This is a genomic window from Curtobacterium caseinilyticum (assembly GCF_030363035.1).
In the GTDB taxonomy this organism is placed as follows: domain Bacteria; phylum Actinomycetota; class Actinomycetes; order Actinomycetales; family Microbacteriaceae; genus Curtobacterium; species Curtobacterium caseinilyticum.
Window position 1 is genome coordinate 113,235 of the sequence record NZ_JAUCMN010000005.1, and the last position, 115,343, is coordinate 228,577.

Here is a 115,343-nt window from a genome sequence, read left to right on the forward strand (position 1 = left end):
TCACCCGATCGTGCTCCGTCCGGTCTCGTCGGAGGACGCCATGACGGCCGACTGGACGCGCCTGCCGTACGACACCCTGGCGAAGATCTCGAACCGCATCACGAACGAGGTCCCCGACGTGAACCGCGTCGTGCTCGACGTCACGAGCAAGCCGCCGGGGACGATCGAGTGGGAGTGACCACTCCCTGACGCCCGAGGGCCCGGTACGCACGGCGTGCCGGGCCCTCGGCGTGCGGGGGCGCTCCGGGCCCCCTCCCTCGAGGTTCCACGACCGCGGCATCTCGGCGCTCCGCCCGCCCACACCTGGAACCACGACGACGCACGCGCGGCGAGTCCTGGAACCCCGGGGAGCGGTCCCGAGCGTGCCGGCGGGTGCGCTGGACCTCCCGGGCACCGAGCGGTCCGCACGGCAGCGAGCGGCCAGGGCACGCCGCGCGGTGGTCGCCACGAGGGCGAAGTCCGTCGCTCGGCGGCGTCGAGCGTGACGGAACGGGCGCGCTCGGCGGCGCGGAGCGGACCGGCGGCGGGGAGCGGGGCGGTATCCTCCCGGGAACGACGAAGGGCCCCGGCGTGTGCCGGGGCCCTTCGGGAAAGCGGGTGTGGACTAGTCGCGGTTGCTCGCCAGGAGGGCGAGGATGCGCAGGATCTCGATGTACAGCCAGACCAGGGTGACGATCAGGCCGAACGCCGCGGTCCAGGCGTAGATGCGGGGAGCGCCGCGCTGGACACCCGTCTTGATCTGGTCGAAGTCGAGGATCAGCGAGTACGCCGCCATCAGGACCACGAACACCCCGATCAGGACACCCCACGGGATGCCGAACAGGAAGCTCGGCTCGCTGCGGAGACCCTGCGCCCCGGTGGTCACGCCCGTGAGCATCAGGACGAGGTTGACGAGGGAGAACGCCAGGTACCCGACCATCGCGATCAGGAAGAAGCGGGTGGCCTTCGGCGTGGCCCGGACCTTGCCGGAGGAGAACAGCAGCAGGGTCACGGCGAAGACGCCGAGCGTGCCGAACACCGCCTGCGCGACGATCCCGTCCGACTGCGCGTTGAACGCGGCGGAGATGCCACCGACGAACAGGCCCTCGAAGAACGCGTACGCCAGGACGAGGCCGGGCGACGGCTTCTTCTTGAAGGTGTTGACGAGCGCGAGCACGAAGCCGACGATCGCACCGACGATCCAGACGATCGGCGGGAGGTTCCAGCCGGCGACTGCGCCGACGAGGAGCACGCCGAACGCCAGGAGCGTCTTGACGATGGTGTCCTCGTACGACATGCGGTCGGTGTCGACCGGGTTCGCCGTCGGGCGGTCGTACATGTACTGCAGCTGCTCGGGCGTCATACCGCCCTGCTGCGGGGTGTGTCCCCAGCCCGCCTGCTGCTGACCAGCGCCGGCGCCCCAGGCGCCGCGGCCCTGGTCGTTGAAGGCGGGGGACTGGTCGAAACCGGGCTTGAAGGCCATGGTGTCCTCTTCCTTGGAGATTCGAGTCCTCTCAGCCTAGGGGCGCTCCGTCGCGGAAGGCTGAGGATTCGCGGCGAGCGGAAGCGGGTCCTGACGGTCCCGACGCACGAACACTATGGGGGTGGTCTGCGTGCTCGCCCCGAGCACGTCGTGAGCCAGCCGACCATCGTCGGCCAGCCGACCGTCGTCGGCCAGCCGACCGTCGTCGGCCAGCCGACCGTCGTGGGCCAGCCGACCGTCGGGGTCGGGCGAGGGGGCGGGGCTGGTGCGTGCCTCCCGGCCGGGCTGCGGCGCGACGACCGCCGGAGCCCGCCGGTCGGACCGGACCTGCGGGTAGAGCCACGACACCAGCGCGACCGAGATCACCATGAGGAGCAGCCACGCGACGATCTTCGTCGGCGCGACCGGCTGCCAGGCCGCCGCCTGCGCGGGGTAGGACCATGCACCCGCCCAGGTCGCGGCGTTCTCCGCCAGCCAGATGAACAGGGCGACCAGGCCCATCGCCAGCAGCACGGGCATGCGCAGGGTCGCACGGTGCACCCGCACGTGCATGGTCGTCCGGGAGAAGAGCGCGACCACGAGCGCGAGCAGCACCCACCGGGCGTCCCACACGAAGTGGTGGCCGTAGAAGTTCGCGTAGATGCCGGACGCGACGACGACGAGCAGCCACTGCGGCGGGTACCGCTCGAAGCGCAGGTCGAACAGCCGCACGACCCGGACCATGTACGAGCCGACCGCGCCGTACATGAAGCCGGAGAAGAGCGGCACGCCGGCGACCACGAGCCAGCCTCCGGTGCCGTACTCCCAGGAGCCGACGTGGGTCTTGAACACCTCCATCACGGTGCCGACCACGTGGAAGACCAGGACGACCCGGAGCTCCCGCACGGTCTCGAGGCCGAACACGAGCATCCCGACCTGGATCGCGACCGCGGCGGTCGTCAGCACGTCGTTGCGGGCGAGCGCCGCACCCTCCGGCCACGTCAGGTGCACGACGGCCATGGTCGCGAGCAGCAGCGCGCCGAACGCGCAGGCCCACGCCTGCTTCGCGCCGAACACCAGGAACTCGGTGACCGCGAGCCGGACGGGGCGGTGCGGCTGGTGCCCGGCGTCGAGCAGGCGGCGGGCCGCGCGGTCGATGCGGGCCTCGACGGCGGTGGAGAGGTGTCGGACGGTCACGCGGCTCACGATCCGGGGCGCAGCTGGGAACGACGGCCCCTGGCTGAGCGGATGTGTCCACAGGTACACCCGAGGGTCACCCGGCGGGCGCCCCGAGCGGCTACGGTTCGGCGCATGACCCGTGTGATCGCCCACCGAGGAGCCTCCGGCCACCGACCCGAGCACTCGCGCAGCGCCTACGAACTCGCCGTCGAGCTGGACGCGGACGCGATCGAGCCGGACCTGGTGCCGACGCGGGACGGGGTCCTGGTGCTCCGGCACGAGAACGAGGTGTCCGGCACGACGGACGTCGCGGACCGCCCGGAGTTCGCGCACCTGCGGACGACGAAGACCGTCGACGGGCAGACCGTGACGGGGTGGTTCACCGAGGACTTCACGTGGGACGAGCTCCGGACGCTCCGCGTGCGGGAGCGCCTGCCCGCCCTGCGTCCGGCATCGGCTGCGCACGACGGCGAGGAGTCCGTGCTGCGGCTCGAGGACCTGCTCGGCATCCTCGATGCGGCACCCCGCCCGGTCGGACTCGTCGCCGAGGTCAAGCACGCGCACTTCTTCGAACAGGCCGGCTTCCCGATGGCGCAGCTGCTCGACGACGTCCTCGGTTCGGCCGGGTGGCGCGGCGACGAGCGGTTGACGATCGAGTCGTTCGAGAAGACGGTGCTCCGGCAGCTCGGCTCGCTGGCGACGGGTGGTCGGCTCGTGTACCTCCAGGAGGCCCGTGGCAGCGCCGCGGACGAGGTCGCCGCCCACGGATCGGCCGCTCCGTCGTGGGCGTCGGAACGCACGGACGCCGCCCTGGCTGGCTTCGCGGCGGAGTTCCACGGCATCAGCGTCGATCTGCGGACCCTGATGGCGGGTGTCGACACCGTCGCCGTCGACGACCCGCGGCCGGTGCGGAGCGCGATCGTCGACCGGGCGCACGCCGCCGGGCTCGCGGTCTACACCTGGACGCTCCGGCCGGAGAACCGGTTCCTGCCGGCACCGCTCCGGCGCGGGGGCGACGTCGCTGCGCACGGCGACTGGGAGCGGTGGTTCACGTCGATCGTGCGGACCGGGGTCGACGGGGTGTTCGCGGACCACCCGGACCTGGCGGTCCGGGCGCGGTCGGCTGTCGGAGGGCGCGCCTAGACTGACCCGGTCATGACGATCGTGCTCGACCCCTTCGACCAGTCCCCCGAGCCGGGCGCGGGCAACCGCTCCGGCGGGTACGACGACCCCTTCACCGCGGGTCTCAACCCCCAGCAGAAGGAAGCCGTCGAGTACCGCGGCGAGTCACTGCTCATCGTGGCGGGCGCGGGCTCGGGCAAGACGAGCGTCCTCACCCGGCGCATCGCGCTGCTGCTCGCCAACCGCGAGGCCTGGCCGTCGCAGATCCTCGCGATCACCTTCACGAACAAGGCTGCCGCCGAGATGCGCGAGCGCGTGCAGGCCCTGGTCGGGCAGGCAGCCGAGGGCATGTGGATCTCCACGTTCCACTCGGCGTGCGTGCGGATCCTCCGGCGCGAGGCCGAGCGCTTCGGGTTCCCGCAGTCGTTCACGATCTACGACTCCGCCGACTCGCGCGCGCTGCTCAAGCGGATCATCAAGGAGCTCGAGGCGGACTCGCTCGGGTTGACCGTCGGTGCTGCCGCGTCGAAGATCTCGAAGCTCAAGAACGAGCTGCAGGACATCGACACCTACGCGCGCAACATCAACGTGAACGACCCGCAGGAGGTCATGTTCACCGAGGTGTTCCGGCGGTACACGAACGAGCTCCGCCGCGCGAACGCGTTCGACTTCGACGACCTGATCGGGCAGACCGTCTTCCTGTTCCGCGCGTTCCCCGAGGTCGCCGCGCTCTACCAGCGCCGCTTCCGGTTCGTCCTGGTCGACGAGTACCAGGACACCAACCACGCGCAGTACGCCCTGATCCGTGAGCTCACCCGACCGGTCCCCGTGGAGCAGGTCGACAAGCTCGAGGACGCCGGGCAGCACGTGGAGCGCATGCGCGAGGCGGACGGGTCGATCGCGCCGGCGTCGCTCACGGTCGTCGGTGACTCGGACCAGTCGATCTACGCCTTCCGAGGCGCCGACATCCGCAACATCGTCGAGTTCGAGCGCGACTTCCCGAACTCCAAGGTGATCCTGCTCGAGCAGAACTACCGCTCGACGCAGACCATCCTCGACGCCGCGAACGCCGTCATCGCGAACAACTTCGACCGGCAGGCCAAGAACCTGTTCACCGACGTCGGTGCCGGCGACAAGATCGTCGGCTTCACCGGGTACACCGGCCACGACGAGGCGCAGTTCGTCGCGGACGAGATCCAGCGCCTGCACGACGAGGGCACGTCCTACCGCGACATGGCGGTGTTCTACCGGACCAACTCGCAGACGCGTGCGCTCGAGGAGATCTTCATCCGCTCGGCGATCCCGTACCGGGTGCTCGGCGGCACGAAGTTCTACGAGCGTGCGGAGATCAAGGACGCCATGGCGTACCTGATCACCGTCGCCAACCCGGCCGACCCGCTGTCGCTCCGGCGCATCCTCAACGTGCCGAAGCGCGGCATCGGCGCCGTGACGGAGACGGCACTGCAGCGCTACGCCGACGAGCACGAGACCTCGATGCGCGACGCCCTGCGGCACGCCGACGAGCTCGGCTTCGGGCCGAAGGTGCGGACCGCGATCACGTCGTTCGCCGCGCTGCTCGACGACGTGGCGTCGCGGGCGGCGACACAGCCGGTCGTGGACACGCTCACGCAGCTGCTCGACGGCTCCGGTCTGCTCGAGAACCTGCGGAAGTCGCCCGACGCGCAGGACGCCGCACGCGCCGACAACATCGACGAGCTCGTCGCGGTGACCCGGGAGTTCCAGAAGAACAACCCCGAGGGAACCCTGTCCGACTTCCTGACCGAGGTGTCCCTCGTCGCGGCGGCGGACGAGCTCGACGACTCCTCGGGCACGGTGTCGCTCATGACGCTGCACACGGCGAAGGGCCTGGAGTACGACGCGGTGTTCCTGACCGGCGTCGAGGAGGACCTGCTGCCGCACCGGATGTCCGCGAACGAGCCCGGTGGCCCGTCGGAGGAACGCCGGCTGTTCTACGTCGGCATCACCCGGGCGAAGAAGTCGCTGTTCCTGTCGCTGGCGATGACCCGGGCGCAGTTCGGTGACGTCAACGTCGCGATGCCCTCCCGCTTCCTGCAGGAGATCCCCGAGGGCCTGATCGAGTGGAAGCAGTCGCCGGGCATGGCGAACAGCCGCGGTGGCACCGAGCCCCGCGCGCTGAACGCTCGACGCGGTGGTGGTCCCGGCGGCTTCGGCGGCGCGGGCGGCGGCGGAGACGGCGGCGGGTACCGCGGAGGCGGTGGCTTCGGTGGTGGGTCGTACGACCGCGCCGCCGCGGCCGCGAAGACCCGCCCGAAGACCGAGTGGGCGAACCGGGTGTCCGGGCAGGTGCGCGACAACGGCGACATGGAACTCGTGGCCGGCGACCGGATCAAGCACGTCGACTTCGGCGAGGGCACGGTGTCCGCGGTGACCGGTCAGGGCGCCAAGCGCATCGCCGAGATCGCGTTCGACGCCGCGGGCCGCAAGAAGCTCCTCATCAAGATCGCGCCGATCGAGAAGCTCTAGCGGACCCGCCGCGCGCCTACGGCTGCAGCCGCGCCACGTCCCACCCGTCGCCCGCGCGGACGTACTGCAGCCGCCGGTGCATCCGATCGCGGCTGCCCTGCCAGAACTCCACCAGGTCCGGCTCGAGCCGCCACGCCACCCAGCCATCGGGCCGGGGCACGTCGTCGTCGGACTCGTCGAGCAGCACGTTGGCGTCGTCGATCAGGTCCTGCAGCGTCCGCGGTTCGAGCACGTCGGACTGGTCGACGATCGCGGTCGCGGCGCGGGACTTCGGTGACCGGTCGGCGAACAGCGCGTCGGACTCCTCGTCGGACAGCTGGACCGCACGACCCTCGAACCGGAGCTGCTGCATGCTCTCACGCCAGTAGACCTGCAGCGCAGCGTGCGGGTTCTCGGCGAGCTGCCGACCCTTCGGGCTGAGCGTCGAGGTGCCGAAGACGAGCCCACGGTCGTCGAGGCGCTTGACGTCCACGGTCCGCGCGGACACCCGGCCGTCGGCGCCGGCGGTCGCGAGGGTCATCGACATCGGCTCGGAGACGTCACGGTCGGACGCGCCGTCGAGCCACGTGCGGGCGACGTCGAACGGCGAGGCGGGCGGAGCGTCGAACTCGGGCAGGTGCAGGGAGTCGTCCCCGGACAGCGAAGCGGACATGCCCCCACCCAACCGTGCCCTGGTCGCTGCCGCTCAGGTTCGTGGTCGGTGCGCGTACCGCGCTGCGGTCCGGTGCATCGCACGCAGGAGCAGTGGTCCGGGCAGGCGGAGCACCCACCCCGGCACGAGGGCGCGCACGCCGCGAACGAGCCGCACGGTGCGTCGGAAGCGCTGCTGTTCGCGCGGCCCCCACGCCGCGCCGTACTGCGTGCGCAGCGCCTCCGGGAGCATCCCGACGGTGACGATCCGGACGAGGGGCATCGCCGCTCGCACCCAGCGCGGCGCGAACCGCGGGTGCAGCAGGTCCCGCACGATCCCGCGGGCGTCCTCGGTCACGCGCAGGGTCGGCAGGGTCCGCTCCCACCAGGCGTCGAAGGCCGCCACCGAGTCGAACCAGCCGTCCGCAGGGACCCGCAGTGCGGTCGCGATCGGGGCGTAGGCCGCCAGGACCCGCTCGGCGTCGTCGGTCGACAGCGGGTCGCCGAACAGGGCGTGCGCGCTCCGTGCGGAGTCGAACAGCGTGGCGGCGACCCAGCGCTGCCGGTCGACCTCGTCGGCCCCCGCGACCGCTCGGTGGGCACGGTTGACGAACGCTGTCGCGACGGCAGCGTCGGCCTCGGTCCCGGTGACGACGGCGTAGACGAACATCAGGGTGTGGGCCAGCCGCTGCTGTGGTCGGCGGGCGAAGTCAGAGTGCCGCCGGACACCCGCCCCCACCACCGGATCGGCGATCTGCAGCAGGATCGCGCGGCCGCCCGCCGCGACGGGCGTGCTGTCGGCCAGCCACCGACGCAGGTCGCGATCACCACGCTGCGGACGGGAGGCCCGCTGCCGGGCCGCCACGGCCGTCCGGCCGGCCGTCCCCGCGGCTCGGCCGGCGGGGCGGGGGTGGGACGGGCCTCCCGGCCGTCGCGTCACGGACGTGGCCCGGTTCGTCGTGCCCGCCGGAGCGGAGCGGTGTCGAGGAGCAGGGCGGCGGCCAGGGCGGCCGCACCGCCGATCAGCGCACCGACCAGCCACGCGGTGTTGACGAACGTGCCGCTCGCAGCCGCCAGCAGCGTCACGACCAGCCAGATCGCCGGGAGTGGCCAGCGGTGCGCCGTCGCGCCGGTGACCAGGGCGAGCGCGACGCCGGCGACGAGCAGCGGGAGCCAGGCGACCCCGGCGGCCCGAGCGCCCGAGTGGGCCGCCGCGGCGACGAGCAGCAGGGACGCCAACGAGAGGAGCCGGGCCAGCGCGGGCGTGGCACGGACACGGTCGCGGACGCCACGGAGCACGGCCCGATCGTACTGGGCCGTGCTCCGGAGGACATCGGGTGACCGGTGCTCAGTGTCCGGTGCTCGGTGTCCGGTGCTCAGTGTCCGGTGCTCAGAGCGGCTTGGTGCCGAGGTCGCCGCCGAGGTCAGGACGGTCCTCGTCGCCGTCGTGCTCCCACAGGTCGGGCGAGCCCTCGCGGGGTGCGCCACCGGTGGGGCCGTCGTCGGAGCCGTCGCCCGGCTGCGGCTCGACGGTCTCGCCGGCGACGGCGTCGTTCGTGACGGTCTCGAGGGACTCCTCGGACTCGTCGACCTCGTACGGGCCCACGTGCTCGCGGTCCACGTCGTCGTTGCGGCGCTCCTGGGCGTCGAAGTCGTCGACGGGGCTGATGCCGGGGTCGCTCATGGTGCAGTCCTTCCGTGGGAGGGTCGGGCTCCGGCGTCGTGGGTGCCGGTGCCGTCGGGGCCTTCCTGTGTACGCCGTCCGCCTGACGGGTCGTCCGGTCAGCGCAGTCGGTGCCCGGCTTCGCGTCGCGTTCACCTCGGCGTCACCTGCGGGTCATGCGCGCCGGTCACACTCGCCGTGCTCGGGGGAGTGGAGCGCGGTCGCCGACGGGTGGTCGAGCGACCGCGCCTTCCCCCGTCCGAGCGGTGCGTCAGACCCGTTCGAGCAGGTGCCGCTCCTCGACGTCGGCGAGTCCGAGGGTCTTGTAGCCGGCGGACTCGAAGAAGACCGTCAGCCGGTCGTCCTCCGTGCTCATGACCGTGCCGCGACCCCACTGTGCGTGCTCGACCGGCGCCTCCGGCGGCCAGGCGTCGTCGTTCGCGCCGTCGGCACCGTGGGCTGCGTCGTCGTAGGCCGTCCCCGAGGTGCACGTGTCGCAGTTGCCGCACGGCTCGGCGAGCTCGTCGCCGAAGTACCCGAGCAGGAACTGCCGACGGCACCCCGAGGTCTCGGCGAACCGGCGCATCATCGCGATGCGCGACTCCTCGATCTCCTCGCGTTCCTTCGCCTGCGCCTTGGCGAGACCGGCTGCGGCCTCGGCGTCCCGCGGACCGTCCGCGCGGCGCGTCAGCCCGTCCTCGCCGTCGTCGAGCGCCCCGGCGTCGACGAGCGCGTTCGCCGCGCGGCCGGCGGTCCGGGCAGCCAGTCCCGAGCGCTCGGCGAGGTCGGACCTGGCGATCGCCCCGTCGGCGGGGACGGCGTCGAACACGGCGCGCAGCGTGGCCGGCCGCGGCGATCCGGAGGCGAAGAAGCGTCGGAGCCCGAGGTCCTCCGCGCGGTAGTGCATGGTCGCGAGCCCGACGTCGCCGTCGCGCCCGGCCCGGCCGACCTCCTGGTAGTAGGCGTCGACCGACTCCGGGACGTCGGCGTGGACCACGAAGCGGACGTCGGGCTTGTCGATGCCCATGCCGAAGGCGCTGGTCGCGACGACGACGTCGAGGTCGCCGTCGAGGAACTCGTGGTGGACCTGCTCGCGGTCGCGGACCCGGAGACCGGCGTGGTAGGCCTTCGCCCGGCGGCCGCTCTCGACGAGCTCGTCCGCGTACACCAGGGTCTCGGCGCGGGTCGCGACGTAGACGATGCCGACGCCCTCGAGCCCGACCACCTGCTCCACCACGGCCTCGCGCTTCGACTCGTCGTCGCTGTGCCGGACGACCTCGAAGCGCAGGTTCGGTCGGTCGAAGCCCGTGGCGACGACGAGGGGGTCGCGCATGCCGAGTCGCTCGACGATCTCGGTCCGGACGGGCGTCGACCCGGTCGCGGTCATGGCGAGCACCGGGGGACGCCCGAGGCGCTCGATCACCTCGCCGAGCACCAGGTAGTCCGGGCGGAAGTCGTGGCCCCAGCTCGACACGCAGTGCGCCTCGTCGACCGTGACGAGGGCGACACCGGCGTCGCGGAGGCGGTCGACGACCTGGTCCTTGGCGAGCTGTTCGGGGGCGAGGAAGACGTAGCGCGCCTCGCCGGAAGCGACCGCGTCCCACGCATCGTCGAGCTCGCGTGCGCCTCGGGTCGCGTTGATCGTGACGGCGCGGGGAGCGTCCGGGTGGTCCTCGATGCCGACGACCTGGTCCTCCTGCAGGGCGACGAGCGGCGAGACGACGACGACCGGGCCGTCCAGGGCGAGGGCGGCGACCTGGTAGATCGCGGACTTGCCCGAGCCGGTCGGCATGAGGGCGAGGGCGTCACGACCGTCGAGGACGGCATCGACGACCTGCTCCTGCTCGGGGTGGAGGTCCCAGCCGAAGACGTCGGCGGCACGGGTACGGAGTTCCTTCTGCACCCGTCGACCGTGCCCCGCGCTCCCTGTCCGACCGCCCGGCGACTGCGTCCCCCGGCCACCCGCAGACGCGACTCGCGTGACCGGGGTGGGGCGTGCCTCCCGGCCGCCGTCTGACGGTGCGGGGACCGCGTGTCCCACGTCCACCTGGCGGCGCTAGGGTGGTCGCGGCCGTTGTCTCGACATCGAGCGACCCTCGACGTTGAGTGCGCGACCCGATGACCGATGCCGATCGCACGAACCGTGCGGGAAGAAGAACAGCGTGGATCTTTTCGAGTACCAGGCCAGGGACCTCTTCGAGTCCTACGGCGTCCCTGTGCTGCAGGGCATCACCGCCGACACCCCGGAAGAGGCGAGGGCCGCGGCCGAGCGGATCGGCGGCGTGGTCGTCGTCAAGGCGCAGGTGAAGGTCGGCGGTCGCGGCAAGGCCGGCGGCGTCAAGGTCGCGAAGACCCCGGACGAGGCGTACGAGCACGCGGAGGCGATCCTCGGTCTCGACATCAAGGGCCACACGGTCCAACGGGTGATGGTCGCCCAGGGGGCCGACATCGCCGAGGAGTTCTACTTCTCGGTGCTGCTCGACCGGGCGAACCGCTCCTACCTGTCGCTCGTCAGCGTCGAGGGCGGCATGGAGATCGAGCAGCTCGCGGTCGAGAAGCCCGAGGCGCTCGCCCGCGTCGAGGTGAACCCGCTCACCGGCATCAACGACGCGGCGGCGCAGGACATCGCCCGCCAGGCCGGCTTCCCGGACGAGCTCGTCGACCAGGTCGCCGCCGTGTTCGTGAAGCTCTACGACGTGTTCGCGGGCGAGGACGCCACCCTGGTCGAGGTGAACCCGCTCGTCCGCACGGGCGACGGGCAGATCCTGGCCCTCGACGGCAAGGTCTCGCTCGACGACAACGCCGACTTCCGCCACGAGCAGCACAAGGACCTCGAGGACACCGCGAGCGAGGACCCGCTCGAGGCCAAGGCGAAGCAGCACGGCCTCAACTACGTGAAGCTCGACGGCGAGGTCGGCGTCATCGGCAACGGCGCCGGGCTCGTCATGTCGACGCTCGACGTCGTCGCCTACGCCGGTGAGCGCCACGGCGGCGTGAAGCCCGCCAACTTCCTCGACATCGGCGGTGGCGCCTCGGCCGAGGTCATGGCCAACGGCCTCGACGTCATCCTCGGCGACCCGCAGGTGAAGAGCGTCTTCGTGAACGTCTTCGGCGGCATCACCGCCTGCGACGCGGTCGCGAACGGCATCGTCGCCGCGCTCGGCATCCTCGGCGACGCGGCGACCAAGCCCCTCGTCGTCCGCCTCGACGGCAACAACGTGGACGAGGGTCGTCGGATCCTGGCGGAGGCGGCGCACCCGCTCGTCACCGTCGCCGAGACCATGGACGATGCGGCCGAGCAGGCCGCCGAGCTCGCCGCGGCCGCGGCGTAAGGAGCACCAGAGCAATGTCGATCTTCCTCAACAAGGACTCCAAGGTCATCGTCCAGGGCATCACCGGCGGCGAGGGCACCAAGCACACCGCGCTCATGCTCAAGGCGGGCACGAACGTCGTCGGCGGCGTGAACGCCCGCAAGGCCGGCACCACCGTCACGCACGGCGACGTCGAGCTCCCCGTGTTCGGCTCGGTGCGCGAGGCCATCGACACCACCGGTGCCGACGTCTCGATCGTCTTCGTCCCGCCGGCGTTCGCGAAGGACGCCGTGATGGAGGCCATCGACGCCGAGATCCCCCTCGTCGTCGTCATCACCGAGGGCATCCCGGTGCAGGACTCCGCGGCGTTCTGGGCGCACGCGAAGGCCCTCGGCGGCAAGACGCGCATCATCGGCCCGAACTGCCCCGGCATCATCACCCCCGGGGAGTCGCTCGTCGGCATCACCCCGGCGACGATCACCGGCAAGGGCCCGATCGGCCTCGTGTCGAAGTCCGGCACGCTGACCTACCAGATGATGTACGAGCTCCGCGACCTGGGCTTCTCGACCGCCATCGGCATCGGCGGCGACCCGGTCATCGGCACGACGCACATCGACGCGCTCGCCGCGTTCGAGGCCGACCCCGAGACGACGGCGATCGTCATGATCGGCGAGATCGGCGGCGACGCCGAGGAGCGCGCGGCCGACTACATCAAGGCGCACGTCACGAAGCCCGTCGTCGGCTACGTCGCCGGCTTCACCGCACCCGAGGGCAAGACGATGGGTCACGCGGGCGCGATCGTGTCCGGCTCGGCCGGCACCGCCGAGGCCAAGAAGCAGGCGCTCGAGGCCGCGGGCGTCAAGGTCGGCAAGACGCCGTCCGAGACGGCCGCGCTGCTGCGCGAGGTGGTCGCCGCCGCGACGGCGTAGCGGTCCGCACCGCTCGACGGACGGGAGGCACGGTGCCGGTGAGCACCGTGCCTCCCGTCCTGCTGTGGACGGTCGGTCAGTCTCCACAGGTGCCGCGCGGCTCGCCCGACGACCGCCGGGCGGCACGTACCCTGGCTGCGATGAACCGCCTGGGAACCGCACTGCTGGCCGCCGTCGAGGCGATCGTGACGGTCGGCGTGGGCCTCGGCATCGCGCTCGTGCCGCTCACGCTGCTGTGGGGCTTCGAGTACGGGTTGCAGATCGACTGGGACGTCTTCTGGAAGGCCGCGGGCAGCGTCTGGCTCGTCGGTCACGGTGTCGACGTGACCTTCCGGCTCGGATCGGACGTCGCCGGTGCGTCCGGTGTCGCCGGCGCAGCGGACCCCATCCACGTGACGCTCGCGGCCCTCGGCTTCGCGGTCGTGACGGCCTGGCTCGGTGGACGTGCGGGGCGACGGTTCGCCGAGACGGAGCACCGGACGACGGGCCTGCTCGTCGGGACCGCTGCCGTCGCGCTGCTCGGGCTCGCGGTCGCGCTCTCGTCGACCTCCGCCGCGACCGACCCCGTGGTGTGGCAGGCCGTGGTGCTGCCCGCGCTCTGGTTCGCGGTCCCCGCCCTCGTGACGAGCGAGGTGTGCCGGGTGCGCCGGGGACTCCCGGCGGACCGACTCACGCAACTGGTCCTCGACCAGGCCGACCGGGTCCCCGTGCTCTGGCGGGTGGTCGTCGGCTTCGCGTTCCGCGCCGGGACCGCCGTGACGGCCGTCGTCGTCGCCGCTGCCGGGGTCGTCGTCGCCCTCCTGCTCCTGACCTCGTTCGCCGAGGTCATCGCCCTGTACGAACGGTCGCACGCCGGCGTCATCGGCGGCATCGCGCTCACGGTCGGCCAGCTCGCGTTCCTGCCGGACCTGGTCGGGTGGGCCGTCGCGTGGCTCGTCGGACCCGGGTTCGCGATCGGCGCCGGCTCGAGCGTCTCGCCGATCGGGACGACCCTCGGCCCGATCCCCGGCATCCCGGTCTTCGGCGCGCTGCCCGCGTCCGGGCACACCTTCGGGCTGCTCGGGGTCCTCGTGCCCGTCGTCGCCGGGTTCGTCGTCGCCGGACTCATGCGGCCCGCGCTCGTCCGTGCACTCGGGACGGACGACTCGCCGCTCCGTCGGGCTGCTGCGGGTGTCGCGACCGGTGTCGTCGCCGGTGTCCTGACCGGCGTCGCGACCGCGCTGACCTCGGGGTCGCTCGGCCCCGGGCGCCTGGCCGAGGCCGGCCCCGACGGGTTCGCCGTCGGGCTCCTGGCGGCGCTCGAGGTCGGACTGCCGGCCGCCGTCGCACTGGCCGTCGGCAGCGACCTCGTGCGGTTGCCGGAGCGGAGCTGGGGTCGCGAGCGCTGGATCGAGGCGGATGCGGATGCGGACGCCGCCGCCGAGGACGCCCGAGCGGGTTCGCTCGTCGCTGCGCTGGACGACGCCGGTGCCGGCCGCCCGACCGCGACGCACCGGTTCACCGTGGCCGAGGCGCACGACTCGTCGACCCGCGCGACCGCCCCGACCTCGGCCGACGGCCCACCCGCCGGTGACGACCACCCGACCGAACCGATCGTCGACGCCGAGCGGCCACTCCAGCACGAGAGCGGCGCGCGCGCGGCGGACGACACTCGTACGGCGAGCGACACCCGCGCGGCGATCCCCACCCCTGACCGCGACCACGACGGCGAGCGCGACGGCGGCCCCGACGACGCGCACGGCGGCGCGTCCGAGGGGAAGGACGACGACCGCTCCCGCGGGCCCGTCGCGGACCGCGGCGCGCCGGTCGCGGAGCCGGACGACGTCCCGCTGCCCGACTGGGCCCGCACCGACGCGGTCGCCGCCGAACGGGTCGCTCCGGTGTCCTCGCCGCCGGTCCGCGGCGGCATCAGCGGGCTGCGCGAGCGGCTCCGTGACGCTGCCGGGGACGTCCGGGCGCGCGCGGGCGACCTGCGCGACCGGGTCGGCGGTGCCGGCTCGGGTGGCACCGCGCAGGACGCGCGACGTCCGGCGGACGAGACCCTCCCGCATGCTCCGGGCACCGAGCAGCAGCCGGCGTTCCCGTGGAGCACCGAGGAGTTCGTCGCGGGGCGGGACGACGTCGACGATCCCGCCGGGAACCCGGACGAGCCGCGCACCGAGCGGACCGCGGACCGGGGACCCGGCGCCCGGTGGGACCAGACCGACCAGATCGCGGAGGACGAACTGCCGTGGTGGCGTCGTCCGAAGCACGACGCGTAGTGCTCGCCGCACCGCCGGTAGGGTTGTCACCGTGCTCGAACTGGTCGTCCTGATCTCCGGTACCGGCTCGAACCTCCGAGCCCTGCTCGAGGCGACGACCGACGCCGAGTACCCCGCCCGCGTGGTCGCGATCGGGGCCGACCGTGACGCCGAGGGCCTCGGTCTGGGCGAGGAGTTCTCGATCCCGACCTTCACGGTCCCGTTCTCCCGCTTCGCCTCGCGCGAGGAGTGGGGTGCCGAGCTCGCCGCGCAGATCCGGCCGTGGACGCCGGACCTCCTCGTGCTGTCCGGCCTGATGCGCCTGCTCCCGCACGCCGTCGTGTCCGAGTTCGCTCCCGCGATCATCAACACCCACCCGGCGTACCTGCCCGAGTTCCCGGGAGCCCACGGCGTCCGTGACGCCCTCGCCGCCGGGGTCGAGCAGACCGGCGCCAGTGTGATCCAGGTCGACGACGGTGTGGACACCGGCCCGATCCTGGCCCAGGAGCGTGTCCCCGTGCTGCCGGGCGACACCGAGTCGACGCTGCACGACCGCATCAAGCCGGTCGAACGTCGGCTGCTCATCCAGACCATCCTCGACATCGCCAACGGCACCACCGACCTGAAGGGCACCCCGAGCGCATGAGCGTGCACGCCGCCGACCCCAGCCTCTACCGCCACCGCGACGTCGTCCCCGTGCGGCGTGCCCTCATCTCGGTGAGCGACAAGTCGGGCCTGCTCGAGCTCGCCGGTGCCCTCGCCGACGCCGGCGTCGAGCTGGTGTCGACCGGCAGCACCGCGCAGACGATCCGCGACGCCGGGTACGGCGTCACCGACGTGTCGAGCGTGACCGGGTTCCCGGAGTCGCTCGACGGCCGTGTGAAGACCCTGCACCCCGCCGTGCACGCGGGGCTCCTGGCCGACCTGCGGCTGGAGTCGCACGAGCAGCAGCTCGCCGACCTCGGCATCGCGCCGTTCGAGCTCGTCGTCGTCAACCTGTACCCGTTCGTCGAGACGGTCGCCTCGGGTGCCGACAGCGCCACCGTGGTCGAGAACGTCGACATCGGTGGGCCCGCGATGGTCCGCGCCTCGGCGAAGAACCACCCGAACGTCGCGATCGTCGTCTCGCCGTCGTCCTACGCCGAGGTCGTCGAGGCGGTCCGTGCGGGCGGCACCACGCTCGAGCTCCGGAAGCGCCTCGCCGCGCAGGCCTTCGCCCACACGGCGTCGTACGACGCAGCCGTCGCCTCGTACTTCGCGACCGACGTCGTCGCTCAGGACGCGGCGCACGTCGCCGGGCAGGCCGCCGCACCGACCGTCGCCGGGGACCTCGAGACGCCCGGGACGTTCGACGAGACGCTCCGGATCGAGGCCGGTCTGACCGCGACCCTCCGCTACGGCGAGAACGCGCACCAGGCCGCGGCGCTCTACACGAGCACCGGAGGAGCGGGCATCGCGCAGGCGACGCAGCTGCACGGCAAGGAGATGTCGTACAACAACTACGTCGACGCCGACGCCGCCGTCCGTGCCGCCTACGACTTCGACACCCCGGCCGTCGCGATCATCAAGCACGCCAACCCGTGCGGCATCGCCACCGCCCCGGCAGACGCGGTCGACCCGATCGCCTCGGCCCACGCCGCCGCGCACGCCTGCGACCCGCTGTCGGCCTTCGGCGGCGTGATCGCCGCGAACCGTCCGGTCACGAAGCAGATGGCGGAGACCGTCCGCGACATCTTCACCGAGGTCGTCGTCGCCCCGGCCTTCGACCCCGAGGCACTCGAGATCCTGTCGCAGAAGAAGAACATCCGCCTGCTCACGCTGCCGGCGGACTTCGCGCTCGCGACGCGTGAGCTCAAGCAGGTCTCCGGCGGCTTCCTCGTGCAGGACGCCGACCGCTTCACCGCCTTCGACCAGTCCACCTGGACCCTGGTGTCGGGCGAGCCGGCCGACGAGGCGACCCTCGCCGACCTGGCGTTCGCGTGGAAGGCCAGCCGTGCGGTCAAGTCGAACGCCATCCTGCTCGCCGACCAGGGCGCGAGCGTCGGCGTCGGCATGGGCCAGGTCAACCGGGTCGACTCGTGCCACCTCGCGGTGGACCGCGCCGGTGATCGTGCCCGTGGCAGCGTCGCGGCGTCGGACGCCTTCTTCCCGTTCGCCGACGGCCTGCAGGTCCTGCTCGACGCCGGCGTCCGTGCCGTCGCCCAGCCGGGCGGCAGCGTCCGTGACGACGAGGTCATCGCGGCAGCGCAGGCCGCCGGGGTGACGATGTACTTCACGGGCGAGCGCCACTTCTTCCACTGAGCCACCAGATCGACGGCGTCCAACAACGCCGGGACCATTGCGCTGCACGAGCGACTGTGAATAGTCTGTAAGGCTCCGCACCGCATCGACGATCGCGACCGGATCGGCTGTGCCGCGGACACAACGGTGACGAAGACGACGACTGGAGTGACGATGGACGCGACGACCGGAACAGTGGCGACGGCTGCCCGGACGGGTCTCGTGTCCCTCGTGGGGACCACTCCCGCTCCGCGACCCCGGACCCGAGCGGCCCTGCCGCTCCGGTACCCGGGCGCGGCCGCCGTCTAGCCAGGCCCTCCCACGGCCTCGCGCCCGACGACCCCGTCGGCGAGCGCGGACCACCCGCTGAGAACCCGGGGACCAGTGTCCCCGGTGCCCTCCGGCCCGGTCGACGTCACACCAGTGACGGCGACGGCGCGCGACCACGCGCCCGGCCGACGACCACCGCACTGCCACACCGCGCCTCCCGGCCGGACCGCCACCCGCCGACGCGACCCGTCGACGGCCACGGCGACCCGACCGGGCGGACACGGCACGACGCACGAGGACGCAACCGCATGTCCAGAACGCCCGACCAGGCGACCCCCTCCACCGACCGCCCCTCGACCCTGCGCGCCATCGGCCGCATCTGGCCCTACGTCGAGCCGTACCGCTGGCGGCTGCTCGGCGGCATGGCCGCGGCGATGGGCGCCTCGCTCGTCGCCCTGGCGATCCCGTACGTGCTGCAGTGGCTCGTCGACGGCCCGCTGTCGTCGCGCGACGCCGCGCTCATCTGGCCCGCCGGGCTCGGCGTGCTCGCACTGGGCGCCCTCGAGGCGTTCTTCATCGCCTCGCGCCGCCGCCTGGTGATGCGCCCCTCGACGCGCATCGAGACGAGCATGCGGAACGCGCTCTACGCGAAGCTCCAGGACCTGCCCGTCGCGTTCCACGACCGCTGGGAGTCCGGCCAGCTGCTCTCCCGCTCGGTGTCCGACCTGTCGCTGATCCGCCGTTGGCTGGCGTTCGGCGTGGTCCTCCTCGTGGTGAACATCGTCACGATCGCGGTCGGTTTCGTGGTGCTGTTCACCTTCGGCTGGCTGCTCGGCCTGATCTTCCTGGTGGCGTCGATCCCGCTGTGGATCAACGGCCTGCTGTTCGAGCGGAAGTACTCCGTCGTCGCGCGGCGCAGCCAGGACCAGGTCGGCGACCTCGCCACGAGCGTCGAGCAGTCGGTGCACGGCATCCGTGTGCTCAAGGCGTTCGGCCGCGGGCGCTCGAAGCTCGAGGAGTTCAGCGAGCAGGCCGAGGCCCTCCGCGGCACCGAGATCGAGAAGGCGAAGGCCATCGCGAGCATCTGGCTGTGGCTGCTGCTCGTGCCGGACGTCGCGTTCGCGCTGTGCCTGCTCGCCGGCATCTGGCTGGCGTCGCAGGGCGAGCTGACGGTCGGGCAGCTGTTCGCGTTCTTCGCGACGGCGACGGTGCTGCGGTTCCCGATCGAGTCGATCGGGTTCTTCCTGTCGATGACCTTCGACACCCGGACCGCGGTCGACCGGTTCTTCGAGGTCATGGACTCCGAGAACACGATCCAGGACCCCGAGCACCCGCGGACCATCGCCGAGCCGCACGGCGCGCTGTCGTTCAACGACGTCCACTTCCGCTACCAGGACGCGACGGACGAGTACCCCGACCTGGTCGACGGCGTCGAGCTCCAGCTGCACCCGGGCGAGACCATGGCGCTCGTCGGCCTGACCGGCAGCGGCAAGACCACGCTGCTGTCGCTCGTGCCGCGGCTCTACGACGTCACCGGCGGCTCGATCACGATCGACGGCGTCGACGTCCGCGACCTCACGCGCGCGGAACTCCGCCGGCACGTCGGCGTCGCGTTCGAGGACGCCACGCTGTTCTCGACGAGCGTCCGGGACAACGTGCTGCTCGGCCGGCCCGACCTCGAGGGCGCCGAGGCCGAGCGGATCATGCGCGAGGCACTGGAGATCGCACAGGCGTCCTTCGTGGACGACCTGCCGGACGGGGTCCACACCCGCGTCGGCGAAGAGGGCATGTCGCTCTCCGGCGGCCAGCGGCAGCGTCTGGCGCTCGCGCGTGCGATCGCCGCCCGCCCGTCGGTCCTCGTGCTCGACGACCCGCTGTCAGCGCTCGACGTCGACACCGAGGCGCGCGTCGAGGCGGGGCTCCGCCGTGTGCTGGCTGAGACGACCTCGCTGATCGTCGCCCACCGCCCGTCCACCGTGACGCTCGCCGACCGCGTGGCGCTCATGGAGGGCGGCCGCATCACCGCCGTCGGCACCCACTCGGAGCTGATGGCCACCAACGAGCACTACCGCTACGTCATCTCCTCGCTCGACGAGGACGACGCACCCGCCCGAGAGGAGGCGATGGCATGAGCCAGCAGGAACAGGTCCCGCCCGTGGACACGGCAGCCGGGCCGGGAGGCACGGATCCCGTCCTCGACGAGGCCGCGGCGGCGCGGGCGGCCGGCCCGGTCACCGCGGCGGTCACCACGCTCGGCGTGCGCGGCGAGGAGCGCGAGGACTTCAGCAAGGCGGAGAGCAAGCGCCTGCGGCGCCGCTCCCTCGCCCTGCTCGGGTCGCTCGCCGCACCGCTCAAGGCCCGGTTGGTGCTGCTCGGGGTCGTCGTGGTCGTGTCCACGGCGGGCACGGTCGCCGGCCCGGCGCTCATCGCGTGGGGCATCGACAACGCCCTGCCCGCGGTGATGGACGAGGACGACTGGGTGCCGGCGTTCGGCGTGGTGGCGACGTACATCGTCGTCGCGGTGCTCGGCGCGGTCCTCACCGCCTGGTACACCGTGCTCGCGGCACGGATCAGCCAGGCGATCCTGTTCGACCTGCGCAAACGGGTGTTCCTGCACACGCAGCGACTCTCGCTCGAGTTCCACGAGACGTACACGTCGGGCCGGATCATCTCGCGCCAGACGAGCGACCTCGACTCGATCCGCGAGCTGCTCGACTCCGGGCTGAACCAGCTCATCCAGGGCGTGCTCTACATGGTGTTCACGGGCATCGCGCTCGTGCTCCTCGACCCGACGTCCGGGCTCGTGCTCGCGGTGTCGCTCGTGCCGCTCTGGTTCCTGATCCGCTGGTTCCAGACGAACTCGCAGACGCTGTTCCGGGCCACCCGCGTGACCTCGGCCAGGGTCATCGTGCACTTCGTCGAGACGATGACCGGCATCCGGGCGGTGCAGGCGTTCCGGAAGGAGTCCCGCAACCGCGACGAGTACGGCCGCTACGTCGAGGACTACCGGGTGGCGAACACGAAGGTGTTCAACCTGTTCGGGACCTTCGACCCGGTGCTCGTGCTCATCGGCAACGCCACGCTCGCGGCGGTCGTGATCGTCGGTGGCTTCCGGATCGTCGGCGGGTCGCTCGAGGTCGGCGCGCTGCTGGCGGTCGCGCTCTACGCCAAGCGGTTCTTCGACCCGGCGCAGGAACTCGCGATGTTCTACAACGGGTACCAGTCGGCCTCGGCGGCGATGGAGAAGATCTCCGGCGTCCTCGAGGAGCGTCCGTCGGTGCCGGACCCCGCGAAGCCGGTGCGGCTGCCAGAGGCCACCGGGGCGGTGGACTTCGACGACGTCGAGTTCGCGTACAACGCCGACAAGGTCGTGCTCCCCGAGTTCGACCTGCACGTCCCGGCGGGGCAGACCATCGCGCTCGTCGGGTCGACCGGTGCCGGCAAGTCGACGCTCGCGAAGCTCATGGCGCGGTTCTACGACCCGACCAAGGGCTCCGTGCGGCTCGACGGCATCGACCTGCGGGAGATCGACCCGAAGGACATGCGCCGCGCGATCGTCATGGTCACGCAGGAGGCGTACCTGTTCTCCGGCTCGGTCGCGGACAACATCGCGCTCGGCAAGCCGGGGGCGACGCGCGACGAGATCGTCCGGGCGGCGGAGGCCGTCGGCGCGCACGCGTTCATCGAGGCCCTGCCCGACGGGTACGACACCGACGTGAACAAGCGCGGCGGCCGGGTGTCGGCCGGGCAGCGGCAGCTGCTGTCGTTCGCCCGGGCGTTCATCGCCGACCCGAAGGTGCTCATCCTCGACGAGGCGACGGCGTCGCTCGACATCCCGTCCGAGCGGCTCGTGCAGGAGGGCCTCGAGACCCTGCTCGCGGACCGCACGGCCGTGATCATCGCGCACCGCCTGTCGACGGTCGCGATCGCCCACCGGGTGCTCGTGATGGAGTACGGCCGGATCGTCGAGGACGGCACGCCGGACGACCTGATCGCCGGGACCGGTCGCTTCGCCCAGCTGCACGCGGCCTGGCGCGACTCGCTCGTCTAGCCGTCCCTCGGCCGCGGACCGGACGTCCGTCGGCTCGCACCCTGCTCCGCACATCGCGCCCCGTCTCCACGGGGCGCGATGTCCGTCCGGGGGTGCGCCACCGGGCGCGGAGGACGTGGTTGGCTTGCTCCCATGAGCAACGACAGCGTGCAGCCCGGCGGCGTCGCCCTGCGCGACCCCTGGTACGGGGCACCCTTCACCGCGGCGGTCCGCCGGTTCTGGCGGAAGTACACGGTGTTCACCGGCCGGGCGTCACGCTCCGAGTTCTGGTGGTGGTGGATCACGTCGTTCGTGATCGGGCTCGTGCTGCAGCTCGTCCCGCAGGTCTTCACGCCGGACACCCCCGTGCTCGAGAACCCCGTCGGGTCCTACCTGTTCGTGCTGTGGGGGCTCGTGACGCTCGTCGGGTCGCTCGCCCTCGGTGCCCGACGGCTGCACGACGCGAACCTGTCCGGCTTCTGGCAGTTCCTGCACGTGCTCCCCGCGATCGGTTCGCTCGTGCTCCTCGTGCTGTTCCTGCTGCCGTCGAACCCGAGGGGCGCACGCTTCGACGCCTGAGCCGTGACGGCGCCGACCGACGCGTGACGCCGCCGACCGACGCCGACGTCGGGAGCGGGTCAGAACGGGTCGTCGGCGTCCGTGGACGGTGACCAGCGGGCACGACGCATGTCGATCCTCCAGGCCGTGGCGCCCTGCACGATCGGCGTCCCCTCGGCGCGGTAGTGCTCGAGCGCCCGGGCCTCGTGCCGGACGGGCGGCAGCCCGCCGGACCGGACCACGCGCCACCAGGGCAGGTCGGCGCCCTCGTGGGCCATCACCTTGCCCACCGCTCGTGACGCGCGCGACCCGAGCACCGCGGCGACGTCGCCGTACGTCATCACGTGCCCCGGCGGGATGAGCCGGACCACCTCGGCGACGGCGGCACCGAAGTCCGGCTCGGGCCGGGTCGCGCCGGTGTCCGGATCGGTCACCCGGCGGGGCTAGAGGGCGAGGACGGCGTAGTGGTCGCCGTACTGGGTCTCGCGCACGACCTCGAAGCCGAGGGCGCGGAAGAACGCCTCGGGGCTGCCGTCGCCGCCGGGCTCGTACACGACGGTCAGGCGCTCGAAGCCGCGGCTCCGTGCCTCGTCCGCCAGACCGTGCACGGCGAAGCGCCCCACGCCGCGGCCCTGGGCGTCGGCGGCTACGTTCACGCGCCAGATCGCGCTGCGCAGTTCCTCTTCGCGGTTGTCCTCGTCGAAGGTGCCGATGATCATGCCGACCACCCGGTCGCCGTCGAGCACCACGCGGGTCCATGCCGAGCTCGGCTTCACGTCGGACTCGGCGACCCCGTAGGTCGTCGGCTGCACGAACTGCTCCTGCCCGGGCTTGAGCGTCAGGGAGTTGGCCGCGGCGGCGGTCGACGCGGAGAGGGCTTCGAGGCGGAGGTCCGTCATGCCGCTCAGGCTAGCGGTGGACCCCGTCCGGGTGCCAGGACGGCGTGCAGAGCGTTGCAGCACCGTTGCGTGCGCGGGAGCGGCGGTAGGGTCGCGACATGGCGGAGCATCGACGTGGGGCGAACCTGCCGTCGATCGGTGGCTTCAACCGCACGGTCGTGCTCGACGCCGTCCGTCGGTCACCCGACGGGTTGAGCCGCGTCGAGCTCGCCGCCCGCACCGGCCTGAGCGCGCAGACCGTGTCGAACGTCACCCGGTTCCTGATCGAGGCCGGCATGATCGTCGAGTCCGGCACCGTCGTGGCCGGCCGGGGGAAGCCCCGGACGATCCTGCGGCTCGAGGCCACCAGCCGGTACGCAGTGGGGGTGCACGTCGACCCCGCGGTCGTCACGTACGTGCTGCTCGACCTGGCCGGCCGCGTCGTCGCCGAGACCACCACCTCGACGCCGTCCGCCGACGACCCGTCCGAGGTCGTGCGCACCATCGCGACCGCCGTCGACGGACTCGTCACCGGCGCCGGGGTGGCCGTCGACAGCGTGCTCGGGGTCGGGATCGCCAGCCCGGGACCGATCGACGTCGACGCCGGGGTCGTGCTCGACCCACCGTTCCTGCCGCGCTGGCGGGACGTGCCCCTGCGGGACGCGCTCGCGACGGCGACGGGCTTCCCGGTGCTGCTCGAGAAGGACGTGACGGCAGCGGTCGTCGGCGAGATGTTCCTGGCGGGGGAGTCGTCCGCGCGGAACTTCGCGTTCGTCTACTTCGGCACCGGCTTCGGGGTCGGGCTCGTCGTCGACCACGAACCCGTCCGCGGGGTGGGGTCGAACGCGGGTGACGCCGGACACATCATGGTCGACCAGGGCGGGCTCGCCGGGACGCCCGACGGAGCCGGAGCACGGGGTGAGGTGGGTGCCGCCGTGGCCCCGGACCGACTCGTGCGGGTCGCCCGTGAGCGCGGGCTCCGGCTGGCGGGAGCGACCGGCACCGACGCGGACGACGCAGCCTGCGTGCAGCGCGCCTGGGAGGCCCTCGGCGCAGCCATCGAGGGCGGCGACGAGGTCGCGGTGGGGCTCGCGGCCGAGGCGGGCGCCGCGATGGGGCGGGCGGTGGTGCTCATCGTCAACCTGCTCGACATCGACCGCGTGGTGTTCGGGGGTCCGTTCTGGTCGCAGATCGCCCCGGTCGCCCTGCCCGCCGCCCGACAGACGGTGGTCGCTTCGCCGTTGCTCGTGCCGAAGCACCCGATCGCGGTCGTCGACAGCGGCCGGGGCGCCGACGTGGCCGCCGTCGGAGCCGCCTGCCTGGTGCTCGATGCGGCGCTGTCCCCGCGCGCGAGCACCCTGCTCATCCGGCACTGACGCCGGTCCCCCGGCCGTCGGTCCCCCGGTCGCGGCACTGTCCGGCCGGTGTCCGCGCCGCTAGGGTCGAGGACACGCACGCGAGGGAGGGCCGCATGACGATGACGGGCGACGCCACGGGGACCATCGACCCACGGTGGGCCAGGGTCCGGCCGCTGGTCTTCCGGACGATCATCGGCGCCGTCGTCGCGGCCGGACTGGTGGGCATCGTCGCGGTGCTCCTCGGGGACTTCGGCCGGGTCGCGGTGCAGCTCCTGCTGACGGTGGTCGTGGTCGTCGTCTTCGCGCTGCTGTCCTGGTACGACGCCGACGTGTCCTCGCGGCGGTCCGGCACGTTCGCGTTCGCGAGCATCGCGGTGTCGATGTACCTGCTGGTGACCGGCCTGGTCAAGGTCTGGGTCGTGCCGGCCGACCCGTTCGGCGGGGACGGGATCTGGCTCGTCGGCGCGCACTTCTGGCAGTGGCTCGGGGTCGTGTTCGTCGCGCGGTTCGCCCTGCTGCACGTCCACCTGTTGCTCGTCATCCACCGGCGGTACCCGACCCCGCTGCTGCAGCTCGTCGCGAAGGTGACGGTCGCGGTGATCGCGCTGCTCGCCCTGCTGCTCTCGGTGCCGCTCCTGGCCCCGGACGCCGACCTCGCGAGCGGGTACTGGCGGCTGGTGTGGGTGGTCGTCATCCTCGACCTGCTCGGCACCGTCGTCGTGCCGCTGAGCAACGCATTGTTCCGGCCACGGCACCTCGCGCCGGGCGCCGGTGCGGCTGCCGGCGGGGCGACAGCGGTGTGGCCGCGCCCCGCGTCGGACCAGTGGCCCGGAACGTCGGGCGGCGGCGGTGCGGCCGGAGCCGGGGATGCGCCCGGCGTGCAGGCCACCGCCGCGGCCCCGACCGTCGACGGCTGGTCGGGCACGCCGGAACCGGCGCCCGCTGCTTCGCCGTCCGTCGTGTCGCCGGCCGTCGTCTCGCCGTCCGTCGTGTCCTCGTCCGTCGTGTCCTCGTCCGTCGTGTCCCAGGCCGTCGTGTCCCAGGAGACCGCAGCTCCGGTCGCCTCCGCAGGGTCCGGAAGCGACGGCGGCACGACGGTCGCGGGTAGCGACGGCCTGCTCTACGAGCGACGGCCGGACGGCGCGCGGGCCCTCTCCTGGCCGCGGTACGTCGACGGGACGCCGCTGCCGGCCGCCCCGGACGGCTCCCCGGACTTCAGCGGCGTCGCCCGCCCCTGAGCCCGCGGCGCAGCGGCCGACCGGGCCGGTCGGCGTGTCAGACCTCGCCGAGCACCTTCCGCCAGGCCGACGTCAACACCGCGTACTCGTCGTCCGACACGAGGTCGCGCACGCCGGTCGCGAGGACCGCCGAGCGGACGGCTTCCTCGGCACCGGCGCGGTCACGCAGGTGGGCGTCCGAGTGCTTCACCGCGCGTCCCGCCTCCTGCGCCGCCTCGATCTCCTCGACACGACCCGCTGCGCCGGCCGCGTCGAGCGCGTGCTGCCACGCGGCCACGAGGTCCGCGTTCGTCACCATCCGGCCGTCCGCTCCGCCCTGGATCGCGAGCGAGGCGCTCGGCTCCGGCACCACGATGTCCTCGTCGGCCTTCCAGGCGACGTCGAGCGCCTCGGCCTCGTCGGCGGTGATCCGCCCGGCCCGCTCGATCATCGCCTGCAGTGCGGTGTTGCTGGTGTCCTCCGACACGATGTCCTCTCCGACCGGACGCGCTCGCGTGGTCGCGACCATCTTCTCGGTGGCTGCTGGGAGGAGGCGGATGCGGTGGTCCGGCCAGGCGACGGACGGGAGGCGCGGGTCGGGCCGGCCACGCGCCTCCCGTCCGTCTCGTGGCCGGCCACGACACCGGTCGTTCACCCCCGGGCCACCGTGCGGACGCCCGGGTGCTGAACAGTCGTGCAGGTCCTCCCCTGACCAGAAGGAACCTGCATGCGCACCCCCGCCCTGCGGCTCGGTGCCGGCGTCGCGACGGGCCTCGCCCTCGCCGCCGGCGTCCTGACCGCCAGCCCCGCCTCTGCGGCCGTCGGCGACGACGCCGCCGCCGTCGGCGCCCGCGTCATCACCGGCGCAGCGGCCGGCCTCGCGATCAACGAGGTCGAGTCGAACGCCGACGACACCGATTGGGTGGAGCTGGTCAACACCTCGTCCGCCGCGATCGACCTGAGCGGTTGGCGCTTCCTCGACTCCGACGCGTCGCACACCGCGTGGACGCTGCCGCAGGGGACGACGATCGCCGCCGGCGGGTACCTCGTCGTCGACCAGGAGACGACCACCCGCCCGGGCTTCGACTTCGGGCTCGGCGCAGCCGACTCCGTGCGGTTCTACGACCCGGCCGGCGCGCTGGTGCTCCGGTACGCCTGGACCGCGCACGCCGCGGTGACGTACGGCAGCTGCCCGGACGGCTCCGGCGTGCTCCTCGACACCACCGCGTCGACCAAGGGGAAGCCGAACGACTGCTCCTCGCCCGTCCGCATCAACGAGGTCGAGTCGCAGGACGGCTCCCCGGGCGACTGGGTCGAGCTGACGAACGTCGGGACGACCACGGTCGACCTCGGCGGGTACGTGCTGCAGGACAGCGAGGACGACCACGCGTGGACGGTCCCCGCCGGCACCACCGTCGCGCCCGGGGGCTTCACCGTGCTCGACGAGGCGCAGTTCGGCTTCGGGCTCGGCAAGGCGGACAGCGTGCGGCTGTCGGACGCCCGCGGGGTGCCGGTCGACGCGACCTCGTGGACCGCGCACGCGGCGACCACCTACGGCCGCAACCCCGACGGCACGGGGGACTTCGCCGAGACCGCCGGGCCGACCAAGGGTGCTGCGAACCGGTTCGCCGGCGTGGTGACGGCCGAGCCGTGGCCCGGTGGCCCCGACGAGACCGTGCTCGACGCCGAGGACACCTTCACCGGCGACCTGAGCGGCCTCGACTGGGCGCCGTCGATCTCGTCGGAGGACGGCCAGCTCTGGGCCGTGCAGAACGGGGACGGCCTGCTCTACCACCTGGTGTCGGACGGCCGGGGCGGATGGGCCCCGACGAACGCCGCGGGCACCGACCTGCGCTACGCGGACGGCACCGGGACGCCCGACGCCGAGGGTGTGACGGTGACGGCCGACGACCCGGGCGCCGTGTACGTGTCGACCGAGCGCGACAACGACGTCTCGAAGACCAGCCGTCCCGCGGTCCTCCGCTTCGCCACCACCGACGGGTCCGAGTCGGCGCTGCGTGCCACGGACGAGTGGGACCTCGCCGCGGACCTCCCCGGGCTCGGTGCGAACGCCGGGCTCGAGGGGGTGACCTGGGTGCCGGACTCCTGGCTGACCGAGCGCGGCTTCGTCGACCAGCACACCGGTGCCGCCTACGCGCCCGCCGCGTACCCGGGGCACGGCGAGGGGCTCTTCCTCGTCGGTGTCGAGGGCACCGCGAGCGTGTACGCCTACGCGCTCATGGACGACGGCTCCTCGCAGCGCGTCGCGACGATCGCGACGCCGTTCTCCCTCGTCGCCGAGGTGCAGTTCGACCCGACGCTCGACGCGCTCTGGGTCGTCTGCGACGAGGCCTGCTCCGGCCGCACCGCGCTGTTCGACGTGCAGGACGGGGCGTTCACGCTCGCGTCGCTGTACGAGGCCCCGGCGAACGCCGACCGGGCGCTCGCGAACGAGGGCTTCACGATCTCGGGGCGCTGCGTGGACGGTGCTCGAGCAACCTGGTACGCGGACGACAACGACACGAACGGTCACTCGCTGCGCACCGGGACGTACCCCTGCGACGCGACGACGGAGCCGGGCGACGGCGACGGCGACGGGACGCCGGAGCCGGCGCCGGGGGACGGGGAGACGCCCGTTCCGGGTGACGGCGGGACGCCCGTCCCGGGTGGCGGCGGGACACCCGTTCCGGGTGGCGGCGACCCGACCCCGGCCCCGGCTGACCCCGGTTCGACCACGCCGGTCGCGCCGGTCGCGCCGGTCGCGCCGGTCGCGCCGGTCGCGCCGGTCGCGCCGGTCGCGCCGGCGCTCACCGACGAGAGCCGCGGCTCGGTGTCGGCACCGTCCGAGGTCCGTGCGGGATCGTCGGTGTCGATCGCCGTCGGGACGCAGCTCGTCGGGGAGCGTGTCGCGGTCTGGCTCTTCTCCGAGGCACGACTGCTCGGGACACCGGTCGTCGCCGCGGACGGCACGGTGACCGTGGTCCTCCCCGCTGACGTCCCGGTCGGGCAGCACCGCATCGTGGTCGCCGCGTTCGACGGCACGGTGGTCGGGTGGACCGGGGTGACGATCCACCCCGCGACGGGCGCGCTCGCCTTCACGGGCGCCGAGCTGGGCGGCGGGATCGTGGCGGCGCTCCTGATCCTGGCTGCCGGTACCGGTGTCCTCGTGGCTCGTCGTCGCCGGTCGGTCGTCGCGCGGTAGCGTCGGGGCATGCCCACCGAGGTCCTCCGCTACACCGCCTTCGCCGCTGAGCCCGGGGGCGGCAACCCCGCGGGGATCGTGCTCGACGCCGAGGGGATGAGCGACGAGGAGATGCTCTCGGTCGCGCAGCAGGTGGCGTACCCGGAGACCGCGTTCGTCGTCGCACGGACCCACGACGGTGCTCGGCTGCGCTACTTCTCGCCGGCCGCCGAGGTCCCGTTCTGCGGTCACGCCACCGTCGCCACCGCCGTCGTGCTCGCCGAGCGCGAAGGAAGCGGTACCCGGGTGTTCTCCACCGCTGCCGGGGACGTCGTGGTCGACACCAGGACCGCAGCCGACGGCAGCGTGCAGGTCGCGATGACGAGCGTCGAGCCCGAGACCCGGCCGATCGACCCCGTGCGGTGGGAGCGGCTCGCCGCCGTGCTCGGGCTCGTCGTCGGCGACGTCGACGAGGGCTTCCCGGTGCTCGAGTCCTTCGCGGGCAACTGGCACCCGGTGGTCGTGCTCGCCGACGTCGAACTGTTCCACCAGTTCCGCTTCGACCCGGCCGCGCTCGCCGCACTGAAGCGGGAGTACGGGTGGGAGGGCACCGTGACGGTCCTGCACCGGACGGCACCGCTGGAGTTCGAGGCGCGCAACCTGTTCCCCGCGGGCCGCATCACCGAGGACCCGGCGACGGGTTCGGCTGCTGCCTCGACCGGCGCGTACCTGCGTGCGGTCGGTGCGGTGTCGCCCGGGAGCCGCGTCGTGATCCGGCAGGGCCGACACGTCGGACGTCCGAGCGTGCTGCTCGTCGACGTGCCCGAGGTCGGCGGCATCACGGTGACCGGCGGCGCCACCCCCATCGCCTGATCCGGGTCCGGGCTGCCCGCACCCGCGCTGCCGGGCGCCCGTTCCTTCCCAGAACGCCCGCGATGCCTGATGCTCCCGGGCACACCTGGTGGTTCCGGCAGACCATGTGTGCTCTTTCCGACCCAGTACGCCCGGAAGCACCGAGTATGCGCACGCGCACGCGCACGCCACCCACCGCCGCAACCCCGGCGACCGATGCGGAGCCGTGACGAAAAGTGCTTGACACGAATAAGTCCACACGCTGTACTAATCCTGCGCGCGGGTGACGGAGCCCGCGGACATCCCGTGCAAAGGAGCACCGATGAAACGCCGCACCCGAATCATCGCCGGACTCGCATCCGTGGCAGTCGCCGCGGTCGGACTGGCGGGCTGTTCCAGCTCTGGCTCTGCCTCGAGCGACACGATCAAGATCGCCTACCAGAAGTTCGGCGCCTTCCAGCAGCTCGACGCACAGATGAAGGTCGTCAAGCAGGAGTACGAGAAGGCCAACCCGGGCAAGAAGGTCGAGCTCGTGCCGATCCAGGCGCAGGAGGACGACTACGCCACCAAGCTCGCCCTGATGAACCGCGCACCCGCGACCGCCCCCGACGTCATCTACGAGGACACGTTCCGCATCAAGGCCGACGCCGACGCCGGCTACCTGCTGCCGATCGACCAGTACACGGACAAGTGGGACGAGTGGGACCAGTTCTACGACAACGCGAAGCAGGCGGGTGAGGGCGAGGACGGGAAGATCTACGGCGTCCCGATGGGCACCGACACCCGGGCCCTCTGGTACAACAAGGACGTCTTCGCGAAGGTCGGCCTCCCCGTGCCGTGGCAGCCGAAGACCTGGGACGACGTGCTCTCCGCCGCGAAGACGATCAAGGAGAAGGACCCGGACGTCATCCCGTTCAACATCTACTCCGGCAAGGCCCAGGGCGAGGCGTCCACCATGCAGGGCTTCGAGATGCTCCTGTACGGCGCGGACGGTGACGGGAACACGCTCTACAAGGACAAGAAGTGGGTCGTCGGCTCGAAGCAGTTCGAGGACTCGCTGCAGTTCATCGAGGACGTCTACCAGGGTGACCTCGGGCCCACCCCGCAGCAGGCCCTCGACACGAACATCGGCACCACGATCACCCAGACGTGGCTCCCGGAGGGCAAGCTCGCCATCGACCTCGACGGCTCGTGGCAGTCGGGCACCTGGCTCGAGACCGGTACCGCTCCGTGGAAGGAGTGGAACGACGTGATGGGTCAGGCGCCGTTCCCGACCCAGAACGGCCAGGAGCCCGGGTACAACTCGATGTCCGGTGGATGGACGCTCTCGGTCGGTGCGAAGTCGAAGGACCCGCAGGCTGCGTTCGACTTCATCACGATGTTCCTCGACAAGGACGGCTCCATCAAGTACGACTCCGAGAACAGCCAGATCGCCGTCCGCAAGGACGTCGCCGAGGACCCGGAGTACACCGGCGCCAACCCGACCTTCGAGTTCTTCTCCGGGCTGGTGGAGCACACCAACTTCCGTCCGGCGACGAGCGAGTACGCACAGGTGTCGAACGCCATCCAGGTCGCGATGGAGTCGGTGATGACCGGCCAGCAGTCGCCGTCCGAGGCCGCAGCGGTCTACGACAAGGCCGTCGAGGGCGTCGTCGGCAAGGACAACACGGTCTCCGCCGGCTAGCGGCGCGACCGTCATACGGACGGGCGCGGGGCGCTCGGCGATGTCGCGAAGCGACATGCGCCCCGCGCGGCCCGAGCCCGCGAGGGCCGACGGGTCGGTCCCGCCCCGCGACTCCCGTCCGTCCCTCCCCACCTTCGGAACCCTCTCCGCACCCGGAAGGCAACCCCCGTGTCCAGCACCCCTCTCGCGCCGACGCTGTCGGCGCCCGGTTCACCGAACCACACCGATCCACCTGCACCCCGCAAGCGGCGCCCCCTGCGCAACGCGACGCGGGTCGTCCCGCTCCTGCCCGCCGTCGTCCTGCTCGTCATCTTCCTGCTCGGGCCGGTCATCTCGTCGTTCTACGGGTCCTTCACCAATGCGGCCCTGACCGGCGTCGACGCGGCGAACCAGCAGTTCGTCGGCTTCCAGAACTACGTCGAGCTCTTCCAGGACCCGGACTTCCCGAAGTCCGTCGTGCTCACGATCGTGTTCCTCATCGCCTCGGCGGTCGTCGGCCAGAACGTGCTCGGTCTCGGGCTCGCGCTCCTGATGCGCAGCGCCCACAAGGCCGTGCGTGCGATCGTCGGCACCTTCGTCGTCGCCGCGTGGGTGCTGCCCGAGATCGTCGCCTCGTTCGCCGCCTACGCGTTCTTCCACGACGAGGGCACGCTCAACTCGTTCCTGGCGTCGATCGGGATCAGCGGACCGAACTGGCTCTACACGTACCCGATGATCGCGGTGATCCTGGCGAACGTCTGGCGCGGCACCGCGTTCTCGATGCTCGTCTACTCGGCCGCCGTGCAGGAGGTGCCCGAGGAGATCACCGAGTCGGCCGAGGTCGACGGCGCCGCCGGCTGGCAGCGCCTCGTCTACATCACCCTGCCGGTCATCCGACGGTCCATCTCGACGAACCTCATGCTCACGACACTGCAGACCCTGTCGGTGTTCACGCTCATCTTCGTGATGACGGGCGGCGGCCCCGGCACGAACTCGTCGACCCTGCCGATCCTGGCGTACCAGGAGGCGTTCCAGTTCTCGCAGCTCGGCTTCGGGACGGCGATCGCGACGATCCTGCTCGTGGTCGGCGCGGTGTTCTCGATCATCTACATCAAGGCGCTCAAGCCGGAGGTGGACTGACCATGGCCCTGACCGCTGACCGCCCCGTGTCGAACGTCACCCGCTCGGTGACCGCACCGGGCGTGCTCCACATGACCTCGCCGCGGGGACGCACCCTGCGGTGGGTGTCGAACGTCGTCCTGCTCGTGATCGCCGTGTGCTTCGCAGTACCGCTGCTGTGGCTCGTGCTCGCCTCGTTCGACGCGCAGGCCTCGCTCTCCGTGAAGGTCCCGTCGCAGTTCACGCTCGACAACTTCACGCAGGTGCTCACCCCCGAGCTGTCGTTCGTCCCGCTTGCGAACAGCCTGCTGCTCTCCGGCGGCACCGCGGTCGTGACGGTCGTCGCCGCGCTCCTCGCCGCGTACCCGCTGTCCCGGTACAAGATGCGCGTGAACAAGCCGTTCCTGTACAGCATCCTGTTCGGCACCGGCCTGCCGATCACGGCGATGATGGTGCCCGTCTACGCGCTGTTCGTGTCGCTCAACCTCATCGACAACATCTACGGCTGCATCTTCTTCCTCGCCGCCACGAGCCTGCCGATGGCGATCTGGATGGCGAAGAACTTCATGGACTCCGTGCCGATCTCGCTCGAGGAGGCCGCCTGGACCGACGGCGCCTCGATGTTCACGACGCTGACCCGGATCGTCGTCCCGCTCATGCGTCCGGGCATCGCGGTGGTCTTCATCTTCGTCTTCATCCAGGCGTGGGGGAACTTCTTCGTCCCCTTCGTGCTGCTGCTCTCGCCCGACAAGGTGCCCGCCGCGGTGAGCATCTTCAACTTCTTCGGGCAGAACGGGGCCGTCGCGTACGGGCAGCTCGCCGCGTTCTCGATCGTCTACTCGCTGCCCGTGATCGCCCTCTACGTGCTCGTGTCCCGAGGCCTCGGCGGCGGCAACGCCCTCGCCGGCGGCATCAAGGGCTGACCGCCTGCTCGGCAGGGTCGGTGCCCCGGTACCGCCTGCCTCCGACTCCCGGTGGGCCGGTGTCCCGGCACCGCCCTGCCCGACGACCCCTGCTGGAAAGGAACCACTCCATGCACCACGACGAACCGCTCGTCGAGGCCCGGATCGCCCGCCTCGTCCGCGACCGCATCGACCCGGCCGTGCACCGTCGCTCGGCCCCGGTCACCATCGACGCCTGGCAGGTGCCTGACGAACCGGTGCCGTTCGCCGAGGCCGTCGCCGCCGACTACACGCCCTTCGCGGTCGGTGACGCCTGGGGCGCGCGTCCCTGGGGCACCACGTGGTTCCGCGTGCGCGGGACCGTGCCCGAGGACTTCGGCGTCGCGCCCGGCACCACCGTCGAGCTCCGCGTCGACCTCGGTTTCTCGAAGCGCCAGCCCGGGTTCCAGGCCGAGGGGCTCGCCTGGCGTTCCGACGGTTCCACGATCAAGGGCATCGAGCCGCGCAACGACACCGTCCCCGTCGAGGTCGGACCCGGCGGCTCGTTCGAGGTCTACGTCGAGGCCGCAGCGAACCCGGACATCGGTGGTGACGACTTCCAGGGCGCGACGCCGCTCGGGTCGAAGGCCACCGCCGGCACCGAGCCGATCTACCGCCTGCGCGCCCTCGAGCTCGTCGAGCGCGACGACACCGTGTGGGAGCTCCAGCAGGACTTCTGGGTGCTCCGTGGGCTGATGGCGGAGCTGCCGACCGACGGCACCCGGGGCGCGGACGTCCTGCGTGGCCTCGAACGTGCGGCGGACGCCCTCGACCCCGACGACGTCGCCGGCAGCGCTGCCGCCACCCGCGAGGTCCTCGCACCGCTGCTGGCCGTGGGTGCGTCCGGCTCGGCCGGCCGGGCGGTCGCCGTCGGGCACGCGCACATCGACTCCGCGTGGCTGTGGCCGGTGCGCGAGACGATCCGCAAGTGCGCCAGGACCTTCTCGAACGTGCTCGACCTGATGGACCAGGACCCAGACTTCACCTTCGCCTGCTCGTCCGCGCAGCAGTACGCCTGGATCCGCGACGGCTACCCGTCGATCTGGGCACGCATCAAGCAGCGCGTCGCCGAGGGGCGGTGGATCCCGGTCGGCGGCATGTGGGTCGAGTCGGACACGAACCTGCCCGGCGGCGAGGCGCTGGCACGGCAGTTCGTCGCCGGCAAGCGCCTGTTCCTCGAGGAGTTCGGCATCGACACCCCCGAGGCCTGGCTGCCCGACTCGTTCGGCTACACCGGGGCGCTGCCGCAGATCGTCCGCGCAGCCGGGTCGAAGTGGTTCGTCACGCAGAAGCCCTCGTGGAACGAGACGAACGTCATCCCGCACACCTCGTTCCACTGGGAGGGCATCGACGGCTCGCGCGTCCTGACGCACCTGCCCCCGGCGGACACCTACAACTCGGACGTCTCGGCGGCCGACCTGCACCGCGGCGAACGCGGCAACAAGGAACGCGGTGTCGCGAACACCTCGATGCTGCTCTACGGCTTCGGGGACGGCGGCGGCGGCCCCACCCGCGAGATGGTCGCAGCGGCCCGACGCCAGCACGACCTCGACGGCTCGCCCCGGGTCGACCTCGGCACCCCGGCGGACGTCTTCGAGGAGCTCGAGCGCGTCCTGCCGGAACCCGCCGTGTGGTCGGGAGAGATGTACCTCGAGTTCCACCGCGGCACGTACACGTCGCAGATCCGCACGAAGCAGGGCAACCGGCGCTCCGAGCACCTGCTCCGCGAGGCCGAGCTCTGGGCAACGACCGCGGCCGTGCGGCTCGGCGCCGAGTACCCGTACGACGAGCTCGAGTCCGTCTGGCACACCGTGCTCCTGCAGCAGTTCCACGACATCCTGCCGGGGTCGTCGATCGCGTGGGTGTACGAGAACGCCGAGGCGGAGTACGCCCGGGTGGCCGAGGTGCTCGAGGGCCTCATCGGCGCGTCGACGACCGCGCTCGCGAGCGGCGGTGCGCCGGCGCTCGCCGGGGTCGGGGCTCCCGCAACCGCGTTCGCCGGGGACGACGGGGCGCCGGTCGACGCTCCGCGGGGCCCCGGTGCGCTCGGGGCCGGCGGCAGCGCCGAGGTCGGGACCGTCGTGCGGTTCAACGCCTCGCCCGTCACGTCGGGAGGGGTGACCGCCCTGGGTGGTTCCCCGTCCGACGAGGAGCGACCCGTGCCTCCCGTCCGGAACGGCGACCGCTTCGTGTTCGACACCGGTGTCGTCACCGCGACCGTCGACGCGGAGGGTCACGTCGTGTCGTTCGTCGACCACGCGTCCGGACGCGACGCGATCGCGCCCGGCGCCGCGGCCGCGCAGTACACCGTGTTCCGGGACACCCCGAACCAGTGGGAGGCGTGGGACATCGACCGCGCCTACCAGCGCAGCGGGACCGTGCTGTCCGCGGCGTCCGTCGAGGTGCTCGACGACGCGCTCGTCGTGACGCGCCCCTTCGGCTCCTCGTCGGTGACGACGCGCTACACCGCCGTCGCCGGCCGCCCGGAGCTGCTCGTCGAGACCGAGGTCGAGTGGCACGAGCGGCAGAAGCTCCTCAAGCTCGCGTTCCCGCTCGACGTCCGGGCGTCCGTCGCGTCGAGCGAGATCCAGTTCGGGCACATCGACCGGCCGACGCACCAGAACACGTCGTGGGACATGGCCCGCTTCGAGACCGCCGCGCACCGCTGGGTGCACGTCGCCGAGCCCGGCTTCGGTGTCGCGGTCGCGAACGACTCGACGTACGGGCACGACATCACCCGGTCGACGCGCCCTGACGGCGGGACGACGACGCTCGTGCGCGAGTCGCTGCTGCGGGCACCGACCTTCCCGGACCCGCACGCCGACCAGGGGCACCACGTGTTCCGCACGGTGCTGCGCACGGGCGAGTCGGTGCTCGACGCCGCGGACTCGGGGTACCGGCTCAACCTGCCGGTGCGGTCGGTGCCCGGCTCGGCCGAGGTGTCGCCGCTGGTCGTCGTGTCCTCGCCGCAGGTGCTCGTCGAGGCCGTGAAGCTCGCCGAGGACCGGTCTGGCGACGTCGTCGTGCGGCTCTACGAGGCCTCGGGCGGTCGGGCGTCGGACGTCGGGGTGTCGTTCGGGTTCGACGTCGACGAGGTCGAGGCGGTCGACCTGCTCGAGCGACCGCTCGGCTCCGGGTCGTGGACGGCCGGGGATCCGGTCGTGCTGACGCTCCGGCCGTTCGAGATCGTCACGCTGCGGGTGCGGCGGGGCTGAGGCGCCGCTGGTCCCGAGGCAGCGGGGCCGGCGGAGAGGTTGCGGCGCCGGGGGAGCACGGGTGCGTTCCCCCGGCGCCGCTTCGCGCGCCGGGCGTGACGCCGTGGTCTGTCTCGCACTCGCCGTACCCAGCGGAATCGGGCGTACCAGGTCGATCCGGGCACACCTGGTCTTCCCTTTCCGCCAGGTATGCCCGGAAGTGCTTGGCATCGCACCTGTTCTGGGAAGGAACGTGCGTCCTGCACAGAGCATCCGGCCTGGAGGCTCGTCCACAGTTCCCGGCTCCGGCTCACGTCGGCCGGTGGAGACCGGGCACGATCGCGGCATGGAACGTCCACTCCCCATCCTCCGTGCGGGGCCAGCTCGTGAGGTCTCGTGCGACCCGACGACGCTGCGCCGTCGAGCCCGATCGAGCGGCGCTGACCGGTTGGTCCGCGTCGGCCCGAACGCCTTCGTCGAGGGGACCCGCTGGGACTCGGCGGGCCCACGGCAGCGCTACGTGACGCGCGTGTACGCCCGACTCGGGCGGATCGGTACTGCGGCCGTCGCCTCGCACGCCTCAGCGGCAGCGGTGCTCGGGCTCCCGGCGCTCGGGGGCTGGGAGGTCCCGGTGCACGCGACCGTGCCCGAGACGATGTACCGCGGACGGACGCGAGACCTCGTCCTGCACACGCGTCCCGTCCGCGCCGACGAGCGACTGCCGGCTCGCGGTGTCCGGGTGACGACCGTGCCCCGAACCGTCGTCGACATCGCGATGCGGGACGACCTGCGCTCCGCGGTCGTCGTCGCGGACGGGGCGTTGCGTGCCGGCACCGGAGCGGCGGAGCTCGCTGCGGCGGTCGATCGCCGAGCACGCGGGCACCGCCGCGCGGAGCACGTGCTCGGCCTCGCCGACGGCCGCGCCGGGTCGACCGCAGAGTCCTTCGCTCGCGTGGTGTTCCTCGAACTCGGGCTGCCGAGACCGGTCCTGCAGCAGGAGTTCGTGGTCGATGGGCGCCGGTTCTCGGTCGACTTCTGGTTCCCGGACCAGGGCGTGGTCGTCGAGATCGACGGTCGAGCGAAGTACACGCAGGAGCGGTACCTCGCAGGTCGGAGTCCCACCGAGGTGTTCCTCGACGAGAAGCGGCGGCACGAGCGGCTGCTGACCGTGCCCGGCGTGCGGACGATCATCCAGCTCGAGTGGCGCGACCTCTTCGACCCCGATGCGCTGGTCCGACGCTTCCGGGCAGCGGGACTGCCGTGCCCGGTCCGACCGGCCAGGAGCGCACGACCCGGAGCGGCCTGATCCAGTGGGCGCTCGCGCGGCGGTCCGAGTCAGCCGCCGGTCGTCGGGCGAGCCGCAGCTCGCCGTGTGGGCCGCAGCGCATGGGGTGACCTGACCGGGAGCCGGCCCAGGGGGACACGGTTAGCGTCGCGCGCATGGCTGTCACCGAGATCTGGCTCGTCCGCCACGGGGAGTCGAGCGCGAACGTCGCCGCTGCCAGAGCCGAGGCCGCGGGCGCCGACGTCATCGAGGTCGACCATCGCGACGCCGACGTCCCGCTCAGTCCGTTGGGGGAGGAGCAGTCCCGAGCGCTCGGGCAGGAGCTCGCCGACCGCGGCGTCGACGACGTCCCGGTGGCGCTGTGGGTCTCGCCCTACCGCCGGGCGCAGCAGACGATCGGCATCGCGCTCGACGCCGGCGGACTGACCGAGCCGCCCAAGCGGGTCGACGAACGACTCCGCGACCGAGAGCTCGGCGTCCTCGACCTGCTCACCCGCGACGGCGTTCGCAACCGGTACCCGGACGAGGAACGCCGACGACAGTGGCTCGGCAAGTACTACCACCGCCCTGCTGGCGGGGAGTCCTGGGCGGACGTGATGCTCCGCCTCCGCACCGTGCTGACGGACGTCGACCGGCTCGAGGGCCCCGGACGGTTGCTCGTCGCCGCGCACGACGCGGTCGTGATGCTCACCGTCGCCGTCTGCCTCGACCTCGACGAGCACGCACTGATGGCCTTCGCCGAGGACCACACGGTGGCGAACGCCTCGCTCACACGACTGCACCGAGACGGACCGGGTTCTCCGTGGACCCTCGAGGAGTTCTCCGCCGTGGGGCACCTCGACGACGACGAGGTCACCGAGCACAGCGGCCGGAAGGACGACGCCCGTGTCGACTGAACCCGATGCCCCGCAGCACATCACGCCGAACGTCCTCCGCGAGTGGGCGCTGCCGGAGCCCGGCGCCGGCAAGTACGGCCGCGGTCAGGTGCTCGTCATCGGCGGCGCCGCGTACACGCCCGGGGCGGCGATGCTCTCCGCCCTCGCCGCACTCCGGGTCGGTGCCGGGCGGCTCACCCTGGCCGTCGGCGCGAGCGTCGCGAAGCACGTGGCCGTGGCCGTGCCCGAGTCCGGCGTGGTCCCACTGGACGAGGACGACGACGGGCACGTCGTGGTGGGGGCGCTCGCCGCCGTGGCCGACACCGCCGGCACGTCCGACGCCGTGCTCATCGGGCCCGGGCTGGACGAGCCCGACGGCGCGCGTGACCTGGTCGCGGGTATCGCCGACGCGGTCGGACCGGACACCTTCGTCGTGCTCGACGCCTTCGCGCTCGGCGTCGCGGCGGACGTCGAGGACCAGCTCCGGCCGTTGCACGGTCGTCTCGTCCTCACGCCGAACAGCGGCGAGGCCGAGCGGCTCCTCGGGCGGGACTGCGGGGACGACGACGTCGCCGACGCCCGCGAGATCGCCGAGCGGTACGGCGCCGTGGTCGCGCTGTCCGACGTCATCGCGGCCCCGGACGGACGGACGTGGATCAAGGGCACCGGCTCCGGTGGGCTCGGGACGAGCGGCAGCGGCGACGTGCTGTCCGGCGTGGTCGTCGGGCTGCTCGCGCGCGGCGCCGATCCGGCACAGGCGGTCGCCTGGGCGTCCTACGTGCACGCGGCCGCCGGGGACCGACTCGCGGTGCAGGTCGGGCCGCTGGGCTACCTGGCCAGCGAGCTCCTCACCGAGATCCCGCGCGTCCTGGTCGAGCTCGGCGGCTGACGACGTCGCCCGTTCCTTCCCAGAACGGCTGCGATACCTGGTCGGAACGGGCGTACCTGGCGGAACGGAACGACCAGGTACGCCCGGAACGCAGAGGTACGCCCGAGTTCACCTGGTCCCGTAGGGCCAGGGCCAGGGCCAGGGTCAGGGCCAGGGTCAGGGCCAGCGCCAGAGCCAGCGCCAGCGCCACAGCCAGCGCCAGCGCCAGCGCCAGACAGGGCCCCACCCGCACCCGCCTAGCCGCGCAGGGTCTCCACGGCCTTGTCGACCCGGCGCTGCCGCGTCTCCGGGGCCTTCGCGGCGAGCACCGGGTCGACGAGCGCTCGCTGCCGTGACGCCGACAGGGTCTCGTACGCCGCGCGCACCCCGGCCTCGTCGAGCGCTGCTGCCAGGTCGGACGGCAGCTCGACCGTCCGCGGCAGGGTGTCGACCTCGAGCGTGACCTCGACGGTGTCGCCGGCGGCGATCCCCGAGGCCGTCCGGTGCTCCGCGGAGAGCGGGACCAGGAACTGCCCGCCCATCACCCCGACGGTGGAGCGGTAGGTGTAGCCGCCGTCGATCGTGACGACCACGGCCGGGCGCTTCCCGGAGCCGAGCGCCTCGATGACGGACTCCGGGACGGGCAGTCCGGTCGCCGTCTTCCTCGCCTGCAGCACCGTCGTCGTGAACTGCACCCGTGCCTCCCGGCTGTCGTCGGACGCGACCGTCGCGTCCTGGCGGACGCGGCCGTCGCGTCCTGGCGGACGCGACCACCAGGGCCGCTCCCGGCAGCGAAACCGTACAGCCGCACGCGCTGTTCCGCCACCGTTCACCGCCGCAGCACGACCCGGAAACCGGGCGCGTCCACGATCGTGCCGAACCCGGACCCCGGGTACCCGAACCCCCACCGCACCCGGAAGGCACACCCCGTGCAGCACACCCGCACCCTGGCCGGCATCGCCCTGGCCGCAGCAGCAGTCGTCACCCTGGCCGGTTGCTCGGCCACGAGCTCGGCGAGCACGAGCACCGGCGCCGGCGACGCCGACTGGAAGACCGCCACGAGCGCCGAGTCGGCGGGCGGCATGGACGCGCTCGTCAAGGCCGCGAAGGCCGAGGGCCAGCTCAACGTCATCGCGCTGCCGCCGTCGTGGGCCAACTACGGCAAGATCATCGACGGCTTCACGAAGCAGTACGGCATCAAGGTCGCGTCGGCGAACCCGAACGGTTCGAGCGCCGACGAGGTCGCCGCGGTGAAGTCGCAGAAGGGCCAGTCCACGGCACCCGACGTCCTGGACCTCGGCAACGCGGTCCTGCAGCAGAACCTCGACCTGCTCACGGACTACAAGGTCGCGAACTGGTCGGACATCCCGGACACCCTGAAGGACGCCGACGGCAAGTGGACGCGCGACTACACGGGGCTCATGTCGATCGGGTACGACTCGTCGAAGATCTCGGACGCCCCGAAGGACCTGAACGACCTGCTCGGCAGCGAGTACAAGGGCAAGGTCTCGATCGCCGGCGACCCCACGCAGGCCAACCAGGCCGCGTCGGCCGTCTACCTCGCCGCACTCGAGAACGGTGGCTCCGCCGACGACATCACCCCCGGTGTCGAGTTCTTCGGCAAGCTGAAGCAGGCCGGCAACTTCCAGAACGTCCTGCCGTCGCAGGCCACCGTCGCCTCGGGGGAGACCCCGGTCGTCGTCCAGTGGTCGTACAACAACCTCGCGTGGGGGCCGGCTGCGGGTGCATCGGGCAACAAGAACTGGAAGACGGTCGTCCCCGAGGGGCAGGCCCTCGGCTCGTACTACTCGCAGGCCATCAACAAGGACGCCCCGCACCCCGCGGCGGCCCGCCTCTGGCAGGAGTACATCGCCAGCCCGGAAGCGCAGAACCTGTACCTGCAGGCCGGCGCCTTCCCGTCGACCCTCGCGGCGATGCAGCAGTCGGGCACAGTCGACCAGGACGCCCTGGAGGCCGCCGGCGGCATGCCGAAGGACTACGTCGAGCTGACCGACGCCCAGGTCACCGACGCGGCGAAGGTGCTCGCGGCGAAGTGGTCCGCCACGATGGGGTCCTGACAGCCATGACGACCGCATCGGCGCCGGGCGGCAGCGCGTTCGCCCCGGGCGCGGGCACGGCAGTGCCGGTCCCCGCCGTCACCAGCGCGGCAGCGGCCCCCGTCGAACCGGCCGGCGCCGATGCGGCCACCCGCAGCACCGGGGCCCGGGGCCGTCGCCCCGGCCTCGCGTGGCTCGGCCTCACCCCCTTCGCCGTCTACGTCCTGCTGTTCCTCGCGGTCCCGGCCGTGATCGCGATCGGCAGCGGCTTCCTCACCGGTGACGGCGCGTTCACGTTCGCGAACCTCGCGGCGTTCACCGACCCGTCCGTGCTCCGGGCGTTCGGCGGTTCGTTCGGCCTCTCCGCCGCGTCCGCCGTGATCGGTGCCGTCGTCGGTGCCCTGGTCTGCTGGGCGCTCGCGGCACTCCGACCGGACGGACTGGTCCGGTCGATGATCGACGCCGCCGCGAGCGTCCTCGCCCAGTTCGGCGGCGTCATGCTCGCGTTCGCCTTCATCGCGACGATCGGCGCGCAGGGGCTCGTGACCACGTGGCTCGTGTCCGCGTTCGGCCTCGACCTCAACGCCGGCGGGACCTTCCTCTACACGGTCCCCGGGCTCGTCATCCCCTACGTGTACTTCCAGGTGCCGCTGATGGTCCTCACGTTCATGCCCGCCCTCGAGGGCGTCCGTGGCCAGTGGGGCGAGGCCGCCGCGACACTCGGCGCCTCACGTGCGACGTACTGGCGTCGGATCGCGCTCCCCGTGCTCGCGCCGGCGTTCTGGGGCTCGCTCCTGCTCCTCTTCGCGAACGCGTTCTCGTCGTTCGCGACCGCTGCGGCGCTGATCTCGCAGGGCGGCATCGTCCCCCTCACCATCCGCGCGCAGCTCACCAGCGAGACGATCATCGGCCTGCAGAACGTCGCCGGTGTGCTCGCCCTCGGCATGGTGGTCGTGATGGCCGTCGTGATGGCGGCGTACTCGCTGCTCCAGCGCCGCGCCGCCAGGTGGCAGCGATGAGCGCCGCCGTCCCGTCGCGTCCGCGGACCCGGCCGGGAAACGCGGCCCGCCCCCGCCGCTCCGGCGTCGCCCCGTCGCGGGTCACCGCCGTCGTGGTGCTCACCGTGGTCGGGCTCGTCTTCGCGGTCCCGCTGGTCGCCCTGGCACAGTTCACGTTCCGCCAGGGCACCGACGGTGCACTCACCCTGGACCACTACGCCGCGATCGTCGATCCCGTGAACGCCGTCACCTACCAGCCGGTGTTCGACGGTCTCGGCGCATCACTGCTCATCGCGGTCATCACCGTCGGCATCGTGCTGCTCGTCCTCCTGCCCGCACAGATCGTCACCGCGCTCCGCTACCCCCGCCTGCGCCGCGTGCTCGAGTTCGTCTGCCTGGTCCCGATCACCGTGCCGGTCGTGGTGCTCGTCGTCGGGTTCATCCCCGTGTACCAGGTGGTGGCGCAGGTCTTCGGCTCCGGCGCCTGGACGCTCGCGTTCGCGATCGGCATCGTCTCGCTGCCCTTCGCCTTCCGCCCGATCGCGGCGGCGCTGACCGCGATCGACGTCACCGTGCTCGCCGAGGCCGCCCGGTCGCTCGGCGCATCGTGGTGGACGGTCACCTGGCGGATCCTGCTGCCGAACCTCCGTCGCGGCATCACCGCCGCGTGCTTCCTGACCATCACGGTCGTCCTGGGCGAGTACACCCTCGCCTCGTTCCTCTCCCGCACCACGTTCCAGACCGCGCTGCTGCTCGTGCAGTCCACCGACCCGTACGTCGCGGCGGTCTTCTCGCTCGCCGCGCTGCTGTTCGGGTTCGTCCTGCTCGTCCTCATCGGCCGGGTCGGAGCGGCCCGCCAGCGCACCCCGAAGGAGCCCGCATGACCACGACCGCCCCCGCCGCCCCCACATCGCTGATCACCACGGGTGCGGCCGTCGAGCTCGAGGCGGTCGAGAAGCGCTACGGCTCCCACCGCGCCCTCGCCGGTCTGTCGCTCCGCGTCGAACCGGGGGAGTTCGTCTCCCTGCTCGGTCCGTCCGGCTGCGGGAAGACCACCGCGCTCCGGGCGCTCGCCGGGCTCGAGGCGATCGACGCCGGCGCGATCCGCATCGACGGCGCCGACGTGGCCGCGGTACCCGTCGAGAAGCGGGACATCGGCATGGTGTTCCAGCAGTACTCCCTGTTCCCGCACATGACCGTGCGGCAGAACGTGGCGTTCGGGCTCGAGATGCGCAAGGTGCCAGCGGCTGCCCGCCGCGAGCGGGTCGTCGAGGCACTCGACATGGTGCACCTCGTCGACTTCGCCGACCGGTGGCCGCACCAGCTCTCCGGCGGTCAGCAGCAGCGCGTCGCCCTCGCCCGTGCCCTGGTCACCCGGCCCCGGGTGCTCCTGCTCGACGAACCGCTCTCCGCGCTCGACGCCAAGGTCCGGGTCTCCCTGCGCGACGAGATCCGCCGCATCCAGACCGACCTCGGCATCACGACCGTGTTCGTGACCCACGACCAGGAGGAGGCGCTCGCCGTCTCCGACCGCATCGCCGTGATGAACGCGGGCGACATCGAGCAGGTCGGCACGCCCGAGGAGCTGTACCGCCGCCCGGTGTCGGCCTTCGCCGCGGACTTCGTCGGGCAGTCGAACCGGCTCCCGGGCGACCTGCGCGACGGCGACGTCTTCGTCTACGGGTTCCGGGTGCCGGCCCTCGACGCGGGGACCCCCGACGGCCCGGTCACCGCGTTCGTCCGGCCCGAGGACGTCGCATTCGCCGCCGAGGGTGTCACCGGCACGGTCGTCGCCTCGAGCTTCCTCGGTTCGATCCGCCGCACGACGGTGCGACTCGACGACGACACCGTCGTGACGGTCCAGCACGAGGTCGGGGACCGCCGCACCACGGGCGACGCGGTCGCGCTGCGGCTGCTCGGCGCGCCGGTCGCGGTCGCCCCGCTCGCGTAGCGGTCGGGAACCCGGGGCCGTGCCGCCGATTCTCGGGCTGCGCGACGGATCGCGGGCCGCACCGCCCGAGATCCGTCGCTGGACCCGAGACTCGGCCGCGGGGGAGGACGACCAGGTACCGGCGGGGGGTCAGCGCTCGAAGCGCGCCTCACGCTCGTCGGTCAGGCCCGCGTGGACGCGCGCCAGCATGTCCGCGGACATCTCCGGCAGGGCGTCGAGCCGCGCCCAGAACGCCTCGGTGTTCTCGCCGTCCGCCGGAGCGGGCGTGCCGGACACGTAGCGGCAGGCGAAGACCAGGTCGAGGTACTGCGCCCGGTCGCCGTTCGGGTACGTCATCTCCGGCAGGACGTGGACCCAGGTCAGGCGCTCGGCCACGGCGACGACGTCGGCCTCCTCGAGGACCTCGCGCTCGGCGGCGACCGCGGGCTCCTCGCCCGGGTCGACGATCCCCGTCACCGGTGTCAGCGCACCGTTGTCCGCTCGACGGACGACGAGCAGCTCGCAGTCGGGGCCCTCGCCGCGCGTGACGACGGCGGTGATGCCCGTCATCCAGAGCGGGTCGGTCCCGACCTTCTCGCGCAGGGACAGGACGAAGTCAGGGGTCGGCATGCGTCAACGCTACCGATGACCCCTGTCGCCGACTGGTCATGACCAGTAGCCTGGGTGCATGGAGATCATCATCCTGCCGACCCCGGCCGAGGTCGGCCGCGTCGCTGCCGCCAAGATCGCCTCGGTCGTCGCCGAGAAGCCGTCCGCCGTCGTGGGACTCGCCACCGGGTCCAGCCCGCAGGGCATCTACGCGGACCTGCGCCGCCGGGTCGAGGCGGGCGAGGTGTCCTTCGGGGCCGCCCGCGGGTTCGCCCTCGACGAGTACGTCGGCATCCCGCTGGAGCACCCCGAGTCCTACGCGTCGGTCATCGCCCGCGACGTCGTCGAGCCGCTCGGCTTCGACCCCTCGCGTGTGCGGGTACCGGACGGCCGCGCCGGGGACCTGGCGTTCGCGGCGAAGGAGTACGACGCCGCGATCCGTGCCGCCGGTGGGGTCGACGTGCAGATCCTCGGCATCGGGGCGAACGGGCACATCGGGTTCAACGAGCCGACGTCGTCGTTCGCGTCCCGCACCCGCATCAAGACCCTCGCGCCGTCGACGCGGGAGGCGAACGCCCGGTTCTTCGACTCCCTCGACCAGGTGCCGACGCACTGCATGACGCAGGGGCTCGGCACGATCCTCGAGGCCCGCGAGCTCGTCCTCGTCGCGCAGGGCTCCTCGAAGGCCGACGCGGTCGCCGCGGCGGTCGAGGGGCCGCTGTCGTCCTTCGTGCCCGGGTCGGCGCTGCAGCTGCACGAGCACGCGACCGTCGTGGTGGACGAGGAAGCCGCCGCCGGCCTCCGGCTCGCCGACTACTACCGCTACACGTACGCGAACAAGCCGGAGTGGCAGCGCTTCGAGTAGCTCCCGCAAAACGCAACGTCGGCGGTTCCTCGCAGCGGGATGTCGCTGCGAGCTGACGTTCCCGTTGCGTGTTGCGAACGGGACGACGTCAGCGTGCTGACGCCAGGCGCGCGAGGCCCTCGCGCAGGGTCTCCTCGGAGCAGCCGAAGTTGAGCCGGGCGTGGCCGATGCCCGGTCGGCCGAAGTCCCGGCCGTTCGACAACGCCACGTTCGCCCGCTCGATCAGGACCCGCGCCGGGTCGTCGCCCCACGGCAGCGCGCGCAGGTCGAGCCAGGCGAGGTAGGACGCCTGCGGCTGCCGGTACCCGGCACCGGGCAGGGCGGTGCCGAGCTCCTCGGCGAGCACCCTGCGGTTGCCCGCGAGCTCGGCGAGCAGCGACGCGAGCCACGGCTCTCCGTCGCGGAACGCCGCCACGCTCGCGGTGTACCCGAGGATCCCGGTGCGCTCGACGACCTCGACGGGCAGCCCGTCCAACCAGCCGCGCGCCCGCTCGGACGCTCCGACCATCAGCGCGCACTTCGTCCCCGCCAGGTTCCACGCCTTGCTCGCGCTGGTCAGGGCGACGCCGTGCTCGACCGCCTCGGGGCCGCAGGTCAGGAACGGGGTGAACACCGCGTCCGCGTGCACGAGGGGGGCGTGGATCTCGTCCGACACGACGACGGCGTCCCACTCCGCGGCGAGCCGGGCGAGCGCCACGAGGTCCTCGCGGGCGTGCACGAGGCCGAGGGGGTTGTGCGGGTTGCAGAGCAGGACGGTCCGAGCGCCGTCGGCCATCGCACGAGCGACCCCGTCGAGGTCCATGCACCACCCGGCCGTGGTGTCGAAGGGGTCGGGGTCACCCGGCGGCGGGAGGAGCGGGACCTCGGTCACCGTGCCGCCGGCTTCGTGCACGTAGTCCCAGAACGGCGGGTAGACCGGCGGCATCACGACGACCTGGTCGCCCGGCGCGATCACGCGGCGGAGCACCTCGACCGCAGCGACCGAGACGTCCGTCGTCGTGCGCACGAGGTCGGGGTCGACGTCCCAGCCCCACCGGCGACCGGCGAAGTCGGCGAACACCTCGGGGAGCACTCGCGTGTGCCCGACGTACCCGGTGTCACCGTCGCGGACAGCGCGCTCGAGGGCCTCTCGCACGGGTTCGGCGGGCACCGAGTCCATCTCGGCGACGAACATCGGCAGCACCTCGGGTGGGTAGGCCGTGTACTTCTCGCTCGTGCGGCTGCGCTGGGCATCGAACACGCTCACCATGACGCTCATGCCGTCATCCTGACACCGCGCCGTCGTCGGTGCTCGCGCCCAGCTGCAGCTGCGGTCGCACGTCGCGCCCCGACAGGACCGGCGTCCGGGGCAGGATGGACCCGTGCAGGACTTCGACCCCGTGGAGTTCCGGGCGACGGCGGCCATCGAGCGGTCCAGGTGGCTCCGCAGACCGGTCCGCCGCGTGCGCTTCGACGCGCGCTGGAACGACGGTCACGTCGAGCACGACGTCGACCTCGTCGAACTGATGTACCGGCGCGCACCGGCCGACCACCAGGTCACCCGCCAGGCGATGCTGGAGCACTGCCCCGAGGTGGGCACCGGACGCTGGGTCCTGTGGCCGTACGGCTCGGTGCTGCCCGGGGCGGCATCGCCGGCGTGACGCCCTGACCACACGCCCCCCGTCCGAGGGGTCTACCGTCACCCTCGTGAACCGTTCCCGCGTGCAGCGTCGCCCGCTCCGTCAGTCCGCCTCCGTACCGGGGCGGTGGTCGGTCCCGCTCGTCGCGGTCGCCACGATCGCCGCACTCCTCGGCACCATGGCCGTCGCTGCCCCGGCCGAGGCGACCCCGCCGGGCCGCACGACGACCGGCCCTGCCCGGTACGTCGACCCGTTCATCGGCACGAGCGGCGACGGCAACACCTGGCCGGGAGCGACCGCCCCGTTCGGGATGATGCAGTGGAGCCCGACGGGCACGGCGGGCGACCAGACGTCGACCCCGGTCGCGAACGGCTACTCGTACGACGTCAACCGTCTGCGCGGCTTCAGCTTGACCCACCTCAACGGCGCCGGGTGCGCGCCGGGGGCCGCCGGTGACGTGCCGATCATGCCGGTCACGTCGCCCGTCACGACCTCGCCCTCGGCAGACACGACCGACGCCCTCTACGCCTCGGGCTACTCGCACGACCGGGAGTCCGCGAGCCCCGGCCGTTACGCGGTCGCGCTCGACAACGGCGTCCGCACCGACCTGGCGGTCACGACGCGTGCCGGCGTCGGCGAGTTCGCCTTCCCTGCCGGCTCGGCGGCGAACCTGCTCTTCCGGACGTCGAACTCGATCAACGGCAGCGAGGCCGCGACCACCACCATCGACGCCCGCACCCGCACGGTGAGCGGCAGCGTGCTGACGGGCGGCTTCTGCAGCCGCCGCGCGAACGGCGGCGGCGCGACGAACCCCGACCGCCGCAGCTACTACCGCCTGTACTTCACGGCCACCTTCGACCGCCCGTTCACGAGCACCGGCACCTGGCAGGACGGCACGGTCCGGCCTGGAGGCACGTCCTCCTCCGGTGGGGAGGGGTACCTCACCGGCGCCGACCGTGCCGGACGCGGCTCCGGCGCGTGGGTCGGGTTCGACGCGCGTCGCGGTGCGACGGTGCACGCGCGCATCGGCATCTCGTACGTGAGTGCCGCCGGCGCGGTGGCGAACCGCGATGCCGAGGTGGGTCGCCACGCGACCGTCAGCAGCGTCGCGGCGGCGACCCGCGCCTCCTGGAACCGGGAGCTGTCCCGCATCCAGGTCAGCGGTGGCACGGCGGACCGGACCACGCAGCTGTACACGTCCGTCTACCACGCACTCATGCAGCCGAACACGCTGAACGACCGCGACGGCCGGTACCTCGGGCCGGACCTCCGCGTGCACCGGATGGACCGCGGACAACGGGCCGTGTACGGCACGTACTCCGGCTGGGACCAGTACCGGGCGCAGATCCAGCTGCTCGCCCTGCTCCGGCCGGACGTCGCCGGGGACATGGCGCAGTCGATGCTCCGGTTCGCCGAGCAGAACGGCGGCATCTGGGACCGGTGGCTGCACCTGGGCGCGCCGACGCACGTGATGACCGGGGATCCCTCCGCCGCGACGCTCGCCACCTGGTACGCGATGGGCGTCCGCAACTTCGACGTGCAGGCGGCGTACACCTCACTGCGGAAGCAGGCGACGGTCGAGAACGCCGACGCCGAGAGCGACATCGGCTGCCCGGGTCAGTGCCTCGCGCAGCGGCCGGCCCTCGACGAGTACCTGCAGCGCCACTACGCGGCGAACGACGACTGCTCGTGCTGGGGCGGTGCGGCCGAGACGCTCGAGGACTCGATCTCGGACAGCGCCCTCGGGTACTGGGCCGCGGCGCTCGGCAAGACCCGTGACGCCCGGATGTTCGCCGAGCGCGGCACGTACTGGAAGAACACCTTCAACCCCGCCGTCGGGTACCAGGCCGCTCGACAGGCCGACGGGTCGTGGACGCCGGGCTGGTCGCCCTCGACGGGAACCGGCTTCGCACAGGGCACGAGCGCGCAGTACACCTGGCTCGTCCCGCAGGACGTCCGGGGGCTGTCGTCGGCGCTCGGCGGTGACGACCAGGCGGTCGCCCGACTCGACGCGTTCTTCCACGACGCCTCCGGCAACTGGGCGGTGACCGGCGGGGACCCGACGAAGTTCGACCCGACGAACGAACCGGACATCCACACGCCGTGGATGTACAACGCGCTCGGCCAGCCCTGGAAGACGCAGGAGACCGTACGGCAGGTCGTCGACCAGGCGTACTCGACGGGCCCGTCGGGGCTGCCGGGCAACGACGACCTCGGCACGATGAGCGCCTGGTACGTCTTCGCGTCGATCGGGCTGTTCCCGCAGACCCCGGGCCGCGCGGACATGCTCGTCGGCAGCCCGACCTTCCGCGCCGTCGACATCCGCCGGTCGAGCGGGCAGCACATCGTCATCCGCTCCTCGGGTACGGACCCTTCCGTGCAGGACGCCCGGTTGGACGGGCGCCGGCTGGACCGCTCGTGGGTGCCGGCCTCGTTGGTGAACCGCGGGGGGACGCTGTCGTTCCGGGTCGGTCCGACGCCGGACACCTCGTGGGCGACCGGGGAGCGAAGCCGGCCGGTCGACCGCTGAGTCACGGGAGTGAGCGTCGTCACTGCGACGCCGCTGCCAGACGCCCGAGCGGCACCGCTCCTCCGCTCGCGATCCACTGCGGTGTCCCGTGGCGCAGGCGCGGCTCCGCGACGATCTGATCGCCCGGCGCGATCACGTGGCGGAGCACCTCGACCGCAGCGACCGGCGACGTCTGGTCCGTGCCGACGACTCCGGGGACCGATGCTCGTGGCCGCGTGGCGGTCCTCCGCGCGGACGACCGGGTGCTCGTCGAGCGGGACGTCCACTTCACGTGGGTCCGGCACGGCGGGAGTGACCAGTGCGGCGGTCCCTCGACCGCGTAGGTCGTCTGGCTGCCCGGGCCCCAGACCCTGCGACGCTGGCGCAACCCGTCACGTGCGGAGCGCCTCCGCGAGCACCTCGCCCAGGCGGGCCGACATCGTTCCCGTGAGGTGCGATCCATCGGGCCGCACGAGGGTGCCGTCGATGACCGGCGGGAACAGCCCGTCTCGGTTGCGGAGCCACTGATCCGTCGGGACGTAGCTGACCGCCGCACCAGCTCCAGCGAGTGCCGCTACGGCTCGACGCTCGACACCGTCCTTGCGAACGTGGACGTCCGAGGCCGGGTCTCCGCAGTCCCGGAAGCCGGTGAGACGAGTCGCGCAGGCGGAGGGTGACGTCACCGTCGGTGTGCCCTGCAGCAGGACGGTGCGTTCAGCAGCCCCCGCCAGTACTTCGAGCGTGTCGTGCACGGACCGTTCCCAGGTCTCGTCGCGCGTCGCACCGTCATCGGCTCGCAGCGTTCCGAGGTACCCGTCTGCACTGGACGTCAGGACGAGTTGCGGGTGGATCGTCCTCACGTACTCGAGCATCCGCTCCTGGGCCTTGTGGCACTGCTGCGCGAATCGCGGTTGGCCCGTGGCCGGTCCGCTCTCGAACCGACCGACAGGGCACGACGCGAACCCCATCGCCTCGACGCGCCATCCCCGCCCGAGGGCCGCGCGGATCGCCGGCGTCCAGCTCAACGCGATCGAGTCGCCGACCACGACGGCCGTGTTCTCAGACTCTGCGGCGCCCCACGAACACGTGCGCGGTCTCTCGATGTCGGCGTCGCGCAGACCGTTCCGGCAGCCCCCCGCGAGCAGTGCGGGGGCGAGCGACTCGCTCCGGGCGAGGGCCATGAGTTCATCCGTGCGCACCAATGTGGGGAGCTCGATCGTGCTGGTGTCGAGCGCAGCCTGCAGGTCGGCTGGCGAGAGCACGTCCACCGGTCCGGGCAGCGGGGCGGAGGGCTGCCGACCGAGCGCGCTGGCGAGCGCGCTGCCCGAGCGGAACACCTCAGGTCCGCGCAGTTGGCCACCGCCGAGCAGGACCAGCATCGTGACCATGACGACCCCGATCGAGACATCGGTCGCTCGACGGAGCCGTGGCCCGGAGCCTCGGCGCCCCTCCCGTCCAGGAGACGGGTGGCGGAACGGTCGCTCGATGCAGCGCTCGGAGAGCATCGCGGCTACGACCGAGACCACGACCGCCAGTGCGCCGCCCCAGGAAGCCCTGACCAACGACCCGACGATGACCAGAGCTGGTACGTGCCAGAGGTAGAGCGAGTACGAGATCCCGCCGAGCCACCGGAGCGGGCGGTTCGACAGGAGGACGGTCACGCGGCCGGCGCGTCCGCCGGCCGCCATCACCGCAGCCGCGCCGGACACGGGGAGGATCGCCAGCGGCCACGGGAACGCCGTGTCCGGAGGGGTGCCGAACGCCGATCCCACGATGACGACGAGCCCGACCGTGAAGACCGTGCGCACCACCCGGGGGTCCCACCTGCGGGTCACGGGCGCGGCGAGCGCCACGAGCGCGCCGACGCCGAGTTCCCATGCTCGGGACACCGAGTCGAAGTACACCGTGCCCGGGGACACCAGGGTCTCGACTGCCGCGATCACCATCGACAGCGCGGTCAGCGAGACGGCGAGGACCAGGACGGCGCGGCGACCGAGCAGGCGTCGGGCCAGCGGGGCAGCTCCGAGGACCATCATCAGGGGCCAGAGGGCGTAGAACTGCTCCTCGACGGCCAATGACCAGAAGTGCTGGAGCGGACTGGACGGCTCGGTCGCGTTCAGGTAGACGGTGTCGACGCCGATGAGGTGCCAGTTCTCGACGAACGTCGACGACGCGAGTGCATCAGCGGCGACGGACCAGGAGCGGGCGGGGAACCACACGATGAACGCGGCTGCCAGGGTGACAGCGATGACCACGAGGGCGGCCGGCAGGATGCGCCGAGCACGGCGGACGTAGAACCGCGCGATCGAGAGCCGCCCGTCCCGCTCGACCTCCCGCGCCAGGATGCCCGTGATGAGGAAGCCCGAGATCACGAAGAACGTGTCCACACCGACGAAGCCGCCCTGGGGCACACCGAAAGCGTGGTAGCTGACGACGAGCAGCACGGCGATCCCACGGAGTCCTTGGATGTCGGGGCGGAAGTGCTGTCCGTACTGCGCAGGTCCGGGGTCGACGCGGACTCCGCGGGCATTCTGCATTGCAGTATGTTACCATCACGGTTCGTCGACGGGTGAACGGTCTGCTGCTGCTCGAGGTCGGGCCGGTGGCGGCGCCACGGCGTACGACGCCGTCAGCGCCCACCTGCGCTGTCCTGTTCGGTCGACTCGGCGATGGTGGCGTACGACTGCGATGCGGGGGCGGCACCGGCGCTGCTCAACGCAGCGGGACGCGACCACCCCACACGCGCTGCACCTCGAGCGCGGGGGAGAGCGCCACGAGGTCCGCTGCGTACCCGGGCGCGATCCGACCCAGACGGTCCCCGAGCCCCAGCGCCGTGGCCGGTGTGCTCGTCAGCGCCGCGACCGCCTCGGGCAGCGTGGCCCCGGCGGCCGAGACGGCGAGCCGCAGTGCCGCGTCCTGCGTCAGCGTCGATCCCGCGATCGTGTCCGTCCCGGCGACCCGCGCGACGCCGTCGACCACGTCCACCGCGAGCGATCCGAGCGCGTAGGAGCCGTCGGGCGACCCGGCCGCGGCCATCGCGTCGGTGATCAGTGCGACGCGCCCTGGTGCCGCGCGGAGCAGTACGCGGGCGACGGCGGGGTGCACGTGCACACCGTCCAGGATGAGCTCGAGCGTCACGCGGTCGTCCTCGAGTGCCGCGGCGATCGGACCCGGCGTCCGGTGGTGCAGGCCCGGCATCGCGTTGCACGCGTGGGTGAGCAGGGTGGCGCCGGCGTCGAAGGCCGCCCGGGCCTCGTCGTACGAGCAGACGGTGTGGCCGACGGCGACCGAGACCCCGGCATCGACGAAGCGACGGACGGCGTCGAGCGCTCCCGGCAGCTCGGGCGCGATGGTGACCTGCCGCAGGACTCCGGCACCCGCGTCGAGCAGGGCGTCCACTGCGACCGGCGACGGATCGACCAGGTGTGCGGCGTTGTGCGCACCCCTGTTGTCGGGGGAGAGGAACGGGCCCTCGAGGTGCGCGCCGAGGACGAGCGGGTCGGCCGCGGCGACGGTGCGGATCCGGTCGAGCGACGCGGCGAGCGACGGCAGCGGGTTCGCGACGAGGGACAGGACCGAGCGGGTCGTGCCGTGCGCCCGGTGGACCGCGAGGGCGGCGTCGAAGGCGTCGTCCTCGTAGGCGGCACCGCCACCACCGTGCCCGTGCAGGTCGACGAAGCCGGGCGTCAGGACGGCGTCGCCGAGGTCGACGACCTCGGCGTCCGCAGCCGCGGCGGGCAGGTCGGTGCCGGACCCGACCGCCTCGATCACGTCGCCGGAGAGCAGGACCCAGCCGTCCTCGACCACACCGCCCGCGTCGACGACGCGAGCGGCGCGCACCAGCGTTCGCCGCGCCTCCAGACCGGAGCTCACGCCGTCTCCCGCCGGAACGCGACCACCCCGGACAGTGCCGCGACCAGGACGAACACGAGGCCCACCACCGGGCGGCCGATCGACAGCCACGCCGCGCCGGCTGCGATGACCAACGCGGTCTCGACGACGACCTTGCCGACGACGTCGGTCTCGATCGGTGAGCGCGGGGAACGGAAGAGGAACCAGACGACGGCCGCGAACAGCGGCGCCCCGACCGCGAACAGGTACCCGGGCCACGGCAGGATCCACGACCAGTAGCCCCAGAACGCCAGCGAGAAGAGTCCGAAGGCGCACACGACCGCGCGCAGCACGGTCCACGCGGAGACGCGACGACGGGGTGCGGCCGGGTCGGTGGGCGGTGGGACCTCGCCCCAGTCGACCGGGCTCTGCGGTGCGTTCGTCACGGGTGCCTACTTGAAGATGATCGTGCGGGCGCCGTCGAGGAGCACGCGGTCCTCGGCGATCCAGCGCACCGCCTGCGTGAGCGTGCGGGACTCCTCGTCCTGCCCGATGGAGACGAGCTCGGAGGGGTCCTTCGTGTGGTCGACCCGGACGACGTTCTGCTCGATGATCGGCCCCTCGTCGAGGTCGCTCGTGACGAAGTGCGCCGTCGCACCGATGAGCTTCACGCCGCGCGCGTGCGCCTGCCGGTAGGGGTTCGCTCCCTTGAAGCCGGGCAGGAACGAGTGGTGGATGTTGACGGCACGGCCCTCGAGCGCGGCGCACAGCTCGGGCGACAGGATCTGCATGTACCGGGCGAGGACGACGAGCTCGATGTCGTGCTCCTCGACCGCCTCGAGTATCCGCTGCTCCATCGCCTGCTTCGATGCGGGGTCGGAGACCGGTCGGTGCTCGAACGGCACCGAGTAGAACGACGCGAGGCCGGACAGGTCGGCGTGGTTCGAGAGGACGAGCGGGACCTCGATCGGCAGCTGCCCACCGCGCTGGCGGTACAGCAGGTCGTTCAGGCAGTGCCCCGCCTTCGACACGAGCACCAGGGTCCGCATCGGACGTCCGACCACGTCGAGCTGGACGCGCATGCCGTAGCGCTCGACGACGGGCGCGAGGGCCTGCTCGAAGGCCTCACGGTCGACCGGCGCCATGACCTGCAGGCGCATGAAGAACGAGTTCGTGTCGGCACTCGAGAACTGCTGCGACTCGGTGATGTTGCCGTTGGCCGCCACGACGGCTCCGGAAACGGCGTGCACGATCCCGGGCTGGTCGTCGCAGACGAGCGTGAGGGTCCAGTGCGTGGGGGTCGGGTCGGTCACGGAGACCAGGGTACCGGGGCGCTCTGGCCGGGAGGCCCGTGGTGCGCCCGGCGTGCGGCCCGCGTGGGTGGGCAGCCCGTCAGCGCTCGTCGGCTCGCGTCAGCGCCGGTCCGCCCGCGCCAGCGCCCGGTCCGCGAGCGTCAGCACGCTGAGCAGCACGCCGACGCCGAGCATCACCCACGCGAGCACGTGCAGGTCCGGTGTGGTCGGGGCCTGGCCGAACACCCCGCCGATCAACGAGGACGCTGCGATCGCGCCGATGTAGATGCTCGTGCGCGACAGTCCGGCCGCGGTGCCGATGTACTCCGAGGGCACCACCTCGTAGAGCGCTGCCTGGTTCGACACCGACGCCAGGGCCTGCGGCACCCCGAACAGCGCCGGCACGACGAGCAGCAGCACGAGCGGCGACCCGGCGTGCAGCAGGAGCAGGAGCCCGGCGCCGACCAGGGGCACCAGCGCTGCGACGACGAGCGGCCGACGGACCGCGGTCCGACGTGCGACCAGGAACGACACCACCCCGGCGACGACGGCCGCCGGCAACTGGAGGTACCCGGCGACGTCGCTCGGGTAGCCCGCGACGTCCTGCACCCACTGCGAGAACCCGTAGGTCATCGTGTACGCGAGCAGGTAGGTCAGGAACAGCCTGGCGTAGGTACGGGACAGCGCGCCGTTGTGGACGAGCAGCCGGACGTCGACGAAGGGCTTCGTCGCACGCAGCTCCCAGAGCACGAGCGCCACGAGCAGCACCACGGCGACCGCGAGCAGCCACCAGAGCCCGGCGCCGAGGTCGAGCAGGAAGACCAGGAGCGCCGCGACCGCGCCGGTCATGAGCACCATGCCGAGCGGGTCGAGCGCGGTCCGGACCGGGAACTGCTCGGCGTCGCGGGGCCGGAGCCGGTCGGACGGCAGCCACATCGCGGCGACGACGATGCCGAACACGGCGAGCGGGACGTTGACGAGGAAGATCGCGTGCCACCCGAACGCCGCGATGAGCGCCCCGCCGAGGGGCGGTCCGGCCGCGGCGGACACGAGCGAGGTGATCGACAGCGCCCCGAGCACGAGCGGCGGGGTCGGCTTCCCGATCCGGGCGGAGTGCTGGCGGAGCGTGGTGAGGGCCGCCGGGTACGCCGACGAGGTCCCGATCCCGATCAGCACCCGCGCGGCGACCGCGCCACCGAAGCCGGTCAGCACCTCGGGCACGACCCCGGCGACACCGACGATCACGAGTCCGGTGAGGAACACCTTCTTCGGGCCGAACCGGTCGGCGAGCTTGCCCATCGTCGGCTGCGCGACCGCGCTCGCCAGGTAGAGCGCGGCGACGAGCCAGATCGCCTGCGACGCACCGATGCCGAGGTCGCGCGAGATCGGCGCGAGGGCGACGGACACCATCGTCGTGTTGATCGGGTTGAGCAGCGGCCCGACCAGGACGGGGACGAGGAGCTTCGGGCCGAAGCCGCTGGCGCCGCCGCTGGTGTCGGTGGTGGTCGGGACGGGAGGGGTCGAGGTGGACGTGGTGGGCTTCTCCCGGTTCAGTCGTCGGTGAGCGGCAGGAGGATCGCGAGGGCACGGGCGACCGTGGCGCGGTCGCCCTCGGGCAGGGCGGCCAGGCGGTCCGTGAGCACGCGGGACCGGGTGGTCCACGCGTCGGCGCGGGCCCGGGAACCCGACTCCGTGGCCCGGACGAGGGTGCGGCGACCGTCCGCCGGGTCGGGTCGACGCTCGACGAGCCCGAGGTCGACGAGCGCCTGCACGGTCGCGCCCATCGACTGCGGGCGGACACCCTCGGCACGCGCGAGGTCGGCGACGGTGCTCTCGCCGTGGCGCAGGAGTCGACCGAGCGCGGCGGTCTGGGACGCGGTGACCTCGTCGGCCTTCCCGGCGAGCAGCGTGCGCCGGATGCGACCGTGCAGGGTCAGCAGGTCGTCCGCGAGCGTGTCGATCGGTTCCACGGTGGAACAGTACGACTCAGCAGGGCGCCTTGCAAGGCCGCCTTCTGATCGGGTGACACCGCCCGCCGGTGGTGCCCCGGCGTGGCGGGCGGACCGGGCGCGCGGCCACCGTGAGCAGCTGACGGGCCGGGGCCGACGGGGCGGACGCGCGCCGTGCCTCCCGGCCGTGCCGTCAGTCCGTGGGGGTGAGGGTCGTGACCAGGTGTTCCTGCACGTACCCGATCCAGTCGTAGACGTCCCGCAGGCCGAGGCCGGCGTCCCCGGCGTACGACGCCTCCTCCGTCGCAGCATCGGTGATGCCGAGCCGTTCCGCGATCGTCAGCCGCAGGTCGGTGAGGCACCGCAGCCAGGCCTGCTCGTCCTGCGGGGTCATGGCGCCGTCCCGCGCTCCGGTGAGCCAGTCGTGCACGAGGTCGGCATTCGCGGTCTTCTGCGTGAGCAGGTCCGCCTGCGTCCAGCGGCGGAACTCGTCGCTCGCCTCGGTGTCCGACGGGTACGCGTCCGGGAACATGCGCGCAGCGACGGGGTCCGAGGACAGGTCGCCGCCGAGCACCTGCTGCAGCTGCTCGGTGAGCGACGCGAGGACGGCGCGCTCGCCCTCGGACATCGCGAGGTGCACGCCGTCCTGCCGTCGTGCGAACGGGATCACGCGTCCGGTCCCGCCGCGCGGTCGACGGTGGCCTGCAGGCCGTAGCCGTGCATCGCCTCGACGTGGCGCTCCATCGCCTCGCGGGCACCCGTCGCGACGATCGCCCGGCCGTCGTCGTGCACCTGGCGCATGAGCCGCTCGGCGCGGGCGTGCGAGAAGCCGAAGTAGCTCTGGAAGACGTAGGTGACGTACGACATCAGGTTCACCGGGTCGTCCCAGACCACGGTGACCCACGGGACGTCGAACCGGGCGGCGAGGTCGGTGCGCTCCTCGACGTCGGGGCTGGTCAGTGTCATGCGTCGGCCGTCATGCGTCGACGGGGATGCTCGGGTGCATGTCCCCAAGGGTGACACGAACGTGCCCGCTCGGTACGATCGAGGGGTCGCGACTGGCGTTGGATGGGTCACCATCGGGGAGCGACACCTGACACGGAGCGCGGCCGTACGCCTGGGCCGCGCCCACCCGTCCACCTCGTCGTGCCGAGCACGACGGACAGACAACGAGGAGTCCCGTGTCCATCACCGATCTGCCCCCCGCTGCGACGCAGACCACGTTCAACGCCCCGCTCAGCGAGGTCGACCCCGAGATCGCGAAGGTCCTCGAGCAGGAGCTCGGCCGCCAGCGCGACACCCTCGAGATGATCGCGTCCGAGAACTTCGTCCCGCGTGCCGTCCTCGAGTCGCAGGGCTCCGTCCTGACCAACAAGTACGCCGAGGGCTACCCGGGCAAGCGGTACTACGGCGGCTGCGAGTTCGTCGACGTCGCCGAGCAGCTCGCGATCGACCGGGCGAAGGCCCTGTTCGGTGCCGCGTACGCGAACGTCCAGCCGCACTCCGGCGCCAGCGCGAACGCCGCGGTCCTGCACGCCATCGCCTCCGCCGGCGACACGATCCTCGGCCTCGAGCTCGCCCACGGCGGTCACCTGACCCACGGCATGAAGCTCAACTTCTCCGGCCGCATCTACAACGCCGTGTCGTACGGCGTCGACCCGGAGACGTTCGAGGTCGACTACGACGACATCCGCGCGAAGGCGATCGAGCACCAGCCGAAGGTCCTGATCGCCGGCTGGTCGGCGTACCCGCGTCAGCTCGACTTCGCGAAGTTCCGCGAGATCGCGGACGAGGTCGGCGCGACGCTCTGGGTCGACATGGCGCACTTCGCCGGCCTCGTCGCCGCGGGCCTGCACCCGTCGCCCCTGCCGCACGCCCACGTCGTGTCGTCGACGGTGCACAAGACGCTCGCCGGTCCCCGCTCGGGCATCATCCTGTCCAACGAGGAGTCGCTCTTCAAGAAGCTGAACTCCGCGGTGTTCCCGGGCCAGCAGGGCGGTCCGCTCATGCACGTCATCGCCGCGAAGGCCACCGCGTTCCTGCTCGCCGGTCAGCCGGAGTTCAAGGACCGCCAGGAGCGCACGCTCCGCGGCGCGAAGGCGCTCGCTGAGCGGCTGACGCAGGACGACGCCAAGGCTGCGGGCATCGACGTCCTCACCGGTGGTACCGACGTGCACCTGGTGCTCGTCGACCTGCGCGAGTCCGAGGTGGACGGCAAGCAGGCCGAGGACCTGCTGCACGAGGTCGGCATCACCGTGAACCGCAACTCCGTGCCGTTCGACCCGCGCCCGCCGATGGTCACCTCGGGTGTCCGCATCGGCACCTCGGCGCTCGCGACCCGTGGCTTCGGCGACGCTGAGTTCACCGAGGTGGCGGACATCATCGCGCTGACCCTCATGCCGGAGCCGGACATCGAGGCGCTCTCGGCCCGGGTGAAGGCCCTGACCGACGCGTTCCCGCTCTACGCGTGAGCGCCGCCGTGGCTGACCTGCCGCGAGCGCTCTGGGCGGGGGAGGGCAGTGCCGTCCGCATCGACGGCACCGCCCTCGCCGCCCGCACGCTCGACGACCTGAAGGTCCGCATCGACCGGCTGCACGACCACGGCTTCCGGCCGGGTCTCGGCACGATCATGGTCGGGCAGAACCCGGGCTCGGTGTCCTACGTCGCCGGCAAGCACAAGGACTCGGCGCAGATCGGGCTCGACTCGGTCCGCATCGACCTGCCGGAGACGGCCAGTGCAGCGGACATCCGTGCGGCGATCCTGCAGATGAACGACGACCCCCGGGTCACCGCGTTCATCGTGCAGCTACCGCTGCCGCAGGGCATCGACCCGATCCCGATGCTCGAGCTGATGAACCCGGCGAAGGACGCCGACGGGCTGCACCCGACGAACCTCGGCGAGCTCGTGCTCGCCGTGCCCGGTGGTGCCGGCACGATCGACGCACCGTTGCCGTGCACCCCGCGCGGCATCGTCGCGATGCTCGAGGCGTACGACGTCCCGATCCGCGGCCAGCACGTCACGATCATCGGGCAGGGCCTGACGGTCGGTCGTCCGCTCGGTCTGCTCCTCACCCGCCTCGAGGCCACCGCCACCCTCACGCACTCCCTCACCGAGGACGTCGCAGCCGAGTGCCGTCGCGCCGACATCGTCGTCGCCGCGGCCGGGGTCGCCGGGCTCGTGCAGCCGGACTGGATCAAGCCCGGTGCGGCGGTCATCGACGTGGGCATCAGCCGGATCGTCGACGAGTCGACCGGCAAGGCGAAGCTCCGTGGCGACGTCGACCCGTCGGTCGCGTCGGTCGCAGGGTTCCTGTCGCCGACGCCGGGCGGCGTCGGGCCGATGACCCGGGCGATGCTCATGAAGAACGTGGTCGAGGCCGCGGAGCGCCACCTGCGCTAGCGGCCCGGCCGGCCGAGACTCGGCCATGCGGACAGTTCCGTGCTCCCGGGGAACGAATCTGTCCGCTCAGCCGGGTCTCGGCGTGCGGCTGCTGACGGGAGGCGCGGATCACCCCCGCCATGCGCCTCCCGCGGTGCTACGGTCACCCCATGGGGGAGACAACGGCAGTCCTGACCGCTCCGGTGATGGCGCCCGAGGGGCGCCGATTGCGCCCACGCGCGTCGGGGCTCGCGCTGATCGGGGCCGTCGCGGTCCTGAGCGCGGGGAACACGATGTGGAGTGCGTCGATCGAGTACGGCGGGGTCGACGCGGACAACCGCTGGATCGACACCGCCGGGCACCGGGTGGCGACCGCGCCCCCGACCGTGGACGTGCAGGCGCACACCGCGCCCGCGGCACTCGCGGCGCTGCTGCTCGTCGTCGTCGCCGGGATCGTCGTGCCGCCGACGCTGGCCCGGATCGGACGCCCGGCGTCCGGTGAGGTCGTTCGGTGGGCGGCGTACGCCGGGGTCATCGTGGTGGTCCTCGTCGGGACGCTGGTCTACTCGGTGTGGCAGAGCGACGTCGTCGTGGACCAGCTGAACCGGCAGGTCCTCGAGCCGCACGGCTTCCCGTGGGGCGGCGTGACCGTCACCGTGGGGCACATGACGCGCTGACCGTCCCGGCGGCCCGGACGGGCGGCGAGCCGCTCACCGAGTCTCGCGCTGGCGGACGGGTTCGCGTGCCGCGCGACGCGAACGTGTCCGCCGAGCCGAGCCTCGCGCGGCGCCCCCCCGGGTCAGTCGCGCCGGGCGCCCTGCGCGGCGTGCACCGTGAACACGGTGGGTTCGCGGTACCCGGCGGACGCGAAGGCGGACGTGACGGCGTCCGCGATCGCACCACGGGCCTCCCGGTCGACCAGCGCGATCGCCGCACCACCGAAGCCGCCACCCGTCATGCGCGCGCCGACGGCGCCGTGCGCCATCGCCGTCTCGACCGCCAGGTCGAGCTCCGGCACGGAGATCTCGAAGTCGTCGCGCATCGACGCGTGCGACGCGACCAGCAGGTCGCCGATCGCCCGCGGCCCCTGCTCACGCAGCGTCCGGACGGTGTCGAGGACCCGCTGGTCCTCGGTCACCACGTGCCGGACACGGCGGAAGGTCTCGTCGTCGAGCAGCTCCTGCGCGCGGGGCAGGTCGTCGACCGACAGGTCGCGCAGCGCCTCGACACCCATCGCCGCGGCTCCGCGTTCGCACGAATCACGACGGGCCTTGTACCCGCCGGTGGCGTGGGCGTGCTCGACGCGGGTGTCGATGACCAGGACCTCGAGGCCGTTCGCCTCGAGCGCGAGGTCGACCACGGCGGTGTCGAGCGTGCGGCAGTCGAGGAAGACGACCGCGTCCTGCTCGCCGAGGAGTGACGCGGACTGGTCCATGATCCCGGTCGGGGCGCCGACGGCGTGGTTCTCGGAGTACTGCCCGACGCGGGCGAGGGCCTTGCGGTCGAGGCCGAGCTCCCACAGGTCGGTGAACGCCAGCGCGACGCCGCACTCGATCGCGGCGCTCGAGGACAGTCCCGCACCGACCGGGACGTCCGAGTCGATGAACACGTCGAACCCGGTCTTGTCGGACAGGTCCGCGCCGGCCTGCTCGCGCAGCGCCCAGGCGATGCCGAAGACGTAGGCGGACCAGCCCTGCATGCGCGACGGGTCGAGTTCGTCGAGGGAGAGCTCGTGCACGGCGTCCGGCTCGAACGCCGAGGCGACCCGGATCAGCCGGTCCTCCCGCTGCCCGATCGAGGCGACCGTGCGACGGTCGATGGCGAAGGGCAGGACGTACCCGTCGTTGTAGTCGGTGTGCTCCCCGATCAGGTTGACCCGCCCCGGCGCGGAGTACTGCACCGTGGGCTCGTACCCGTAGACCTGCTGGAACGTCATGCGCGTTCGATCCCTCCTCGGATGAACTCGGCCGCCTTCTCGGGCACGAGGTCCCCGATCCAGGCGCCCATGGCGGCCTCGCTGCCGGCCAGGAACTTGAGCTTGTCCGCCGCACGACGCGGGGACGTGATCTGCAGCATGAGCCGCACGGTGTCGCGCGCGGTGTGCACCGGCGCCTGGTGCCACGCCGCGATGTACGGCGTCGGGCTGTCGTAGAGTGCGTCGAGCCCGCGGGTGAGGCGCAGGTGCATGTGCGCGAGCTCGTCCTTCTCGGCGTCGGTCAGCCCCGCGAAGTCCGGCACGTGGCGGTGCGGCAGCATGTGGATCTCGATCGGCCAGCGCGCGGCGAACGGCACGAAGGCCGTGAAGTGCTCGCCCTGCAGGACGACACGCTCCGAGGCCCGCTCGTTCGCGAGGTGCTGCTCGAACAGGTCCGGTCCGAAACGCTCGATCGAGGCGAGCAGTCGCTGCGTGCGGGGCGTGACGTACGGGTACGAGTAGATCTGCCCGTGCGGGTGGTGCAGCGTGACGCCGATCGCCTCGCCGCGGTTCTCGAACGGGAACACCTGCTGGATGCCCGGCAGCGCCGACAGTGCCGCGGTGCGGTCGGCCCACGCCTCGACCACGGTGCGGGCCCGTGACTCGCTGATCGACGCGAACGAACCGCTTGTCTCGGGGGAGAAGCACACCACCTCGCAGCGGCCGACGGAGCGGAGCTGGCGGTTCAGACCGACGTCGGACAGCGAGTCGAGGGACTCCGGGGCGTCGTCCGCCTCGAGCAGCGGACCGAACGAGGGCGACCGGTTCTCGAAGACCGCGACGTCGTAGCGGCTCGGGATCTCGGACGGGTTCGCCGCGGTCTGCGGTGCGAGCGGGTCCTGGTCGGCGGGCGGCAGGAACACGCGGTTCTGCCGGGAGGACGCGATGGACACCCACTCGCCGGTCAGGACGTCCTGCCGCATCCGTGCCGTCTCCGGCCGGGGGTCGAGGACGCGCTGGTCGATGCTGCGCTCAGCGGGCAGCTGCGTGTCGGCGTCGTCGAAGTAGATGAGCTCGCGGCCGTCGGCGAGCGTCGTCACGCGCTTGGTGATCACCGGACGAGCCTAGCGCCTCCTCGAAGCGTTGCGAAAGCCTCCGCAAGTACGCGAAACTGCGTGGATGCGCGACGATGACCTCTTCCTCGCCGGGTCGCTGCCCGCGCCGCTGCGGCAGGACCGCATCGTCTCCATCGTCGAGGGCGCCCCGGGACTCGTCCGCACCGCTGCGCTCGCCGCCGCGCTGGGAACGAGCGAGGTGACGGTCCGACAGGACCTCACGGTGCTCGGACAGGAGGCCCGGATCCGGCGGGTGCGCGGCGGCGCGGTCCGCCTCGGGGCCGGTTCCGGCGAACGGCCGCTCGAGGAGACCGCGGTCGAGCACCAGGTGGCCAAGGCCGCGATCGGCCGGGCCGCCGCCGACCTCGTCCGTCCCGGGCAGTGCGTCGTCCTCGACGTCGGCACCACGCCGGCCGCCGTGGCCTCGGCCCTGGTGGCGCGCGAGGACCTGACCGACGTGACCGTCGTCACGAACTCGCTCACGACCGCGCTCGCGCTCGAACCGGCCGTCCCACGGTTCACCGTCGTCGTGACCGGTGGCACGCTCCGGCCGCTCCAGCACTCGCTCGTCGCGCCGTTCATGGGTGCCGTGCTGCCCGCGATCGCCGCCGACGTGGCCTTCATCAGCGGGACCGGTCTCGACGTCGAGCACGGGCTGACCAACGTCAACCTGCCCGAGACCGAGGCGAAGCGGATGCTCGCCGCCACCGCCGGGCGTACGGTCGTGGTGGCGGACGGCTCGAAGTTCGGTCGAGCCCACCTCGGCGTCGTCCGCCCGCTCGAGGACATCGACGTCGTCGTCACCGCCGGTGCCACGGCGGACGCGGTCGCCCTGATCCGGGCGGCCGGCGTCGAGGTGGTCGTGGCGGACGAGGACGGCCGTGCAGCACCAGACGGAAGGAAGTCGCAGCCATGACCGCAGCAGCACCCACCGGAGGGCAGTACCACCTCCGTCACGCCGGACCCGACGGGGTCGTCGAGGCCGTCGTCACCGAGGTCGCCGCGGGGATCCGGGAGCTCCGGGTCGCCGGCTTCGACCTCACCGAACCGTTCCCCGTCACGTCGCTGCCGCCCGGTGCCGACGGCATCGTGCTCGTGCCGTGGCCGAACCGCGTCGCCGGCGCCGCCTGGGAGCTGGACGGGAAGCGACAGCAGCTGGACGTCTCCGAGCCCAAGTACGGGAACGCCTCGCACGGACTGCTCCGCTTCTCGCCCTACCGCGTGGTGGCGCAGTCCGAGTCCGCGGTCGAGCAGCAGGCGACGATCCACCCGCAGCACGGCTGGCCCTTCACCCTCGAGACGCGGGTGCACCACGAGCTCGTCGACGACGGCATCCGCGTGACGCACACGATCGTGAACCGCTCGGGCGTCCGTGCCCCGTTCGCCGTCGGGGCGCACCCGTACCTGCGTGCGGGCGACACCCCCGCCGAGGACCTCGTCGTCACCCTCGATGCCGCCACCGCGTTCACGGTCGACGAGCACAAGATCCCGGACGGCACGGTGTCCGTCGAGGGCACGCCCTACGACCTGCGCTCCGGTCAGCGCGCCGGTGACGCCGACCTCGACACCGCGTACCGTGACGTGACGCCCGATGCCGAGGGGGTGCGGCGCACGACGTTGCACGGGCCGGAGGGCGACGGCGTCGAGCTCTGGCAGGACGAGTCGTTCCCGTACGTGCAGGTGTTCACCTCCCGGGAGTTCCCCCGCGGCGACGGCACCGGGCTCGCGGTCGCGGTCGAGCCGATGACCGCGCCGGCGAACGCCCTGAACTCCGGCGAGGGGCTCCGCTGGCTCGAGCCGGACGAGTCGTGGACGGGCACCTGGGGCATCCGCCGCGTCTGGTCGTGACGACCGCGGCGCCGGCGTCGCGTCACGGGGAGAGCGTGCGGGTGTCCCTGGCCGGCGGAGCGTGGCCGGAGGATCGTGACCGGACCGTGCTGGGCGGAGCCGACAAGGGGTCGTCCTGCCGCCGTAGCATCAGGCATGCGCGTACAGGTGGTGGGGTGGATCGTCGTGGCAGTCGGCACCGTGGCCTTCGTGCTGTTCTGGGTACTCACGACCTCGACGACCTGTCACGACGCGGTCGACCCGGCGCGGAGCACCTGCGTCACCGAGCCGGCGCTGGGAGTCGACGGGTCGGTGCTGCTCGGAGTGCTGATCGTCGGGTTCGCGGTCTTCCGCGCGGTGCGGGCCGCGCACCGGGCCTGATGGCACTGCCCGTGACGACCCCCGGACGTGAACGGAGGGCTCCACCCTCGGGGCGGCGTCCTCCGTCCTTCGTCGGTCCCGTAGCGCCTTCCGCCCGTGCGGACGGGGCCGGTCCATCAAGCCCGGAACCGACCCGTCAGGTGCGGAACGGACCCGTCGGGTGCGGAACGGACCCGTCAGGTGCGGAACGGACCCGTCAGGTGCGGAATCGACCCGTCAGATGCGGAACGGACCCGTCAGGTCCGGAACCGACCCGTCAGGTCCGGAACCGACCCGTCAGGTCCGGAACCGACCCGTCAGGACCGGAACCGACCCGTCAGGACCGGAACCGATCCGTCAGGTCCGGGATGGACCCGTCAGGTCCGGAACCGACCCGTCAGGCGCGCCGCATGCGCAGGGCCTCGACCGCCAGGGCCTCGGTGCCGTAGCGCCCGACCTCCTGCGCCCAGGCCGGGTCGTCGCCGCGGAGGGCGACGTACTCCTTGCGCTGCCGGCACACGTAGCCGAGGACGGTGGTGGCGGTCGCGACCTCGACGAAGTCGGTGCGGATGTGCCGCGTGGTGACCTGCGCGTTGCGCCGCAGGGTGTCGAGGAGGAGCTGGTTGCTCATCGTGGTGTTCGTCGCTGCGGCGAGCTCGACGATGCGGCGCGCATCACCGGTGGTGCTGGCCTGCGTGGCGTCGATGGGCTCGGTCACGGTGTACCCCGTTCGTTCTGCAATGGTGCGTTGTTGCTGGACCCGTTGATCGGATCCGGGAACGACACTATCGGCGCAGGACCGGCAAACCGCTGAACAGGACCTGGACTGTGCAAAGGGCGCACCATGAACATCCTGAACCGGGCATGTACCCCGGTTCTGGTGTCAGTGGCACTGCTCGTCAGGTGTGGGCGTGGCGAGTGCCCGGAGTGCGCCGGTGATGCGATCGGCGAGGTACGCGTACCCGGCGTCGTTCAGGTGCTGCCCGTCCGGGGTGGCGAACGAGGGGCTGTTGGCGTCGGTGAACCACTGCCCGGCGAGCGGGTCGACGTAGGGGACGCCTGCGGAGCGTGCTCCCGCGGCGACGGCCGCCGCGATGTCCGTGGTGGCTTCGGCCCGAGGCCGCGGTGCCGAGGGGCCGATGGCGACCACGACCGCGTCGGGCCACTGCTGCCGTGCCTCACGGAGGGTCCGTTCGACCGTGCGCTGCAGGACGTCCTGGGTGGCGCCCTGCACCCAGTCGTTCTGGCTGCCCTGGACGAGCACGAGGTCGGGGTCGAGGAAGCGGTGTCCGTGCAGTCGCGCTCCGAAGGTGAAGGACGACGCACGAGCCGCAGCGCCGGAGACGTAGCCGGACCCGCCGACGCCGTCGATCGTGGCGTCCCACCGGAGGCCGCTCGTGATGTCCTGCGCCCAGCCGTGCAGGCCGTCGTACGACCCGCTGCCCCGCGTGTACGAGTCACCGACGATCAGGACGTCGGAGCCGGGAGCGATCGCGGCGCGGACCCGCTCGGGTTGCACGGTGACGGCCTCCGGGACGTCGGTGCACGCATCCGCGACGGTGGGGAGCAGGGCCATCAGTCCGGCGACGCCGACGGCCATGGCGCTGAGCGCGATGGTCGGCAGGAGCGGGCGACGCCGACGACGACCGCGGTCGACCGGAGCCGAACGCGGGGCGTTCGTCCAGTCGTGCTTCGTTCGTCGGGTCACCCCATGGATGGTACGAGAGACCCCGCCGAGGTTCTGCAGGGTGCGCGCCCGGCGGGGTACGGGACGGACACGCGGTGAGGAGGCTGTGGGCCCCGTGGGGCTCGAACCCACGACCCTCGGATTAAAAGTCCGGTGCTCTACCAACTGAGCTAGAGGCCCTCACCCGCAAGGCTAGCGGGTGAGGGCCTCCAGACGAGAACCAGTGCGGTCGGTCAGCTGCGACGCCCGGTCAGGGTACGCAGGAGCCATGCGATCACCGCGATGACGAGCAGCACGATGCCCACCCACAGCAGGAACTTCAGGCTCGCGGTGAAACCACCGACGAACAGCAGGATGACCGCGATCACGGCCAGGATGACGAGCAGGGCGTTCATGGAGTCTCCTCTTTCGGACGTCCGGGAGGGGTGCCTCCCTGCCGGGTCACGGTACGCCGGAGCACCCGGTTGCGTTCACGGCGAACGGGGGCCGCGCGCGTCGGAGGCCGCGTCTACACTCGCCGGGTGCCTCGCGATCACCACCGTCCCGTCCACTTCACCGACCAGGAGTTCGCCGCGATCCAGGGCGGCGACGACCCGGCCCTGGTGAACCGCGTCGCGCACGAGACGGCGAACGCGCTCCTGCACCGGGTGCGGCAGGACCCGGACCCGGCGGTCGTCGAACGCCTGGTGACCTACACGGACGTGCACGGCATCGACGCGATCGCCGAGCTGTGGGCGCGCGTGGGGGCGCACACGCTCCCTGGCGCCCTCTGGCGCATCTACCTCGTGCGGGTCGTCATCCGGCAGAACCCGGAAGAGGTGTCGTACTTCTTCGAGCGCGGCACGGAACGCATCGGCACGATCGACGAGGCCGTGGCCGGTGCCGAGCAGCCGACGGGTCCGGCGGAGATCCTGGCGCTGGCGGACAACATCCTGCACGGCCTGTACACGGGTGACCTCGCGGTGGCGCTCGACCGCGGGGCGGCGTTCTGCCGACTGACCGCTGCGGGTGCCACCTCGGTGGCGGACGACGCGGACCTGACGGCGGGGGAGCGCGCGAGCGAGCTGACGCGACGGGCACTGCGGCTCACGGAACTGGCGGCCGACCTGACCGAGGCGGCGGCGCTCTGGCGTCGCGACAGCCTGGACTAGGCGAGCGGCGGGGCGGACCGCCACCGCGCCTCCCGGCCGGCCCAGCACCCGCGCAGACGACGCCGTGCGGCACCCGCGCGGACGACGCCGTGCGGCAGCCGCGCAGGGACGACCGAGTGCCACCCTCGCCGGCGTTGCGGAGCAACCCGGCGACACGGAGGACCCCGCCCGGGTACGAGAAGACCGGGCCGCAGAAGCGCCTCTCGGCGCGAGGCCGCTCGAAGCGGCGAATTTTGGAGCCCGGGGCTTGCTGCGGCCCGGCTCGTACGAGTCTACGAGACACGTGCTGTGCGAGCGACCGTGTTCACTCTCGGTGGACACGACCCGCGCCCGGGCGTGCCACGGACACGTCCGGAGCGTGCCCCCAGGGGAAGTCGAGACTCCTTCCCAATCCGCTCGTGCGTCGGTGCCGAACAGAGGGTGTGACGCTCCTCGCGGACGTCACAGTGAGGGCCCGCGTGACCCGGTCCGGTACCCACCGGTCAATTCCCTGCGGGTCGCGCGGCCCTCGCCCACGAACCCGCCGCGAGGATCCACACCGCCCGCCCCGACCTGCGAAGTGCACGCACATGTCGGCCCTGATGCCACCGAGAGGGGGGAAACCTGCAATGCTTGCGATCGTGGAACGTGACACCGAGGCCTGGAGCTCCGAGCCGGCACCCGTGTCGCCCGACGACCTGTTGGCGCGCGTCGCCACCGGCGACCAGTCCGCCTTCGCCGAACTGTACGACGCCCTCTCCGGCCGTGTGCTCGGGCTCGTGACGCGGCTCCTGAAGGACCGCGCCCAGTCCGAGGAGGTCACGCAGGAGGTCTTCCTCGAGGTGTGGCAGCAGGCCACCCGCTTCGACCGCTCGCGCGGCACCGCCGCGAGCTGGGTGCTCACCATGGCCCACCGCCGGGCGGTGGACCGGATCCGGGCCTCGCAGGCGTCGCACGACCGGGACACCAAGATCGGCATCCGCGACCTCGAGGCCGGTTTCGACCAGGTCTCCGAGTCGGTCGAGATCCGGATCGAACACGAACGCGTCAGCCGGGCGCTCGGCAGGCTCACCGAGTTCCAGCGCCAGGCGGTGCAGCTCGCGTACTACGGCGGCTACTCGCACAGCGAGATGGCCGAACGGCTCGGTGTCCCGATCGGCACCGTCAAGACCCGTCTCCGTGACGGGATGATCCGACTCCGAGACGAGATGGGGGTGACGTCATGACCGAACGCCACGACGACCCTGCCCTGCTCACCGGGTCGCACGCCCTGGACGCCCTGTCGGACGACGAGCGCGCGCTGCTCGAGCACGCCCTGACGACGTCGCCGGCGCTGCAGGCCGAGACGGACTCGCTCCGCGAGACCGCGCTGCAGCTGGCCTACGCCGTCGAACCGATCGAGCCGCCGGCGTCGATGAAGTCGTCGCTGCTGGCCCAGATCGCACGGACGCCGCAGGCGGCGCCGGTCGCATCGGTTCCGGCGTCCTCGGCGCCTGGGTCCGAGTCGGCGCCAGCTGCTCCCGCGCCGGTCGTCGGCCTGGAGGCTCCGCGCACCGCCGCCTCGACGCCCGCGTCCGCCTCGTCCTCCGCTCCCGCCCGGGGTCGGGCCGCCGAGACCGCTCGCCGCCGCTGGTTCCAGCGTCCGGCAGCTGCACTGTCCGCCGCAGCTGCGGTCGCGGTGGTGTTCCTCGGCGTCGGACTCGGCGTGGGCACGAACTTCGGTCAGTCCGAGGGCACCGGCCCGGGCACCACGCAGGCCTCGGGTGCGCTCGACTCGATCTACGCCGCGTCCGACTTCCAGCGCACGACCGCGAAGGTCCAGGGCGGTGGATCGGCCACGGTGGTCTGGTCCCACGACGTCGGCAAGTCCGCGGTGATCCTCGACGGCGTGCAGCAGGCACCGGAGGGCAAGACCTACGAGCTCTGGTACATCGGCTCCGAGGGCGGCAAGATCGTCCCGGCCGGGCTGGTCGACGGTGCGCGCAACGGCGTGCACACGGCGGTCCTCGACGGGGAGTTGAGCGAGGGTGACGCCATCGGCATGACGGTCGAGCCCGAGGGCGGGTCGGAGCAGCCGACCTCGACGCCGCTCATGGCGGTCCCGACCACCCAGGCCTAGTTCCCCCACACGGACGGCGGGCAGCGGAGCGATCCGTTGCCCGCCGTCCGTCGTTCCGTCGTCGCCCGCCCCGCCCTCGCCCGTCCCGCCCTCCCCGCGTTCGCTCGTCCCGCGCCCCCGCCAGCGCCTGCGCGCCCCGCGTTCGCTCGCCCCGCGCCCACTCGCCCCGCGCCCGCCCGCCCCGCGCCCGCCCGCCCGCCCGCCCCATTCGTGGAGCAGAAAGCGTCGGGTCGGGCTTGGCGACTCGACGTCTTCTGCTCCACCGAAGGTGCCGGTTGGAGGGTGTGTCGGCGCTCGCCGCGCGGGCGCCAGCCCGGCTTCCCGCACTCGGTCTGCCGTCCGCTCCCCGTTCGTGGAGCAGGAAACGTCGGGTCGGGGTAGCTGACTCGACGTTTTCTGCTCCACCGAAGGCGGGCGGTTGGGCGTGCGGACGGGCGTGCGGGCGGGCGGGCGGACGGGCGTGCGCGCGTGGGGCGTGCGAGGCGGGCGTGCGGGCGTGCCGGGCGGACGACGGAGGCCCGGCGACGTCCGTGGCGGACGTGCACCGGGCCTCCAGGCCGTCCGTCAGGAAACGGACCGGCGGCCGATCACCCGAAGCGACCCGAGACGTAGTCCTCGGTGGCCTGGACGGACGGGTTCGAGAAGATCGTGGCGGTGTCGTCGAACTCGATGAGCTTGCCCGGCGCACCGGTGCCCGCGATGTTGAAGAACGCGGTCTTGTCGCTGACGCGCGACGCCTGCTGCATGTTGTGCGTGACGATCACGATCGTGAAGTCCTTCTTGAGCTCCTCGATCAGGTCCTCGATGGCGAGGGTCGAGATCGGGTCGAGCGCCGAGCAGGGCTCGTCCATGAGCAGCACGTCCGGCTGCACCGCGATCGCACGGGCGATGCAGAGACGCTGCTGCTGCCCGCCGGACAGGCCCATGCCGGGCTTCTCGAGGCGGTCCTTGACCTCGTTCCACAGGTTCGCACCCTGCAGCGAGCGCTCGACGATGTCGTCGGCCTCGGACTTCGAGACGCGCTTGTTGTTGAGCTTGACGCCCGCCAGGACGTTGTCGCGGATCGACATCGTCGGGAACGGGTTCGGACGCTGGAACACCATCCCGACCTGGCGGCGGACGAGCACCGGGTCGACGCCCTGGCCGTACAGGTCGTCGCCGTCGATCTTCACGGAGCCCTCGACGTAGGCGCCGGGGATGACCTCGTGCATGCGGTTGAGCGTGCGGAGGAAGGTGGACTTGCCGCAACCCGACGGGCCGATGAAGGCGGTGACGGTGCGGGGCTCGATCGTCATGTCGACGCCCTCGACGGCCTTGAACTTCGAGTAGTAGACGTTGAGGCCGTCGACCTCGATGCGCTTGGACACGTGGTTTCCTTCGGGGTGGGTGGTCGTTGCCGTTGTGAGCGCTGGGCAGGTGCGGGACGCCGTCGCCGGCGTCGCTGCCGCGCTAGCGGGGGAGCTTGGGGGCGAACAGGCGGGTGATGAAGCGGGCCAGCAGGTTGAGCAGCATCACGATGAGGATGAGCACGAGGGCCGCGGTCCAGGCCCGGTCGACGAACGGCACCGGGTTGGCGCCCTGCTGCGAGTACTGCGTGTAGGCGAAGACCGGCAGGGTCATCATCGGGTTCTTGAACAGGTCGTAGTTCATGCTCGCGGTGAAGCCGGCGGTGACGAGCAGCGGGGCGGTCTCTCCGATGACACGGGCGATCGAGAGCATGACACCCGTCGTGATGCCCGCGAGGCTCGTCGGCAGCACGACCTTGAGGATCGTCAGGTACTTCGGCACGCCCAGGGCGTAGGAGGCCTCGCGGAGCTCCATCGGGACGATCTTCAGGACCTCCTCGGTGGAGCGGACGACCACCGGGATCATGAGCACGCTCAGCGCGATCGAGCCGACCAGACCGAAGCGGGCGCCCGGGCCGAGGAAGAGCGCGAACAGCGAGTAGGCGAAGAGACCGGCGACGATGGACGGGATGCCGGTCATGACGTCGACGAAGAACGTGATGCCCTTGGCCAGCGCGCCCTTGCCGTACTCGACCAGGTAGATCGAGGTGAGCAGGCCGATCGGCACCGAGATGAGCGCCGCGAACAGCGTGATCTCGAGCGTGCCGATCAGGGCGTGCAGGGCGCCGCCGCCCTCGGAGATGACCCCCCGCATCGAGGAGCTGAAGTACGTCGCGTCGAACCGGGCGACGCCGTCCGCGATGACGGTCCAGAGCAGCGACACCAGCGGCAGGACGGCGATGACGAACGCGGTGACGACCAGTGAGGTGATGAGGCGGTCGACGGCCTTGCGGCCGCCCTCCACGATCCGGGACACGACGACGATGAGGACGTCGAACAGGACGGTGCCGAGGAACAGGGCCGCGACGACGTTGAAGTCCTTCACGGCGCCGCCCGCGTTCAGCAGGGCGAAGACCGCGATCAGGGCGACCCAGGAGCCGACGAGGAGGAGCCACGGCACGGACTTGTGCAGCTTGCCGTTGGCGTAGACGTTGCCGGCCATGCCGGTCTGACGGAGGGCGAGGGACATCGGGCGTGACCTCTCAGGCGACCCGCTTGCGCACGATGTAGCGCGCCAGCATGTTGATGACCAGGGTGATGACGAAGAGGATCAGACCCGACGCGACGAGCGCATTGAGGGCCGTACCCGACGCCTCGGCGAACTGCAGGGCGATGTTCGCCGCGATCGTCGAGGGGTTGAGCGACGTCAGCATCTGGAAGGTGACGTTCGTCGAGACCGACAGCACGAGGGCGATCGCCATCGTCTCACCGAGGGCACGACCGAGGCCGAGCATGATCGCGGAGACGATGCCGGACTTCGCGAACGGCAGGACCGACAGACGGATCATCTCCCAGCGCGTCGCGCCGAGCGCGAGCGCAGCCTCCTCGTTGAGGGTCGGTGCCTGCAGGAAGATCTCGCGCATGACCGCGGTCATGATCGGGATGGCCATCACCGCGAGGACGATCGACGCCGTCAGGATCGTGCGACCCGTGCCGGAGACCTGACCGGAGAACAGCGGGAACCAACCGAGGTACTCGTTGAGGAAGCCGTAGAAGGGCTTGAGCAGCGGCGCGAGCACCACGATGCCCCAGAGGCCGTAGACGACCGACGGCACCGCGGCCAGCAGGTCGATGACGTAGCCGAGCAGCGGCGCGATGCGGCGGGGCGCGTAGTGCGAGATGAAGAGGGCGATGCCGAGCGAGAGCGGCACGGCGATGACGAGCGCGATCAGCGCCGAGTAGACGGTGCCGAAGACGAGCGGACCGACGTAGTCCCAGAAGCTCGTGGCGTTGTTCGGCAGCTCGCCGACCTTCGCCGTGAAGGCGGGGATGCTCTGCCACACGAGGAACGCGGCGACGAGCACGAGCACGAAGAGGATCAGGCTGCCCGCGACCACCGAGGCGGTCGAGAACACCCGGTCGCCGATGCGGACGACGGCCTTCGGCTTGGTGGGGGAGACGGTGGCCCCTGGCTGGGCCGGTGCGGTCGTCATGGGACTCCTGTCGGAGGGGAGGCCGGGCTCCGTGGGAGCGGCCGGGGGAGGCGACGGGGTGGTGCGGTGCTGCTGCTGGACGGCGTCAGCGCCGTGCTGTGCGTCCGGGTGGCCGGACGGGCGAGAACCCGGACGCCGGTCAGGGTGGGTGGGACCGGCGTCCGGGTGCTCAGCGGGGCTTACTTGATGGAGGCGACGGCCTTCGCGGCCTTCTCCGACAGGTCGGACGAGAGGGCGGCCGACTTGGCCTCCTTCGCGGCGGACTCCTGCGCGTCCTGCGAGACGACGTAGTCGAGGTAGCCCTTCACGAGCTCACCCTTCGCGGCGTCCTTGTACTCCTGGCAAGCGATCGCGTAGGAGACGAGGACCAGCGGCCACGCACCCTCGGCGGTGTCCTTGCGGTTGATGTCGATCGCGAGGTCGTTCTCCTCGCGGCCGGAGACCGTCTCGGAGTCCGCGACGACCTTGGCAGCGCCCTCGGCCGAGATCTCGGTGGCCTTGTCGCCGACCATGAGCTTGGCCTTGTCGAGGTCACCGGCGCCCGAGTCGTCGATGTAGGTGATGGCGTTCGAGGCGCTGGCCATGGCCGACGCGACACCCGAGGTGCCCTTGGCCGAGTCGCCGACCTGGTACGGGAAGGTCTGGCTCGGCTCCTCGGTCCAGACGTCCGACGCGTTCGCGGAGACGTACTGCGAGAAGTTCTGCGTCGTGCCCGAGTCGTCCGAACGGTGGATCACCGTGATGTTCGCGGACGGCAGGTCGACGCCGTCGTTGAGCGCGGCGATCTGCGGGTCGTTCCACTTCGTGATCTTGCCCGAGAAGATGCCCGCGATGGTCTTCGCGTCGAGCGTCAGGTCGGAGACGCCGTCGACCTTGTACGCGATGGCGATCGGCGAGATGTAGACCGGGATGTCGATGGCCTTGGCCTTGCAGAGGCCGAAGGTGCCCGAGAGCTCCTCGTCCTTCAGCGCGGCGTCGGAGCCGGCGAAGTCCGCGGCACCCGAGATGAAGTTCTTGCGGCCGGCGCCGGAGCCGTCCGGCGAGTAGTTGACCGTCACACCGGAGGCGACGTTCTGGAAGCCTGCGGCCCAGGTGGCCTCGGCGGTCTGCTGTGCGGACGAGCCGGAGCCGGTCAGCGTGCCCGAGAGCTTCGAGTAGTCGGTGCCGGAGCTCGAGGTCGGCGCTGCGGACTCGCCGCTGCCGCTCTCGTTCGCCGCGCAGGAGGAGAGCACGACGGCGCCGGCGATCGCGATCGCTGCGATCGAACCGATTCGCTTGATGTTCAACAGGGGTCCCTTCGGGAATGTCAGTGCAGGCGGGACCGCTGCTGGTCCCTCGGGCCGGTGCTGACCCGGGAGCGACTGTAGGGACGCGAGGTGACGGGGATGACGCTCCTTGGTGAACGGCAGGTGAACGAGGGGTTGTCGCCCACGGGGCTCCGTGCGCAGGCGGACGAGCGGGTGCATGATCGGGCATGCTGTGCGCTGCTCCGGCTCATGCAGATGCATCGGCCTGGAGGCGCGGCGCAGCCCCGTCACGCCGGTCACCTGAGCAGGTGGTAGCGATGGCTGGCGGGCCGGCTCGCTCGCTGGGTGGCGCGCGTGTGCGCTTGCTTGCTTGCTTGCTTGCTCGGTCAGGCCGGGACGGTGTTGCGGTGCGTCTCGACCGCGACGAGCTTCTCGCCCGCGATGTGCAGCACCGCGAAGTCCCCGACCGACAGCATCGCGACCCGACGCAGGTCGAAGCGCCGTCGGTCGTCCGCCGTGGCCGAGGCGATGCGGGCGATGATGTCCGGCAGCACCGGGCCGTGGGAGCACAGGACCGTCGACTTCGCCTTCGCGATGCGCTTCTGCACGAGGCCCTTCACGTCGGCGGCGCCGCGGTCGTGGGCGTCCTGGCTGATGTCCGTCGTGCTCGAGACGCCGATCTTCGTCCGCGCGGACAGCGGTTCCACCGTCGCGAGGCAGCGCGCCGCCGTGCTGCTCACGATCTTCTTCGGCCCGAAGGCGGCGACGGGCGCTGCGACGGCCTTCGCCTGAGAACGGCCGACGGGCAGGAGCGGCCGCGTGGCGTCAGGGCCGTCCCAGTCCGAACCGGGGACGGTCTTCGCGTGCCGCAGCGCGATGAGGGCGAAGGTCCGGTGTTCGCCGGCGGCCGCACGCTCGGCGAACCGGTCGAGGATCGCGACGTCCCGCTCGTAGGTGAGCCGGGCGCGTGCCTGGTCGACGGTCACCCACTCGATGGCGGCGACCTCGTCGTTCGGGCGGAACTTCCCGGCGCGCTCGTACTCCTTCGACCCGACCCGCGCCGACCAGTAGTGGACGACCTTGTCGCGACCGCTCGGCAGCACGTACTCGGCGGTCCCGAGCGGGGCGCCGAGGTGGACGCGGTAACCGGTCTCCTCGTCGATCTCGCGGACGGCCGTCGTGGGGATGCTCTCGCCGGGGTCGACCTTGCCCTTCGGCAGGGAGACGTCCTGGTGGTGGTCCCGGTGCACGAGGAGCACCAGGGGGACGCCGTCCCGCTCGCGCCAGACGACCGCGCCCGCGGCGACGACCGGCCCCGTGGAGCCCCCGCTCACCGAGTCGAGCGCTTCCGGGCCGAGATCTTCCGCATGAGCACATTCTGCACGTCGTCGAGCGGACGGCCGTCCTCGTCCGTGGAGTGGCGCGTCCACTCGCCGTCGGACTCCAGGTGCCACGAGCTCGTCGTCTCCGCCATCGCCAGGTCGAACATCTCCTGGACCTCGGCGACGTGCGCCGGGTCGGCGAGCCGCACCAGGGCCTCGACGCGGCGGTCGAGGTTGCGGTGCATCATGTCCGCGGAACCGATGAAGACCACCGGGTCGCCGTCGTTGTGGAAGGCGAACGCTCGCGAGTGTTCCAGGTACCGACCGACGACGCTCCGGACACGGATCGTCTCGCTGACGCCCTCGATGCCGGGCTTCAGGGAGCAGATCCCGCGGACCCAGACGTCGACCGGCACGCCGGCCTGGCTCGCCAGGTAGAGCGAGTCGATGACCTGCTCGTCGACCATCGAGTTCACCTTGATCCGGATGCCGGACGGCTTGCCCGCCCGGGCGTTCGCGGTCTCGGCCTGGATGCGCTTCACGAGCCCCTTGCGCAGGTGCAGCGGCGCGACGAGCAGGCGCTTGAACTTCTTCTCGATCGCGTAGCCGGACAGCTCGTTGAACAGTCGGGTGAGGTCCTTGCCGACCGTGTCGTCCGAGGTGAACAGGCCCATGTCCTCGTAGATGCGCGAGGTCTTCGGGTTGTAGTTGCCCGTCCCGATGTGGCTGTAGTGCTTGAGCGTGTCGCCCTCCTGCCGGATGACGAGCACCAGCTTCGAGTGCGTCTTCAGCCCCACCAGGCCGTAGACGACGTGCACGCCGGCCTTCTCGAGCTTCCGGGCCCACGTGATGTTGTTCTGCTCGTCGAAGCGGGCCTTGATCTCGACGAGGGCCAGGACCTGCTTGCCCGCGGCGGCGGCATCGATCAGCGCTTCGACGATGGGGCTGTCGCCGGAGGTGCGGTACAGCGTCTGCTTGATCGCGAGGACGTTCGGGTCGGCCGCGGCCTGTTCGAGGAAGGCCTGGACGCTCGTCGCGAACGACTCGTACGGGTGGTGCACGAGGACGTCCCGCGAGGCGATCGCCCGGAACAGGTCCGGCTTGGTGTTCGGTTCGCCCGGCTGGAACTGCACGGGCGTCGTCGGGACGTGGCGCGGGTAGTGCAGGTCCGGGCGCGCGATCTTCGCGATCTCGAACAGCCCGCCCAGGTCGAGCGGCGACGGCAGTCGGAAGACCTCCTGCTCGGTGATGTCGAGCTCACGCACGAGCAGGTCGAGGGTCACCGGGTCCATGTCCTCGGTGATCTCGAGCCGGATCGGCGGGCCGAACCGCCGACGGAGCAGCTCACGCTCGAGGGCCTGGATGAGGTTCTCGGCCTCGTCCTCCTCGATCTCGACGTCCTCGTTCCGGGTGATGCGGAAGACGTGGTGCTCGAGGACCTCCATGCCCGGGAACAGGTCGTCCAGGTGGTTCGCGATGAGGTCCTCGAGCGGGATGAAGCGCAGGCGACCGGTGCCGTCGTCGGGCAGGGCGATGAAGCGCGAGAAGTTCTGCGGCACCTTGAGGCGCGCGAACTCCTGCCGCTGGGACTTCGGGTTCCTGACGCGCACCGCGAGGTTGAGCGACAGGCCGGAGATGTACGGGAACGGGTGCGCCGGGTCGACCGCGAGCGGCATCAGCACCGGGAAGATGCGCTCGTTGAAGTACTCGCGCATGCGGAGTCGGTCGGCCTCGTCGAGGTCCGACCAGTGCTCGACGTGGATGCCCGCTGCGTCGAGGTCCGGCTTGAGGGACTCGATGAACGCTGCTGCGTGGCGGTCCTGCAGCTCGTGTGCCTTCGCCGCGATGTCCCGCAGGACGTCGCTCGGCGCGCGGCCGACGTTGGTCGGGACCGCGATGCCGGTGTCGATGCGGCGCTTGAGGCCGGCGACGCGCACCATGAAGAACTCGTCGAGGTTGGACGCGAAGATCGCCAGGAAGTTCGCGCGCTCGAGGAGCGGCTGCGTACGGTCCTCGCCCAGTTCGAGCACGCGCTGGTTGAAGCGCAGCCAGCTCAGCTCGCGATCGAAGTAGCGGTCCGACGGCAGCGACTCGTGCTCGATCTCGACGACCTCGTCGAAGTCGTCGAGGTCGGGAGCGACGGAGTCGCCGTCGAGCTGCGGTTCGGTGTCCATGTCGACATCCTGCCACCAGCCCCCTCGACCCGGGGAAGCGCAGGTGGACGCTGTGTGGACCGGAGGTGAACGAGTGGCGTGTGCAGGACTGTCCGGCCACCAGGACGCAGGTGCCCCTCGTCCGGGGGTAAGCAATCGTCACGATATACGGACGGTGACATGGGCGGGCTTGCGCGGGTATGGTGGGCCGCGTTCAGGCCTCCGGGGGGATTCCACTGCGCGGGGGTGCAGGTACGAAGAGAATGAGGTTGACCATGTCGCGTGTCCTTTCCACCGAGCAGGCGAAGACCGCCATCCGCCAGATCCAGTCCATCGTGAACGGCGGCTTCACGGACCAGATCTCGCAGCTCGACGCCCAGGGGCGCATCCTGTCCGACTCCAACGTCTGGGACGGCCCGCTCGCGTCGACCTTCCGTGGGTCCACCTGGCCCGAGACGAAGGCGGCGCTGGACAAGGCGAAGACCGAGCTCGAGCAGCTCCGCACGCAGCTCGACAAGATCTCGCAGGACATCTTCACCGCGGGTGGCGGCGCGTAAGCACCCACCCCACGCCCGGTCCACCGTCTCGGTGGGCCGGGCGTTCGCGGTCGGGGGGCCGACCGCACCACGAGAACGACCAGAACGAGCTGCAACACATCCGGGGGATGCACCATGGCCGACCTGCACGGCAACGAGCCCGTCGAGTTCGACAACGCGACAGCTGATGCGCTGATCCACGCGCTGAACGGTTCTGCTGAGTCCATCGACGGACAGAGCGGGAGCCGCACGTCCTACGTGACCACCGCGGCGCAGGAGTTCCGCGGGCACTTCTCCGACCTGTTCGCGAGCAACTCGGACAAGGCGCACAACGACGGCAGGACCATCGCCGACAACCTGCGGACCGTCGCGACATGGGTGCAGCAGATGAAGGAGGCGGCCGAGCGCGAGAACGCGCGCCGCAAGAAGGCCCGCGACTGGTACGAGGAGCACGAGGACCGGAACTTCTTCGAGTGGATCGGCGACCAGTGGCACGGGGCGCCCCAGCCGCCGGAGGTCCACCACGAGGCCGCTCCGACGTTCCGTCCCGCTGAGGGCCCGAGCACCGCCCGCGACACACCGGCCCCTGGCTCGGGCGGCGGTGGTGGCGGGGGTACCTCGTCAGCGCGTCCGGCTGATCTCCGTGCGTTCGCGACCGGCACGCGTTCCCTCGACCAGGCGCTCGAGGGCAAACCGTCGCAGCTGCGCGGCAAGCTCGCCGAGTTCGCGGCTCGCTGCTCGTGGGGTCACATCGACGCGGGCGGGCTGGTGAACGCGTTCGACAAGTGGCTGCAGGCGAACGGCCAGGACGCCACCTGGGCCGACACCGTCGCGGACGCGTTCGCCGCAGCCGGCGGCGAGGGCAACGTCTCGACGGTCGCGGACTCCGCGCTCGCCGCTGCCCTCGCTGCCGCCGGTGTCTCCGAGACCCGCCAGGACCTGCAGTTCGAGCCGCCGACGGCGTACGGTGCGCAACCCACGACGGGGTTCTCCATGGACCCGGTGAACACCACGACCGGCAACTTCCTCGAACCGGAGCTCGACCTCGGGTTCACCGGGGCCTCGGCCTCGCTCGAGGTCACCCGCATGTACAACTCACTCGACGAGCACGTCGGCATCTTCGGCCCGGGGTGGTCGTCGATCCTCGAGACGCGCCTGCTCCTCGACGACGAGGGTGCGACGTTCGTCGGCGCCGACGGCCGCCAGATCCGCTTCCCGCGTTCCGGCGCGGGCTGGGACCGCGGAGTCGGCGAGAACCGCTGGCTCGCCGCCGAGGGCGACCTGCTCGTCGTGCGCGACAACGCCGGGGTCCGGATCGACTTCACCCCGTCCGGTCTCTGGACGGGGCAGCGCGGCGGGGTCGGGTCGGCGGTCCGGGTCGTCCGCGACGCCGACGACCTCGTCGTCCGGCTCGAGCACGAACGCGGCCGCTGGGTCGAGATCGACCACGTCGACGGGCGCGTCGCGGTCCTCCGGGCGTCCGACGGCCGTCGGGTCGAGTACGGCTACGACGACCGCGGGCGGCTCGTCAGCGTGACCGACCCCGTCGGTACCCGCTCCTACGGGTGGAACGACGACGACCTCATCGTCACCGTCACCTCGGCCGCGGGGGTCATCGAGGTCGACAACACCTACGACGAGCAGCGCCGCGTGGTCGAGCAGGTCAGCCCGCACGGCCGAGCGGTGCGCTTCGCCTACCTGCCCGGTCGTGTCACAGTCGTGTCCGACCACGACGGCTCGCGCGCGAACTCCTACATCGCGGACGCCAAGGGGCGGCTGGTCGGGGTCATCGACTCCGACGACCGACGGCAGTCGATGAGCTACGACCGGTACGGCAACCTGGTGTCGGCCACCGAGCGTGACGGCTCCGTGACGGTCCACGCCTACGACTCCCGCGGTCGGAAGACCCGGACGGTGACTCCCTCCGGCGGTGACATCACGTACGGGTACGACGACCAGGACCGCGTGACCACCGTCGTCACCGAGGCCGGCGCGGTCGTGTCCTACGAGTACCACGGCGACGACCGCGACCCGTCCGTCATCGTCGATCCGGTCGGTGGCCGCACCGAGCTCACGTGGACGAACGGCGTCCTCACCCACGTGGTCGACCCGACCGGGGTCGTCCTCGACCTGGAGCACGACGACTTCGGCGAACTCGTGGCGACCACGAACGCGGTCGGGAACACCGCCCGGATCGAGCGCGACGCCGCTGGTCGTCCGATTGCCGCGGTCAGCCCGTCCGGGGCTCGGACCGAGTACCGCTGGGACGCGGCGGGGCTGCTCGTCGAGCGCCGCGACGCTGACGGAGCCGTCTGGCGGTACGAGCACACGGCCGGTGGGCGGGTCGCGGCGGTCATCGACCCGCTCGGTGCCCGCACCACCTTCGAGTACGCGGCGAACGGCGAGCTGGCGACGACCGTCGACCCCCTGGGTCGGCGGGTCACGCGGACCTTCGACGACCAGGGGAACGTCGCCGCGCTCGCCCTGCCGGGTGACGCGGTCTGGACGTTCGCGCACGACGGGTTGTCGCGCCTCCAGGCCGTCACCGACCCGACGGGCGCGACGTGGCGGCGCGAGTACGACGTCAACGGCGGCCTCGCCGCCACCGTCGACCCGACCGGTGTGCGGCAGGAGGTCGCGCGGGACGTCGCGACCGGCGTCGCGACCCTGCGCGATGCGTTCTCCGCCACGACGTTCCGGTTCGACGAGTTCGGGCGCCCCGTCGAGCAGACGAGTGACGAGACCGGATCCGAGCTGGTGACGTACGACGCAGCCGGACGGCCCGTCGAGCTCGTCGACGGCGAAGGCGGCCTGACGCGCATCGAGCGCGACCTGAGTGGTCGGGTGACCGCGATCGTCAGCCCGTCCGGCGCCCGCTCGACCTACGAGTACGACGCGTGCGGGCGGCCGTCCGCGGCCGTCGACGCCTCAGGAGCGCGGACGACGCTCACGTACGACGCGGACTCCCGCGTCGTCGCCCGGACGTTGCCCACCGGCGAGGTCGAGGAGACCACCTACGACGCCGTCGGCCGCGTGGTCGCGCAGACGACGGCGGGGTCCGGCACGAGCTGGTACCGCTACGACCGGGCCGGGAGGCTCGTCTCCAGCCACGACGCACGCTTCGGTCGACGACGGTTCCGCTACGACGCCGCGGGGCAGCTGGTCGAGGCCGTCGACGGGCTCGGGGGCACCACCCGCTTCGCCTATGACGAGCGGGGCCGGTTGATCGAGGTCACGGACCCCGCCGGCGGTGTCACGCGGCGCCGGTACGACGGAGCGGACCGCGTGGTCGCGGTCGTCGACCCGCTCGGTCGCGAGACGACGGCTCGGTACGACGCCGCCGGTCGCCAGGTGGAGCAGATCGACCCAGAGGGGCGGTCCACGAGCTGGACCTTCGACGCCGCCGGCCGCTCGACGAAGGTCCTGGTCGACGGGCAGCTGGTGAGCGAGACTCGACGCGATGCCGTCGACCGCACCGTCGTCGTCACGGATCACACTCGTGGTGCGGGTCGGGCGGTCGACCACGAGCTCGAGTACGACCGCCGCGGGCTCCTCGTCCGACGGAGCCGCGGTGGGCGTTCCGTGCGGTGGGAGTACGACGCCGACGGCAACCGGACCGCGCGGATCGACCCGACGGGCGCACGGGTCGAGTGGCGCCGTGATGCAGTGGGCCGCGCCGTCGCCGTCGAGCGACAGGGTCTTGCTGCCGCGACCTTCGCCTACGACCCTGCCGCGCGGATCGTCCAGGCGGCGACCGGCGACGTCGTGCAGTCGTGGTCGTACGAGCGCGGCGCCCTGGTCGCGCACACGTCCACGACGCCCGAGGGCGCGATGGTGACGCGCATCGATCGCGACGACCAGGGGCGGATCGTCGCGATCGACGGCCCGGACGGTCGTGTCGAGTACGCGTACGACGACGCCGGGCAGCTCGTCCGCGCGGGCGACTCCCTGTGGGCGTACGGCGACGGCGGGCGACTGCTCCGCGAGGTCGTCGACGGTGCCGAGACGACGTTTGAGTACGACGCTGCCGGGCAGCTCGTGGCCTCCGTCCGAGGCGAGGAGCGGACGGAGTACCGATACGACGGGCTCGGTCGGCGAATCCGTCGTACTCTCGCCGACGGGTCAACCACCGAGTACGCGTGGTCCGATCTCGGGTCCCTGACCGGCGTCGTGTCGCGGGACCGCTCGTACGGTGAGACCGGTCGGGTCGAGATGTGGACCGACGTGCTCGGGGAGTTCGCCGAGGTCGGCGGTGCCGAGGTGTGGTGGGACTCCGCTGCGTCGCTGCCGGCGTTGGTGTCGATCGGCGGGGAGAGCGTGCTCGACCTGCCGGGCGGTGCGGTCGCCGTGGGCGACGCTTGGTCGACGGCCGGCTGGCGGAGTGCGCGTTCCACGGACTCCTCAGACCCGTGGGCGGTGCTCGCATCGGTCGAGGGGCCGGCGCTGCCCTCTGGTGTCACGCTCACCGCTGACGGCGGGCTGTCGGTCGCCGGGCTGGAGTGGCTCGGGGCGCGCGTGTACGACCCGGCAGCGCGGGGCTTCCTGTCGACGGACCCGTTGGCGCCCGTGCTCGGAGCGGCGTGGTCGGCGAACCCGTACTCGTACGCCGGGAACGACCCGATGCACGCGATCGACCCCCTGGGGCTCCGACCGGCGACGGACCAGGACCTGGCGGCGTACCGGGATGCGAACCAGGGCGCGTTTGGTGCGGTGAAGAGCTGGTGGGGTGACAATTGGGAGTACGTGGTCGCGGGCGTGGCGATAGTCGGTGGTCTTGCGCTTATGGCCACCGGCGTAGGCGGACCAGCTGGAGTCGCCGTCATGGCTCTGGCGGGCGGCCTCATGAGCGGTGGAATCTCTGCGGCATCCCAGAAGGCGACAAAGGGGTCCGTCGATTGGCGCGAGGTGGGGGTGCAGGCCGCGGTTGGGACGCTGACCGGCGGCGCCGGTGCGGCTACTGGCGGAGTGATCGCTGCGAAGATGGGCACGAACCTCGCAGCGCGGGCCCTGCGCGGTGCTGCAGAAGGCGCCGTCGAAGGTGGTGTCAACGGGGCGGCGGCTTATTCGATGTCTCCGGGTCCTCACACGGTCGCGGGTCTGGCTGAGTCAATCGGGAGCCAAGCGACAGTTGGCGCGCTGACGGGCGGCACAACGGCTTACCGACCGAAGTGGCTCGATAAGGAGACCGCCGCGACGTTCTCGCACGGCATCTACCGCTCCGGATATTCGCACGGCGACACCTTGTTGAGCAGAGCAGGCGCTGACGGGCCTCGAAAAGACTTTGGCGGCTTCTGGTCGCGAGATGCACCCACCAGTGTCGCTCAGGTGCGCGAGGACAAAGCAATCCTGCCAGTCTGGCGGGACGCCGACGGCAATGTAACCGGTACAAGCCCTCTGAGTCACGGCTACACAGCAAGTTTCCGCAGCGGCACACCGATGTACAAGGGTAAGGTCGCGCCTCAGACCGGAGATGATGGTCATGTGTACGCCGGTGGAACACCGCAGGTGCACATTCCCGAGTCCTACAAGCATGGGAGCATCGTTGATAAGTGGGAAATCTTCTGACGGCGAACTACGTGAAGCGCTGGTCGATCGACTCAGTCGGCTCGCGGATCTAGCAGCCGCTTTGCCTGAAGAGCGGGCTGCCGCAGCGCTGACGAAGTACGCTGAAGGACTTCGAGAACCTGGGCCGCAGGTCCTGCAGGTTCACAAGAATGTGGCATTACTCCTTCGGGCGGGGCCGGGGAGCCTTTCTGACCAATATTTCGTCCGGGACGATGGTACTCCAGACATCGAGCTGTCCGAGCGCTTTGTTGCCCTCATCGAGGACGCGCGAACGCTGAACAGTGCGCTCGCGGCGAGATAGAGTTTGACTTTCGTGGTCGCCATGTATTCGTCTCTGGGGAACCGGCTTCCTACGCGGAGAACTCTAAGGGGACGAGTCCGACCTAAGTCCCGCAGCACTCCGCACGTGCAGGAGCTGCTGACCTGAGCCTTGAGCAGAAGGCGTTGGGCGCATCTACCGCGCGACGTACGTCCGTGAAGGCACGACGATGTTCCGCTCGGTGGACGTCAACGGCTCCCATGCCGGCGACTTCTGGTCATCGGTTCTACGAAGCCTAAACACTGACGCGGGTCGGCCAGGCGCGCAAGAGTCATCGATGCAAGGAGTCAGAGTTGATGCGGAAAGAGCGCTCGATGCGGTCGAGAAGAATCATTTTCTCCTCATGGCTGATCGGGATGGTGCTGATATTCACCGCGATTTTTGTCGCGCCGGTGACGCTGAAAGCATATGACGCCGCTCACCCGCTCGTGGTGGAATGCCGCATCATCGCGGCGACTGCGGGTGACGGATCATCGAGATCTGTGCGCGGTATTGGTGCATCGTTCAATCAGGTGCGCCTTGCTTCTTCAGACTGCGGCGTCCTGTTCATGCGCAGAGGGGTGTCGGCAAACAAGGCTTCACAAATCGCAGCGGAGTTTCAGGATGGTCGCCGTTACGAGTTGCACGTCGGTGCCGCTTCGTACCGTTTCCGCGATTTGCTTCGAACCTTGCACCAGGCGGTCGAGGTTCAGCGCTTAGATTAGCGAGAGCTTCTGAGTGCCCGCGTGCAGGCTTGTCTCAAGCGCCGGGAGTCAGCTGAGAGATGGCAGTGTACGAGATTACTTGCGGTGGTGCTCTTCTTCGGGTGGCAAATGAGCTGCTGACATGAGGGTCGAGCAGAGAACGCCGGGCGCTCGGAGTGCGTAGCGGCAGGCGCCGAGTCCCGAGTACATGAGTGAGGTGCAAGGATGAACGATGCTCGCCGGGGAGTGGTCCAGAGGCGGGTCAAGGTGTTCGCCGTGCTTGCGCTTGTCGTGTTTGGGCCTCTCGCCCTCCTGATCGGAGGGCCGTTGGCTCTTGTTGCTTATGACAAGTCGCACCTCATCTCCATTGATTGCACGGTCACGAGTGCGGAGTCAGCTGTTGGCTCTACGCGTTCGCCGAAGGGGATCGGCAGTTCCACGAACCAGGTCTTCATCAAGACGAACTGCGGAGAGTTTGTTCTCGGCGCCGGCGTGACTACTGTCAACCGCGCTGAGATAGCAAATGAGCTTGATCGCGGAGGCCGTTACGAATTTGATATCGGCGGAGGGTCCTGGAGGTTGCGGAGCTTCCTCGAAGCCGTCAGCATCGCTCGCGTGGTGTACGGCTACGAGCCTGCCGGGGGCAGCTGAGCGCCTTCAGCTGCTGTTCCTCGACCGGACCTTCGGCAGTTCGCGGGTACTCGGCGGGCCGATCGGCAGTATCGAGTGAGATTCACGGACCGTGATCAATTGCTGCGGACGAAGGGATGAAGACTGGGTGGAGCAGCGATGCAGAGCCTGTGGATCGCGGGGTTGAAGAGGGAGAACGGCGTGAGGGATCGTCGTGCGGAACATGCGATTCGTGAGACCGACAGTGGTCCGGTAGCCGGAATGGCGAATTAAGAGCGAGGGGTGCGTGTCGCACCGCAGGCTGAACCGTGACCACTTTCCACCGAGCATGCTGTCGGTCGTCAGGGGGCGATTCGTCTTCGCGGCGGCAATCCTGGTCCTACTCGCGGTGGCGGCCTTCTTCTTCGGGCGGCAATGGATCGCGGCATACGACGAAGATCACCCGGTCACCTTTGACTGCGTGATCTCGAACGCGAAAGCCTCCGCAGTTTCTACGCACTCCGGCCGTGGTGTGGGTTCGTACACCGAGCAGGTGGACCTCCACACGTCCAACTGTGGGCATCTCGTGATCCGGGACCGCATCACGAATGAGAACAGTGCCGCTGTCGCATCGACCTTCGAGAGGGGCAAGAGGTACCGGATCACCTTGGGTGAGGCCTCGCTGAGTCTGCGTGCACCGTTGTCCGTGCTCGGGGCGGTGCCAGAGGTTCGGGGATGGGAGCGAGGATGAGAAGAGAACGGGTCAGGAAGGCGCAGGTGAGGCGCGCGCGTCGGGGGCGAAGCGAGGGAACCGATTCGTCTTCGGGATGCTCGGGGTGATCGTCCTCGGAGTCGCTGGGCTCCTGGTAGCAGGGGAGGTGTTCAGGCACTACGACCGGGAGCACCCCATCTGGGTGACCTGCGTCGTCGAATCGGCGTCTCCCGCTACGGTGGATCGACGTCAGGACGTGGAATCGGGGCCACGTACGATCAGGTCGAAATCGCCACGGATGACTGTGGACCACTCGTGCTGCGCCGGGGCGTCGACGAGGCCAACAAGGAGCGTCTGGCTGCGAGCTTCAAGCAAGGCACTGGTCACCGGTTCGCGGTGGGCGCTGCTTCCTACCGGTGGCGTTCGGTGCTGCACTTCTTCCGGACCCCGGTGATCGTATCGGATTCGGCACCACTGCCCGAAGAAGATCGAGGTTGACAGATAGACAGGTGCGTCGCGAGGCGTCGAAGCCTCGACGCTGGAGATCGCCATGGTGCTGACGTAGTTGACCGTGCCGGAACGGGAGCAGGGTCGGAGCCACCCCGGCCTGATACGTTGGATGCAGGCGCCGGCCCTGCTGGCGCCTGATATCGAGTACCGCGCACAGGGGGCGCCGGCGCTCGAGGGGGCGTGGACGACCGGTCGCGGGGCGGCAGGTGCACGGAACTTCGGGGACGTTCGGCGCGCGAGTGCTGACCGCGAAGGACCATCATGACGACGCCGAACAACGGGCAACCCGGCGACTGGCAGCCGAACAACGGGCAGCCGGGCCAGCAGACGCCGGCCTTCCAGCAGCCGAACCAGCAGCAGGCGCCCGGCTTCGGGCAGCCGAACGAGCAGCAGGCGCCCGGCTCCCAGCAGCCGGGCCAGCAAGCTCCCGGCTACCAGCAGCCGGGCCAGCAAGCTCCCGGGTACCAGCAGCAGCCCTACGCCGGTGCGGGCGCGGGCGTTCCCGCCTGGCAGCCGCCGACCCCGCAGAAGAAGGGGAAGAACGTCGCGCTCCGGATCTTCATCCCGGTCGTCGCTGTCATCGCCGCGGTGGGTGCGTCGCTGGGCGTTCGTGCGTTCTTCAACGCCACAGCCGAGCCCTCGCCGTCGGCCCTCGCCACCGAGGCGGCGAAGCAGGTCAACGAGAACTACACCTTCCCGCTCGAACTCGACGAGGTGACCCGGTGGGACGGCGTGACGGCTGACGGTGCGCAGCTCGACTACGCCTACACGATCGACTCGTCGGTCGACCCGGCGAGCCTGACCGCGGCGGACCTCAAGTCGTCGGTCGTGTCGAACGTCTGCCAGAAGAAGGAGTCGCGTGACCTGCTGTCGAAGGCGATCGTGATGCGGTACGCGTACGTCTTCGACGGCACGGACCGCACGATCGACTTCTCGGTCACCAGCGCCGACTGCTGAAACCCGAGCGGGAGGACTGAGGAGGGGTGACTCCTGCACGCCGGGTCTTCCACGCGCTCCTCGCGGCGGTGGCGCTGACCAGCAGCGGGCTGATCGAGCTCGGGCACTTCGGCGTCCAGGGCTGGGCGTTCGCCGTCGTCACCGTCCTCGGATTCGGCTACGGCGCAGCGCTCGTCCGCGTCGGCGCAGCGGGATGCCTTGTGCCGACGGTGCTGTTCCTCGGGAGCTTCGTCGTGCTCGGCGTCCTCGTCGACCAGGCGTCGGACTGGGGGCCGCTGCAGTACGGGTGGCTGCCCGCGGTGCTCGCGGGCGCCTTCCTCGCTCGGGTGCTGTTCCCCAACGTCGGGGCGCGGCGGCGCAAGGAGACGGCGGGCCGCGGGCTGCGCACAGCAGGCGGGGAATGGCTGCGTGAAGCCGGGCCGATCATGCTGTGCATCGGTGCGTTCTGCGTCGCCGCGATGGGGGCGCTCCTGCACGGCGAGGGTGATCAAGCGCTGCGCTACGACGATGCGCTCCGTCGGACCGGTGTGGTCGTCACGGGTGAGGTCGTGCACGTCGAACGTGTGCACTTCACCGGGTACAAGGGGCGAGGGCACACCGAGTACACGCCGGTGACGCGGCAACGGTTCGATGGCGTTGAGTACGAGACGACGCTCGACGAGTACACGGTCTCGAGCGATCCCGACTTCTACCGTGTCGGGCAGCGCCTGCCGATCATGGTCGACCCGGACGATCCGACGACCGCCGGAGTCCGATCCACGGAGCTGCACCGGATGTTCGCCCGGAACGTCGACGACGGTCGCAGCTACGCGTTCACCGCACTGCCGCTGCTGGCCGTGGGGGCACCGCTCCTCGCGGTGCAGACGGTCGTGGGCGTCACACAGAGGATCCGCACCAGGCACACGCGGCGATGGGCAAAGGCCCGGCGACAGGTGCGCTCCGCTCGACGACGGGCGCGACGTCTGGCCGGGGGCGTCGAGTCAGCCCACCGCGCTGGACCCATCCCGCCGAGCACGATCCAGCGGAGCACCAACGCGACGAGCGCAATCCCGCCGAGCGTCGCGCGAGCGCACCGTGAGTCAGGCACGCCGGCCGAGTGATCACGCAACTGTCACCGGAGCAGCAGGCGACGGAGCAAGGCGACTGACCCCGCGGGGCGGGTCGCGAGGACGGGCTGCACCGCGCCTCCAGGCCGGGCCGCGGTGATCAGCGTCCGACGGTCAGCGCGGGAGCCCGCTCACCCACGCGCGGAACGTGATGGCATCGCTGTCACGGAGGACGACTGCCGGGGAGTCCTGCGCGTCGTACAGGAGTGCGAGGCTCTCCGGTGGCAGGCCGGCCAACTGTCGATCCGCGAGCGAGGTCGGGTCGACGAGCGCAGGGCTGGCGAGGAACGCGAGGGGCTGCGAGTCGGACTCGGCGACCGCCGTCCGGCCGTCGATGAGGGCCCGGACCTCGGCGGGGTGCAGCACGACGACGTCGCCGCCGACGAACAGTCGGATGACCGGGCGTGGGCGACCGCCGGGGCCGAGTGGGACGGTGGTCCAGTCGGCGCTGCACGCGGCACCCCGCCAGGGCGGGATCGCGATGCCGTCCGGTCCGAGCGCTGCGGGGGCCACTGCACGGGGACGGACGACGCGCTCCTGCAGGTACGCCTCGAGCCCCGCGTAGCCGCGGGCCAGGCCTATGACGTGGAAGAGGCGCTTCCCGGTCGCGTCACGTGCCTGCAGGCCGCCGTACTGGTTCGCGATCGGCAGCACCGCCGCGATCTCGGCCAGGTCGACGCGACGCTCCTGGTGGAGGCCCTGGCGGACCAGCAGGTGGTCCTCCATCGCGAGCACCCGAGTCCGGCGCATCGAGCGGGACAGCACGATGCCGCCGATGCCGGCCAGCAGGAGGACGACCGCCACGATGACGAAGCTGGGCTCGATGCCGGTCGAGATCGTCGTGGCGGCGCCGAGTGCCAGCAGGGCTCCGACCACGACGAAGACGATGGCGACCACGCGGATGAGGACCCACTGGAAGGTCCGCAGGCGCACCGTGACGAGCGCGCCGTCCGCGTTGGGCAGCGACTCCCCACGCTCACGACGTCGGCGGTCGCTGTGCTTGGTCGCGGCTGTCACCGACCTCGTGATGACGAACGCCGCGATCATCGCGATCCCCACGGACGTGATCGTGATCCACATGTGTCGTCCCCCTCGTGCTGCGGCCCGTGGACCGAGTGGCCGACCTCCACGTCCGGAACGATCGGCCACTCGATCATGCATCCCCGATCGCCGATGACGTTCGCGGACCCCCCACTGTGCATTGTGCAGAGTATCAATTCCGGAAGTGTCTGCAAGTTCGTATGTCGCGGTGCTGTGGCTCGAACGGGGGTGGTCGCCGCCTGTGGAGGACGGAACCTCACGGTATTTCAGCGGTTAGGATCGAGCACGCAGTCGATTCTTGAGGGGGACGATCGTGATGTTGACGCGCGCCGGGGGAACCGGGACTCGGCAAGGGAGCCGCATCGCGGGAGTGGTGGCCGTCACGGGTGCACTCGCGCTGGTGCTCTCGGGGTGCACCGCCGACCAGGACCAGGTGACGAGTCCGTCGCGCGTGCTGCAGACCGTGGACACGACGCTGGCCACGAACGGCGCGGTGAACGCGATCTCGGACACGACGATCTCGGTAGCCGGTGAGCGCTCGTCCTCGAAGACCGTCGACCACGACGTGACGAAGGCGGCGGGGGACCTGCCGCTCCGGATCACCACCCAGTACACGACCGACAAGCGCTCCGGGACCGACCTCGCCGACCTCGACGGGTACTCCGGTCGCGTCGAGATCGACGTCACCGTCGAGAACCTCACGGTCCGGTCGCAGAACCTGTCGTACGACGTCGCCGGGGCCTCCCGTTCCACGCCGGCCCTGGTCGGTGCGCCGTTCAGTGTCGCCGCGTCGACGGTGCTCGACGGGGTCGCGCCGGACCGCATCGTGACCGAGTCCGTCGACGGTGGCGCGTCCACCGACGGGGTCGTGAGCACGAACGCCTCCGGCGACGCCGTCGTCCAGTGGGGTCGTCTGCTGGCGCCGCCGACCTCGGGTGCGAGCAGCACGCTGCACCTCGTCGCCGACGTTAGCGACTTCTCCGCGCCCGCGATCGACGTCGCGGCGCAGCCCGGGCTGACGACCGACCTGTCGACCAGCGGCGTGATGAACGGGGCGTTCGGGTCCGAGACGGACTCCGAGCTCGCCCTGCAGCGCCGGACGATCGACCTCATCGCGCGGGTCAACGAGGTCCTCGCACGAGCCGGCGGGACCATCACCGAGGTCCGCACGAACCTCGAGTCGACGTCCGAGACCCTCGGTGTGCGGACGGCTGAGCGGCTGCAGGAGAGCAGCGCGTCGCTGGCGAGCACGATGCAGTCGCTGTCGGGCGAGCTCGGTTCGCTGAACGGGGACCTCGGCTCGATCGTGCAGGCGACCCAGTCCACGGTGCTGCAGCAGCTGCAGCAGACGACGGGCAGCCTCGATGCGTTGCTCGGCGACACCTCGGCGACGGCGCCGGAGCCGGTGTTGGACGGTGAAGGCTGCAAGGCCGTCCCGCAGACCGGTGCGGCGGGCTCGAGCGTCTACGGGAACCTGCTGCGCGTGTCCGCGCAGCTCGAGGGCTACGCCGACGCGAGCGAGGCGTGCAAGCAGCAGGTGAGCGCGCAGCTCGCGACGTCGGTGGGTCCGGCGTCGCCGGACGCTGCGGCCTGCGCCGCCCAGGAGGCCCGTGGTTCGTTGACCTGCGCGCTCTGGGAATCGTCCGCTGCGGTCAACACCTCGCTGATCGGCCTGGTCAGCAAGGGACGGCAGCTCGCGGACGGGCTGGACCCGAACCTCGCGGACACCGCGATCGAGCAGTCCGACGCACTGAACGCGCAACTGCAGGAGATCGCCGGCAGGCTCGACGCCCTCGGCAGCGACCAGGACGGTGCCGTCGAGCAGGCCCTGACCGAACTGGACGGCCTCGTCACGACCACCGAACAGTCGGTGCGCCCGGTGCAGGAGGCCGTCGCGAACGTCCGGAGCCGCGCACAGTCCTCGCGGAGTGAGCTCGGCGAACTCGATTCCCGGTTCGACCGCTCGATGCAGGCGCAGAACCGGGCGCTCGCTGACCGGTTGTGCGAGCTCGCCCGTCCGGGGCTGTTCAGCTCGGAGCAACTCGACCAGGACGAGGTGGATGCGCTCCGCGGGTACCTCACCGCGACGCCGTGCCCCGGGACGGACCAGCCCGAGGGGACGACCCTCCGGCCCGGCTTCGGCTTCACGACGCCGATGGACCAGCGCCTCGACGAGCAGGCCACGGCGTGGGATGCGCTCATCGCCGAGACGGACCCGCGGTCGACGACCGGTGTCGGTTCGGCCCTGAACGAGCTCGCCACCGCCGTGGGTGCATTGCGACAGGGCGTCCAGGAGGTGCGCTCCGCGGTGCAGCAGGACGGCGGCTCGGTCGCGGGATCGGTGCAGCAGCTCAAGGGTCTCCTCGAGGAAGCGGAGGAGTCGGGCACGGTCGTCACCGGCCAGCTCCAGCAGGTGCGTGACCAGCAGAAGGAGCTGCAGGACGCGGTGCGCGAGGCCTTCCAGAAGGCTTCGGACGACTCTGGCAAGCAGGTGCAGGCACTGATCGACGACCAGGTCCGCAAGGTGAGCGAGACCGCTGGCACCAGCCGGAAGGCCGTCGTCGACGCGTTCGACAAGTCGATCGCTGGTCTCCGCACCACCTCGGGCGAGGTCACGACCGACTCGAAGGGCACCATCGACGAGCAGAAGGGCGCGCTGCAGGAACAGAGCAGCGGTCTCGCCTCGGCGGTGGACGAGCAGACCGTGGCGAGCCTCCAGCGCATCGACGCGAGCACCAGCGCCTCGGTCCGCGACGTCGAGGGCGCGAGCACGCTCCTGACCGGTGACCTCAACCGCGTGATGCTCGACCTCGGCGACCGCAAGGTCAACGGCTCCGGCATCCTCGGTGCGATGGCCACGAGCGCGGCGAAGTCCGACTCCGCCGACTACCAGCTCGCCCTCGCGTCGCAGAACGCCTCGGGCTACGCCAACGTCCGAGCCGAGGACGTCGCCGGCATCCTCCTGCAGCAGGAGCAGCTCCGCGCCTCGCTCGACCGCGCCGCGAAGCTCCCCGCCTTCCGTCTCGACGTGCCGTCCAGCGCCACGTCGACGACGCTCTACGCCTTCCGGATCGGAGCCGAGCGATGAGCCACGTGCAGGACCAGTCGACCGAGCCGACCGTCGACGAGCAGGGCACCGACCACCCGGATGCAGCCGACGCGGCGCGGACCCGGAAGCGCCGCCGCACCGCGGTCATCGTCGCGATCGCCGTCCTCGTGGTCGCCGCCGTCGTCACCGCGGTGGTCGCGGTCCGCGTCTCCGCGTCCACCCCCGCCGAGGCGGTCTCCGCGACGGCCCCGGTGCCGATCAGCGTCGCCCACGTCCCCGACGGCACGAAGATCGGCGTCGTGGTCACCCTCGGTGACGGCGAGGGTGCCCAGTGGGACGACGCCGCGCAGGGCGCCCTCGTCGCGCAGCGTCGCCTCGAGCTCGGCGGTACGGACGTGCAGCTCGTGACGGAGAACGACGGCGGGTCCACCGACGGCGCACGGAAGGCCGTCGAGGCCCTCGCGTCCGACGGGGTCTCGGGCATCGTCGTCGCGACCTCCGGTGAGCACGTCCGCGGTGCCTTCGCTGCGGCCGCCGACGCCGGCATCCCCGTCGTCGCGCCGTACGCGACCGGCGGGGACGACGCCTGGTCGACCGCGCCCTCGACGGAGTCCGTCGCATCGGCGATGCAGGACGCGCTCGGCGACGCCGCTTCGCCCCTGCTCGTGGACCTCGGTGGCGGAGCGCCGTCCGGTGTCCGGTTCGCCCACGTCCTCGACGCCACGCGAGCGCCGGACCTGAGCGCGCTCGCGACGACGATCGCCCAGCGCACCGGCGCAGCGGCGGGATCGACCGACGCCACGGCGCGGGACGAGCAGGACGACAGCGCGCAGGACGCTCCCGAGCAGACAGCCGCGGACTCCGACGCGGTGGTCGTCAGCGGTCCGGCCGGTCGACAGGGCGCCCTCGTCGCAGCGCTCCAGGAGGCGAACGTCACCGCACCTGTCGTCCTGACCCCCGAGGCCACCAGCCCCGCCTTCGCAGCGGCGCTCGCACAGGCCGGCGGCAGCCTCAGCGGCACGTTCCGCACCATCGGTGTCGAGACGGACGACGCCCGCGCCCTGTCGTCGAACGCCGAGGGCCGTGCCATGTCGGCGTTCCTCGGCGGCGTGCGGGTCCTCGCGGACGACGCGGACGCGAAGAACCTGACCGGTGACCGGTCCTTCGCATCGGTGGCGTCGGTGGCGGACGCCCGCAGTCACGATGCGGTCGTGGCGCTGGTGACGGCCGTCGGGTCGGCCCGGAGCGCCGACGCCGCCGAGGTGTCGGACGCGTTGGCCCGGCTCGACCTGGGGGCCGGAGACGGCCTCGCGGGCCCCGCACTCGACTTCGGCGCGCGACAGGCCCTCGGCGATCCCGCCGGTGTGCTCGCCGCCTCCGCGCAGGACCTCGGGCTCCGCCCCGCCACTGCGAACGAGGACGACGGGGCCACGCCCGCCCTCGTCTGGTTCTCCGACTCGACGGACTGACCCCGTCCCAGCTGCACCACCCGCACCGCCGCACCACGCCCAGGGAGGACCGCCCATGCGCCTGCTGATCGAGCTCGACGACCGCCGCGAGACGATCGAGGCCGACGGGTGGTCGGAGTCCTCCACGCTGGGGGACCTCGTCGCGGCGTCGCTCGGCACCCCGCTCGACCCCGGGACACCCCTGGCGGTCGACGGCCACCGGACGAGCTCGGACACCCCGCTGCGCGACCTGGTGCTCCTCGAGGGCTCCCGGGTCGCGCGCACCACCGAGGAACCGCCGCGCACGGTCGACGGCTGGAGCGTAACCCTCGCAGGAGGCCTCGAGGCGGGGCTCGTCGTCGCGGTACCGCGCAGCCGTCGGCTCGTCATCGGCCGGGCTCCGCAGGCCGACGTCGTGCTCCCCACCGAGAGCGCGTCCTGGGAACACTGCACCGTCGAACGCGAGGACGACGGTGTCCGGGTGCGCGACTCCGGCTCCACGAACGGCACCGTCATCGCTGGGGAGCGCATCGACGACGAGGGTGTCCTGCTGACCGGCACCACGAGCGTCATCGTGGGCGGTGCGGTGCTGCTGCTCCGACCGGAGCTCCCGGAGACGACCGTGCCGGCGGCGGGGACGCTCCCGAACCTCACCCCGGCCGCCACCGCACCCTTCAACCGGCCGCCCCGGCCCGGCCGGATCACCGACACCGAGCCGGTGTCCCCGCCGACGCGCAAGGACGTCGCCCCGGCGTCGAAGTTCAGCTGGATCACGGTCGCGGCGCCGCTCGTGCTCGCCGGGGCGATGGTGCTCCTGCTCGGGGACGCACGCTTCGCCCTGTTCGCGCTGCTCAGCCCCGTGACCGCGATCGGCATGTGGTTCGAGCAGAAGCACCGCCGGGCGAAGAACCTCAAGGAGGAGGAGACGCGCTTCACCGAGGCGGTCGAGACCTTCCGGAGCGAGATCGCCGCTGCCGCTGCCGTCGAGGCGGCCCGTCGGCAGGACCTCGTGCCCGACCCGGCGACCGTCGTGCGCCGGGCGCTCCTCCCGACCACCGCCCTCTGGCAGCGCCGGTCGGACGACGACGACTTCCTCAGCCTGCACGCCGGCACCGGCGACGCGCCCTGGCGTCCCGAGGTCGACCAGCGTGCGGCGTCGTCGAAGCTCGAGGACGAGGCGAAGGCCGCGATCGCGGACAGCCGTCTCACGGCGGCACCGGTCGTCGCCGACCTGTCGGACGCCGGTGTCGTGGGGATCGTCGGTGACCGCGACGGTGCGCTCGCGCTCGCCCGCAGCCTGCTGGCACAGGCGACCGTGCACTGCGGGCCGGCGGACCTGACGGTCGGGGTGTTCTGCGACGCGGGCCGACAGGACGACTGGTCCTGGGCCTCCTGGCTGCCGCACACGCGCGTGGCGGGCAGCAGCACCGGTGCCCGGTGGATGTCGGCGCAGCGCGACCAGAGCGCGGCCGTCCTGCGCGGGCTGCAGGAATCGCTCGACGAGCTCCCCACGCCGAACCTCCTCGTCGTCGTGGACTCCGACGTCCTCACCGAGGGGCGCGACGCCCCGGCGCGCAGCCTGCTCGGCCAGGGCCGTGCGGTGCCCGGTGTCTCGCTGCGCCCGGGGGAGCGTCGCCAGCGGGTGAGTGGCATCGTCATCGCGACGAATGAGCAGCAGCTGCCCGCCGCCTGCACGTCCATCATCACGGTCGGCACCGATGCGGCTGCGACCGTGTACCGTCCCGAGGACCGCACGCGCGTCGAGGACGTGGTGCTCGCCGGCCTCGCCCCGGACACCGCGGAGCGGGCCGCCCGTGCCGTCGCCCACTTCGACGACCCGGAGCTCACGGTGCCGGGTGCATCGCTGCCGTCGCTCGTCCGCCTGCCCGACCTGCTCACGCGGAGCGCCGCGGCGGCGGGCAGCACCGACCGCGCCGCGAGCCCGGGCGCCACCACCGTCGACACCACGACCGCCGAGGGCATCCGCACCCTGTGGCAGACCAGCACGGGCACCTCGACCCCGGTCGGTTCCTCGGAGTCCGGCGTCCTCGAGATCGACCTGGTGCGCGACGGCCCCCACGGCCTGGTCGGCGGGACCACGGGTTCCGGCAAGAGCGAGTTCCTCCGCTCGTTCGTCGCCGGCCTCGCGGCCCGGAACGACCCCACCCGGCTCAACTTCCTGCTCGTCGACTTCAAGGGCGGCGCCGCCTTCGCCGCGTGTGAACGGCTGCCGCACACGATCGGCACCATCAGCAACCTCGACGAGCAGCTGGCCGACCGCGCGATCCGGGCGCTGGAGGCCGAGCTCGAGCGTCGCCAGCGGGTCTTCGCGACGGCCGGCGCCGACATCGACAACCTCGACGCCTACCTGGCGACGCGGCCGACCGAGCCGATGCCGCGCCTGCTCTTCGTCGTCGACGAGTTCGCGATGCTCGCGAAGGAGTTCCCCGACGTCCTGACCTCGCTCGTCGCGATCGCCGCCGTGGGCCGCACGCTCGGGGTGCACATGGTGCTCGCGACGCAGCGTCCCGCGGGTGTGGTGAGCGAGGACATCCTGGCGAACACGAACCTCCGGGTGGCGCTCCGCGTGCAGAGCCGCGAGGACTCGACCAACGTCATCGGCGTCCCGGCCGCAGCCGGCATCGGTCGGCAGCAGACCGGCCGCGCCTACGTGAAGCTCGGGCAGGACGACATCACCCCGGTGCAGACCGCCCTGGTCACGGGCCGCGCGCGCGACGAACGGGTCGAGCAGCCGGTCTCGGTCCGTCCGACCGACGTCTTCGGCGTCCCGGCACCCGTGCCGGCGCCCGCACCGAGCGCGTCGGACGACACCGACCTCGACGTCCTCATCGAGGCGATCCGCGCCGCGAACGACGCCGCCGGGTACGCGGCACCTCGTCCGATCTGGCCCGAGGCGCTGGGGGACCGGGTCGACCTGGCGGACGTCCCGGAACCGTCCGACAACGGTGCCCGGCGCTTCGTGCCGGTCGCGCTCGCCGACGACCCGGACCACCAGCGCCAGGTCGCCGGCGGCTGGGACCTCGACGAGGGCAACCTCGTGCTGATGGGCATCCCGGGCAGCGGGACGAGCACCGCCCTGTCCGCCCTCGCCCTGCGCCTCGCGCGGACGACGAGCCCGGACGACCTCGACCTCCTCGTGCTGGACATGGGACCGGGGGACCTGGCACCGCTCGCGCAGCTGCCGCACACGACGGCCTACGTCGGGTCCGGTGCCGGGGCGGGCGAGCTGCAGGCCCGCTTCCTGCGGCACCTGCGCGCGGACCTCGAGCGTCGGCGCGCGAGCCCCGGCGGGCGACGGGCCGTCGTGCTCATCGACGGCCTCGCCGCGCTCCGCGACGAGTACCAGGACTTCGAGGGCCAGCAGCTGCTCGACGCGCTGTACCGCGTCTACGCGGAGGGGCCGGCACTGGGGATCTCGTTCGCCGTCTCCACGACCCGGGCGAAGGCCGTGCCGTCCGCGATGGACGAGGTCACGACCCAGAAGTGGATGTTCCGCCTGGCCGACCCGTACGACTACGCGTCCATCGGGGTCCGTCCGAAGGACGTCCCGCCACCCGTGCCGGGTCGGTACATCGACTCGACGACGAAGCTGCAGAGCCACGTCGCGACCCCGTCGGTGCCCCTCGCCGGAGCCGTCGCCGAGGTCGCCGCGGCGTGGCCGGACGCCGCCGCGAAGACGAGCGCCGTCGGTCGGCTGCCCGATGCGGTCCGCGTGCAGGACCTCCGGACCCCGGCCCGCTTCGACACGGAACCGTGGCGCCTGCCGGTCGGGATCGCCGAGGACGATCTCGGCACCGCGGCGCTCGAGGTCTACGACGGCGAGCACGTGCTCGTCGCCGGCCCAGCGCGCTCCGGCAAGTCGACGGTGCTCCTCGCCCTCGCCGACCTGGCGCGGTCCGCCGAGGGCGTCCGTCCCGCGGTGTGGGCGATCTGCGACCGCCGGTCACCGCTCGCCGACGGTGTGTTCGACCGCCTCGCGGTCGGTGCGGACGAGGTCCCCGCCCTGCTGGCGAGCCTCCGCCTGGAGCGGGGCCCGGTCCTGCTGCTCGTCGACGACGCCGAGCGCTTCGACGACGCCGACCAGTCGATCGCCTCGCTGTTGTCGTCCGAGCGGCCGGGCCTGTGCGTGGTCGCGGCCGGCCGGTCCGCCGACCTCCGCTCGCTCTACAGCCACTGGACGCGCGCGGTCCGGAAGTCCCGCTGCGGCGTGCTCCTGCAGCCCGACGTCGACTACGACGGCGAACTGCTCGGGGTCCCGCTGCCCCGTCGCGCCCCCGTCGCGCTGACGGTGGGTCGCGGCTACGCCGCGTCGGGCGGCTCCGTCCGTCTCGTGCAGACGGCAGCGCCCGGCGCCTGACCGGACCCGCCACCTGCGGTCGGGAGGCGCAGCCCGAGCCCGCCACGCGCCTCCAAACGGGCGACTCCCGCACCCAGCTCCGCGTCCATGGAGCAGAACACGTCGGGTCGCGGGCCGCCACCCGACGTCTTCTGCTCCATCGAGGAGCACGCGCGGAAGGGGACGCACGCGCGGAAGGGGACGCACGCGCGGGCGCGGACACGAGCACGAACGCGAGCGAGCACGGGCACGAGCGCGGGCCCGTGCGGCAGCCGCGTCAGTCGCGGGTGGTGATGCCGAAGGGCGAGCTCTCGAGGTCCGTGAAGTTGCCCACGGTCGCCCGGACCGTGCACGACGGCGCGACGGACAGCGCGGTCACCACGAGTCCGTCGGACGACACCGCGAGCGCACCCGAGCACCCGTCGGCGAAGCGGACCCCGGACTCCCCGCCGGCGACGTCGGTGAGCATCTCCGACGGTTTCCCGGTCGAGGGGCTGCGGTAGAGCGGGTTCAGTTCGTCGGCGCCGCTCGGCCAGACCGGCACGAGCGTCACCGGCAGCGTGGTCTGGCTCACCGTGCGGTCGGGCGTGCGGACCTCGACGCCCTGCAGTCGCTGCACGGGGTACGAGGTGCCGGTCACGGTCTGGTCGGTGACGGCCGTCGTGGTCGCGCTGCCCGCCGCGTCGAGCCACTCCTGGAGCCCGGCCTGGTCGGGCACGTCGGACAGTCGTACGGTCGCCTGGACGGTCAGGTCCTCGCCCGCCCGGACCACCACGTCGGAGAGCGTCCAGCCGCAGCGGACGTCGACGCCGGTCAGCGACGGTCGGTTCCGGGCACCGGTGACGTCGTCGCCGGTCGCTCCGTCCCCGGTCCACGTCACCGCGGGGCACTCGGACCGCGCCCCGACCCCGGGCACCACCTCGAGCAGCGGGCCGCGGAGCGTCGCGGACTGGGCGGCGTACGTGATCGACAGGTCGACCGTGCGGGCCTGCGGGTCGACGGTCGCCTTGCGGGTCGTCGAGAGCCCGGTCGGCAACGGACGGTCCTGCTGGAAGGCGCTGGCGGCCTGCGCGGTCCGCGCGGCGCTCGGCGTGCCCTTCCCGCCCAGGGCCCCCGGGAGCCAGACCACCCCGCCGACGACGAGCGCCGCGACGAGCACGACGCCGAGGGCACCGAGCCCGAGCATGCGGTTCGTGAGCCAGTCCGGACGGTGCCACCGGCTGCCAGCGGGAGCCTCGGGTTCGCGAGCGGCGGCGACCGGAGGGCGGGCGAGCGGCCGGAAGACCGTCCGCGAGCCCGCCGGGCCGAGTTCGGGCACCGGGCCGGCGTCCTCTGCGCCGGCCGACGGTCCACCGGACGGATCGGAGCCACCCGCGGGGGAGCCGTCGGCGCTCCCGGGACGGAGCCCGCGCACCACGGTGGCGGGTCGCTCGACCTCGGCGAAGGACTCCGGGTCGGCAGTCCGGGCCAGCGCCGGGGCGTCGGCCAGCTGCCGGGCGAGGCGGCGCAGGGCGGCCGCGGCGTCGGCGGCCGCGGGGCGCCCGGCCGGGTCCTTCGCGAGCATCGTCGACACCGCCGCCCAGAGCGGCTCGGGGACGTCGAGCCGTGGCGGATCCGAGGTGACGTGGCGGTAGGCGACGGCGAAGTCGGTGCCCGGTCCGGCGAACGGCGTCCGTCCGGCCAGGAGTTCGTAGAGCATCACCCCGGCGCCATACACGTCGGCCGCGGGCCCGGAGCGCCCCTGGCTGATCGACTCGGGCGCCATGTACTGCGGGGTCCCGAGCAGGCCGGTAGTGGTGCGCTGCCGGTCCGCCATCACCGTCGCGATGCCGAAGTCCGACACCCGCACCTCACCGGTCGCGCCGGGGGTCCACGGGGTCGCGAGCAGCACGTTGTCGGGCTTCACGTCGCGGTGGGTGACGTCCTGCGCGTGGGCGGAGGCCAGGGCGTCGAGCGTCTCGGCGGTGATCGTGAGGGCATCGCGCGGCGACAGCGTGCCGGAGCCGGCGAGCAGGTCCCGCGCGGAGCCACCGCCGACCAGGTCCATGACGATCGCGAGCCGGTCGCCCTCGACGACCAGGTCGCGGACCCGGACGATCGAGGGGTGCTGCAGGCCGAGGAGCACCGTGCGCTCACGGACGAACCGTTCGACGATCGCGGGGTCCGCCGCGAGCTCGGCGCGGAGGAGCTTCGCGGCGACGTGCTCGCCGGTCGCGGTGTGCTCGGCGCGCCAGACCTCGCCCGTGGCACCCGTGCCAAGCAGGTCGACGAGCCGGTACGACGCACCGAGCGGTTCGCCGCGGCCGTACTGCGCCCGCCCCTGGTCCGTCACGTTGCCCCCGAGTGCCCCTGGCCGACCCCTCGTCGACCTCGCGTCATGTTACCGGCCGGGACCTGCGGCGTACTGCACGTCGATGGCGTGCTGGGTGAAGCCCGAGCGCCGGTAGAGCGCGAGCGCCGGCTCGTTGTCGCCCTCGACGTAGAGCGCCGCCGTGTCGAGTCCGCGGCCGGCGAGCCGCGCCGAACCCGCGCGCATGAGCACGCCGCCGAGCCCCTGCCCGTGCAGGTCCGGACGGACGGCGACCGCGTAGAACTCGCCGACGCCGTCCTCGACCTTGAGCCAGCACGACCCCGCGAGCGCACCCTCGGCGTCGCGGAGGAGCAGGAGGTCGTCGCCGTCGAACCAGGGCTCGGCTTCGCGGGCCCTGAGGTCGTCGAGGGTCATCCGCCCCTGTTCCGGGTGGTGGGCGAAGGCGGCGGCGTTCAGGGCGAGCCAGGCGTCCTCGTCGTCGGGGTCGCCGGCGCGGAACGACGACAGCGACAGCCCGGCCGGCACGCGGGGGTCGTCGGGTGCACCGGCGACGGGTGCCCGGAGCTGCAGGAGGGTGCGGACGGCCGTCCACCCGTGACGGTCCGCGAGTGCGCGTGCAGCGGGGTGGTCGCCGTGCGCCCAGGCGAGCCGGGGCGGCGCTGCTCCCGCGTCGGCGGCCCCGCCGCCCGGGGTGAGCGCCTGCTCGACGAGGGCCGAACCGATGCCCTGGCCACGGGCCTCCCGGGCGACCACGAGCTCCAGCTCGCCGTCCCGGACCACGGCGACCCCGCGCTCGTCGCCGACGACCGTCGCGCGGCCCGCACGCACGTCGACCAGGGTCTGGTCGGAGAACGGCGGTGCCTCGCCCGCGGCGATCGAAGCGCTCGCGAGCATCTCGACGACGGCGAGCACTACTGCCCCGCCAGCCGGTCGGCCTCGTCGTCGTGGACGTTGAAGCGGTAGCCGACGTTGCGGACGGTGCCGATGAGCGACTCGAGGTCACCGAGCTTCGCGCGGAGGCGCCGCACGTGCACGTCGACCGTGCGGGTGCCGCCGAAGTAGTCGTAGCCCCAGACCTCGCTCAGGAGCTGCTCGCGCGTGAACACCCGCGACGGGTGCGTGGCGAAGAACCGGAGGAGCTCGAACTCCTTGAAGGTCAGGTCGAGCGGTCGACCGCGGACCTTCGCCGAGTAGCTGGCCTCGTCGATGACCACACCGGACGCCTGGATCTTCGACCCCGTCGGGTTCTTGGCGGCACGGCCGGCGGTCAGGCGGATGCGCGCGTCGACCTCGGCCGGACCGGCGCTCTCGAGCACGACGTCGTCGACGTTCCACTCGCTGTTCACCGCGGTCAGTCCGCCCTCGGTGACCACCAGGATGATCGGCGTCGTCGAGCCGCTCGTCGCCAGGATCTTGCAGAGTGCCTTCGCGCTCACCAGGTCGAGGCGGGCGTCGACGAACATCAGGTCGCTCTGCGGGGCGTTGACCAGCTGGGCGGCCTCGGCGGGGACGTGGCGGATCCGGTGGCTCAGGAGACCGAGACTCGGCAGGACGTCGCCGGGCGCGGCTGAGGTGAGTACCAGGAGCTGGGCCACAGGACCTCCAGAACGAGGGGACGTCGTGGAGCCATCCTAGTGATGCCTGCGGAGCCGCCTGCCGACCGGCCGGTCGGTCGGGCTTCCGACGGCGGTCGCGCGGCCCTGCCATGATGGAGCGCGTGACCGAGCCCGTCCCGCCCCTCGACCAGCGCCGACTGCGGCTGACCTCCGTGCTGCCGGTCTGGGTGCTCGCGGTGATCGGGGCCGTGCTCGTCCTCACCCTGACGCAGAAGGACTCGTTCGCCTGGCTGCTGCTCGTGTTCGTGCTGTGCGTGCTCGTCAGCTTCGTGCTGCAGCTCATCACCGCGACGAAGGACGGACTGGTCGAACGGATCAGCATCGCGTCCTCGGGGGCGTTCGTGGTCGTGCTCGTGACGGCAGTGGTGCTCCTGGCCCGCTGAGCGACACGCGCCTCGTGACGCCTCGCGCCCTTCGCCCCGCGACCGCGCCCTTCGCCCCGCGACCGCGCCCGCGCCCTGCGCCCGTCGCCCTGCGACCCGCGGGGCCCTGCCCTGGCGCCGTCAGGTGTCCCGCGTAGACTCGCCGCATGGATTCGCTGCTTGCGCTCGAGCTGTTCTACGTGGGCCTCCTCGGCCTGGCGTCGCTCGCGATCGCGTTCATCTCGGTCGTCGTCGTCGTGAAGCTGTTCAAGGGTCAGCGTTGATCGAACTGCCGGAGGGCCTGGCGCCCGAGCTCGTCCCGCTGTCCTGGCTCGTCGGTGTCTGGGAGGGCACGGGCGTGGTCGAGTACCCCGTGGGCGACGAGGACGAGCCCCGCAAGTACGAGTTCGGCCAGCGCGTGAGCTTCAGCCACGACGGCCTGCCCTACCTCAACTACTCCTCGACGACGTGGCTGCTCGACGACGACCACACGCCCCTCGCCGCCGAGATGGGCTACTGGCGCATCGACCGTCCGAACGAGCCGGGTGACCGTGGCCCCGCGATGCTCATGGGTGACGGGCCGGCCCCGTTCAGCACGGTGGAGAGCGTCGAGACGCTCCGCAACACGACCGACGGCTTCGACGTCGAGGCCGCGATCATCCACCCGACGGGCGTCAACGAGCTCTACGTGGGCCGCGTCAAGAAGGGCCGGATCGACCTGGCCACCGACGCGGTGATGCGCTCGCCGAACGCGAAGGACTACTCGGCGGCGACCCGGTTGTACGGTCTGGTCGAGGGCAAGCTCTTCTGGGCGTGGGACATCGCCGCGCTCGGGCAGCAGCTCACGTCGCACGCCTCGGGGCAGCTCGCGAAGGTCGACTGATGGCGGTCTTCGCCGACCGACCGGGCTTCGTCGCGTCGGATGCCGGTCCGGCCGCGCACTTCGGCAACCCCACCGGCGAGCAGCGCGCGCTGGCGTCCGGGCGTGCCGTGGTCGAGCTCGGTCTCGGCGTCGTGTCGGTCACCGGGCCGGACCGGCTGTCGTGGCTCAACTCGATCACGTCGCAGCTGCTCACCGGGCTCGCACCGGGTGCGAGCACCGAGACGCTGGTCCTCGACCAGTCCGGCCGCGTCGAGCACGCCGCCCGCGTGGTCGACGACGGCGAGGTCACGTGGCTCCTCACCGAGCCCGCCGACGCGGCTCCGCTCGCCGCCTGGCTCGACTCGATGCGCTTCATGCTGCGGGTCGAGGTCGCGGACCGCTCGGCAGACCTCGTCACCCTCGGCAGGTTCGACGGTTCGGCAGCACCGGACGACGTGGTCGTCGAGTGGGTGGATCCGTGGTCGTCGGTCGCGCCCGGCGGATGGGGCTACGCCGCCCTGGAGGCCCACCCCGGCTCCGACTGGACCCTTCGCATCGACGTGGTCACCCCGGACACCGCGGCTGCGCTGGCAGCGACGGACGCGCCGGTCGCGGGGCTGCTCGCGTTCGAGGCCCTGCGCATCGCCGCGTGGCGGCCCGCGCTCTCGGACGTCGACGAGCGGACGATCCCGCACGAGCTCGACTGGCTCCGCTCTGCCGTGCACCTGTCGAAGGGCTGCTACCGCGGGCAGGAGACCGTCGCGAAGGTGCACAACCTCGGACACCCGCCGCGTCGGGTCGTGATGCTCCACCTGGACGGGTCGGACGGCGTGCTGCCCGCACCCGGCTCCACGGTCGAGCTCGACGGCAAGGACGTCGGACGGCTCACCGCGTCGGCGCTCCACCACGAGCTCGGGCCGATCGGGCTCGCCGTCGTGAAGCGCTCGCTCGACCCCACGGCGACGCTGACGCTGACGGTCGACGACGTCGTCGTCACCGCGGCGCAGGAGACGATCGTCCCGCCGGAGGCCGGAGCGACGGCGAACGTGCCGCGCCTGCCCCGGCTCGGGGCCGTCCGCCGCTCGTAGGCCGGGGCCGCACCCGCACGGGCCGAGTCTCGCGCTGAGCGACGATCCTCGCGGTCACGAGCCCGAGGAGTGTCGCCCGGACCGAGTCTCGGGTCGCGCAGGCGCGGGGGCGCCGTCAGGCGGGGGCGACGGCGGACCAGGGGACGCTGAGCTCGCCGAGGCGCCACCGCGTCACGCCGTGCAGCACCGGCCATCCCCGGTCGCGCATCCCGTGCACCGTCGCAATCCAGCGCTGCCGCGGGCCGTACGTCCCGAGCGGTGCGGCGACCGCCCACGACCGGTCGAAGTCGAGCAGGAACGCGTGCACCCGCTCCCCGGGGACGTTCCGGTGGATCAGCGCCTTCGGCAGCCGCTCGGCCACGATGCTCGGCAGCTCGAGGTCGGCGACCCGCAGCGACACCGTGAAGGTGTGCGGCGCGTGCTCGTCGAGGGTGACCCAGGAGGCCACCCGCCCGACCTCGTTGCAGGTGCCCTCGACGAGTGCGCCGCCGGGCTGCAGACGGTCCTGCATGATCCGCCACGAGTCGACGACGGCCGACTCGTCGTACTGCCGCAGCACGTTGAACGCCCGGATCACGACGGGCCGTCGTCCGTCCGGCGTCGGCGTCTCGAACCCGCCGAGGCGGAACGTCACCCCGTCCCGGGTACCCGCGTTCGCCAGGGCCACGCGGGCCGGTTCGATCTCGATGCCGGTGACCTCGACGTCCGGGCGGACCCGGGCGAGCCGGTCGCGGAGCTCGAGCGTCGTCGTGGGTCGCGCGCCGTACCCGACGTCGGCGACGAGCGGGTCCGCGGTGCGACGGAGGGCCGGGAGTGCGGCGATCCACCGGTCGACACGGCGCAGCCGGTTGTACCCGGTGGTCCCGCGCGTGACGTTCCCGATGGGCATGCGACCAGGGTACGGGCCTGCGGCCGCTCGGTAGACTCGGACGCATGACCTCCACGCTCGTCCTGCTCCGTCACGGCAACAGTGACTGGAACCAGAAGAACCTGTTCACCGGTTGGGTCGACGTCCGGCTCAGCGAGCTGGGCGAGAAGGAGGCGAAGCGCGCCGGCGAGCTCATCGCCGAATCGGGCATCGTGCCCGACGTCCTGTACACGTCGCTCCTGACCCGCGCGATCCAGACCGCGGACATCGCCCTGCTCGAGGCCGACCTGGCGTGGCTGCCGGTGAAGCGCGACTGGCGGCTCAACGAGCGTCACTACGGCGACCTGCAGGGCAAGGACAAGGCCCAGACGCTCGAGCAGTACGGCGAGCAGCAGTTCATGGAGTGGCGTCGTTCGTTCGACGTCCCGCCGCCCCCCATCGCGGACGACGCCGAGTGGTCGCAGGCCGGGGACCGCCGCTACGCCGACCTCGGCGACCAGCTGCCCCGCACCGAGTCGCTGAAGCTCGTGATCGACCGCCTGCTGCCGTACTGGGAGTCGGACATCACGAAGGACCTCGGCGAGGGGAAGACCGTCCTCGTCACGGCGCACGGCAACTCCCTGCGCGCGCTCGTCAAGCACCTCGACGGCATCTCGGACGACGACATCGCGGGCCTCAACATCCCGACGGGCATCCCGCTCGTGTACGAGCTCGACGACGACTTCCGCCCGACGAAGCCCTCGTACTACCTCGACCCCGAGGCCGCTGCTGCCGGCGCCGCTGCCGTGGCCGCCCAGGGCGCGAAGAAGTAGGACCAGCACCACGACGAACGCCCCGCCGGTTGCCGGCGGGGCGTTCGTGCGCCCAGGGGTCTCCGGGCAGAGGGGTCTGCCGGCTCAGACGAAGTGGTCGGCGATCTCCTGGACGAGCGCCCCGACGTCGTACGGCCGGCCGGTGTCGACCCGCACGACGGGGACGCCCGGCAGGCCGATCGGTGCAGCCTGGTCGCCGTGCTCGTCCCAGAAGGCCAGGACGTCCGCCAGGTCCCCGTGCACCTCGTGCCGGACGGGGAGCGTGCCGGGCTCGTACCGGTCGCGCAGCCGGTCTGCTGCGGTGACCCGGTCGACGGTGCAGAACACCTCGACGGCGCGCGGTGACCCGGCGGAGGCGAGTCCGGCCTCCAGGCGGTCCCGGTCACGGGACGGCAGCCAGACGGCGTCGACGACGACCCCGTTCTCGACGGCCCGCGCCATCGACCACATCGTGTCCATCGCGATCCCGCCGAGCTCGCGGGAGCCGATCATCGGGCCGACCACGTCGGCCAGCGGCTCCTTGATGCGGTCCTTCGACAGGAAGGGGCAGCCGAGCACCTCGGCCAGGGCGGCACCCACCGTGCTCTTGCCCGAACCGGGCATCCCGTTGACGACGATCGCGACCTGAGCCATGCCACGATCCTCCCACCTGCCCGCATCGCAAAACGCAACGACGGCGGTTGCTCGCAGCGGGACAGCGCTGCGAGCAACCGCCGGGGTTGCGTTTCGCGGGAGTCAGGCGGGGGAGGCCGTCACCGACGCGGCGCCGGCCCAGTCGCCCGTCGCCAGGTACTCGACCTTCTTCGCGATCGACACCGCGTGGTCGGCGAAGCGCTCGTGGTAGCGCGAGGCGAGGGTCGCGTCGACCGTGTCGACCGGGTTGCCCTTCCAGGTCTCGCCGAGCACGAAGTCGAAGACGCTGGCGTGCAGTTCGTCGACGGCGTCGTCCTCGTCGCGGATCTCCGCCGACAGGGCGATGTCCTCGGTCGCGAGCAGACGCGTGAGCTTCTGGGCCATCTGAACGTCGTGTGCGCCCATCTGCTTGAAGGTGCCGCGGAGGCCCTTCGGCACGACCTTCTCGGGGAAGCGCTGGCGGGCGAGCTGCGCGATGTGCTCGGCCATGTCGCCCATGCGCTCGAGCGACGAGCTGACGCGCAGCGCGGTGACGACGACGCGGAGGTCGCGGGCCACCGGGGCCTGGCGGGCGAGGATGTCGATCGCGATCTCGTCGAGGCTGTTCGCAGCGGCGTCGATCTTGGCGTCGTCGGCGATCACCTCCTCGGCGAGGGCGACGTCGGACTCGCTGAACGCCTGGGTCGCACGGGTGATCGCGGACTCGACGAGCCCGGCGATCTCGGTCAGACGCTCCTGGACGTCCTGGAGCTCCTGCTGGAAGACTTCGCGCATGGGGGATGTGCCTCTCTGATGCGTACCGGTCGAGTGTCGTCAGCGCAGGTGAACGAACGGTGACGCGCGGCTGAACACCTCGCGATCCGGAGCCGGAAGCGCCCGGAACGGGGGTGAACGGCACCGGAACCCCGCGTGACCATCCCTACACTGGCGGCATGGACAACGCGTGGCTCGTGCCACTGTCGATGCTCCTCGGCGGGGTCTTCGGCGCGGGTGTCGTGGTGCTGATCATCACGGCGGAGCGCACGGCCCGGGCAGCCGACGTCGCGGAACGGACGCTGCCCGACGGTGTCGCCGCGGTCATCGCCACGATGCACAACCCGGCCGTGGTCGTCGACCCGTCGAACACGGTCGTCGCCGCGTCGCCGCAGGCACTCACCGTCGGCCTGGTCGTCCGCCGGAAGCTCGTGCACGACGAACTCGCCGAGCTCGTGGACCGGGTGCGCAGGAGCGGCGAGATGGCGTCGGAGGACCTCGAGCTCCCGCGCGGGCGCAGTGGTGAGCTCGTCGGGTACCTGAGCTTCCGGGCCGCGCAGCTCGGCAACCGCTACGTGCTCGTGACGGCCGACGACCTGACCGAGAGCCGCCGCATCGACGAGGTCCGCCGTGACTTCGTCGCCAACATCTCGCACGAGCTGAAGACGCCGATCGGTGCGATCGGCCTGCTGTCCGAGACCCTGGTGCTCGCGGCGGACGACCCCGCGCACGTCAAGAAGTTCGCGACGCAGCTGATCACCGAGTCGGAGCGCCTCGGTGCCCTGACGAAGGACATCATCGAGCTGTCCCGGCTGCAGTCGGTCGACACCCTCGAGAACAGCGAGGAGACCTCGATCGACAAGGTCGTGCAGGCCGCGGTCGACGCGAACGAGGTCATCGCCCGGGCACGGGACATCGAGCTCGTGCGGGCGAAGCGGTCGAAGCTGCGGGTCATGGGGGACCCGGGGCTGCTGCAGGTCGCGGTGTCGAACCTCATCGCGAACGCCGTCAAGTACTCCCCGGACCACACCCGCGTCGGCGTCGGCGTCCGGTCCACCAAGGGCTTCGTCGAGATCGCGGTCACCGACCAGGGCGTGGGCATCCCGGAGTCCGACCTCGACCGTGTGTTCGAGCGCTTCTACCGCGTCGATCCCGCCCGGTCGCGCGCCACCGGTGGCACCGGCCTCGGGCTCGCGATCGTCAAGCACGTCGTCGGCAACCACGGCGGCGACGTGCGCGTCTGGTCCCAGCCCGGCAAGGGCTCGACCTTCACGATCCGTCTCCCCGAGGCGGATCCCGAACTCACCACCGCACTCGAAGAGCAACTGGAAGAGCAGTCATCGTGACCAAGATCCTCATCGTCGACGACGAGCCGGCCCTGAGCGAGCCCCTGGAGTTCCTCCTGCAGCGCGAGGGGTACGAGACCGCCGTCGCGGCGGACGGCGTGACCGCGCTGTCGAAGTTCGACAGCGAGAACCCCGACCTCGTGCTGCTCGACCTCATGCTGCCGGGCCTGAGCGGCACCGAGGTGTGCCGGCAGATCCGCACGCGGTCGAACGTGCCCATCATCATGCTGACCGCCAAGGACTCCGAGGTGGACATCGTCGTCGGACTCGAGCTCGGTGCCGACGACTACGTGACGAAGCCGTACTCGACGCGGGAGCTCCTCGCCCGGCTGCGGGCCGTGCTGCGCCGCCGCACCGAGGAGGACCCGGGCGACAGCGGCATCCTGCAGGTCGGCGGGATCCGGATGGACGTCGAGCGGCACACGGTGTCGGTGGACGGGTCGGAAACGCCGATGCCCCTCAAGGAGTTCGAGCTGCTCGAGCTGCTGCTCCGGAACGCCGGCCGGGTGCTCACCCGTGGACAGCTGATCGACCGGGTGTGGGGCTCGGACTACTTCGGCGACACCAAGACCCTCGACGTCCACATCAAGCGCATCCGCTCGAAGATCGAGCGCGTGCCCAGCACGCCGGAGATCCTGGTCACCGTGCGCGGGCTCGGGTACCGCATCGAGGGCTGACGCAACGGACTGGAGGCCCGTGGCCGGTTCTCGGAACCGGCCACGGGCCTCCAGTCTGGTGCTGCTGGCGCCGGTGGCGCCGTCGGGCGTCAGTTCGTGCCGTTGTCGCCCTCGGACGAGTCGGTCTGCGAGTCGCTCGGCTGCGTGCCGGGGACGTCCTGGTCGCCGGTGGACGTCGCGCCGGAATCGGCCGGGGAGGTCGCGGTGCTCGACGGGGTGGGCGTCGGTGCGAGGGTCTGGTACTCCTCGAGCGAGCTGGTCAGCACCGGCACGGTGGCGGAGACGCCCTCGGCTCCGGAGTACGAGAAGTAGACCTTGGCGAGCGAGCCCGGGGTGGCGTCGGCCTGGTCGAAGAGGACCTCGCGGCCCGTGGCGATCTGCGAACCCTGCTGGCCCTCGCCGACCTGCGTGCTGGCGTCGCTCGTCGAGTCGTCCGGGTTCGCCAGGTCGAGGCGGCTGTCCGCGGGCACCTCGACGGTCTGGGTGTCGCCCCCGACCTCGATCGACAGCGTGACGTCCTCGTCCGACGACGTGTTGACGAGCGTGCCGAGGAAGCGCGCGGTGTCGCCGTCGTCCGAGATGAGGAGCGCGTTGCGGATGTCGACCGAGCCGGTCGTCACGTTCACGCCGTCGGTGATCTGCTTGATCTCCTTGGTGTGCGCGGGCGACATGAACTCGCAGCCGGTGGCGCCGAGCGCGATGGATGCCGCAACGGCGACGGACACGAGTACCCGAGCTCGCAAGAGATTCCTCCGGAAGATCACGATGTGGACCAGGCGGTCCGCGGCCATCCTACCGATCGTCGGGGGTGTGGGCCGCCCAGGCCCATTACCCGAAAGGGCCTTGTGGTAAACTGGGGGTCCTGGGAACGGAGCCTGATACATGCAATTCGAGGTCGGCGAGACCGTCGTCTACCCCCACCACGGGGCGGCAACCATCTCTGAAGTCAAGACGCGCGTCATCAAGGGCGAGGAAAAGGTCTACCTGAAGCTGCGCGTCACGCAGGGTGACCTGACGATCGAGGTGCCGGCGGACAACGTCGACCTCGTGGGCGTCCGCGACGTCATCGGCAAGGAAGGGCTCGACAAGGTATTCGAGGTCCTGCGGGCACCCTTCACGGAAGAGCCCACCAACTGGTCGCGCCGGTACAAGGCGAACCTGGAGAAGCTGGCGTCCGGTGACGTCATCAAGGTGTCCGAGGTCGTCCGCGACCTCTGGCGTCGCGACCAGGACCGCGGGCTCTCCGCGGGCGAGAAGCGGATGCTGGCCAAGGCCCGGCAGATCCTGATCTCCGAGCTGGCACTGGCCGAGAAGACCGACGAGGACAAGGCATCGACCGTCCTCGACGAGGTCCTCGCCTCCTAGCGCGGACCCCAGCTGGACGACACCACGACGACCGCCCTGCTCCCCGAACGGGTGAGCAGGGCGGTCGTCGTCGTCGCGGCGGGATCCGGCACCCGGCTCGGCATCGGTGACGCCAAGGCGTTCGTGCCGGTCGCCGGCGAGCTGATGCTCACCCGCGCGGTCCGGACGGTCTTCACACTGCCCGAGCCCACCTTCGTCGTGGTCGTCGCGCCGGCTGCTCGGCTCGACGAGTGCCGTGCGCTGGTCGCTGCCGTCGCCGGACCCGCTGTCGACCTGACGGCGGTGGTGCCGGGCGGGGCCGACCGACACGCTTCGGTGCAGGCCGGTCTCGACGCCCTGCCCGACGGTGTGGCGTGGGTCGGCGTGCACGACGCCGCACGGTGCCTGACCCCGGCTGCCCAGTTCGACGCCGTGTTCGCCCGCGCACGCGAGACCGGTGACGGCGTCGTCCCGGCGCTGCCCGTCACGGACACGGTGAAGCGTGTCGACGGCGACCGGGTCGTCGAGACCGTCGACCGGTCCGCGCTCGTCGGGGTGCAGACGCCGCAGGTGTTCCCGCTGCGCGCGCTCCGCGACGCCTACACGGCCGCACTGCAGTCCGAGACCGACGACGCCGGTGTGTTCCGCGCGGCCGGCGGGGTGGTCCGGACGGTCCCCGGCGATGCCGACGCCTTCAAGATCACGACGCGGTGGGACCTCGCCCGGGCCGAGGCGGTCGTCGCGGGCACCCGAGCGCCCACCGTGCGCATCGGCCTCGGCGTCGACGTGCACGCCTTCGACGCCGCGTCCCCGTGCCGCGTGGGGCTCCTCGACTTCCCGGGCGAACCCGGTCTCTCCGGGCACAGCGACGGCGACGCGGTGGCGCACGCGGTGTGCGACGCCCTGCTCTCCGCCGGGGGGCTCGGGGACATCGGTGGCCGCTTCGGCACCGCCGATCCGCGCTACGCCGGTGCCGCCGGTGACGTCTTCGTCCGCGGCGCCGTCGAGCTGCTCGCCGGCGCCGGGCTGGTGCCGACCTCGGTCACGGTGCAGGTCGTCGGCAACCGTCCCCGCATCGGTCGTCGCCGTGCCGAGATGCAGGCAACGCTGTCCGCGGTCGTCGGGGCCCCGGTCGCGGTGTCCGGGACGACGACGGACGGCCTCGGCCTGACCGGGCGCGGCGAGGGGCTCGCCGCGATCGCCACGGCGGTCGTCCGGCCCGTTTGACGAGCCGTCCCGGCAGCGGTCCGGCCGGCGGTCCGACCGCCCGTGGCGGGCTCCGACGCTCGCTCGGTGCGACGTCCTAGGCTTGGGTCGTGACCGTTCGCCTGTACGACTCCCGCGCCGCAGCCGTCGTCGACCTCGTCCCCCTGGTCGACGGACAGGTCAGCATGTACGTCTGCGGTCCGACGGTGCAGTCGTCGCCGCACATCGGGCACCTCCGCTCCGCGCTCGTCTACGACATCTGGCGTCGCTGGCTGACGTACCGCGGCCACCGGGTCACCCTGGTGCGGAACGTCACCGACATCGACGACAAGGTGCTCGACCTCGCCGCGGGCACCGACGAGCAGTGGTTCGCCCGGGCGTACCGCGTCGAGCGGGAGTTCACGGCCGCGTACGACGCCCTCGGCATCCTCCCGCCGACGTACGAGCCGCGGGCGACCGCGAGCGTGCCGCAGATGCACGAGATCATCGAGCGCCTGATCGAGCGCGGCCACGCCTACGCCGCTGCCGACGGCTCCGGCGACGTCTACTTCGACACGGGCAGCTGGGACGCGTACGGGGCACTGACCCGGCAGCGCCGCGAGGACATGGTCGAGGCCGCCGACGCCGATCCGCGCGGCAAGCGCGACCCGCGCGACTTCGCGCTGTGGAAGGGCGCGAAGCCGGGGGAGCCGTCGACCGCGACCTGGGACTCGCCGTGGGGGCCCGGGCGGCCCGGCTGGCACATCGAGTGCTCGGCGATGTCGCGTCGCTACCTCGGGCCGGCGTTCGACATCCACGGCGGTGGACTCGACCTGCGCTTCCCGCACCACGAGAACGAGCTCGCGCAGTCGACGGCCGCCGGTGACGCCTTCGCCTCGTACTGGTTGCACAACGGTCTGGTGACGGTCGACGGGCAGAAGATGTCGAAGTCGCTCGGCAACTCGATCTTCGCGGCGGACTTCCTCGGTGCCGCGCGACCCGCGGTGGTCCGGTACTTCCTCGGTGCCGCGCACTACCGCTCGTCGATCGACCACCACGAGGGGTCCCTGGCCGAGGCCGAGGCGGCGTACGACCGCATCGCCGGCTTCCTCGACCGGGCCGAGCCGCGGCTCGAGGGGGTCGTGCTCCGTGACGCTCCGGGGGTGCCGGAGGCCTTCGCGACCGCGATGGACGACGACCTCGCGGTACCGCAGGCCCTCGCCGTGCTGCACGAGACCGTCCGTGCCGGGAACGCCGCACTCGACGCCGACGATGCGGAAGCGCTCGGGACCGCGTACCATCAGGTGGCCGCGATGGTCGAGGTCCTCGGCATCGACCCGCGAGCGGCCCACTGGTCCGGTGGTGCGCAGGACGTCTCGGCCGCACCGCTCGCAGCGCTCGTCGACCGCCTCGTGCAGGAGCGCGCCGACGCCCGTGCCGCACGCGACTTCGCCACGGCGGACCGGGTGCGGGACGACCTCGCAGCCGCGGGGATCACCATCGAGGACACCGCAGCAGGAACACGCTGGAGCATCGCCTGACAACGGCCGTGCCGGACAGGAGAGAGCAATGAAGAACGTCTCGGGCAACAAG

99 protein-coding genes, 1 tRNA gene and 1 riboswitch (2 of these 101 cut by a window edge) are annotated in these 115,343 nt (G+C 71.8%); of the genes, 58 read left to right on the forward strand and 42 right to left on the reverse strand.

Annotation, left to right across the window (positions count from 1 at the left end):
* Positions 1-178 carry the 3' portion of a glutamine-hydrolyzing GMP synthase gene (gene guaA, locus QUG93_RS08905; RefSeq protein WP_289473551.1) on the forward strand. Its footprint begins 1,403 nt before the window's first position, so only the last 178 of its 1,581 coding nucleotides appear in the window; its start codon lies off the left edge, out of view; its stop codon occupies positions 176-178.
* Positions 179-604: 426 nt separating this feature from the next.
* On the opposite strand, the gene QUG93_RS08910 is transcribed toward guaA, so the two are convergent.
* Both QUG93_RS08910 and QUG93_RS08915 read right to left on the reverse strand, forming a co-directional pair.
* Positions 605-1,462, reverse strand: coding sequence for a Bax inhibitor-1/YccA family protein (locus tag QUG93_RS08910; protein WP_289473552.1), 858 nt, complete (start codon positions 1,460-1,462; stop codon positions 605-607).
* Between the two features lie 36 nt (positions 1,463-1,498).
* Positions 1,499-2,638, reverse strand: coding sequence for a DUF817 domain-containing protein (locus QUG93_RS08915; protein WP_353067764.1), 1,140 nt, complete (start codon positions 2,636-2,638; stop codon positions 1,499-1,501).
* 114 nt (positions 2,639-2,752) lie between these two features.
* Here QUG93_RS08915 and QUG93_RS08920 point away from each other — a divergent pair, with 114 nt between their 5' ends.
* Both QUG93_RS08920 and QUG93_RS08925 read left to right on the forward strand, forming a co-directional pair.
* Positions 2,753-3,763 (forward strand): glycerophosphodiester phosphodiesterase family protein, encoded by a 1,011-nt coding sequence (locus QUG93_RS08920; RefSeq protein ID WP_289473553.1) that lies wholly within the window; start codon positions 2,753-2,755, stop codon positions 3,761-3,763.
* 12 nt (positions 3,764-3,775) lie between these two features.
* Positions 3,776-6,247, forward strand: coding sequence for an ATP-dependent helicase (locus tag QUG93_RS08925; protein WP_289473554.1), 2,472 nt, complete (start codon positions 3,776-3,778; stop codon positions 6,245-6,247).
* 16 nt (positions 6,248-6,263) lie between these two features.
* Here the strand turns inward: QUG93_RS08925 and QUG93_RS08930 are convergent, their stop codons facing one another.
* From QUG93_RS08930 to QUG93_RS08950, 5 genes are all read right to left on the reverse strand, one after another.
* Positions 6,264-6,899, reverse strand: coding sequence for a pyridoxal 5'-phosphate synthase (locus tag QUG93_RS08930; protein ID WP_289473555.1), 636 nt, complete (start codon positions 6,897-6,899; stop codon positions 6,264-6,266).
* 33 nt (positions 6,900-6,932) lie between these two features.
* Positions 6,933-7,742: an oxygenase MpaB family protein gene (locus tag QUG93_RS08935; RefSeq protein WP_289473556.1), complete on the reverse strand. Its 810-nt coding sequence runs from the start codon at positions 7,740-7,742 to the stop codon at positions 6,933-6,935.
* A 71-nt stretch (positions 7,743-7,813) separates the two neighbouring features.
* On the reverse strand, positions 7,814-8,176 hold the full coding sequence (locus QUG93_RS08940) for a hypothetical protein (protein WP_289473557.1): 363 nt from the start codon (positions 8,174-8,176) through the stop codon (positions 7,814-7,816).
* A 91-nt stretch (positions 8,177-8,267) separates the two neighbouring features.
* Entirely contained in the window at positions 8,268-8,561 is a 294-nt protein-coding gene (locus tag QUG93_RS08945) for a hypothetical protein (protein ID WP_289473558.1), read from the reverse strand.
* A 250-nt stretch (positions 8,562-8,811) separates the two neighbouring features.
* Positions 8,812-10,443 (reverse strand): RecQ family ATP-dependent DNA helicase, encoded by a 1,632-nt coding sequence (locus QUG93_RS08950; protein WP_289473559.1) that lies wholly within the window; start codon positions 10,441-10,443, stop codon positions 8,812-8,814.
* Between the two features lie 259 nt (positions 10,444-10,702).
* Here QUG93_RS08950 and sucC point away from each other — a divergent pair, with 259 nt between their 5' ends.
* The 8 genes from sucC (at position 10,703) to QUG93_RS08990 (ending at position 22,179) form a co-directional block, all read left to right on the forward strand.
* The gene (gene sucC, locus QUG93_RS08955; RefSeq protein ID WP_289473560.1) at positions 10,703-11,872 is read left to right on the forward strand and encodes an ADP-forming succinate--CoA ligase subunit beta; all 1,170 of its coding nucleotides are present in this window, start codon (positions 10,703-10,705) and stop codon (positions 11,870-11,872) included.
* A 14-nt stretch (positions 11,873-11,886) separates the two neighbouring features.
* A complete protein-coding gene (sucD, locus tag QUG93_RS08960) occupies positions 11,887-12,780 on the forward strand; it encodes a succinate--CoA ligase subunit alpha (RefSeq protein WP_289473561.1) in 894 nt (297 codons plus the stop codon).
* A gap of 140 nt (positions 12,781-12,920) precedes the next feature.
* A complete protein-coding gene (locus QUG93_RS08965) occupies positions 12,921-15,041 on the forward strand; it encodes a cell division protein PerM (protein WP_289473562.1) in 2,121 nt (706 codons plus the stop codon).
* A 31-nt stretch (positions 15,042-15,072) separates the two neighbouring features.
* Positions 15,073-15,666 (forward strand): phosphoribosylglycinamide formyltransferase, encoded by a 594-nt coding sequence (purN, locus tag QUG93_RS08970; RefSeq protein ID WP_289473563.1) that lies wholly within the window; start codon positions 15,073-15,075, stop codon positions 15,664-15,666.
* A complete protein-coding gene (purH, locus tag QUG93_RS08975; protein ID WP_289473564.1) occupies positions 15,663-17,321 on the forward strand; it encodes a bifunctional phosphoribosylaminoimidazolecarboxamide formyltransferase/IMP cyclohydrolase in 1,659 nt (552 codons plus the stop codon). Before purN ends, purH begins: the two co-directional genes overlap by 4 nt.
* 557 nt (positions 17,322-17,878) lie before the next feature.
* Positions 17,879-19,702, forward strand: coding sequence for an ABC transporter ATP-binding protein (locus QUG93_RS08980; protein WP_289473565.1), 1,824 nt, complete (start codon positions 17,879-17,881; stop codon positions 19,700-19,702).
* A complete protein-coding gene (locus QUG93_RS08985; RefSeq protein WP_289473566.1) occupies positions 19,699-21,621 on the forward strand; it encodes an ABC transporter ATP-binding protein in 1,923 nt (640 codons plus the stop codon). The genes QUG93_RS08980 and QUG93_RS08985 overlap by 4 nt, the downstream gene beginning before the upstream one ends.
* Before the next feature lie 132 nt (positions 21,622-21,753).
* Positions 21,754-22,179, forward strand: a complete 426-nt coding sequence (locus QUG93_RS08990; protein WP_289473567.1) for a DUF805 domain-containing protein — start codon at positions 21,754-21,756, stop codon at positions 22,177-22,179.
* A 59-nt stretch (positions 22,180-22,238) separates the two neighbouring features.
* Here the strand turns inward: QUG93_RS08990 and QUG93_RS08995 are convergent, their stop codons facing one another.
* Complete coding sequence (locus QUG93_RS08995) at positions 22,239-22,592, reverse strand: MGMT family protein (protein ID WP_289473568.1); 354 nt, start codon at positions 22,590-22,592, stop codon at positions 22,239-22,241.
* A gap of 9 nt (positions 22,593-22,601) precedes the next feature.
* Positions 22,602-23,057, reverse strand: a complete 456-nt coding sequence (locus QUG93_RS09000) for a GNAT family N-acetyltransferase (RefSeq protein WP_289473569.1) — start codon at positions 23,055-23,057, stop codon at positions 22,602-22,604.
* Positions 23,058-23,155: 98 nt separating this feature from the next.
* Here QUG93_RS09000 and QUG93_RS09005 point away from each other — a divergent pair, with 98 nt between their 5' ends.
* Positions 23,156-24,412 (forward strand): ROK family transcriptional regulator, encoded by a 1,257-nt coding sequence (locus QUG93_RS09005; RefSeq protein ID WP_289473570.1) that lies wholly within the window; start codon positions 23,156-23,158, stop codon positions 24,410-24,412.
* A 95-nt stretch (positions 24,413-24,507) separates the two neighbouring features.
* Positions 24,508-25,632, forward strand: coding sequence for a hypothetical protein (locus QUG93_RS09010; protein ID WP_289473571.1), 1,125 nt, complete (start codon positions 24,508-24,510; stop codon positions 25,630-25,632).
* Between the two features lie 37 nt (positions 25,633-25,669).
* On the opposite strand, the gene QUG93_RS09015 is transcribed toward QUG93_RS09010, so the two are convergent.
* Positions 25,670-26,098 carry a hypothetical protein gene (locus tag QUG93_RS09015; protein WP_289473572.1) on the reverse strand — a complete coding sequence of 143 codons (429 nt, stop codon included), beginning with the start codon at positions 26,096-26,098 and terminating at the stop codon, positions 25,670-25,672.
* Positions 26,099-26,338: 240 nt separating this feature from the next.
* Between QUG93_RS09015 and QUG93_RS09020 the strand changes: the two genes are divergently transcribed.
* The 9 genes from QUG93_RS09020 to QUG93_RS09060 all read left to right on the forward strand — a co-directional run bounded on the left by QUG93_RS09020 (position 26,339) and on the right by QUG93_RS09060 (position 39,610).
* Positions 26,339-28,813, forward strand: a complete 2,475-nt coding sequence (locus QUG93_RS09020) for a lamin tail domain-containing protein (RefSeq protein WP_289473573.1) — start codon at positions 26,339-26,341, stop codon at positions 28,811-28,813.
* 9 nt (positions 28,814-28,822) lie between these two features.
* The gene (locus tag QUG93_RS09025; protein ID WP_289473574.1) at positions 28,823-29,665 is read left to right on the forward strand and encodes a PhzF family phenazine biosynthesis protein; all 843 of its coding nucleotides are present in this window, start codon (positions 28,823-28,825) and stop codon (positions 29,663-29,665) included.
* 301 nt (positions 29,666-29,966) lie between these two features.
* Complete coding sequence (locus tag QUG93_RS09030) at positions 29,967-31,328, forward strand: extracellular solute-binding protein (protein WP_289473575.1); 1,362 nt, start codon at positions 29,967-29,969, stop codon at positions 31,326-31,328.
* 168 nt (positions 31,329-31,496) lie between these two features.
* Positions 31,497-32,447, forward strand: coding sequence for a carbohydrate ABC transporter permease (locus QUG93_RS09035; RefSeq protein WP_434533095.1), 951 nt, complete (start codon positions 31,497-31,499; stop codon positions 32,445-32,447).
* Between the two features lie 2 nt (positions 32,448-32,449).
* On the forward strand, positions 32,450-33,349 hold the full coding sequence (locus QUG93_RS09040; protein ID WP_434533096.1) for a carbohydrate ABC transporter permease: 900 nt from the start codon (positions 32,450-32,452) through the stop codon (positions 33,347-33,349).
* A gap of 110 nt (positions 33,350-33,459) precedes the next feature.
* On the forward strand, positions 33,460-36,582 hold the full coding sequence (locus tag QUG93_RS09045) for an alpha-mannosidase (protein ID WP_289473576.1): 3,123 nt from the start codon (positions 33,460-33,462) through the stop codon (positions 36,580-36,582).
* A 325-nt stretch (positions 36,583-36,907) separates the two neighbouring features.
* A complete protein-coding gene (locus tag QUG93_RS09050; protein ID WP_289473577.1) occupies positions 36,908-37,867 on the forward strand; it encodes a hypothetical protein in 960 nt (319 codons plus the stop codon).
* Positions 37,868-38,001: 134 nt separating this feature from the next.
* Complete coding sequence (locus QUG93_RS09055) at positions 38,002-38,742, forward strand: histidine phosphatase family protein (protein WP_289473578.1); 741 nt, start codon at positions 38,002-38,004, stop codon at positions 38,740-38,742.
* A complete protein-coding gene (locus QUG93_RS09060; protein ID WP_289473579.1) occupies positions 38,732-39,610 on the forward strand; it encodes an NAD(P)H-hydrate dehydratase in 879 nt (292 codons plus the stop codon). Before QUG93_RS09055 ends, QUG93_RS09060 begins: the two co-directional genes overlap by 11 nt.
* A 236-nt stretch (positions 39,611-39,846) precedes the next feature.
* On the opposite strand, the gene QUG93_RS09065 is transcribed toward QUG93_RS09060, so the two are convergent.
* Positions 39,847-40,284: a YdeI/OmpD-associated family protein gene (locus QUG93_RS09065; RefSeq protein WP_289473580.1), complete on the reverse strand. Its 438-nt coding sequence runs from the start codon at positions 40,282-40,284 to the stop codon at positions 39,847-39,849.
* Positions 40,285-40,518: 234 nt separating this feature from the next.
* On the opposite strand from QUG93_RS09065, the gene QUG93_RS09070 reads away from it, so the two are divergent.
* Genes QUG93_RS09070 through QUG93_RS09085 form a run of 4 tightly spaced genes read left to right on the forward strand, consistent with a single transcriptional unit; the run spans position 40,519 to position 44,595 of the window.
* Positions 40,519-41,667: an ABC transporter substrate-binding protein gene (locus QUG93_RS09070; RefSeq protein ID WP_289473581.1), complete on the forward strand. Its 1,149-nt coding sequence runs from the start codon at positions 40,519-40,521 to the stop codon at positions 41,665-41,667.
* A 5-nt stretch (positions 41,668-41,672) separates the two neighbouring features.
* Positions 41,673-42,665 (forward strand): ABC transporter permease, encoded by a 993-nt coding sequence (locus QUG93_RS09075; protein ID WP_289473582.1) that lies wholly within the window; start codon positions 41,673-41,675, stop codon positions 42,663-42,665.
* Positions 42,662-43,528 (forward strand): ABC transporter permease, encoded by an 867-nt coding sequence (locus QUG93_RS09080; RefSeq protein WP_289473583.1) that lies wholly within the window; start codon positions 42,662-42,664, stop codon positions 43,526-43,528. Before QUG93_RS09075 ends, QUG93_RS09080 begins: the two co-directional genes overlap by 4 nt.
* On the forward strand, positions 43,525-44,595 hold the full coding sequence (locus QUG93_RS09085; protein WP_289473584.1) for an ABC transporter ATP-binding protein: 1,071 nt from the start codon (positions 43,525-43,527) through the stop codon (positions 44,593-44,595). The genes QUG93_RS09080 and QUG93_RS09085 overlap by 4 nt, the downstream gene beginning before the upstream one ends.
* Before the next feature lie 129 nt (positions 44,596-44,724).
* On the opposite strand, the gene QUG93_RS09090 is transcribed toward QUG93_RS09085, so the two are convergent.
* Positions 44,725-45,204 (reverse strand): NUDIX hydrolase, encoded by a 480-nt coding sequence (locus QUG93_RS09090; RefSeq protein ID WP_289473585.1) that lies wholly within the window; start codon positions 45,202-45,204, stop codon positions 44,725-44,727.
* Positions 45,205-45,262: 58 nt separating this feature from the next.
* Here QUG93_RS09090 and nagB point away from each other — a divergent pair, with 58 nt between their 5' ends.
* On the forward strand, positions 45,263-46,048 hold the full coding sequence (gene nagB / locus QUG93_RS09095) for a glucosamine-6-phosphate deaminase (protein ID WP_289473586.1): 786 nt from the start codon (positions 45,263-45,265) through the stop codon (positions 46,046-46,048).
* 88 nt (positions 46,049-46,136) lie between these two features.
* On the opposite strand, the gene QUG93_RS09100 is transcribed toward nagB, so the two are convergent.
* Entirely contained in the window at positions 46,137-47,306 is a 1,170-nt protein-coding gene (locus QUG93_RS09100) for a MalY/PatB family protein (protein WP_289473587.1), read from the reverse strand.
* A gap of 103 nt (positions 47,307-47,409) precedes the next feature.
* Here QUG93_RS09100 and QUG93_RS09105 point away from each other — a divergent pair, with 103 nt between their 5' ends.
* A complete protein-coding gene (locus QUG93_RS09105; protein ID WP_289473588.1) occupies positions 47,410-47,688 on the forward strand; it encodes a hypothetical protein in 279 nt (92 codons plus the stop codon).
* Between the two features lie 46 nt (positions 47,689-47,734).
* Positions 47,735-50,197 (forward strand): GH92 family glycosyl hydrolase, encoded by a 2,463-nt coding sequence (locus QUG93_RS09110; RefSeq protein WP_289473589.1) that lies wholly within the window; start codon positions 47,735-47,737, stop codon positions 50,195-50,197.
* 371 nt (positions 50,198-50,568) lie between these two features.
* Here QUG93_RS09110 and QUG93_RS09115 read toward each other — a convergent pair whose 3' ends face one another.
* The 8 genes from QUG93_RS09115 to clpS form a co-directional block, all read right to left on the reverse strand.
* The gene (locus QUG93_RS09115; protein WP_289473590.1) at positions 50,569-52,713 is read right to left on the reverse strand and encodes an acyltransferase family protein; all 2,145 of its coding nucleotides are present in this window, start codon (positions 52,711-52,713) and stop codon (positions 50,569-50,571) included.
* A 175-nt stretch (positions 52,714-52,888) separates the two neighbouring features.
* The gene (nagA, locus tag QUG93_RS09120) at positions 52,889-54,049 is read right to left on the reverse strand and encodes an N-acetylglucosamine-6-phosphate deacetylase (protein WP_289473591.1); all 1,161 of its coding nucleotides are present in this window, start codon (positions 54,047-54,049) and stop codon (positions 52,889-52,891) included.
* The gene (locus tag QUG93_RS09125) at positions 54,046-54,453 is read right to left on the reverse strand and encodes a YrdB family protein (protein ID WP_289473592.1); all 408 of its coding nucleotides are present in this window, start codon (positions 54,451-54,453) and stop codon (positions 54,046-54,048) included. Before QUG93_RS09125 ends, nagA begins: the two co-directional genes overlap by 4 nt.
* A gap of 6 nt (positions 54,454-54,459) precedes the next feature.
* Complete coding sequence (purU, locus tag QUG93_RS09130; RefSeq protein WP_289473593.1) at positions 54,460-55,320, reverse strand: formyltetrahydrofolate deformylase; 861 nt, start codon at positions 55,318-55,320, stop codon at positions 54,460-54,462.
* 99 nt (positions 55,321-55,419) lie between these two features.
* A complete protein-coding gene (locus QUG93_RS09135) occupies positions 55,420-56,961 on the reverse strand; it encodes an MFS transporter (RefSeq protein ID WP_289473594.1) in 1,542 nt (513 codons plus the stop codon).
* On the reverse strand, positions 56,850-57,269 hold the full coding sequence (locus QUG93_RS09140; RefSeq protein ID WP_289473595.1) for a MarR family winged helix-turn-helix transcriptional regulator: 420 nt from the start codon (positions 57,267-57,269) through the stop codon (positions 56,850-56,852). Before QUG93_RS09140 ends, QUG93_RS09135 begins: the two co-directional genes overlap by 112 nt.
* 172 nt (positions 57,270-57,441) lie before the next feature.
* Positions 57,442-57,918 (reverse strand): DUF2017 family protein, encoded by a 477-nt coding sequence (locus QUG93_RS09145; protein ID WP_289473596.1) that lies wholly within the window; start codon positions 57,916-57,918, stop codon positions 57,442-57,444.
* A complete protein-coding gene (gene clpS, locus QUG93_RS09150; protein ID WP_058728592.1) occupies positions 57,915-58,214 on the reverse strand; it encodes an ATP-dependent Clp protease adapter ClpS in 300 nt (99 codons plus the stop codon). Before clpS ends, QUG93_RS09145 begins: the two co-directional genes overlap by 4 nt.
* Before the next feature lie 78 nt (positions 58,215-58,292).
* Positions 58,293-58,378: riboswitch (ZMP/ZTP riboswitch) on the forward strand.
* A gap of 57 nt (positions 58,379-58,435) precedes the next feature.
* On the opposite strand from clpS, the gene glyA reads away from it, so the two are divergent.
* The 3 genes from glyA to QUG93_RS09165 all read left to right on the forward strand — a co-directional run bounded on the left by glyA (position 58,436) and on the right by QUG93_RS09165 (position 61,304).
* Positions 58,436-59,719 carry a serine hydroxymethyltransferase gene (gene glyA, locus QUG93_RS09155; RefSeq protein WP_289473673.1) on the forward strand — a complete coding sequence of 428 codons (1,284 nt, stop codon included), beginning with the start codon at positions 58,436-58,438 and terminating at the stop codon, positions 59,717-59,719.
* Between the two features lie 17 nt (positions 59,720-59,736).
* The gene (locus QUG93_RS09160) at positions 59,737-60,648 is read left to right on the forward strand and encodes a tetrahydrofolate dehydrogenase/cyclohydrolase catalytic domain-containing protein (protein WP_434533097.1); all 912 of its coding nucleotides are present in this window, start codon (positions 59,737-59,739) and stop codon (positions 60,646-60,648) included.
* 149 nt (positions 60,649-60,797) lie between these two features.
* On the forward strand, positions 60,798-61,304 hold the full coding sequence (locus QUG93_RS09165; RefSeq protein WP_289473598.1) for a hypothetical protein: 507 nt from the start codon (positions 60,798-60,800) through the stop codon (positions 61,302-61,304).
* A 122-nt stretch (positions 61,305-61,426) separates the two neighbouring features.
* Here the strand turns inward: QUG93_RS09165 and galK are convergent, their stop codons facing one another.
* Together galK and galT are read right to left on the reverse strand one after the other, a co-directional pair.
* Positions 61,427-62,563, reverse strand: coding sequence for a galactokinase (galK, locus tag QUG93_RS09170; RefSeq protein WP_289473599.1), 1,137 nt, complete (start codon positions 62,561-62,563; stop codon positions 61,427-61,429).
* On the reverse strand, positions 62,560-63,657 hold the full coding sequence (gene galT / locus QUG93_RS09175; RefSeq protein WP_289473600.1) for a galactose-1-phosphate uridylyltransferase: 1,098 nt from the start codon (positions 63,655-63,657) through the stop codon (positions 62,560-62,562). The genes galK and galT overlap by 4 nt, the downstream gene beginning before the upstream one ends.
* 64 nt (positions 63,658-63,721) lie before the next feature.
* On the opposite strand from galT, the gene QUG93_RS09180 reads away from it, so the two are divergent.
* From QUG93_RS09180 to QUG93_RS09190, 3 genes are all read left to right on the forward strand, one after another.
* A complete protein-coding gene (locus QUG93_RS09180) occupies positions 63,722-64,573 on the forward strand; it encodes a DeoR/GlpR family DNA-binding transcription regulator (protein WP_289473601.1) in 852 nt (283 codons plus the stop codon).
* The gene (locus tag QUG93_RS09185) at positions 64,570-65,505 is read left to right on the forward strand and encodes an aldose 1-epimerase family protein (protein ID WP_289473602.1); all 936 of its coding nucleotides are present in this window, start codon (positions 64,570-64,572) and stop codon (positions 65,503-65,505) included. The genes QUG93_RS09180 and QUG93_RS09185 overlap by 4 nt, the downstream gene beginning before the upstream one ends.
* Before the next feature lie 135 nt (positions 65,506-65,640).
* A complete protein-coding gene (locus QUG93_RS09190) occupies positions 65,641-65,865 on the forward strand; it encodes a hypothetical protein (RefSeq protein WP_289473603.1) in 225 nt (74 codons plus the stop codon).
* 376 nt (positions 65,866-66,241) lie between these two features.
* Here QUG93_RS09190 and QUG93_RS09195 read toward each other — a convergent pair whose 3' ends face one another.
* The 4 genes from QUG93_RS09195 to QUG93_RS09210 all read right to left on the reverse strand — a co-directional run bounded on the left by QUG93_RS09195 (position 66,242) and on the right by QUG93_RS09210 (position 67,926).
* On the reverse strand, positions 66,242-66,562 hold the full coding sequence (locus tag QUG93_RS09195; protein ID WP_289473604.1) for a hypothetical protein: 321 nt from the start codon (positions 66,560-66,562) through the stop codon (positions 66,242-66,244).
* A gap of 165 nt (positions 66,563-66,727) precedes the next feature.
* On the reverse strand, positions 66,728-67,552 hold the full coding sequence (locus QUG93_RS09200; RefSeq protein WP_289473605.1) for an SGNH/GDSL hydrolase family protein: 825 nt from the start codon (positions 67,550-67,552) through the stop codon (positions 66,728-66,730).
* An 86-nt stretch (positions 67,553-67,638) separates the two neighbouring features.
* Positions 67,639-67,711 (reverse strand) — tRNA-Lys (locus tag QUG93_RS09205).
* A 53-nt stretch (positions 67,712-67,764) separates the two neighbouring features.
* Positions 67,765-67,926 carry a hypothetical protein gene (locus tag QUG93_RS09210; protein ID WP_289473606.1) on the reverse strand — a complete coding sequence of 54 codons (162 nt, stop codon included), beginning with the start codon at positions 67,924-67,926 and terminating at the stop codon, positions 67,765-67,767.
* Positions 67,927-68,052: 126 nt separating this feature from the next.
* Here QUG93_RS09210 and QUG93_RS09215 point away from each other — a divergent pair, with 126 nt between their 5' ends.
* The 3 genes from QUG93_RS09215 to QUG93_RS09225 all read left to right on the forward strand — a co-directional run bounded on the left by QUG93_RS09215 (position 68,053) and on the right by QUG93_RS09225 (position 70,780).
* A complete protein-coding gene (locus tag QUG93_RS09215) occupies positions 68,053-68,682 on the forward strand; it encodes a DNA-directed RNA polymerase subunit beta (protein ID WP_289473607.1) in 630 nt (209 codons plus the stop codon).
* Positions 68,683-69,290: 608 nt separating this feature from the next.
* Positions 69,291-69,887: an ECF RNA polymerase sigma factor SigK gene (sigK, locus tag QUG93_RS09220; RefSeq protein ID WP_289473608.1), complete on the forward strand. Its 597-nt coding sequence runs from the start codon at positions 69,291-69,293 to the stop codon at positions 69,885-69,887.
* Positions 69,884-70,780 carry an anti-sigma factor gene (locus QUG93_RS09225; RefSeq protein WP_289473609.1) on the forward strand — a complete coding sequence of 299 codons (897 nt, stop codon included), beginning with the start codon at positions 69,884-69,886 and terminating at the stop codon, positions 70,778-70,780. Before sigK ends, QUG93_RS09225 begins: the two co-directional genes overlap by 4 nt.
* 587 nt (positions 70,781-71,367) lie before the next feature.
* Here the strand turns inward: QUG93_RS09225 and pstB are convergent.
* The 6 genes from pstB to QUG93_RS09255 all read right to left on the reverse strand — a co-directional run bounded on the left by pstB (position 71,368) and on the right by QUG93_RS09255 (position 79,022).
* Positions 71,368-72,147 (reverse strand): phosphate ABC transporter ATP-binding protein PstB, encoded by a 780-nt coding sequence (gene pstB / locus QUG93_RS09230; protein ID WP_111228243.1) that lies wholly within the window; start codon positions 72,145-72,147, stop codon positions 71,368-71,370.
* A gap of 82 nt (positions 72,148-72,229) precedes the next feature.
* A complete protein-coding gene (gene pstA / locus QUG93_RS09235; RefSeq protein ID WP_289473610.1) occupies positions 72,230-73,315 on the reverse strand; it encodes a phosphate ABC transporter permease PstA in 1,086 nt (361 codons plus the stop codon).
* A gap of 13 nt (positions 73,316-73,328) precedes the next feature.
* Positions 73,329-74,279 carry a phosphate ABC transporter permease subunit PstC gene (pstC, locus tag QUG93_RS09240; RefSeq protein WP_289473611.1) on the reverse strand — a complete coding sequence of 317 codons (951 nt, stop codon included), beginning with the start codon at positions 74,277-74,279 and terminating at the stop codon, positions 73,329-73,331.
* Positions 74,280-74,458: 179 nt separating this feature from the next.
* The gene (gene pstS, locus QUG93_RS09245; RefSeq protein ID WP_289473612.1) at positions 74,459-75,565 is read right to left on the reverse strand and encodes a phosphate ABC transporter substrate-binding protein PstS; all 1,107 of its coding nucleotides are present in this window, start codon (positions 75,563-75,565) and stop codon (positions 74,459-74,461) included.
* A gap of 347 nt (positions 75,566-75,912) precedes the next feature.
* Positions 75,913-76,860, reverse strand: a complete 948-nt coding sequence (locus QUG93_RS09250) for an NUDIX hydrolase (RefSeq protein ID WP_289473613.1) — start codon at positions 76,858-76,860, stop codon at positions 75,913-75,915.
* A complete protein-coding gene (locus tag QUG93_RS09255) occupies positions 76,857-79,022 on the reverse strand; it encodes an RNA degradosome polyphosphate kinase (RefSeq protein ID WP_289473614.1) in 2,166 nt (721 codons plus the stop codon). Before QUG93_RS09255 ends, QUG93_RS09250 begins: the two co-directional genes overlap by 4 nt.
* A 254-nt stretch (positions 79,023-79,276) precedes the next feature.
* Here QUG93_RS09255 and QUG93_RS09260 point away from each other — a divergent pair, with 254 nt between their 5' ends.
* The 5 genes from QUG93_RS09260 (at position 79,277) to QUG93_RS09280 (ending at position 87,464) form a co-directional block, all read left to right on the forward strand.
* Complete coding sequence (locus QUG93_RS09260; protein WP_058729289.1) at positions 79,277-79,558, forward strand: hypothetical protein; 282 nt, start codon at positions 79,277-79,279, stop codon at positions 79,556-79,558.
* A 114-nt stretch (positions 79,559-79,672) separates the two neighbouring features.
* A complete protein-coding gene (locus QUG93_RS09265) occupies positions 79,673-85,102 on the forward strand; it encodes a DUF6531 domain-containing protein (protein ID WP_289473615.1) in 5,430 nt (1,809 codons plus the stop codon).
* A 615-nt stretch (positions 85,103-85,717) separates the two neighbouring features.
* The gene (locus QUG93_RS09270) at positions 85,718-86,125 is read left to right on the forward strand and encodes a hypothetical protein (protein WP_289473616.1); all 408 of its coding nucleotides are present in this window, start codon (positions 85,718-85,720) and stop codon (positions 86,123-86,125) included.
* Positions 86,126-86,329: 204 nt separating this feature from the next.
* Complete coding sequence (locus tag QUG93_RS09275) at positions 86,330-86,755, forward strand: hypothetical protein (RefSeq protein ID WP_289473617.1); 426 nt, start codon at positions 86,330-86,332, stop codon at positions 86,753-86,755.
* A 307-nt stretch (positions 86,756-87,062) separates the two neighbouring features.
* Positions 87,063-87,464 (forward strand): hypothetical protein, encoded by a 402-nt coding sequence (locus tag QUG93_RS09280; protein WP_289473618.1) that lies wholly within the window; start codon positions 87,063-87,065, stop codon positions 87,462-87,464.
* A 210-nt stretch (positions 87,465-87,674) separates the two neighbouring features.
* Here QUG93_RS09280 and QUG93_RS09285 read toward each other — a convergent pair whose 3' ends face one another.
* The gene (locus QUG93_RS09285; RefSeq protein ID WP_289473619.1) at positions 87,675-87,977 is read right to left on the reverse strand and encodes a hypothetical protein; all 303 of its coding nucleotides are present in this window, start codon (positions 87,975-87,977) and stop codon (positions 87,675-87,677) included.
* A 219-nt stretch (positions 87,978-88,196) separates the two neighbouring features.
* On the opposite strand from QUG93_RS09285, the gene QUG93_RS09290 reads away from it, so the two are divergent.
* Positions 88,197-88,892, forward strand: coding sequence for a hypothetical protein (locus QUG93_RS09290; RefSeq protein ID WP_289473620.1), 696 nt, complete (start codon positions 88,197-88,199; stop codon positions 88,890-88,892).
* 26 nt (positions 88,893-88,918) lie between these two features.
* On the forward strand, positions 88,919-89,992 hold the full coding sequence (locus QUG93_RS09295) for a DUF3592 domain-containing protein (protein ID WP_289473621.1): 1,074 nt from the start codon (positions 88,919-88,921) through the stop codon (positions 89,990-89,992).
* Between the two features lie 120 nt (positions 89,993-90,112).
* On the opposite strand, the gene QUG93_RS09300 is transcribed toward QUG93_RS09295, so the two are convergent.
* Positions 90,113-91,078 carry a hypothetical protein gene (locus QUG93_RS09300; RefSeq protein WP_289473622.1) on the reverse strand — a complete coding sequence of 322 codons (966 nt, stop codon included), beginning with the start codon at positions 91,076-91,078 and terminating at the stop codon, positions 90,113-90,115.
* 334 nt (positions 91,079-91,412) lie between these two features.
* Here QUG93_RS09300 and QUG93_RS09305 point away from each other — a divergent pair, with 334 nt between their 5' ends.
* The 3 genes from QUG93_RS09305 to QUG93_RS09315 are packed head-to-tail and all read left to right on the forward strand — an operon-like array spanning position 91,413 to position 99,914.
* On the forward strand, positions 91,413-94,127 hold the full coding sequence (locus QUG93_RS09305; RefSeq protein WP_289473623.1) for a hypothetical protein: 2,715 nt from the start codon (positions 91,413-91,415) through the stop codon (positions 94,125-94,127).
* Complete coding sequence (locus QUG93_RS09310) at positions 94,124-95,557, forward strand: ABC transporter substrate-binding protein (protein ID WP_289473624.1); 1,434 nt, start codon at positions 94,124-94,126, stop codon at positions 95,555-95,557. The genes QUG93_RS09305 and QUG93_RS09310 overlap by 4 nt, the downstream gene beginning before the upstream one ends.
* A 55-nt stretch (positions 95,558-95,612) precedes the next feature.
* Complete coding sequence (locus QUG93_RS09315; RefSeq protein WP_289473625.1) at positions 95,613-99,914, forward strand: type VII secretion EssC family protein; 4,302 nt, start codon at positions 95,613-95,615, stop codon at positions 99,912-99,914.
* Positions 99,915-100,170: 256 nt separating this feature from the next.
* On the opposite strand, the gene QUG93_RS09320 is transcribed toward QUG93_RS09315, so the two are convergent.
* Genes QUG93_RS09320 through QUG93_RS09330 form a run of 3 tightly spaced genes read right to left on the reverse strand, consistent with a single transcriptional unit; the run spans position 100,171 to position 103,799 of the window.
* Positions 100,171-102,225 (reverse strand): serine/threonine-protein kinase, encoded by a 2,055-nt coding sequence (locus QUG93_RS09320; RefSeq protein WP_289473626.1) that lies wholly within the window; start codon positions 102,223-102,225, stop codon positions 100,171-100,173.
* Between the two features lie 48 nt (positions 102,226-102,273).
* A complete protein-coding gene (gene mshD, locus QUG93_RS09325; protein ID WP_289473627.1) occupies positions 102,274-103,116 on the reverse strand; it encodes a mycothiol synthase in 843 nt (280 codons plus the stop codon).
* Positions 103,116-103,799 carry a winged helix-turn-helix domain-containing protein gene (locus tag QUG93_RS09330; protein WP_289473628.1) on the reverse strand — a complete coding sequence of 228 codons (684 nt, stop codon included), beginning with the start codon at positions 103,797-103,799 and terminating at the stop codon, positions 103,116-103,118. Before QUG93_RS09330 ends, mshD begins: the two co-directional genes overlap by 1 nt.
* A gap of 122 nt (positions 103,800-103,921) precedes the next feature.
* Between QUG93_RS09330 and QUG93_RS09335 the strand changes: the two genes are divergently transcribed.
* The 3 genes from QUG93_RS09335 (at position 103,922) to ygfZ (ending at position 106,132) form a co-directional block, all read left to right on the forward strand.
* Positions 103,922-104,203: a hypothetical protein gene (locus tag QUG93_RS09335; RefSeq protein ID WP_289473629.1), complete on the forward strand. Its 282-nt coding sequence runs from the start codon at positions 103,922-103,924 to the stop codon at positions 104,201-104,203.
* Between the two features lie 259 nt (positions 104,204-104,462).
* Positions 104,463-105,065 carry a heme-binding beta-barrel domain-containing protein gene (locus QUG93_RS09340; RefSeq protein WP_289473630.1) on the forward strand — a complete coding sequence of 201 codons (603 nt, stop codon included), beginning with the start codon at positions 104,463-104,465 and terminating at the stop codon, positions 105,063-105,065.
* A complete protein-coding gene (gene ygfZ / locus QUG93_RS09345) occupies positions 105,065-106,132 on the forward strand; it encodes a CAF17-like 4Fe-4S cluster assembly/insertion protein YgfZ (RefSeq protein ID WP_289473631.1) in 1,068 nt (355 codons plus the stop codon). The genes QUG93_RS09340 and ygfZ overlap by 1 nt, the downstream gene beginning before the upstream one ends.
* A gap of 115 nt (positions 106,133-106,247) precedes the next feature.
* Here ygfZ and QUG93_RS09350 read toward each other — a convergent pair whose 3' ends face one another.
* The gene (locus tag QUG93_RS09350; RefSeq protein WP_289473632.1) at positions 106,248-107,021 is read right to left on the reverse strand and encodes a class I SAM-dependent methyltransferase; all 774 of its coding nucleotides are present in this window, start codon (positions 107,019-107,021) and stop codon (positions 106,248-106,250) included.
* A gap of 44 nt (positions 107,022-107,065) precedes the next feature.
* On the opposite strand from QUG93_RS09350, the gene QUG93_RS09355 reads away from it, so the two are divergent.
* Positions 107,066-107,812, forward strand: a complete 747-nt coding sequence (locus QUG93_RS09355) for a phosphoglyceromutase (protein WP_058729300.1) — start codon at positions 107,066-107,068, stop codon at positions 107,810-107,812.
* A gap of 84 nt (positions 107,813-107,896) precedes the next feature.
* On the opposite strand, the gene QUG93_RS09360 is transcribed toward QUG93_RS09355, so the two are convergent.
* Both QUG93_RS09360 and phoU read right to left on the reverse strand, forming a co-directional pair.
* Complete coding sequence (locus QUG93_RS09360; RefSeq protein ID WP_289473633.1) at positions 107,897-108,445, reverse strand: P-loop nucleotide/nucleoside kinase family protein; 549 nt, start codon at positions 108,443-108,445, stop codon at positions 107,897-107,899.
* Positions 108,446-108,547: 102 nt separating this feature from the next.
* Positions 108,548-109,219: a phosphate signaling complex protein PhoU gene (gene phoU, locus QUG93_RS09365; protein ID WP_289473634.1), complete on the reverse strand. Its 672-nt coding sequence runs from the start codon at positions 109,217-109,219 to the stop codon at positions 108,548-108,550.
* 158 nt (positions 109,220-109,377) lie between these two features.
* Between phoU and QUG93_RS09370 the strand changes: the two genes are divergently transcribed.
* Positions 109,378-110,544: a sensor histidine kinase gene (locus QUG93_RS09370; protein ID WP_289473635.1), complete on the forward strand. Its 1,167-nt coding sequence runs from the start codon at positions 109,378-109,380 to the stop codon at positions 110,542-110,544.
* The gene (locus tag QUG93_RS09375; protein ID WP_289473636.1) at positions 110,541-111,221 is read left to right on the forward strand and encodes a response regulator; all 681 of its coding nucleotides are present in this window, start codon (positions 110,541-110,543) and stop codon (positions 111,219-111,221) included. The genes QUG93_RS09370 and QUG93_RS09375 overlap by 4 nt, the downstream gene beginning before the upstream one ends.
* A gap of 89 nt (positions 111,222-111,310) precedes the next feature.
* Here the strand turns inward: QUG93_RS09375 and QUG93_RS09380 are convergent, their stop codons facing one another.
* Positions 111,311-111,946, reverse strand: a complete 636-nt coding sequence (locus tag QUG93_RS09380) for a hypothetical protein (protein WP_289473637.1) — start codon at positions 111,944-111,946, stop codon at positions 111,311-111,313.
* A 157-nt stretch (positions 111,947-112,103) separates the two neighbouring features.
* On the opposite strand from QUG93_RS09380, the gene QUG93_RS09385 reads away from it, so the two are divergent.
* The 4 genes from QUG93_RS09385 to rlmB form a co-directional block, all read left to right on the forward strand.
* Positions 112,104-112,586 carry a CarD family transcriptional regulator gene (locus QUG93_RS09385; RefSeq protein ID WP_017888066.1) on the forward strand — a complete coding sequence of 161 codons (483 nt, stop codon included), beginning with the start codon at positions 112,104-112,106 and terminating at the stop codon, positions 112,584-112,586.
* A 51-nt stretch (positions 112,587-112,637) separates the two neighbouring features.
* A complete protein-coding gene (gene ispD, locus QUG93_RS09390) occupies positions 112,638-113,792 on the forward strand; it encodes a 2-C-methyl-D-erythritol 4-phosphate cytidylyltransferase (protein ID WP_289473638.1) in 1,155 nt (384 codons plus the stop codon).
* A gap of 89 nt (positions 113,793-113,881) precedes the next feature.
* Positions 113,882-115,291, forward strand: a complete 1,410-nt coding sequence (cysS, locus tag QUG93_RS09395) for a cysteine--tRNA ligase (protein ID WP_289473639.1) — start codon at positions 113,882-113,884, stop codon at positions 115,289-115,291.
* Between the two features lie 28 nt (positions 115,292-115,319).
* Positions 115,320-115,343: the 5' end (the start) of a 23S rRNA (guanosine(2251)-2'-O)-methyltransferase RlmB gene (gene rlmB, locus QUG93_RS09400; RefSeq protein WP_289473640.1), read on the forward strand. The gene runs 987 nt beyond the window's last position; 24 of the gene's 1,011 nt are visible here — the first part of the coding sequence; it begins with the start codon at positions 115,320-115,322; its stop codon lies beyond the right edge, outside the window.

Excerpts from the sequence above, each read along its gene's own strand:
- QUG93_RS09225 (WP_289473609.1), top strand. The coding sequence starts at position 69,884 with ATGACCGAACGCCACGACGACCCTGCCCTGCTCACCGGGTCGCACGCC.
- QUG93_RS09050 (WP_289473577.1), top strand. The coding sequence starts at position 36,908 with ATGGAACGTCCACTCCCCATCCTCCGTGCGGGGCCAGCTCGTGAGGTC.
- QUG93_RS09045 (WP_289473576.1), top strand. The coding sequence starts at position 33,460 with ATGCACCACGACGAACCGCTCGTCGAGGCCCGGATCGCCCGCCTCGTC.
- QUG93_RS09010 (WP_289473571.1), top strand. The coding sequence starts at position 24,508 with ATGACGATGACGGGCGACGCCACGGGGACCATCGACCCACGGTGGGCC.
- QUG93_RS09075 (WP_289473582.1), top strand. The coding sequence starts at position 41,673 with ATGACGACCGCATCGGCGCCGGGCGGCAGCGCGTTCGCCCCGGGCGCG.
- QUG93_RS09165 (WP_289473598.1), top strand. The coding sequence starts at position 60,798 with ATGGGGGAGACAACGGCAGTCCTGACCGCTCCGGTGATGGCGCCCGAG.
- QUG93_RS09090 (WP_289473585.1), bottom strand. The coding sequence starts at position 45,204 with ATGCCGACCCCTGACTTCGTCCTGTCCCTGCGCGAGAAGGTCGGGACC.
- QUG93_RS08990 (WP_289473567.1), top strand. The coding sequence starts at position 21,754 with ATGAGCAACGACAGCGTGCAGCCCGGCGGCGTCGCCCTGCGCGACCCC.
- pstA (WP_289473610.1), bottom strand. The coding sequence starts at position 73,315 with ATGTCCCTCGCCCTCCGTCAGACCGGCATGGCCGGCAACGTCTACGCC.
- QUG93_RS08945 (WP_289473558.1), bottom strand. The coding sequence starts at position 8,561 with ATGAGCGACCCCGGCATCAGCCCCGTCGACGACTTCGACGCCCAGGAG.
- QUG93_RS09265 (WP_289473615.1), top strand. The coding sequence starts at position 79,673 with ATGGCCGACCTGCACGGCAACGAGCCCGTCGAGTTCGACAACGCGACA.
- QUG93_RS09275 (WP_289473617.1), top strand. The coding sequence starts at position 86,330 with ATGAACGATGCTCGCCGGGGAGTGGTCCAGAGGCGGGTCAAGGTGTTC.
- QUG93_RS09280 (WP_289473618.1), top strand. The coding sequence starts at position 87,063 with ATGCTGTCGGTCGTCAGGGGGCGATTCGTCTTCGCGGCGGCAATCCTG.
- QUG93_RS09085 (WP_289473584.1), top strand. The coding sequence starts at position 43,525 with ATGACCACGACCGCCCCCGCCGCCCCCACATCGCTGATCACCACGGGT.
- QUG93_RS09290 (WP_289473620.1), top strand. The coding sequence starts at position 88,197 with ATGACGACGCCGAACAACGGGCAACCCGGCGACTGGCAGCCGAACAAC.
- QUG93_RS09080 (WP_289473583.1), top strand. The coding sequence starts at position 42,662 with ATGAGCGCCGCCGTCCCGTCGCGTCCGCGGACCCGGCCGGGAAACGCG.
- QUG93_RS09000 (WP_289473569.1), bottom strand. The coding sequence starts at position 23,057 with ATGACGGACCTCCGCCTCGAAGCCCTCTCCGCGTCGACCGCCGCCGCG.
- QUG93_RS09300 (WP_289473622.1), bottom strand. The coding sequence starts at position 91,078 with ATGTGGATCACGATCACGTCCGTGGGGATCGCGATGATCGCGGCGTTC.
- QUG93_RS09210 (WP_289473606.1), bottom strand. The coding sequence starts at position 67,926 with ATGAACGCCCTGCTCGTCATCCTGGCCGTGATCGCGGTCATCCTGCTG.
- QUG93_RS09115 (WP_289473590.1), bottom strand. The coding sequence starts at position 52,713 with ATGCAGAATGCCCGCGGAGTCCGCGTCGACCCCGGACCTGCGCAGTAC.
- galK (WP_289473599.1), bottom strand. The coding sequence starts at position 62,563 with ATGACGTTCCAGCAGGTCTACGGGTACGAGCCCACGGTGCAGTACTCC.
- QUG93_RS08910 (WP_289473552.1), bottom strand. The coding sequence starts at position 1,462 with ATGGCCTTCAAGCCCGGTTTCGACCAGTCCCCCGCCTTCAACGACCAG.
- QUG93_RS09355 (WP_058729300.1), top strand. The coding sequence starts at position 107,066 with ATGACCTCCACGCTCGTCCTGCTCCGTCACGGCAACAGTGACTGGAAC.
- QUG93_RS08965 (WP_289473562.1), top strand. The coding sequence starts at position 12,921 with ATGAACCGCCTGGGAACCGCACTGCTGGCCGCCGTCGAGGCGATCGTG.
- ygfZ (WP_289473631.1), top strand. The coding sequence starts at position 105,065 with ATGGCGGTCTTCGCCGACCGACCGGGCTTCGTCGCGTCGGATGCCGGT.
- QUG93_RS08980 (WP_289473565.1), top strand. The coding sequence starts at position 17,879 with ATGTCCAGAACGCCCGACCAGGCGACCCCCTCCACCGACCGCCCCTCG.
- QUG93_RS09030 (WP_289473575.1), top strand. The coding sequence starts at position 29,967 with ATGAAACGCCGCACCCGAATCATCGCCGGACTCGCATCCGTGGCAGTC.
- QUG93_RS09025 (WP_289473574.1), top strand. The coding sequence starts at position 28,823 with ATGCCCACCGAGGTCCTCCGCTACACCGCCTTCGCCGCTGAGCCCGGG.
- clpS (WP_058728592.1), bottom strand. The coding sequence starts at position 58,214 with ATGACACTGACCAGCCCCGACGTCGAGGAGCGCACCGACCTCGCCGCC.
- pstC (WP_289473611.1), bottom strand. The coding sequence starts at position 74,279 with ATGACGACCGCACCGGCCCAGCCAGGGGCCACCGTCTCCCCCACCAAG.
- QUG93_RS09270 (WP_289473616.1), top strand. The coding sequence starts at position 85,718 with ATGCGGAAAGAGCGCTCGATGCGGTCGAGAAGAATCATTTTCTCCTCA.
- QUG93_RS09005 (WP_289473570.1), top strand. The coding sequence starts at position 23,156 with ATGGCGGAGCATCGACGTGGGGCGAACCTGCCGTCGATCGGTGGCTTC.
- QUG93_RS09350 (WP_289473632.1), bottom strand. The coding sequence starts at position 107,021 with ATGCCCATCGGGAACGTCACGCGCGGGACCACCGGGTACAACCGGCTG.
- QUG93_RS09180 (WP_289473601.1), top strand. The coding sequence starts at position 63,722 with ATGCGCGACGATGACCTCTTCCTCGCCGGGTCGCTGCCCGCGCCGCTG.
- phoU (WP_289473634.1), bottom strand. The coding sequence starts at position 109,219 with ATGCGCGAAGTCTTCCAGCAGGAGCTCCAGGACGTCCAGGAGCGTCTG.
- QUG93_RS09100 (WP_289473587.1), bottom strand. The coding sequence starts at position 47,306 with ATGAGCGTCATGGTGAGCGTGTTCGATGCCCAGCGCAGCCGCACGAGC.
- QUG93_RS09020 (WP_289473573.1), top strand. The coding sequence starts at position 26,339 with ATGCGCACCCCCGCCCTGCGGCTCGGTGCCGGCGTCGCGACGGGCCTC.
- QUG93_RS09315 (WP_289473625.1), top strand. The coding sequence starts at position 95,613 with ATGCGCCTGCTGATCGAGCTCGACGACCGCCGCGAGACGATCGAGGCC.
- sucD (WP_289473561.1), top strand. The coding sequence starts at position 11,887 with ATGTCGATCTTCCTCAACAAGGACTCCAAGGTCATCGTCCAGGGCATC.
- QUG93_RS09260 (WP_058729289.1), top strand. The coding sequence starts at position 79,277 with ATGTCGCGTGTCCTTTCCACCGAGCAGGCGAAGACCGCCATCCGCCAG.
- QUG93_RS09040 (WP_434533096.1), top strand. The coding sequence starts at position 32,450 with ATGGCCCTGACCGCTGACCGCCCCGTGTCGAACGTCACCCGCTCGGTG.
- QUG93_RS08920 (WP_289473553.1), top strand. The coding sequence starts at position 2,753 with ATGACCCGTGTGATCGCCCACCGAGGAGCCTCCGGCCACCGACCCGAG.
- sigK (WP_289473608.1), top strand. The coding sequence starts at position 69,291 with ATGCTTGCGATCGTGGAACGTGACACCGAGGCCTGGAGCTCCGAGCCG.
- QUG93_RS08985 (WP_289473566.1), top strand. The coding sequence starts at position 19,699 with ATGAGCCAGCAGGAACAGGTCCCGCCCGTGGACACGGCAGCCGGGCCG.
- QUG93_RS08925 (WP_289473554.1), top strand. The coding sequence starts at position 3,776 with ATGACGATCGTGCTCGACCCCTTCGACCAGTCCCCCGAGCCGGGCGCG.
- QUG93_RS09360 (WP_289473633.1), bottom strand. The coding sequence starts at position 108,445 with ATGGCTCAGGTCGCGATCGTCGTCAACGGGATGCCCGGTTCGGGCAAG.
- QUG93_RS09370 (WP_289473635.1), top strand. The coding sequence starts at position 109,378 with ATGGACAACGCGTGGCTCGTGCCACTGTCGATGCTCCTCGGCGGGGTC.
- QUG93_RS09185 (WP_289473602.1), top strand. The coding sequence starts at position 64,570 with ATGACCGCAGCAGCACCCACCGGAGGGCAGTACCACCTCCGTCACGCC.
- purH (WP_289473564.1), top strand. The coding sequence starts at position 15,663 with ATGAGCGTGCACGCCGCCGACCCCAGCCTCTACCGCCACCGCGACGTC.
- QUG93_RS09310 (WP_289473624.1), top strand. The coding sequence starts at position 94,124 with ATGAGCCACGTGCAGGACCAGTCGACCGAGCCGACCGTCGACGAGCAG.
- QUG93_RS08930 (WP_289473555.1), bottom strand. The coding sequence starts at position 6,899 with ATGTCCGCTTCGCTGTCCGGGGACGACTCCCTGCACCTGCCCGAGTTC.
- QUG93_RS09255 (WP_289473614.1), bottom strand. The coding sequence starts at position 79,022 with ATGGACACCGAACCGCAGCTCGACGGCGACTCCGTCGCTCCCGACCTC.
- QUG93_RS09190 (WP_289473603.1), top strand. The coding sequence starts at position 65,641 with ATGCGCGTACAGGTGGTGGGGTGGATCGTCGTGGCAGTCGGCACCGTG.
- nagB (WP_289473586.1), top strand. The coding sequence starts at position 45,263 with ATGGAGATCATCATCCTGCCGACCCCGGCCGAGGTCGGCCGCGTCGCT.
- QUG93_RS09385 (WP_017888066.1), top strand. The coding sequence starts at position 112,104 with ATGCAATTCGAGGTCGGCGAGACCGTCGTCTACCCCCACCACGGGGCG.
- QUG93_RS09055 (WP_289473578.1), top strand. The coding sequence starts at position 38,002 with ATGGCTGTCACCGAGATCTGGCTCGTCCGCCACGGGGAGTCGAGCGCG.
- QUG93_RS09285 (WP_289473619.1), bottom strand. The coding sequence starts at position 87,977 with ATGGCGATCTCCAGCGTCGAGGCTTCGACGCCTCGCGACGCACCTGTC.